Consider the following 114,378-nt stretch of genomic DNA (forward strand, 5'->3'; position numbering starts at 1 on the left):
AGATCTGCGCCGAGGACGCCGACAGCTCCTCGCTGGAGGCCGCGACCGCGTCCGCGGAGGCGACGACCGAGGCCATGACGCCGCGCAGGCTCTCCATCGCCGCGTCGAGCGCACGACCGGTCTGGCCCAGTTCGTCGCGCGAGCGCAGACCGCTAATACGGGTCAGGTCGCCGTCGGCCAGTCCGGCGGCGACGTGCTGGACGCGCCGCAGCGGGCGGACGATCTGGCGGCCGATGACCAGCGCCAGCGCCAGGCCGAGGACGGCGCCGACCACCAGGATCACCAGGACCTGCGTCCGGGCGCTGTGGTACGACGCCGCGGCGTTCGCCTGGGTGCCCTCGACGGCGTCGGTCTGTGCGGCGCCCAGCGCGTCGCCGGCCTCCACGACGACGCCGAACAGGCGGTCGCACTCGGCGAGGACGGGCGCCACGTCGACGGCGGGGTCCATCGCCCGGCTCGCGGGCAGGATCGTGCCGTCCCGGTAGGTGCGGTACTCCGCGACGGCCGCGAGGTAGCCGTCCAGCAGGCCCGGGTCCACCGCCTCCCGGCGCAGGGCCGCGACCGCGGTGTCGAAGACCTGGTCGAACCGGGTGATCTCCTGCTCGCGGCGCGGCTTGTCCGTCACCGGTCCGGCGAGGTGGAGCAGCACGCGCTGCCGCATGCTCCCCACGGCCTCCTGGGCCTCCGCCAGGTCCCTGAGCGGCACCGCGCCGTCGCTGTAGATGCTCTCCGCCGCGGCGTTCACCGTCCCGAGCTGCACGACGGCGAGGCCCCCGACGGCGCCGGCCACCAGCAGCAGTGCGGCGAGCAGGGACATGAGCTTGGTGTTGACGCGCAGGTCGGCGAACCAGCCGGCACGCGGGCGGGATGCGGCGTTCACGAGAGCCTCCTGGGCTTCCTGTGCACGCTGCGACGGGTGTGACGGGCGTGCAGCAGGAATGGTGGCGGCGGCCGGCGCCCACGCCGCGCTGCCGGAGACGCCCCGGGACGGATCGTTGCGGAGGAGGCGGTGACCGCCCGCCGCGCCGTCGCCGAGTCGACGGAGCCCGCCGGTGACCGGCCGGGCCCGGGGACGTCCGTGCAGGTCGGCGCGGGGGAGGGGCGCTGTGTCGACCCACAGCGGGCGGTGACCGCGCGACGGGGGAGCGGTCGTCCCGGGCCGGCGCGCGACGCGCCGCGGCGGGGGTCAGGCGAGCAGGTCGCCGAGCAGCCGGAGGACGGCGAGGGCGGCGGCCGGGTCGGCCACCCGCTGGGTCGCGGCCGTCTCGCCCTCGCCGACCTTGATGCCGACGTCGTCCGGGCCGAGGGAGCGGAAGACGTCCTCGTCGGTGCGGTCGTCGCCGAGGTAGACGACGGCGGCGGCGCCGATCTCCGTGCGCAGCCGGCGCACGGCGCTGCCCTTGTCGGCGTCGGTGACCGCGAGCTCGAGCACCGCCTTGCCCGGCTTCTTCGTCAGTGACGGATCCGCGACCGCGTCCGCGGACGCCAGCAGCGCGGTGGCCGCGGCGGGGTCGGTCACCTGCCGGACGTGGACGGCGACGCTGGCGGGCTTGACCTCCAGCCGCGCACCGGGGACCGCGGCCACCAGCGGCGCCAGCTGCCCGGCGAGGGCGTCCCGGCGGCCGGCCAGGTCGCCGGTGAGCGGGCCGTCGAACTCGGCGCCGTGGCTGCCCACCCAGCGGTAGGGGCCGGTGAAGCCGCTGACCGCGCGCAGGTCCTCGAGCCCGCGGCCGCTGACCAGCGCCACGGTCACGCCGTCGGCGGCGGCGACCCGGGCGAGGGCCTCGGCGGTGCCGGGGGAGGGGACCGCCGCGCCGGGGTCCCCGACCAGCGGGGCCAGCACGCCGTCGTAGTCGGAGGCGACCAGCAGCGGGCGGCGGGCGGCGACCGCCGCCAGCGCGGCCGCCGTCCCCTCCGGGACGCTCACGCCTGGGCGCGCAGGGCGTCGAAGAAGGACGACGCCCAGTGGTCGAGGTCGTGCTTGGCCAGGTACCGGCGCATGGCGCGCATCCGGCGGGCGCCCTCGTCGGGCTCGATCCGCAGCGCGCGCAGCAGCTGGTTCTTCACACCGGCGATGTCGTGCGGGTTGACCAGGAACGCCTGCTTGAGCTCGGCGGCGGCGCCGGCGAACTCGGACAGGACGAGCGTGCCGCCGAGGTCGCCGCGGGCGGCGACGTACTCCTTGGCCACGAGGTTCATGCCGTCGCGGTAGGGCGTCACGAGCATGACGTCGGCCGCGCGGTAGAGGGCGGCGAGCTCCTCGCGGGGCATCGACTGGTTGAAGTAGTGCACCGCCGGCCCGCCGATGGAGCCGAAGACGCCGTTGATGTGGCCGACCTGCTGCTCGATCGTCTCCCGCATGTGCACGTAGTGCTCGACCCGCTCGCGGCTGGGCGTGGCCACCTGCACCATGACGGTCCCGGGCGCCTCGATCGCGCCGTCCTCGAGCAGCTCCTGGAAGGCGTTGAGCCGGACGCTGATGCCCTTGGTGTAGTCCAGCCGGTCGACACCCAGGATGATCTTGTCCGGCTCGCCGAGCTCGGCGCGGATCTCCGCGGCCCGCTTGACCACCTCCGGCGAGGAGGCCAGCTCGTCGAAGGCGGCGACGTCGATGGAGATGGGGAACGCCCGTGCGGTCACCGTGCGCCCGTCGTACTCGACCGTCGCGCCGCGGGTGGGCAGCTCGTGCAGCCGGCGGGCCAGCTGGACGAAGTTCGCCGCGGCGCTCGGCCGCTGGAAGCCGACCAGGTCCGCGCCCAGCAGCCCCTCGACGATCGCCGACCGCCACGGCAGCTGGGTGAACAGCTCGTAGGGCGGGAACGGGATGTGCAGGAAGAAGCCGATCGTGAGGTCGGGCCGGCGCTGCCGCAGCATCGCGGGCACCAGCTGCAGCTGGTAGTCGTGCACCCAGACGATCGCGTCCTCGGCGGCCACCTCCGCGGTCCGCTCGGCGAAGCGCTTGTTGACCTGCACGTAGGCGTCCCACCAGGTGCGGTGGTACTCCGGCTTCTCGACCACGTCGTGGTACAGCGGCCACAGCGAGGCGTTGGACATGCCCTCGTAGTAGCGGTCGACCTCCTCCTCCGAGAGCTCGACGGGGATCAGCGACATCCCGCCGGACTCGAAGGGCTCGGGCGCCTCACCGGCCGAGCCGGACCAGCCCACCCACGCGCCGCCGCGGCCGGCGACGAAGGGCTCGAGCGCGGTCACCAGGCCGCCGGGGCTGCGCTGCCAGCGCGTCGTCCCGTCGGGGTCGGTCACCTGGTCGACCGGCAGCCGGTTGGCCACCACGACGACGGGACTGTCCGCCCCCACGTCTCCCGCGCCTGTCCTGGCCATACGCCGTCGACCCTACTGAGACGCAGCGGCCACGTCACCCGCAGGGCCGGTCAGCGCGCCAGCAGGTACCCGGCGGCCGCGGCACCGAGGCCGAGCACCAGCGTCGCCGCGAGGTAGGCCGCCGCCCGGCCGACGGCCCGCTCCTCGACCAGCCGGACGACGTCGGCGCCGAAGCCGGAGAAGGTGGTCAGCGTCCCGCAGAAGCCCGTGCCGACCAGCGCGACCACCGCCGGGGGCGTGTCACCGAGGCCCAGCAGCACGCCGAGCACGGCCGAGCCCGCGACGTTGACCGCCAGCGTGCCGACCGCGGGGTCCCGGCCCGCCCGCCCCGCGAGGCGGACCGCCAGCAGCCGCAGCGGCGCGCCGACCAGCGCGCCGGCCGCGACCAGCAGCGGGGTCACGGCGTCCGCCGCCGGACCGCGAGCAGGCCGGCGGCCGTGGCCAGCACCCCGCCGAGGACCGAGGCGAGCACGTAGCCCGCGGCGAGGAGGACCCGGCCGGCGTCGGTCAGCTCGACGACCTCGACGGCGAACGCGGAGTACGTCGTGTACCCGCCGAGCACGCCGACGGCGAGGAACGGGCGCACCCACGCCGGCTCCGGGCCCGCGGTGAGCAGGCCGAGGAGGACGCCCATCAGCAGGCAGCCGGTGAGGTTGACCAGCAGCGTCGCCCAGGGCCAGCCGGCGCCGGGGGAGGGGAGCGCCTCGGCGACGCCCCACCGCGCCAGCGCCCCCAGCGCCCCGCCGGCCGCCGCCAGCGCACAGGCCGCCGTCGGGGCCCTCACCGCCGGCGGGTCTCGGGGAACAGCAGGTCGACGAAGCGCGCCGCGGTGGGCTGCGGCTCGTGGTTGGCCAGCCCCGGGCGCTCGTTGGCCTCGACGAACACCGCGTCGGGGCCCTCGACGTCGGGGACGAGGAAGTCGACGCCGGTCACGGGGATGCCGATCGCCCGGCTGGCCCGCACCGCCGCCTGGCCGATCGCCGGGTGCAGTCGGTCGGTGACGTCCTCGATGGTGCCGCCGGTGTGCAGGTTCGCCGTCCGCCGCACGCGCAGCCGCTGCCCGTTGGCGAGGACGTCGTCCATCGCGTACCCGGCCGCGCGGACGACGTCGGTGGTGACGTCGTCGAGCGGGATCCGCGACTCGCCGCCGGTGGCCCGCTCCCGCCGCCGGCTGGTCTCGCGCACCAGCTGGGCCACGGTGCTGCGGCCGTCGCCGACGACCTCCGCGGGCTTGCGCACCGCCGCGGCGACCACCTCGTGGTCGATGACGACGACGCGCACGTCCTCGCCCTCGACGAGCTCCTCGACCAGCACGTCCGGGCAGTACAGCCGCGCGGCGTCGACGGCCCGAGCGAGCTCCTCCTCGCTGGTCACGCCCACCGTGATGCCCTTGCCCTGCTCGCCGCGGGCGGGCTTGACCACCAGCTCCCCGCGCTCGGCCAGCAGCTCGCGGGCGGGGCCGAGGTCGTCACCAGGCACGGTGACACCGCGGGGCACGCGCACCCCGGCGGCCTCGACGATGCGCCGGGTGACCCGCTTGTCGTCGCAGCGGCTCATGGCGACGGCGGTGGTGAACTCCGACAGCGACTCGCGGGTCAGCACCCGGCGGCCACCGAGGGACAGCTGAATCTCGCCGAACTCGGCGTCGGTCACCTCGACGCGGATCCCGCGCCGCAGCGCCTCGTCGGCGATGATCCGCGCGTAGGGGTTCAGCCGGGTCAGCCCCGGCGGGCGGGCCGCGAACAGCGGCGTGTTGATCGGGTTCTTCCGCTTGACGCACACCGCGGGCGCGCGCACGAAGCCGAGCTTGCGGTAGAGCGCGATCGCGCCCTTGTTGTCGTGCATCACCGAGAGGTCGACGTAGGAGCGGCCGCGGCCGACGTACCGCTCGGCCAGCACCCGCACCAGCGCCTCGCCGGTGCCGGGCGGCGCGCTCTGCCCGTCGACGGCGAGGCACCACAGGCTGGTGCCGCCCTCCGGGTCGCCGAAGGCCAGCACGTGGTCGACGCCGGTGACCGTGCCGACGACGCGGGAGGTCCGGGTGTCCTCGGCGACGAGGTAGGTGAAGGCGCGGGTGCGGTGGTTGGCCCACATGGTCTCGGGGTCGCCGGTCACCATGCCGTTGCGGGCGTAGATCTCGTTGATCGCCACCATGTCCTCCAGCGAGGTCACCGTGCGCACGAAGACGCCGCGGATGAGCTCGGGGCGGGGCCGGTAGCGGTAGAGGTCCAGCCGGTAGGTGTAGCTGGGGTCGATGAACAGCTCGTCGGGCGCGAGGCCGACGAGGACGTGCGGGTCGCGGGCGTAGATGCAGATGTCGCGCTGCCCGGTCTCCTCGGCCCGCAGCGCGGCGAGGATGTCGCGCATCTCGGTGAAGGTCTGGCCGAAGACCAGGCGCCCCCACGCCAGGTCCAGCACGACGTCGGCGGCCATGCCCTCCAGCTGGTGCTCGGAGGGCCGCATCCAGTTGCGTCCGGTGAGGTCGGGGGTGCCGGCCACCGCCGTGCGGCGGCGGTGCCCGGCGAGCCGGGGTGCCACGGTGCGCCTCCTCAGACCCCGTGGTTCTGCAGCCACAGCTCCAGCAGGCCCAGCTGCCACAGCTTGTTGCCGCGCAGCGGCGTGAGCTCGCCGTTGGGGTCCTCGAGCAGCCGGGACACGTACTCCGGGCGGAACAGCGCCCGCTCCCGCGCCGCCTCGCTGGACAGCGCGTCCTTCACCAGGCCGAGCACCTTGCCCTCGAGGTGGGTGATCGCCGGCACCGGGAAGTAGCCCTTGGGCCGGTCGATGACCTCCGGCGGGATGATCCGGCGGCCGATCGCCTTGAGCACGCCCTTGCCGCCGTCGGCGAGCTTGAGCTCCGGCGGGCACTGGGCCGCGAGCTCCACCAGGTCGTGGTCGAGGAAGGGCACCCGGGCCTCCAGGCCCCACGCCATCGACATGTTGTCCACCCGCTTGACCGGGTCGTCGACGAGCATGACCTCGCTGTCCAGCCGCAGGGCGGCGTCGACGGCGGTCTGCGCGCCGGGGCGGGACATGTGGTCGCGGACGAACTCCAGGCTCGGGTCGCCGTCGAGGGCGTAGCGCTCGCCGACGAGCGCGCGCATGTCCTCCGCGCCGCGGTCGAAGAACGCCTTCGCGTAGCGCTCGACGGCCTCCTCGCGGTCGACGTCGGCCAGCGGCGGGTACCAGTGGTAGCCGGCGAAGACCTCGTCGGCGCCCTGCCCGGACTGCACGACGCGGATCGACTGGCTGACCCGCTCGGACAGCAGGTCGAAGGCGACGACGTCGTGGCTGACCATCGGCTCGGCCATCGCGCCGATGGCGTGGCCGAGCGCGGCGGCGAGCTCGTCGGAGGACACCCGGATGCGGTGGTGGTTCGTGCCGAACCGCTCGGCGATGACGTCGGAGTAGCGGAACTCGTCGCCCGCGTGGCCGCCGACGGTCTCGAAGCCGATCGAGTAGGTGGCGAGGCCGGTCTGCCCCTCCTGGGCGAGCAGGCCCACGATCAGGCTGGAGTCCAGCCCGCCGGACAGCAGCACGCCGACGGGGATGTCGGAGACCAGGCGGCGGCGGACGGCGACCCGCAGCGCCTCCTCGATCGCGTCCTCCCAGTCGCGGTTCGACCAGCCGGAGTGCTCGGGACGCCGCTCGTAGGTGGGCTCCCAGTAGCGGTGCTCGCGGCTGGTGCCGTCGGCCTCGATGACGCGGACGGTGGCCGGCGGCAGCTTGCGGACGCCGTTGAGCAGGGTGCGCGGCGCGGGGACGACGGCGTGCCAGGTCAGGTAGTGGTGCAGCGCGACGGGGTCGATGGAGGTGTCGACGTCGCCGGCGCGCAGCAGGGCCGGCAGCGACGAGGCGAACCGGAGCCGGCCCGGCGTCTCGGCGAGGTACAGCGGCTTGATGCCCAGCCGGTCGCGGGCCATGACGACCCGGCCGGTGTCCCGCTCGTGGATGACGACGACGAACATGCCGTGCAGGTGGTCGACGAAGTCGAGGCCCCAGTGGTGGTAGCCCTTGAGCAGGACCTCGGTGTCGCTGGTGGAGAAGAAGCGGTAGCCGTGGCCCTCGAGCTCGGCGCGCAGCTCCTTGTAGTCGTAGATGCAGCCGTTGAAGACCGCCTCGAGGCCCAGCTCGCTGTCCACCATCGGCTGGGAGCCGCTGGGGGAGAGGTCGATGACCGACAGCCGCCGGTGGCCGAACGCCACCCGGCCGGCGCTCCACTGGCCCTGGCCGTCCGGCCCGCGGGGGACCAGCGCCTCGACCATCCGCGCCACCGCGGTGGTGTCGGCCAGGGAGCCGTCGAACCTGATCTCGCCGGAGAGGCCGCACATGGGTTCGATCCAACCCCAGGGTGCCGGGCCTCGCGACGTGGTGGGCCCAGTTCACAGGAAGGTCACACGGCCCGGTTCCACGTGGAACCGGGCCGCGCGACCTCCCGCTAGGCGGTCAGCGCGGCGACGGCGGCCGGGACGTCGACCAGGCCGGCGCCCTTGTCGTACGACGTCGTCCGGCTGCCGACCGCGGTGTAGGCGGCACCGTCGGGATAGCGGTGCGCGGTCGAGGTGAGCGCCTCCTCGACCTCGGCCGGGGTCGCCGCCGGGTCGGCCTCGAACAGCTGGGCGACGATGCCCGCGACGTGCGGCGCGGCCATCGAGGTCCCGCTGATCGTGGTGAAGGTGCCCAGGTCGAGCAGGCCGGGACCGTTGCGCGGGTCGAGGCCGGTGGCGCAGACCGGCAGGTACGGCCGGCACGACGACGTGATGGCCTCGCCGGGCGCGGAGACGTCCGGCCAGGTGGAGGGGTCGGCCGCGGCGCCGCGCGAGGAGAACCCGCTGACCGCGCCGTCGCGGGTGCCGGTGTCCTGGTCGGAGTAGGACGCGACGCTGATGATCCCGCCGGTCGGGTCCTGGCCGGGCGGGTTGGTGAGCGACGTCGAGCCGTCGCCGCCGTCGTTGCCGGCCGCCCACACGGTGACGACGCCCTCGGCCGCCAGTGCGCGCTGCAGCTTGACCGTGGCGCTCTCCGGGTCGAACTCCCCGCCGCCGCTCGGGCCGTAGGAGTTGTTGGTGACCCGGATGGGCGGGCAGACGTCGGCGGGGACGTCCGCGCCGCACGGGTGCTCGTGGTTCTCCAGGACCCAGTTCAGCGCCGCGTCGGCGCCGACGATGAGCAGCGCCGCGCCGGTGGAGACGGACACGAGGCTCGCGCCGGGGGCCGCGCCCTGCAGCCGGCCGCCGTCGGGGAGCGCCGTCGGTCGGCCGGCCACGATCCCGCTGACGTGCGTGCCGTGCCCGCCGACCGACAGCGTGTCGGTGTCGACCGCGGTCGGCACCCGGACGACGCAGTCCGGCGTCGTCGCGGTCTCCAGCAGGCACAGGCTCTTCAGGTTGGCCACGACGGCGCTGCCGCCGTCGGGGTCGCGCAGGTAGGGGTGGGTGGGGTCGACGCCGGAGTCGATGACGGCGACCGAGACGCCGCTGCCGTCGAGCGGGGAGCCGTCGGGGCCGGTGAGCGTCCGCACGGCCTGCGCGCCGCCCGTGGCGGTGTGGGAGGTCTCCTGGGCGAACTCGATCGGGGTGTTGCCCTCGAGGTAGGTGACGCCGGGCTCGCCGCGGGCGGCCCGGACCTGGGCGGCGGTGCCGCGGGCGACGACCACGCCGATCCGCTCGAACTCGGTGACGGTCCGCATCCCGCTGGCGGCGACGGCGGCCCGGGCGGCCTGCGCGTCCTCCCCGTGCACCAGGACGGTGGTGGGGACGGCGGCGGCCAGGCCGGCGAGCTGGTCGGCCAGGAAGTCCTGGACGGGGGCGAGCGGATCGGGGGCCGCCTGGGCGGGGGAGGCCAGCAGCGCGCCGGCGACCAGCGCGGCCAGGCTCCCTCCTCCGAGCGCGCGACGGGTCGACCGGGTCATGGGCTCTCCTCGTTGAGAACTGACGGGTGCCCTGCTCGAACGAGTCGCTGCGACGCCGGTCACGCCGTGGGGGCGACCGGGCGTGTCGCCGGGTTCCAGGTGCCGGGCCGGCCGCTCCCGTTGGGCAGGGTGGGGGCGTGTACGACGACCCGCCGGGCGAGGCGCCCTGGGCGATGCAGCTGGTGGCGCGTGTGGAGCGGGTCGACCCGCCGGGCCGGACGGCCGTCTGCGAGGCGGCGGCGGTCGCGGTCGTGCGGCTGCTCGCCGACGACCGGGCGCTGCCCGGCGGGGAGTGGGAGCCGCTGGTCCGCCGGTGGACCGACGGGGCGATCCGCAAGCACTGCCGGCGGGCGCGGGGGGTCGCGTGGGACCGGGTCTCGGGGCTCCCGGGGGTGACCGCCGCGGTCGCCGGGGCGGAGGTCCGCGCGCTGGTGCCGGGCCCGACCGACGCCATCCCCCCGGAGGTCGCGAAGCTGCAGCTGACCGGCAGCGAGCTCGACGACCCCGGCGCCCGGCCGGTGGTCGACCCGGAACCGGGCGGCCCGCTCGTCGTCTCGGTCTGCCCCGAGCCGTTCCTGCCGCTGGGCAAGGCGGCCGCGGCCTGCGGTCACGCCGCGCAGCTGTCGGCGGTGCGCATGCGCGACGGGCGGTTCGACGCCTGGGCGGCCGCCGGCTTCCCCGTGGTGGTCGAGCACCCCGACACCGCGCGGTGGACGGCGCTGCGCCCGCGGGCGGACGTCGAGGTGGTCGACGCGGGGTTCACCGTGGTCGCCCCCGGGACGAGCACCGCCCTCGCCCGCTGGGCCTAGCGCGGCGCGCCCGCGCGTCCTCGCCGCGTGTCGACCTGGTGTCGTCTCCCGCGCACGGAGACGACAGCAGGTCGACACCGCGCGCTCAGCCGTAGTAGAGGGCGACCGGGCGGCCGTCGATCTCGCGGACGTCGACGGTGGTGTCGTAGACGGCCGCGAGCACCTCGGGACGCATGACGTCGCGCGCGGGGGCGTCCGCGACGACGGTGCCGTCCCGCATGGCCACGATGCGGTCGGCGTGAGCAGCCGCCGAGTTGACGTCGTGCAGCACGGTGACGACCCGCTTGCCGAGCTCGTCGGCCATCGTCCGGACCAGCCGCATGATCTCGGTCATGTGCCGCAGGTCGAGGTTGTTGAGCGGCTCGTCGAGCAGCACGTACTCGGTGTCCTGCGCGAGGACCATCGCGATGAAGGCCCGCTGGCGCTGACCGCCGGAGAGCTCGTCGAGGTACCGGTCCCGGTAGGGGTCGAGCTCCAGGTAGGCGATCGCCCGGTCGACGTGCTCGCGGTCGGCGACGGTGAGCCGGCCCCGGGAGTGCGGGAAGCGCCCGAACTCCACGAGGTCGGAGACGGTCAGGCGCGCGGCGACGTGGTTGTCCTGGCGCAGCACGGCCAGGCGCCGGGCCAGCTCCCGCGACGGCGTCGTCGCGACGTCCAGGCCGTCCACCGTGACCCGGCCGGCGTCCGGCCGGACCAGGCGGCCGACGAGGCCGAACAGCGTCGACTTGCCCGCGCCGTTGGGACCGATGAGCGCCGTCACCCCCTCGCCGCCGAAGCGGATCGTGACGTCGTCGACCACCGTCTGGCCGCCGTAGCGCTTGGTGACGCCCTCGAGCGCGATCACCGCGCCCCCTTCCGCAGGACGAGGTACAGGAAGAACAGACCGCCGGCGAAGTCGATGACCGTGGAGAGGGTGCCGCCGAAGCCGAGCACCCGCTCCAGGACCAGCTGACCGCCGAGCAGGCAGGCGACGCCGAGGAGCACCGCCGTGGGCACCGTCCACACGTGGCGGAACGAGCCGGCCCACGAGTAGGCGAGGTTGGCGACGATCAGGCCGAAGAACAGGATCGGCCCGACGAGCGCCGTCGACGCCGCGACCATCACCGAGACGACCAGGAACAGCGTCAGGACCACGCGCCGGTGGTCGACGCCCAGGCCCACCGCGGCCGGCTCGCCGAGGGTCAGCACGTCGAGGGTGCGCAGCAGTGGCACCACCACCGCGCAGCCGAGGACGACGAGGCCCGCGGTGAGCGCCAGCAGCGTCTCGTCGGGCCGGGTCAGGGAGGCGAAGAAGGCGTCGGAGAGCACCTGGAAGTCCAGCGGGTCGAGCATCCGCTGCATCCACTCGCTGAAGGCGCGGAAGAACGTGCCCAGCACGACGCCGACCAGCAGCATCAGGTGGATGGAGCGCCGCTTCCCGCCGAACAGCCAGGTGAACAGGACGACGCTGAACCCGACCATGACCGCCACCTGCACCGCCCACAGGACGAGCGGGTCCGCCGCCAGGAACGCCGCGGACCCGGCGGCGAAGACGACGACGGTCGAGACCAGCACGTAGAACGCGTCGAACCCCATGATCGACGGGGTGAGGACGCGGTTCTGGGTGATCGTGTGGAAGACGACCGTCGAGACCCCGACCGCCGCCGCGACGACGACGACCGCGGCCACGGTCAGGCCGCGCTTCTCCAGCGCGTAGGCCAGCGACCCCGGCACGTCGGTGAACAGGTAGAGCGCGGTCAGGACGACGACGACCGCGCCGAGCACGGCCAGGCGGGCGGCGGGCCCGGCCCGGCGCACGCGCACCGCCGCGCGGGGGCGGACCGTCGTCGGGGCGGGGTCAGTGAGCACGGCTCCCCCTCCGCAGCAGCAGCCAGAGGAACAGCACCGCGCCGACGATGCCGACGACGACCGACAGCGGGATCTCGTAGGGGAAGCGCAGGACCCGGGCGAGGACGTCGCAGGCGACGACGAACACGGCCCCGAGCGCGGCCACCCACGGGATCGCGCGGCGGACGTTGTCGCCGATCAGCAGGCTGACGACGTTCGGGACGACAAGGCCGAGGAACGGGACCAGCCCCGCGGTGACGAGCACCGCCGCGGTGATGACCGCGACGACGACCATCCCGACGGCCACCCACCGGCGGTGGTCCAGCCCCAGGTTGGTCGCGAACTCCTCGCCGAGGCCGATGACGCTGAACCGGTCGGCGGCCAGCCAGGCGACGACGACCATCACGCCGGCGATCCACACGAGCTCGTACCGGCCCTGCACGACGCCGGCGAAGCTGCCCTGCGCCCACTGCCCGAGGGACTGCAGCAGGTCCAGGCGGTAGGCCACGAACGTCGTCACCGCGCCGACGACGCCGCCGAGCACGATGCCGACCAGCGGGACGAGGACGAGCTGGCGGACCGGCACCGCCCGGACCACCCGCAGGAACACCCAGGTGCCGAGGAGGCCGAACACCGCGGCGACGGCCGTCTTGCCGACGACGGCCAGCCCCGGCAGGAACACCGTCGTCACGAGCATGCCGAGCGTGGCGAACTCGGTGACGCCGGTGGTGCTCGGCTCCACGAACTTGTTCCGCACGAGCATCTGCATGATCAGCCCGGCGATGCCCAGCGAGGCGCCGGCGAGGACCAGGGCCACGGTGCGCGGGATCCGGGTGGCTCCGAGCAGGAAGGCGGCGGTGCCGTCGGACCCGCCGGTGAGCACCGACACCGGGGAGACGTCGGAGACGCCGATGAACAGGCTCGCGACCGCGAGGACCGCGAGCAGCACGCCGACGAGCACCCCCACGCCGGTGCGCCGGGGGCGCGCCGGGGCGGGGGTGCTCGTCCGACCCGTGTCGAGTGCCGTCACGGCGGAGGTGCGGGACTCAGCCGGCGATCTGCAGGACGTCGTCGATCATGATCCGGGTGGTGTCGATGCCACCGAAGACGACGTACCAGGCGACCGGGTCGAGGTAGTGGATCTGGCCCTGCTGGGCGGCGGTCGTCTGCGCGACGACGTCGTTGTCGAGCACCGCCGCGGCCGCCTGCGCGCCCTCCTCGCCGGTGGCGGCGTCGCGGTCGACGACCCACAGGTGGTCGGGGTCCGTCTCGAGCAGGAACTCGAAGGAGACCGGCTCGCCGTGCGTGGCGGCCTGGATGTCGTCGACGACGGGCTGCACGCCGAACGCGTCGTAGATGAGACCGCCCCGGGCGCCCCGGGCGTCCGCGCCGTCGCCCGCCGGGGCCATCGCGCTGAGCTCGCCACCGGCCACCATGAGGCCGAGGCCGGTGCCCGCGTCGGCGGTGGCGGCCCGCGCCTCCTCGATCCCCGCCTCCAGGTCGGCGACGGCCGCGGCCGCCGCGTCCTCCGCGCCGAGCACCTCGCCGAGGAAGGTGGCGTTGCGCTCGAGGGTCTCGGTGTAGCTGCCGCGCAGGCTCAGGTCGACGGTCGGCGCGATCTCGCTGAGGTCCTCGTACAGCGTCGAGGAGCGGCCGCCGATGACGATGAGGTCGGGCTGCTGCGACTCGATCTCGACCAGGTCGGCCTCGAACAGGGTGCCCGCGTCGAAGGCGTCGTCGGCCAGGTACCGCTGCAGGTAGTCGGGCACCGAGTCCAGCGGGGCGCCGGCGACCTCCCCGCCCAGGGCGCCGATGGTGTCGAGGCTGGCCATGTCGAAGACCACGATCCGCTCGGGGTCCACCGGGACCTCGACCGTCGTCTCCTCGTACTCCGGCTCCTGGTCCTCGGCGGCGGTGTTCCGGTCCCAGGTCCAGGTCACGGTCCCGGCGTCGGTCGAGGCCTCGGCCACCGGCCCGTCGGACGAGCACGCGCCGAGCGCGAGGACCGTGGCCAGGGACAGGGAGGCGGCCGCCAGCGGCCGGGTCGCGGTGCGCATCGTTCTCCTGCTCGAAGTAGGTCAGGCTGCCCTAACTGAGGACGGCCTAACCTGTCACAGCCCCCGGGGCAACGGAACGGCGGGGTCCCCTCACGGCCGGTTGCCCCCCTCCACCGGCGGGCAGGAGCGGCCCATGCAGACACGCACCCTCGGGTCCCTGTCCGTCCCCGCCATGGGGCTGGGCTGCATGGGGATGAGCGAGTTCTACGGCACCGGCGACCAGGCCGAGGCCGAGCGCACCATCCAGCGGGCCCTCGACCTCGGCGTCACCCTCCTCGACACCGCGGACATGTACGGCCCGTTCACCAACGAGCGGCTGGTCGGGAAGGCGATCGCCGGCCGCCGCGACGAGGTGGTGCTCGCGACCAAGTTCGGCAACGAGCGCGGCGAGGACGGCTCGTTCCGCGGGATCAACGGGAGGCCGGACTACGTGCGGCGGGCCTGCGACGCCTCGCTCGAGCGGCTCGGTGTCGACGTCGTCGACCTCTACTACCAGCACCGGGTGGACACCACCGTCCCGGTCGAGGACACCTGGGGCGCGCTGGCCGAGCTGGTCGAGGCGGGCAAGGTGCGCACCGTCGGCATCTCCGAGGCCGCGCCGGAGACCATCCGCCGCGCGCACGCCGTCCAGCCGGTGACCGCCGTGCAGACCGAGTACTCGCTGTGGAGCCGCGACCCCGAGGAGGACGGCGTCCTGGCCACCTGCGCCGAGCTCGGCATCGGGTTCGTCGCCTACTCGCCGATCGGCCGCGGCTTCCTCTCCGGGCAGATCCGCAGCGTCGACGACCTCGCGCCCGACGACTTCCGCCGGCACAACCCGCGGTTCCAGGGCGAGGCGTTCCAGCAGAACCTGCGCCTGGTCGACCGGGTGCGCGAGATCGCCGACGAGAAGGGCGTGACGGCGTCGCAGCTCGCGCTGGCGTGGGTGATGGCGCAGAGCGACCGCGGGGGCAACCCGGGCGTGGTGCCGATCCCCGGCACCAAGCGGGTGCGCTACCTCGAGGAGAACGCCGCGGCCGCCGACGTCGAGCTGTCCGACGACGACCTGCGCCGGCTCGACGAGGCCGCCCCGGTCGGCGCCGCGGTCGGCGACCGCTACCCGGACATGTCCGGCGTCCACCGCTGACGGAGGACCTCGCTGCCCCCACCCCTCGCGCGCTCGCGCCGGGCCCCTGCGGGGAGGCCGGACCACGCGGCCGTCCGGGGCGTGACGGCGCCCAGCACCTCGGCGACGTGGGCGCGGGCGGCGGCGGCCAGCCGGGCGCCGGCGTCGGCCCACGCGTCGCGGACCTCGCGCGCCGGCCAGGCCTCCGGCTGCAGCGCCGGGGGCAGCAGCGGGTCGCCGGTGAGCACCGCCCGCACGTCCGCCCGCAGCCGCAGGTGGCGGCCGAGCGCGGCCGGGCCCTGGGGCACCGCGTCCGCGACCGCGCGCAGCCGGTCGAGCACCCGGGTCCAGGCGGCGGCGAGCCGGGGGAGGTCCCAGCAGCGGGTGGCCAGGTCGGCGTCGGACAGCCGCGGGTCGGCCACGCGCGCGGTGAGCAGGTCCAGCCGGGAGGTGCGCTCGCCGGCCAGCTCGGCGCGCACCTCCTCCAGCGCGGCGGCGTGCGGCGACACCCACGTGGCCGGCGCCAGCGGGCCGAAGCCGGCGCGGGCCAGGCCGCGCCGCACCCGCTCGCGGGCCGCGCGGTCGGTCTCCGGCACGCCGTAGACGACCATCCGCCACTCCCCGTCCCACGGGCCCAGCCGCGACCGGACCCGGTCGCAGCGGGTGGTGACCGCCGCGCGCAGCGCCGCGGTCGGGGCGAGCAGCGTCTCCCGCCCGCGCCGGGACGCGGTCAGCCACCCGGCGCGGCGCAGCGCCGACGCGGCGGCCCGGGTGCTCGGCTCGGCCACCCCGCACGCCGCGAGGAGGCCGACCAGGGCCTGCAGCGGCACCGGGTCGCCCGTGACGGCGTCCAGGTGCTCGGCGCACAGGTCCACCACCAGGTCGCGGACGGTCATGGCCCGTGCCTACCCCGCGCCCGCTCCCGGCTCCCCCGGAGGGCGCGCGATCATGGGAGGCGATGAACGCCCTCCTCGTCTGGTCGGCCACGGCGGTGGCCCTGCTCGTCGCCCTCGCCGGCCTGGCGTCCACCCTCGCCCGCCGGCGGATCGGCCTGCTGCACCTGGCCGGCGCCGCGGTGCTCGAGGTGCTGCTCGTCGTCCAGGCGGTGGTGGCGGCGGTGGCGCTGGCGGACGGGCAGCGGCCCCCGGAGACGGCGACCTTCGTGGGCTACCTGGCCGGCGTCGTCCTGCTGCCGGTGGCCGGGGTGCTGTGGTCGCGCACCGAGCCCAGCCGCTGGGCGGGGACGGTGCTGGCCGTGGCGTCGCTGGTGACCGCCGTCATGGTCTGGCGGCTGGTGCAGCTCTGGGAGGCCCCCGGTGCCTGAGCGGGACGCGCGGGGCACCGCGCCGGGCGGGACCGCCGCCGGGCCGGGCCGGGTGCTGGTGGCCGTCTACGCCGTCTTCGCGCTGGCAGCCGGCGCGCGGGCCGGCGTGCAGCTGGCCACCCGCTTCGACGAGGCGCCGGTGGCCTACCTGCTGTCGGCCCTGGCCGCGGTGGTCTACCTGGTCGCCACCGTCGGGCTGGCCCGCGGCGGGCGGGCGGGACGGCGGACCGCCGTCGTCGCGTGCTCGGTGGAGCTGGCCGGCGTGCTGGTGGTGGGCGTGCTGTCGCTGGTGGACCCGGCGGCCTTCCCCGACGAGACGGTGTGGTCGGCGTTCGGCCGCGGCTACGGGTTCGTGCCGCTGGTGCTGCCGGTGCTCGGCCTGCTGTGGCTGCGCCACCAGGCCGACGTGGCGGCGGGGGAGGAGGCGGCCGGGACCGTCCCCGAGGACGGTCCCGGCCGGTCCTGAGCGGTCAGAAGTCGCCGCCCCCGAAGTCGCCGCCGAAGTCCCCGCCCCCGAAGTCCCCGCCCCCGAAGTCCCCGCCCCCGAAGTCCCCGCCGCCGTAGTCGCCGCCGTCGAAGCCGTTGTCGGCCCCGCCGGCGAAGTCGGCGCCCGGGTCGCCGCCGTAGCCACCCTCGGAGGCCGCGTAGTCGCCGCCGCCGCCGCCGCCGTCACCGCCGCCGCCGTCACCGCCGCCGTCGCCGCCGGCGCCGTCCTGGTAGCCCTCGGCGTAGGCCTCCTCGTCGCCGCCGCCGAACAGGCCGCCGTCACCGAGGCCCGTGTCGAACAGCGCGTCGGCGACCGCCGTCCCGACGACGAGGCCGCCGATGGTCCCGAGCAGGCTGCCGCCGATCGAGCCGGCGAAGCCGCCCATCCGGGGCCCGTAGCCGCCGCCGTAGCCGTACCCGCCACCGCCGTAGCCCGGGCCGTAGCCCGGGCCGTAGCCGGGGCCGTACCCGCCGCCCCCGTAGCCGGGGCCGCCGCCGTAGCCGCCGAAGGTCCGCTCGAGGAACCCGGGCTGGCGGAGCTCGGCGCGGGTGGCGACCCGGGCCAGCGTCTGGGCGTCGTCGCTGCGCGGACGCTCGGACGCCGGTACGCCGGCCGCGAGCTGGGTGAGCACCTCCTGCCGCTGCTCCGGGGTGAGCTGGGCGAAGGCCTCCGCGTGCGCCTGCTCGATCTGGTCCGGCGGCGCGGTCTTCAGCAGGTAGCGGTAGCGCTCGATGGCCTGCTGGTCGGTCAGCGGGCGGTCGCCGGAGGCCCGCCGGGCCGCGGGCGGGGCCGGTGCGGGCGGCGGGGCGTAGCCGTCGTAGCCGCCGTAGGCCGGGGGCTCCGGCGCGCGGCGCCGGCCGAGGAGCCGGTCGAGCAGTCCCATGACGTCTCCCTCCCGAGTGGTCCCCGGGAGGGTGCCCGTCACGCAGCCGCGCACACCTGTCCGGGCAGGTCACCTGGCGGTCGGGAGGAGTCGGCCCGGGCGGCCGGTAGATTGGTTGCGTGCGACCGGACGGGAACCGACCGCAGGAGGGGCAGGGCCCGCCGCCCGGCGTGCTCCCCGGCGTCGGCGGTCCCACCGACTCGCCGTCCGGTGACGGCATCCCGCCCCGCACCCGCGCCGCCATGGCCGAGGCCACGGCACCTGCCGGGGACGACGCCACCGACCGGCAGGCCGGCGTCGTCAGCGCCGCCACCGCCGTCGTCTCCGAGCACCGAGGGGACCACGCCGCGTCCACCGCCCTGCCCGCGGTCCTGGCCGACGTCCCGGTCGCGGTCCTGCTCATCGACCAGGAGTCGGGCGCGGTCACCTACGCGAACACCGCCGCGGTCGAGATGGCCGGCAACGTCCGCCTGCCGGTCGACGTCGACACCTGGGGCGCGTGTGCCGGGCTCACCGACCTCGGCGGCGCGCCGCTCGCGCGCACCAGCGGCCCGCTGTCGCTGGTGGCCCAGGGCCGGCCGGTCACCGGCGAGGCGGTGCGGCTCTCGCCGGGCCGCAGCACCGACGCCGGCCGGGCCCGGGAGGACGACGGCGGCGCGGACCGGCTGCTGTGGGTGACCGGCTTCCCGCTCTCCCAGCCGGACAGCAGCCAGCAGCTGTCGCTGGTGGTGCTGCTCGAGGTCGAGAACGCGGGCGGCGAGGACGCCGACGCCGAGCTGCAGGCGCTGCGCGAGCGGGCCGTCGTCGCCACCGACATCGCGTTCACCATCACCGACCCCCGCCAGCCGGACGACCCCCTGGTCTGGGTCAACCCGTCGTTCTCCCGGATCACCGGGTACTCCTACGAGGAGTCGGTGGGTCGCAACTGCCGCTTCCTGCAGGGCCCCACCACCGATCGGGCGAGCGTCGAGCAGATCCGCGCGGCTTCGCGGGCGCGGGAGGCGGTCACCGTCACGCTGCTCAACCACCGCCGCGACGGCACCGCCTTCTGGAACCAGCTCGCGATCAGCCCGGTGTTCGACGGCGACGGCGAGCTGGTCAGCTTCGTCGGCGTGCAGACCGACGTCACCGAGCGGGTGCGGGTCGAGGCCGAGCGGGAGGCGGCCTTCGCCGCCGAGCAGGCCGCCCGGCGGGAGGCCGAGCTCGCCCGCGCGGTCGCCGAGCAGGCCCAGCGCGACGCCGAGCGGGCGCAGCGCGACGCCGAGAGCGCCCAGGCCCGGCTCGCGCTGATGGCCGAGGCGACCAGCGCGCTGATCGCCACCCTCGACATCGCCGACGTGCTCGACCGGCTGGCCGCCCTGTGCGTGCCGCAGCTGGCCGACTGGGCGGTCATCACGCTGGTCGACGAGTCCGGCGAGGTCCGGGAGCTGGTCTCCCGCGATCGCGAGCACCAGCGCACCGACCTGCGCCGGTTCGACGCCGGGCACGCCCTGCGGTTGCCCCCGGACTCGCCGAGCCAGCGCAGCATCACCACCTCGCGCGCGGTGCTGGTCGAGCGGCTGCCCGAGCGGCTGGACGACGTCACCGCCTCCCCGGTGGCCCGGGAGATCGCCGGGCGGCTGGGCGCGGCGTCGGCGCTGAGCGCGCCCATGGTGGCCCGCCGCCGGACCCGCGGGGCGATCACGCTGGTGCGCACCTCCCCGGAGCGCCCGTTCACCCCCGACGACGTCGGGCTGGTCGAGGACCTCGCCCGCCGGGCGGCCCTGGTCATGGACAACGTGCGGCTCTACCAGCAGGAGCACGCCGTCGCCGACACCCTGCAGCGGTCCCTGCTGCCGGACCTGCCGGAGATCCCCGGGCTCGAGGCCGCCGCGCACTACGTCAGCGCCTCGACCGCCGCCGACGTCGGCGGGGACTTCTACGACCTGCTGCAGCTGCCCGACGGGTCGGTCGGGATGGTCGTCGGCGACGTCGCCGGCCACGACGTCGCCGCGGCCGCCGCGATGGGGCACCTGCGGGGGCTCATCCGCGCCTGCCTCTGGGACGCCCCCGACCCCTCCCCGAGCACGGTGCTCACCCGCGTGGACCGGCTGGTGCAGGGCCTGCGGGTCGCCTCGCTGGCGACGATGGCCTACCTGCGCGCCCTCCCCCCGGACGGGCCCGGCGGCGCCTGGACGGCGCAGCTGGCCAACGCGGGCCACCCGCCGCTGCTCCTGCGCTCACCCGACGGGTCCGTGCGGCCGGTCGACGGCGTCACCGGCCTGCTGGTCGGCGTCGACGCCACCGCCGAGCGGCGGACGCGGACCCTGCGGCTGCCGCCGGGCTCCACGGTGCTCGCCTACACCGACGGGCTGGTGGAGACCCCCGGCTCGGACCTCGACCAGGGCATCGCCGCGCTGGTGGAGCGGGTGTCGGCCACCCCGGCCGACGCCTCGCCCCGCGAGCTGTGCGACGCCGCGGTGAGCGGCACCCTCGACGGCCGCGACGACGTCGCGCTCATCGCCGTCCGCTTCGGCTAGCGGACGGAGTCCTCCCGGCCCCTCCGCGGGGTCCCGCCGCGAGCTGGCGAGCGGTGGGGCGGAGGGGGTCCTCCATCAGGCGCCGTCGGCCTCCACGAACCCGTAGCGGCCGCGGTGGAACAGCAGCGGGCGGCGGCCGGGGTCGGCGCCGAGGTCCAGCACGCGGGCCGCGACGATCGTGTGGTCGCCGCCGTCGTACTCCGCCCACAGCGTGCAGTCGATCCACGCGACGACGCCGTCGAGCACGGGGGAGCCGTGCCGGCTCGGCCGCCACGGGACGCCGGCGAACTTGTCGACGCCCGAGCGGGCGAACGCCGCCGACAGCCCGGACTGGTCCTCGGCGAGGACGTTGACGCAGAACCGGCCGATGTCCCGCAGCCGCGGCCAGGTGCTCGACGTGCGCGCCGGCGCGAGCGCCACCAGCGGCGGGTCCAGGGACAGCGAGCTGAACGACTGGCAGGTGAAGCCGATCGGGCCGTCGTCGGTGTCCGCGGTGACCACGGTGACGCCGGAGGCGAAGTGGCCGAGCACGTCCCGCATGACCCGCGGGTCGACGACCTCCGCCGGACCGCTCACGCCGTCGTCCCGGCGGCCGCCCGGGGCACCGAGCGGCCGCCGGCGCGGTACAGGGAGCTCGGCAGCTCGTGGCCGACCGCGGACTCGGTGACCCGCGCGGCGGCCAGCAGCGCGTCCAGGTCGATCCCGGTGCGCACGTCGGACTCCTCCAGCCAGTAGACGAGCTCCTCGGTGGCGATGTTGCCGCTCGCGCCGGGCGCGAACGGGCAGCCGCCGAGCCCGCCGACGGAGGCGTCGAGCTGGGTCACCCCGGCCTGGACGGCGGCCAGCGCGTTGGCCTGGCCGGTGCCGCGGGTGTCGTGGAAGTGGACCGCGACCGGGGTGCCGGGGCAGGCGCGGCGGACGGCGTGCAGCAGGCGGACCACCCGCGCCGGCGTCGTCGTCCCGATCGTGTCGCCCAGGCACAGGGCGTCGGCGCCGGCGGTGACCGCGGCGCGGCAGACGTCGACGGTGCGGGCGATCGGGGTGCGCCCGTCGAACGGGCAGTCCCACGCGGTGGCGACGACGACCTCCAGCGAGCCGCCGGCGCCGTGCGCCAGCGCGGCCACCTCACCGACGCCGGCCAGCGCCTCCGCGGTGGAGCGGCCGGCGTTGGCCCGGCTGTGCCCGTCGGAGGCGGACACGACCAGCTCGAGGTCGGCGATGCCGGCGTCGACCGCGCGGACCGCGCCGCGGGGGTTGGCGACCAGCGCCGACCAGTGCACGCCGGGCCACCGGGACAGCTCGGCGGCCACCCGGTCGGCGTCGGCCAGCGCCGGGACGGCCTTCGGCGAGACGAACGACGTCACCTCGATGCGGCGCACGCCCGTGGCGACCAGCGCCTCGAGCATCGCGAGCTTGCCCTCGAGCGGGACGGGGGCCTCCAGCTGCAGCCCGTCGCGCATGCCGACCTCGCGGACGTCGACCGCCGTCGGCAGCACCAGGTCGAAGTCCGACGGCACCGCTGCCCTCCTGTCTGCTCGCCCGGACGGGGGAACCCGACCATCCTGCCTCGCGAAGGGGTTCCACGTGGAACGCAGGAGGTAATGACTGGGATCGGTACACCGAGACGAGGTGCGGGAGGGAGGCGCCGTGGACCTGGAGGGCGCCACGGGCACCCTGCCGCCCCCCGACCTGGGCAGCGCGTTCACCAACTCGCCGATGGGGGTGGCACTGACCACCCCGGAGGGCGTGCTGATCGAGGCGAACGCCGCGCTCGGCGAGCTGCTCGGCCGCGAGCCCGGGACGCTGCGCGGCACGACGCTGTTCGCCGTCACCCACCCCGAGGACGTGGCCGGTGCGGTCGCCGTCTGCACCGGCCTGCAGGAGAGCCGCGGCCGGGCCCGGCACGAGTGCCGGATGGTGCGGTCCGACGGGGAGGTGGTGCCGGTCCAGGTGACGTCGTCCTGGGTCGACGGCACCCCGGGCGTCGCCGCGCCGCACCTGGTCCTGGTGGTCGAGGACGTCACCGACCGCAAGGCGTTGGAGGCCCGGCTGCTGCACCTGTCGGCGCACGACCCGCTCACCGGGCTGCCCAACCGGCTGCTGTTCCGCGACCGGCTGCGGCACGCGCTCGAGCGCGGCCACCGCGAGCACACGCCGACCTGCGTGCTCGTGCTGGACCTCGACGGGTTCAAGGCGGTCAACGACCAGTTCGGTCACCCCGTCGGTGACGCCGTCCTCGTGGCCGTGGCCGGGCACCTGGCCTCGGTGCTGCGGGCCAGCGACACCGCGGCCCGGCTGGGCGGCGACGAGTTCGCCGTCGTCTGCGAGAACACCGAGCGGGCCGACGCCGAGGTGCTGGCCGCGCGGTTGCGGGAGGCGTTCCCCGGCTCGCTGAGCATCGGCTCGACCACCGTGCGGGTGGGCCTGAGCATCGGCATCGGCTCGGTCGACGGCGGCGTGGACCCCGAGGAGGCGCAGGAGGCGGTGGTCCGGGAGGCCGACGCGGCGATGTACGCCGACAAGGCCCGCCGCCGCTGAGCCGGCTCAGGCGCGCGAGCCGGCCCAGCCGACCGTGCGCGGCAGCCGGGCGAACACCGCGGTCAGCACCGGCAGCGGCAGCGCGAACACCAGGAACGCGGTGAAGCCGGCGACGTCGTCGGCGTCCTGCGACGCGGCCCCGACGACCAGGGCGAGGAAGAGCACGACGACCGAGGCGAGCGCGGAGGCGAACAGGACCGTCGGGGAGTGCCGGCCCAGCAGCCGCGCCGCCCCGGTGACCAGCCCGGCCGCGCAGGGGAGCCCGAGCAGCAGCGTGACGGTGATCGGGTCGTCCTCGGCACCGGTGAGCACCGCGACGAGGAATGCCAGCGACACCAGCGCGGTCAGGCCGCCGGTGACGAAACCGAGCACGGCCGCGGTGGTCGCCGTCCCCGGCCGCCCCGGACCGTGCGGCCACGCCGGCGGCGCGAACGGCACCGCCGCCCAGCCGGGGCCGTACGGGACCGGCTGGGGGTGGGGCGGGACCTGCCCGTGGGGCGGCACGGCGCCGTACGGGGGCGGGGCGCCGTGGGGAGGCGGGGCGCCGTACGTGGGCTGGGCGCCGTACGTGGGCCGGCTGCCGTACGCGGGCGGCGGGGGAGGGGGGACGGACCCGGGCGGGACGACGTCCCACTCCTGCTCGTACGGCTGACCGGTCATGCGCCCAGTCTGCGGCTGCCGCCCCCGCGCCCTCCGCTCCTGCTCCCGTGTCGTCGCCCGCACGGGTCAGACGCCGAGGGCGGCGCCGACGACGGCGCGGGCCTCCTCCTGCACCTGCGCGAGGTGGTCGGGGCCGCGGAACGACTCCGCGTAGACCTTGTAGACGTCCTCGGTCCCCGACGGGCGGGCGGCGAACCAGGCGTTCTCCGTGACCACCTTCAGCCCGCCGATGGCGGCGTCGTTGCCGGGCGCGCGGGTGAGCTTGGCGGTGATCGGCTCGCCGGCCAGCTCGGTGGCGGTGACGTCCTCCGGCGACAGCTTCCCCAGCGCCGCCTTCTGCTCGCGGGTGGCCGGGGCGTCCACCCGCGCGTAGGCCGACGCGCCGTACCGCCCGGTCAGCTCCGCGTGCAGCTGCGACGGCGAGCTGCCGGTCACCGCCTGGATCTCGCTCGCCAGCAGCGCGAGCAGGACGCCGTCCTTGTCCGTCGTCCACACCCCGCCGTCGCGGCGCAGGAACGACGCCCCCGCGGACTCCTCGCCGCCGAACCCGACCGAGCCGTCGAGCAGCCCGGGCACGAACCACTTGAACCCGACCGGCACCTCGACCAGCCGCCGCCCCAGCCCGGCGACGACGCGGTCGATCAGCGACGACGACACCAGCGTCTTGCCGACGGCGACGTCCCCGCCCCACTCCGGGCGGTGCGCGAACAGGTAGGAGATCGCGACGGCGAGGAAGTGGTTGGGGTTCATCAGCCCGGCGTCGGGGGTGACGATGCCGTGCCGGTCGGCGTCGGCGTCGTTGCCGGTGGCGATCGCGTAGTCGGCGCGCTTGCCGATGAGCGAGGCCATCGCCGACGGCGACGAGCAGTCCATCCGGATCTTGCCGTCCCAGTCGAGCGTCATGAACCGCCACGTGGGGTCGACCAGCGGGTTGACCACGGTGAGGTCGAGCCGGTGCCGCTCGGCGATCGCCGCCCAGTAGTCCACCGACGCCCCGCCGAGCGGGTCGGCGCCGATCCGGACGCCGGCCGAGCGGATCGCGTCGAGGTCGAGCACCGCCGGCAGGTCGTCGACGTAGGCGGCGACGTAGTCGTACCGCTGCGCCGCCGCGTGCGCCCGGGCGAACGACACCCGCCGCACGCCGTCGAGGCCCGCGGCCAGCAGCTCGTTGGCGCGGTCGGCGATCACCTTCGTGGCGTCGGTGTCGGCCGGGCCGCCCGAGGGCGGGTTGTACTTGAAGCCGCCGTCGCGGGGCGGGTTGTGCGACGGCGTGACGACGATGCCGTCGGCCAGGCCGCTCGTCCTCCCCCGGTTGGCGGTGAGGATCGCGTGGCTCACCGCCGGGGTGGGCGTGTACCGGCCGGCGGCGTCGACCAGCACGGGGACGTCGTTGGCGACGAGCACCTCGAGCGCGCTGGCCCACGCCGGCTCGGACAGCGCGTGGGTGTCGCGGCCGAGGAACAGCGGCCCGTCGTAGCCCTGCGCCGCCCGGTACTCGCAGATGGCCTGGGTGGTGGCCAGGATGTGCGCCTCGTTGAACGCGGTGTCGAACGCCGACCCGCGGTGCCCGGAGGTCCCGAACGACACCCGCTGCGCCGGCTCGGCCGGGTCGGGCACCAGCGTGTAGTAGGCGGTCACCAGGGAGGCGACGTCGACCAGGTCGGACGGGGCGGCGGGCTGGCCGGCACGGGGATCGGTCACGCCGCCGATCCTGGCCCGGCTCCCGGCCCGGTGGCGAGCGGAGACCGCGCTACTGCCCGAAGGAGTACCGCAGGTCCGCGTTGACCAGCTCGTTGAGCCGCCTCCGCAGGTGCCCGAGGAGCGAGGCGTCCGGCAGGGGTCCGTCGACCAGCAGGGTCCAGCGGAGGTCGGTCCCGGAGGCGCCGGCGAGGGCGAGCACGTCGAAGCGGACCCGCGCGTCGGGCCGGCGCTCCCACAGCGAGGACCAGACGACGAGGTGCGGCCGCTCGGCGTGCACCACGGTCGGCGGGTGCTCGTCGTCGAGCAGCCGCAGCCACGGGCGCGCCGGATCGCGGTCGGGCCCGGTGAGCGCCTCGAACACGACGTGCGGGGGAGCGGGCTGGTCGCGCCGCCGCGACCCGGCCTCGATCACGGCCCGACGCGGGCCGTCGCGCGGCGGACCCGGAGGCCGTCGAGCAGCAGGCCGGCGGCCAGCGCGGCGCCGGCGCCCTCCCCGGCGCGCAGCCGCAGGTCCAGCAGCGGCTCCAGGCCGAGGGCGTGCAGCACCAGCTCGTGCCCGCGCTCGCGGCTGCGCTGCCCGGCGACGAGGCAGGCCTGCGCGCCGGGCTCGAGCAGGACGGCGGCCAGCGCGGCCACCGAGACGGCGAACCCGTCGAGGACGACGGGGGTGCGCGCCGCCGCGGCGCCGAGGACGGCCCCGGCCAGCACGGTGAGCTCCGGCCCGCCGAGCTCGGCCAGCGCGCGCTCCGGCGCGAGCCCGCTGCCCGCCCTGCGCACCGCCTGCGCCACCACGGCGCGCTTGCGCTCGAGCACCTCGCTGTCGGCGCCGGAGCCCAGCCCGGTGACGTCGGCGGGGTCGGCGCCGAGCAGCCCGGCGGCCAGCGCGGCGGCGACGGTCGTGTTGCCCACGCCCACCTCGCCGAGCGCGAGCAGGCCGTCGCGGGCGCCCAGCTCCCGCCCGGCGGCCAGCAGCCGCTCGACGTCGGCGGCGGTGAAGGCAGGGGCGGCGGCGAGGTCGCCGCGAGGGCCGGCCGGCCGGGCGGCCCTCGCGGCGTGCAGCGGGTCGCCGTCGTCCCCGGCGTCGACGACGACCGTCCCCAGCCCCGCCGCGGCCGCGGCGGTGGCGCCGACCGAGGTGCCGGCCAGCGCGGCGCGGACGACGTCGCGGGTGACGTGCCCGCCGTAGGCCGAGACGCCGAGCGCGGCGACCGGGTGGTCCGCGGCGGCGAGCACGAGCGTGCCGCCGGCGACGTCGCCGCGGCCGAGGGCCACGACCCGGTCCACCGCGCGGTCGAGCACGCCGAGCGACCCCGGGGGAGTGAGCAGGCGGTCGGCCTCGTCGCGGGCGCCGACGACGTCCTCGCGGCCGGGCGCGCGCAGGTGCGACGGGGGAGCGGCCGGGCCGCCGTCGTCGGCGGGCCAGCGGTCCTCCAGGACGACGGCCTCCAGCGGCAGCCGCCGTGACCAGCCGGCCCGCTCCAGCCCGGGCGCGGGCGGGCGCTCGTCGGGCCAGCCCAGGCACAGCCAGCCGAGGGTGGCCACGCCGTCGGGGAGGCCGACCAGCCCGGCCAGCTCCTCGGGGCGGAACAGCGTCACCCAGCCCATGCCCAGGCCCTCGGCGCGGGCGGCGAGCCACAGGTTCTGGATGGCCGCCGCGCAGCTCCACAGGTCGGCATCGGGGAAGGTCGCGCGGCCCAGCACGCCGGCCGCGGGGGTGCGCCGGTCGCAGCAGACGACGATCCCCAGCGGCGCCTCGCGCACGCCCTCGAGCTGCAGGTCCAGCAGCCGGCGGGCGGCGTCGGGCTCCATCTGCGCGGCCTGGCGCAGCCGCTCGCGGTCGGTGAGGACGGCGGCGCGGTCCCGGACGGCCGGGTCGCGGACGACGACGAACCGCCACGGCTGGCTGTGGCCCACCGACGGGGCCGAGTGCCCGGCGGCCAGCACCCGGCGCAGGACGTCGTCGGGCACCGGGTCCGGGCGGTAGCGGCGGACGTCGCGGCGGGCGGCGACGACGGCGTAGAACCCGCCGGCGTCGTCGGGCATGGCCCAGCCGGCGGGATCGCCGGCCCGCTCGGCGGCGGAGGTGGCGTCGCCGATGAGCGGGACCGGCCGGGGGTACGTCACGGGCGCTGCCTCCGCAGCCGGGCGGGGGCCCGGCGGGCCCAGGCCTCGTCCAGCAGGTCGGCGACGACGGCCGGGTCGGCCGCGGCCAGGTCGACCTGCACGCCCGAGAGCCGCTTCCCCCACCACAGCAGCGAGACCGCACCCCCCTCGGCCGCGCGCGCCTCCGACTCCCCGACCACGACGTTGAGGATGCCCGGTGCCCACAGCGTGGCGAGCACGGCGGTCCCCAACCGGAAGGACGGGCGGCCGTGGTGGTCGGCCTCGGTGACCTCCGGCAGCGCCAGCGCCAGCGCGCGGACCTCCTCCTCGGTCATCGTCACGCCCTCCCGGCAGTCCGGGGTGTGCACGTCCGCGGACGTGCACGGCGCAACTCCGCGGAGGTGCCCACGTCAGCCCTCGACGGCGGCGAGGAAGCGGCGCAGCGTCTCGAGGAAGACCTCGGGCTGCTCCGAGTGCACCCAGTGGCCGGCGTTCTTGACCTTGACCAGCCGGACGCGCGGGAACAGCTCCTCCATGCGCGGGCGGTCCTCGGGCAGCACGTAGTGGCTGTCGGCGCCGGCGATCCACAGCACCGGGCCGTCGAAGGTGGCGCCCGGCGGCGGGTCGGGGAAGCCGCGCAGCTCGCCGAGGTCGCGCTCGAGGGTCTCCAGGTTCAGCCGCCACCGCCAGCGGCCCGAGCCCACCCCCTCGCGGACCAGGCTCTGCAGCAGGAACGACCGCACCATCGTGCTGGGCACCGCCTCGCGCAGCGCCCGGTCGGCGTCCTCGCGGGTGCGCAGCGCGCCGAGGTCCACCGCCCGCATCGCGGCGATGAACGCGCCGAACGGGGAGGCCTCCTCGTCGGGGTCGTCGGTGCGGCCGCCGGACACCGGGTACTCGACCGGCGCGATGTCGACGACGACCAGCGCCCGCAGCAGCTCCGGCCGGCGCAGCGCCAGCTGCATCGCCACCTTGCCGCCCATCGAGTGCCCGACCAGCGTCACCGGCTCGCCGAAGGCCTCCAGCTCCGCGGCGACCAGCCCGGCCATGTCCACGTAGTCGACCCGGTCGGTCCACGGCGAGTGCCCGTGGTTGGGCAGGTCGAGCAGCGTCACCCGGTGGCGGTCGGCCAGCCCCTTCGCCGCCGTCGTCCAGTTCTTGCCCTGGCCGAACAGCCCGTGGACGAACACCACCCGCGGGCCGGACCCGCCGACGGTGCGCGTCGCCAACCCCTCGTCAGACTGCGGCCCCATCCGGCGATTCCACCAGATCCGCGGGCGACGGCGACCTACCGTGCCGGGGACGACGGGGAGGTCCCAGCATGCCCGGACGGCGTCGCGCCGCCACCACGACCAAGCGCCGGACGAAGCGCCGGACGACGGCCCGCAGGCCCGCGGTGCCCGACCTGCCGACCGCGGGTCCGGGTGAGCGGGTGTGGGTGCTGGCCGTCCCGTTCCGCGCCCCCGCCCCGGGCGCCGTCTGGCACGCCGGGCTGCAGGCGCACGTGTGGGTCGGCGCGCGGCTGCCGCCGGCGCTGGCGCCCTACGACCCGCCGCCGTACACCTTCGAGCGCTTCCTCGAGGACGAGCTCAACGAGACCCCGCGGCCGCTGCCCGAGGCCCGGCAGCTGGTGCCGCGCGAGGAGCAGTGCACCGGTGCCGAGGCCGTCGTCGCCTCCGCCGCGGCCGGGCACCGGGTGTTCCTGCTCGGCGACGACCCCGGCGTCGGCAAGACCGGCACCGCGGTCATGGCCGCCCGGGAGATCTGCGAGCTGCGCGGCGGCGAGCGGGTGCTCGTCGTCGCCGACCGCCCGGCCGCGATCACCGTCCCGCACTGGACCCGCTCGATCGCCGGCTTCGGCGACGGCGGCCTGCGGTGGTGCGTCACCACCTGGGACCGGCTGGCGAAGGTCGCGAAGCTCTCGTTCGACGTGGTGGTCGCCGACGAGGCGCACATGGTGCGGCACACGACGACGCAGCGCTGGAAGCACTGGAAGGCGGTGTCGGGCGGCGCCCGAGCGAAGGACGTCCCGTTCGTCGTCGCGGCCACCGCCACCCCGGCGCACACGCCGATGGAGCTGCCCTACCTGGCGCCGCAGTTCGCCCAGGTGCACGGGGAGCCGCTGCGCGCCTGGGCGGACCTGCCGGCGAAGCTGGCCGAGCACGGGTTCCACGTGGAACGCGGCCGCTACGGCTGGGCGTGGACCGAGGACGCCGACGCCCGGCGCGCCGACCTGGCCCGGCTGCAGGGCTGGCTGGCCGACGCCGACCCGCCCGCGACCCTGCACCGCCCGGCGCCGTGGGGGCCGGTGTCGGTGACCGGGACGCCGGTCGCGCTCACCCCGGCCGAGAGGTGCGCCTACGAGTCCGAGTGGCAGGAGTTCCGCGCCGAGATGCAGCTGGCGCGGAGGGCCCGGCAGAGCGCCCGCGGGCGCGCCGCGCTGCTGCGGTTCCGGCAGAAGGCGGGGCTGATCCGCGCGCAGGCGACCGTCGACTGGGTGCGGGCCCAGGTGGAGGCCGAGCGGCAGGTCGCGGTGTCGGTGGAGTTCGTGGAGACCGCGGCCGACCCGATCCGCGAGGCGCTGCTGGACGCCGGCATCGCCGTCGCGTCGATCTACGGCCGCGACCGGTTCGACGTCGAGGCCGAGCGGCTGCGCTTCCAGACCGGCGAGGCGCCGGTGTGCGTGTTCACCGTGACCGCCTCGATCAGCCTGCACGCCGGCGAGCTGCTGCCCGGCGGCACGACCGCCTCGACCACCCCGCGGGTCGGGTTGTTCCACCAGCCGCGCTTCTCCGGCATCCAGGCCCGCCAGGTCACCGGCCGCACCCACCGCGACGGGCAGGTCTCGCCGTGGCGGGTGGCCTACGCGGAGGGGACGGTCGAGGAGCAGGTGGCACGGGTGATGGTCGAGCGGCTGGCGGTCAGCGGGTCGACGGCGGGCGCGGACACCTCGGCCCTGCAGGAGGTCGCCGAGCTGCTCGACGCCGACTGGCTGCCGCCCGCCGCGCTCACGGAGGGCTGACCGCCGCCGACGGGGGACGGTCACGGCTGCGCGGGCGCGGCCTCCCGAGCTCGTCCGATCGGCATCATCGTCGCGGGTGGCCAGGCGCTGCCGAGGAAGTCGTCGACGAGCCGGGCGACCAGGTCCGGCTTCTCGACCGGCACGAGATGGGAGGCAGCGGGGACGACGGCCAGCGCGCCCGCCGGCAGTGCCTCGTAGAGCGCGCAGGTGTGGCTCAGCTCGACGAGGTCGTCATCACCGGCCATCACGAGCGTCGGGGCGCCGATCCGGGCGACGTCAGCGGTGGACAGGGTCGGTTCGCTCCGCATCAACGTCAGCCCCTTCTCCACGACGACCGGGAAGTGCTCGGCACCGTCGGGGGACCGCTGCGCGTAGGACTCGGCGATCGCGGTCACCTGGGGTCCGTCCTCGCCGAGCTCCAGGGGGCGGAGGCCGTCGACGTGGAAGTTCGCGCCGATGAGCACGAGCCGGCGGACGAGGTCGGGGCGGCGCAGGGCGACCAGGATCGCGACGATGCCCCCGTCGCTGAAGCCGACGAGGTGCGCCGGCCGGTCCACGACCTGCTCGAGGACGCGGATCGTCTCGGTGGCCATGTCCTCGTAGTGGAAGGGCTCGGACGTGTCGGCGGTCCGGCCGTGTCCGCGACGGTCGAACGCCACGAGCGCGTACCGCGCCGCCAGCGTCGGCTCGAGCGCGTCGAGCAACAGGTCGCAGTTCGAGAGACCGCCGTGCAGCAGGAGAACGACCTGCGCGTCGCCCACCGGCCGGCCGCGCACGTCGACCCACGTCGGATGTCCTCCGACGTCGACGTGGTCGCCCACCGCGCTCACCTCCCGGGTGCTGACCTAGGCGGGCCCGCTCGGTGACCGTCCCGAGCGGCGCTCCTCCCCTGGAGTCGCACGGAGCCGGCGGACCGCCGACGTGTGCAGGAAGCCGGTGATCCCGAGGACGACGTCCCGGGTACCCACGCGCGCCACCGGACCCAGGACGAGGACCACGAGGGCCAGCGCGGGGATCACGTGGTAGCCGTTGGTCACGTGGGCGTCGAAGCCCCCGCCGAAGGCGCCGAGCCCGGCGAGGAAGAACTGCACGACGACGGCGAGCAGCAGCAGGGCCAGCGCCAGCCGGTAGGCGACCAGCGCACCGTGCCGCGGTCCGCCGGCCCGTGCCCGCGTCGTCGTCGAGGTGTCGCGAGCGGTCATCGGCGGCCTCCCGTCGGGTGCCTGCCGGTCAGGATCCGACTGCGCCGGACCGGCGTCCAGGGCCTGTCGTCCCGGCGTAGGACGATGGGGGCGTGCGGCGGGAGGCGAGCGTCCTGCACCTGGACCTGGACGCGTTCTTCGCCGCGGTCGAGCAGCGCGACAAGCCCTCGCTGCGGGGCCGGCCGGTGGTCGTCGGCGGCACCGGCGGGCGCGGCGTCGTCGCGACGGCGTCCTACGAGGCCCGCGCGTACGGGGCCCGCTCGGCCATGTCGACGGCGGAGGCGCGGCGCCGCTGCCCGCCGGGGACGGCGTTCCTCGGCGGCCGGTTCGGCGCCTACCGGCGGACCTCCGACGTCGTCATGGAGCTGCTGCGGGAGCTGTCGCCCCTGGTCGAGCCGGTGTCGATCGACGAGGCCTACGTCGACCTCGCCGCCGGTCCCGGGCACGACCTGTCCGTCGAGGGCGTCACCGCGCTGGCCCGCCGGCTCAAGGCCCGCATCGCCGAGGCCACCGGCGGGGTGACCGGCTCGGTGGGCATCGGCAGCTCCAAGCTCATGGCCAAGATCGGCTCCGACCTCGAGAAGCCCGACGGCCTCGTCGTCGTCGCGCCCGGCACGGAGCTGGACGTGCTGCACCCGCTGCCGGTGACCCGGCTCGGCGGCGTGGGTCCGGCGACGGCGGAGCGGCTGCGGCAGGTCGGCGTCGCGACGGTGGCCCAGCTGGCCGCCAAGTCCCTGCCCGACCTCGTCGCGCTGGCCGGGAGGGCGCACGGCAGCGGGCTGTACCAGCTGGCGCGGGCCGAGGACGACCGGCCGGTGGTGGCCGAGCGCGAGGCCAAGTCGGTGTCGCACGAGGAGACCTTCGAGCGGGACCTCACCGACCTCGCCGAGCTGAACCGGCTGATCGACTCGATGGCCACGCGGGTGGGCGCGCGGCTGCGGTCCTCGGCGCTGTCCGGGCGGACGGTCACCCTCAAGCTGCGCCGCTACGACTTCACCACGCTCACCCGCTCGCAGACGCTGCCGCAGCCCACCGACGACGCCCGGCAGGTGGCCTCGATCGCCCGGCGGCTGCTCGTCGAGGCCGGCACCGGCGGGGGCCTGCGGCTGCTCGGCGTCGGCGTCTCCGGTCTGTCCCAGTACGCGCAGGGCGACCTGTTCGCCGACGACGACGCCGACGCGCCCGACGAGTCGGAGGCCGCCGCCGTCCTCGCGCAGGCCGCCCGGGTCGCCGGCCCGGCCGACCGGCGGTGGTGGCCCGGGCAGGACGTCGTGCACGACGAGCTGGGCCCGGGCTGGGTGTGGGGCCGCGGGCTGGGCCGGGTGACGGTGCGCTTCGAGGGGCCGCTGACCCCGCCGGGCCCGGTGCGGACCCTGGCCGCCGACGACCCCGCGCTGCACCCGGGCGACCCGCCGGACTGGCGGCCCCCGACGATGGAGCCGTGAGCGAGAACCTCTGGGTGCGGATGACCCGGGCCGACCCCGGCCACTCGGCGGCCTACGTCAAGCGGTTCAAGGACCTGGCCGCCGGCGGGATGGACATCGTCGGCGAGGCGCGGCTGGTCGACGCGATGCTGCCGCGGCGGTCGCGGGTGCTCGACGCCGGCTGCGGTCCGGGCCGGGTCGGCGGCCACCTCGCCGCGGCGGGGCACGACGTCGTCGGGGTCGACGTCGACCCGGTGCTGATCGCCGCCGCCCAGGAGGACCACCCGGGCGCGCGCTGGCTGGTGGGCGACCTCGCCGAGCTCGACCTGCCCGACCGGTTCGACGCGATCGTCTGCGCCGGCAACGTGGTGACGTTCCTGGCGCCGTCCACGCGGGTCGAGGTGCTGCGGCGCTTCCGCGCCCACCTGGCCGACGGCGGCCGGGCGGTGGTCGGCTTCGGCGCCGGGCGGGACTACCCCTTCGACGCGTTCCTCGACGACGCCCGCGCCGCCGGGCTGGAGCCGGACCTGCTCCTGTCGAGCTGGCACCTGCACCCGTTCACCGCGGGGTCGGACTTCCTCGTCGCCGTCCTCCGGGTCAGCTGACCTCGGCCAGCCGGCCGACCACCCGCAGGTCGGCGTCCAGGTGGACGACGAGCGTCCGGCCGTCGGCGCCGCGCAGGTGCGCCCCGAACAGGCCCGCGCCGTCGACCTCCAGCCACTCGACGGTCGCCCCGGGCGCCTCGGCGAGGGCGGCGGCGGTCACCTCCACGGCGACGTCGGCGGACAGCTCCGGCGGCAGCGGGCGGCGCGGGGTGCGCACCCAGGCGTGCCGGCCGACGGTCTCGGTGCTGCGGTACACGGGAGCCTCCTCGGGTCCACGGCGGCGCGGGGTGCCGCCGTGGACCCGAGCCTCGGCCGACCGCCTGGGAGCACCCTGGGGACGACGTGCCAGTTCCCCGCGATCACGGCGCCGGGACCATCGCCGGACGGCGTGTCGCGGTCAGGACGCCGTGATCGCGGGGGGGGGACCCCTCAGCGGGCGCCGAGGGCGAGGGTCAGCTCGAGCACCGTCTGCGGGTCGTCGAGGTGCTTCCCGAACAGCTCCCGCAGCTGCCCCATCCGGTAGCGCACCGTCTGCGGGTGGACGAACAGCTCCGCGGCCACCTGCTCGCGCCGGCCGTGGTGCAGCAGCCACGAGCGCAGCGTCTCCAGCAGCTTCTCCCGCGGGCCGGGGCCGAGGCCGTCGAGCGGGGCGAGCACCTGCGCGCGCAGGTCGGCCAGCGCCTCGCCGTCGGCGCGCAGGACCAGGTCGGCCAGCCGCTGCTCGGTGTCCACGGTCGCGTCGCGGTCGGGGGACAGACCCAGCTGCAGCGCCCGCAGCGCCCGCGAGTACGACGACCGCGCGTCCTGCCACGGCCGCGCCGGCCCCACGACGGCGTCGCGGCCGGAGAGCACCGTGAGCAGGGAGGCGCGGGCGAACCCCTCGGCGTCGGGCACCAGCAGCACCGCCCGCTCGGTCGAGGGCTCCGCGCCGGGCAGGTCCTCGCCGACCTGCAGCGTGCGCGCGTCCAGCACCGCCGTCGCGTCACGGGCGCCGGCCTCGGGCAGCAGGACGGCGGTGAGCGTGCGCGGCGGCGTCCAGTCCGCCCGCTCGGCCGCGGTGATCAGCTCGTAGGGGGGCGCGCCGGTGACCAGCAGTTCGGCCAGCCGTTCCAGGTGCCGCCGCCGCACCCGGCCGCTCGCGGCGAGCTGGTCGGCGTGCCCGGAGGCACTCGCCGACGAGAGCTGGTCGATGTAGGCGAACACCAGCTCGGCGAAGCGGGCCAGCGCCGCGGCGGGCATGCCGGCCGCCACCGCCGTCTCGCTCAGGTGCCGCCAGGCCACCCGGGCGCCGACCCGGTAGGCCGACAGCAGCGCGTCCATCGACCGGCCGGTGCGCGCCTCCCCGCGCCCGAGCGCGTAGGCGCCCTCGATCGCCGGGTCCACCGGCCGGCTGGCGTCCGCGCCGCCGGTGGCGAGCTCGAGGAAGCCGCCGAGGGCCAACTGGACGGCGTTCTCGATCTTGCGGCCCATCTGCCCGCGGAAGGCCTCGGCGTAGCCGGGCACCTCGACGACGATCGCCGCGACCGTCCGCTCGGCGACCGACGGCAGCTCGGTGCGCATCGCCGCCGCGACGGGCAGCGCGAAGGTCTCCTGCTGGGGGACCACGTGACCTCCCCGTGACACGGATTGTCCTCCGCGAACAGTATCCGGCGGAACGTTCACGTCCAGGGCACAGGTGATTGCACGTTCCGCAGGGAACAGTGAGGGCATGACCGCGACCGCTCCGCGCCCTTCCCCGGCCCGGCCGGCCCTCAGGGCGCTGCGCGACCGCGTCCTGCGCGTCGCCGAACTCGTCACCACCCCGCTGCTGCCCGCCGACTACCTCGACCTGGTCGACCCGCTGCGCCCCGGCGCCGACCTGCGCGGGCGAATCGAGGCGGTCGTGCCCGAGACCCGCGACGCCGCCACCGTGGTCATCCGGCCCGGCGCCGACTGGCAGCCGCACCGGCCCGGTCAGTACGTGCGCATCGGCATCGACGTCGACGGCGTCCGGATGTGGCGCGCCTACTCGATCACCTCCGACCTCGGCCGCACCGACGGCTGCTTCACCGTCACCGTCAAGGCGATCCCCGGCGGCAAGGTGAGCAACCACCTGGTCCGGCGGACCAGGCCCGGCACGATCGTGCAGCTCGACCAGGCCACCGGGGACTTCTGCCTGCCCGCGCAGCTGCCGGCCAAGGCGCTGTTCGTCACCGCCGGCTCCGGCATCACCCCGGTGATGGGCATCCTGCGCAACCACCCCGAGCTGACCGACGTCGTGCTCGTGCACTCCGCCCCCACCCCCGACGACGTCGTCTTCGGCGCCGAGCTGCGGCAGCTCGCCGCCGACGGCCGGATCCGGCTGGTCGAGCAGCACACCGACACCGCCGGGATGCTCGACGCCGCGGCCGTCGCCGCCCTCGTCCCCGACCTCGCCGAGCGCGACACCTGGGCGTGCGGCCCGGTCGGCATGCTGGAGGCGCTGGAGGAGCACTGGGCCGCGGCCGGGCTCACCGAGCGGCTCTACACCGAGCGGTTCCGCCCCAAGGTGCTGGTCACCGGCGAGGGCGGCACGGTCACCTTCACCAGGAAGGGCACCTCGCTCGAGGCCGACGGCGCCACCCCGATCCTCGACGCCGCCGAGGAGGCCGGCGTCCTCATGCCCAGCGGCTGCCGCATGGGCATCTGCTACGGCTGCGTGCTCCCGCTGCGGGAGGGCGCCGTCCGCGACCTGCGCACCGGCGAGGTGACCACCGCCGCCCCCGGCGACGGCGTCCTCGTCCAGACCTGCATCAGCGCCGCCGCCGGCGCCTGCGACATCGACCACTGACCCGCTCGACCCCCGAGGAGACGCACCGCATGACCGCTCTGCAGAAGAAGGACGTCAACCCGATCGAGCACCTCACCCCCGAGGACGTCGAGCTCATCGGCAAGGAGCTCGACGAGATCCGCCAGGGCGTGATGGACAGCCGCGGCGAGGCCGACGCGCGCTACATCCGCAAGGTCATCGACGTGCACCGCAAGATCGAGCTGGGCAGCCGCGCCGTGCTGCTGGCCTCGGGTTTCCCGCCGGCCTGGATCGCCGGGACGATCGGCCTGTCGATCGCCAAGATCCTCGAGAACATGGAGATCGGGCACAACATCCTCCACGGGCAGTGGGACTGGATGCGCGACCCGAAGATCCACTCCACGACGTGGGAGTGGGACATGGCCAGCCCGGCCGAGCAGTGGAAGCACTCGCACAACGAGCTGCACCACACGTACACGAACGTGATCGGCAAGGACAACGACCTCGGCTACGGCATCATGCGCGTCGACGAGGACCAGCCGTGGACGCCGATGTACCTCGGCCAGCCGCTGTGGAGCTTCATCAACGCCTGCTTCTTCGAGTACGGGATCGCGGCCTACGACCTCGAGCTCGGCGCCGTCATCGCCAAGAAGCAGACCGGCGACCCGGAGTTCCGCCGGCGGGCCAAGCAGGTGCTGGTCAAGATCGGCCGGCAGGTGCGCAAGGACTACGTCATCCACCCGCTGCTGTCGGGCCCGAACTTCCTGGCCACCCTGGCCGCGAACTTCACCGCCAACATCGTGCGGAACCTGTGGTCGAACTCGGTGATCCTCTGCGGGCACTTCCCCGAGGGCGTCGAGACCTTCGAGAAGAAGTCCATCGACGGCGAGACCCGCGGCGAGTGGTACCTGCGGCAGATGCTCGGCTCGGCCAACATCTCCGGCTCCAAGGCGATGCACATCCTGACCGGGAACCTGTCCCACCAGATCGAGCACCACCTGTTCCCGGACCTGCCGAGCAACCGGTACGCCGAGATCGCCCCGAAGATCCGTGACCTGTTCGACCGTTACGGCCTGAACTACCACACGGCGCCGCTGCCGAAGCAGGTCGGCTCGGCCTGGCACAAGATCATCCGGCTCTCGCTGCCGAACGGCTGGCTGGCGAACACGAACGCCCGCAACCTGCCCTCGCAGCTGGCCAAGCTCTGGAAGATGACCACCGGGGAGCCGAAGGTCCGCCGCCGGCTCATCCGGGAGCAGGCCGCCATGGCCGCCGCCGCCTGACGGCACACGGAGAGGGGCCCGGGACGGATCGCCGTCCCGGGCCCCTCGTGCGTCGGCCGACCGTCAGAAGTTGAGCGGGAGCAGGACCCGCGGGTCGACGACCGGGACCTCCCACACGTCGCCCGCAGCATCGGGGTCGATGACCTCACCCCGGCCCAGGAAGGCCGCCACCTGCGCCTGCCCCTGGATGGCGGCCGGGTTGGTCACCACGAGCAGGAACGAGTGCGGGTTGGGCAGCCGTGTCGCCCCCGCCCTGTCGTTGCGGTAGAGGCTGGTCCGCGACCACAGGTGCCCGGCGTCGACGAGCGTGTACGACGTCGGATTCGGCACCGTCTGGTCGCCGAAGGCCACCTGGACGAGCACCCGCTGCGGGTCGATGAGCGGCGCGAAGGTCTCCGGGCTGCCCGGACGGGAGAGCCAGGTGGACCGGGCCAGGTACTCCTGGATGTCCGCGGCCTTCGGCGCGGTGAGCGTCACCGGACCCTCACCGCGCAGCGGCATCTGCTCGGTGAAGCCGCCGACCCCACCGTTGAGCAGGCCGGCCGCACCGAGCGCAGCCGCCGTGAGCGGGCGGAACGCCGGCGACAGCCGGGCGATCTCGCTGATCGGACCGCCGGGGACGTTGAGCACGGAGCGGGTCACCGCCCGGTCGACGCCGGTCAGCATGGTGCCGTAGATGCCGCCGAAGCTCTGGCCGAAGTAGGTGACGCCCCGGCCGGACAGGTCCGGCGTCCCGTTGCCGTCGACGTCGGTGCCGCCGAGCGAGCGGATCAGCGTCATGTTGTCCGCGACGGTCTGCCGCAGCGCGTCCCGGGAGGACTGGGCCGCGGCCGCACCGGTGGCCGAGGAGCCCTCGCTGGACTCGACGTCCCCGTCACGGTCCTGGTCGATGCCGCGCCCGTGGGCGGGGATGGTCGTCGTCGTGCCGCCGCTGGTCACCTGCCAGGCGCTGTCCGGGCCGAAGCCGTGGCCGACCACGTTCGTGCCGATGGTGGCGATGCCGTTCTTCGCGTTCTCCACGGCCGCGAGGAACACGGCGTTGGTCGAGCTCGTGAACCCGTGGCCGAACACCGCGACCGGCCAGCCGCCGGCCGGGGCCTGCCCGGGCGGCAGGACGGCGACGAAGGGCAGCCGCTCGGCCTCGACCGGCCGCGGGCCGCCGTCGCGCGTCGGCGTCTGGGGGATCGTGACGTCGGGGGTGAGCCAGGACGGCGCCTGGAACGTGCCGAAGACGATCGAGCCGCCGAGGGCCGCCGTCGGGACGGGCACGTCGGTCGCCGCGGGGTCGGTGACGCCGCGGTCGGTGGCCCACTTCACCGTCGTCCCGGCGGCGGGGAAGACGCCCTGGACCTGCAGGCCCGGGCGGTCGATCCCGACGGCGCGGAAGGCGCTGCCGCTGTCGATCTGCCGCTGCAGGTCCTGCAGCCCGTCGGTGGCCGACAACGTGGTGAAGGTGTCCTGGGCGGCCTTGATGGTCGCGCCGCCCTGGACCTTGACCCGGTAGGTCGTGCCGGGCGCGAGCTGCTGCGCCGGGTGGGCGTAGAGCGTGTTGGTCGCCGGGTCCCACACGACGCGGTCGACGCCGGTCCGCCAGCCGCCGCGGTCCTCCTGGACCGTGATCTGCGCGGCGGCGGTGGCCACGTCGACCGGCTCGCTGAAGCGGATCGCCAGCCGCGGGTCCAGGTCGAAACCGTCGAGCTGGTTGAGCTGCTGGACCAGGCCGCAGCTGATCGGCGCGCCGCAGCCGGACGTCGGCAGGTCCACCCGCCGCCCGGTCAGCTGGGCGGGGTCGCGCACGGTGAGGGTGTCGGACGGGAAGACCGAGAGCGGCTCGGCCTTCTGCGGGTCGGCGAGTGCGGGGGGCGCGGTGACCGAGAGGGCGGCCGTGAAGGCCAGCGCACCGACGAGCGACGTCGTCGCGCGGTGCCAGCGTCGTTGCTGCAAGGCGTCTCCAGGTGGGAGGAAAGGGGGCGCCTCTTCCTAGTCTCCGGTGACTCGGATCACAAGACGGTCACGGGAAGTCGCAGGTCAGGACCGGTCCGTCCCCGCCCGGGATGCCGGGAGGACGCCCTCCCGGCCCCGGACGGGGCCGTCACGTCCGGGCGGCCGCGGCCTGGATCGCCTCGCGGGTGCGGACGTGGGTGCCGCGCCGGCAGACGTCCTGGATCTCGTCGATCTCGTCGGTGGGTCCGAGGTCCGGCGCGGCAGCGCCGCGGACGCACGGAGGGCCCGGGACCACGACGGTCCCGGGCCCTCCTGCGCATCGGTGCGGCCGGTCAGTTCGCCATGTCGACGAAGCGGCTGTAGTGGCCCTGGAAGGCGACGGTGACGTTGGCCGTCGGGCCGTTGCGGTGCTTGACCAGCATGATGTCGGCCTCGCCGGCCCGCGGGCTCTCCTTCTCGTACATGTCCTCGCGGTGGATCATCATGACCATGTCGGCGTCCTGCTCGATCGAGCCGGACTCACGGAGGTCCGACAGCATCGGCTTCTTGTCCTGACGCTGCTCGGACCCGCGGTTGAGCTGCGACATCGCGATGACCGGGACCTCGAGCTCCTTCGCCAGCAGCTTCAGCGCGCGGGAGAACTCCGAGACCTCCTGCTGGCGGCTCTCGACGCGCTTGCCCGACGTCATGAGCTGGAGGTAGTCGATGACCACGAGCTTGAGGTCGTTGCGCTGCTTGAGCCGCCGTGCCTTGGCCCGGATCTCCATCATCGTCATGTTGGGCGAGTCGTCGATGTAGAGCGGGGCGTCGGCCACCTCGCCCATCCGGCGGGCCAGCTTCGACCAGTCCTCGTCGGACAGCGTGCCGGCGCGCATGTGGTGCAGCGGCACCTTCGCCTCGGCCGACAGCAGACGCATGGTGATCTCGTGCTTGCTCATCTCGAGCGAGAAGATGACGGCCGGCATGTGGTGCTTGACGGTGGCCGACCGCGCGATGTCCAGACCCAGCGTCGACTTGCCCACACCGGGCCGGGCGGCGATGACGACCATCTGGCCCGCCTGCAGGCCGTTGGTCAGCTCGTCGAGGTCGCGGATGCCGGTGGGCACGCCGCGGGCGGTGCCGCCGCGGGAGGCGATGGCGTCGAGCTCGTCCATCGTCGGCTGCAGGACGTCCTCGAGGCGCGAGTAGTCCTCGCTCATCCGCTTCTCGGTGACCTCGTAGATCTCCTGCTGCGCGCGGTCGACGATGTCGTCGACGTCGCCCCGCCCACCGGCCGCGCCGTAGCCCAGCTGCACCACGCGGGTGCCGGCCTCGACCAGGCGGCGCAGGGTGGCCTGCTCGGCCACGATCTGGGCGTAGTAGCCCGCGTTGGCCGCCGTCGGCGTCGAGGCGATGAGCGTGTGCAGGTAGACCGCGCCGCCCATCTTGGACAGCTGGTCGGTGCGGTTGAGCTCCGCGGCGACGGTGATGGCGTCGGCCGGCTCACCCCGGCCGTACAGGTCGAGGATGCAGTCGTAGATCAACTGGTGCGCCGGCCGGTAGAAGTCGTTGCCGGTCAGCTGCTCCACGACGTCGGCGATGGCGTCCTTGCTCATCAGCATGCCGCCCAGCACCGACTGCTCGGCCGCGACGTCCTGCGGCGGCTGCCGGTCGTACTCCGGCGCCGTCGCCTGCGGCCGGCTGAAGTCGTCGGCCACCGCCACCTGGGTACCTCCCTCTCTCGGGGCACGCGCGCGCGTACAGACCCCGGCCGCCCGGCCGGGGCCCGGTGGGGGAAGCACCAGGACGCCTCGCGTGCCGCTCGAACACGCGTTCGAGGACATCACTACCCGGAGCCACCGACAGTTCGCGGAGGTCCGGCGCAGGAGACGACGTTAGGAAGCGGGGACGGACCCGTCCAACACCCGTGTGGGCCGCGTTCTGCACAACTTGTGGACAAGTCGGTGGACAGCCGGAGTCGACATGTGGAGACGGGGAGGACGCCGGCCCGTCGTGCCGCGGTCCCGCGGGCGTCACCTGCGCCGCGGCCACCCACCGGCTGTGGACACGAGAAAGTCGGCGCGCCGGGGGCTCCGGGCGTGTCGTGTCGTCCCGTCCGGCGCAGCCGTCACAGCCGCCCGGCGGCCGGCCGGGACGCGTCCACGACGGCCGCCGTCCGGGGTGCGTCCGGCGCCGCCCCGCGCCGTCGGGGGGTCCGGGACGACGGAGGACGCGGTCCGGCCCCGGAGACGCCGCGAGGGGCGCCGGACGGGTGTCCGACGCCCCTCGCGGGCGGTGCTGCGGCCTCCTCAGCCGGCGACGACCTCGATGGGGAGGGTCGTCGTGACCTCCGGGTGCACCCGCACGGTGACGGTGTGCTTGCCGGTGGTCTTGATGCTGCTCGGCAGCTCGATGCGGCGGCGGTCCAGCTCCGGGCCGCCGGCGGCCGTGACGGCCGCGGCGACGTCGGCGGTGGTGACGCGGCCGAACAGGCGGCCGCCGTCGCCGGAGCGGGCGGGCACCCGGACGGTCAGGCCGGCGAGGCGGCCGGCCACGGCCTGGGCCTCCTCGAGCGACCGCACCTCGCGGGCGGCACGCGCCCGGCGCAGCGACTCGACCTGCTTCTCGGCACCGCGGGTGGCGACGATGGCCAGGCCGCGGGGCAGGAGGTAGTTGCGGCCGTAGCCGCCCTTGACCTCGACGGTGTCACCGGAGGACCCGAGACCGGTGACCTCCTGCGTCAGGATCAGCTTCATCGTGCTCATGGTCAGCGCGCCGTCGAGGTGTAGGGCAGCAGGGCCATCTCACGGCTGTTCTTGACGGCCGTGGCGACGTCCCGCTGGTGCTGGCTGCAGTTGCCGCTCACGCGGCGGGCACGGATCTTGCCGCGGTCGGAGATGAACTTCCGCAGCAGCGTCGTGTCCTTGTAGTCGATGTAGGTCGCCTTGTCCTTGCAGAACTGGCAGACCTTCTTCTTGGGCTTGCGCACGGGGGGCTTGGGCACTGGGTTCTCCAGGTACGGCTAGAGCGTGGTGAGGTGATGGACCGGCCCCCTCGCAGGGGCCCGCGCCGAGCGGAGCGAGGCGTGGGGGGCGAGGGGGTCCTTTCTCAGAAGGGCGGCTCGTCGGACGGGCCGGCGGGCGTCGACCACGGGTCGCTCGCGCCGCCGCCGAAACCGCCGCCACCGCCACCGCCGCCGAAACCGCCACCGCCGCCGCCACCCTCACCGCGGGAGGCCCGGGTGACCTTCGCGGTGGCGTAGCGCAGCGAGGGGCCGATCTCGTCGACCTCGAGCTCGACGACGGTGCGCTTCTCGCCCTCCTTCGTCTCGAACGAGCGCTGCTTGAGGCGCCCCGAGACGATGACCCGCGAACCGCGGGTGAGGGACTCGGCCACGTTCTCGGCCGCCTGCCGCCAGACGTTGCAGCGGAGGAACAGCGCCTCGCCGTCCTTCCACTCCTGCGACTGCCGGTCGAAGGTGCGCGGCGTCGAGGCGACCGTGAAGTTGGCGACCGCGGCCCCCGACGGCGTGAACCGCAGCTCCGGGTCGGAGGTCAGGTTGCCGATGACGGTGATGACGGTCTCGCCGGCCATGGTCAGTGGACCTCGGGCCGGAGCAGCTTGGTCCGCAGGACCGACTCGTTCAGGTTGAGCTGACGGTCGAGCTCGGCGACCGCGGCGGGCTCGGCCTGGATGTCGACGACGGCGTAGATGCCCTCGACGTGCTTCTTGATCTCGTAGGCCAGGCGGCGCCGGCCCCAGATCTCGGTCTTGACGGTGCCACCGGAGTTGGTGACGACGGTCAGGAACCGGTCGAGGGAGGGAGCGATCGTGCGCTCCTCCAGGTCGGGGTCGAGGATGACCATCAGTTCGTAGTGACGCACGGAGAACCCCACCTCCTCTGGTCTGGGCGGCTGCAGGACGTCTGCAGCAGGAGGGTCGTACACGCGTCGCGCGCCCTGCCTGCCTCGGACGGCACACGGGACGCGCCCCCCGAGGGTACCAGCGCGGCCGCCGGCCCCCGCCGGGGTCAGCGGGAGCGGACCGCCCGGGAGGTGCGGACCAGCGCGGCCGTGCTGCCGGCCAGCGCGACGACGGCGACCGGCGCGGCGGGCGGCAGGGCCGGGCCGGACGGGGCGCCGTCGGCGCTCACCGTGCTGCTCTCCTCGTCGAGCGCGCCGCCGTCGAGCCCGCCGAGCCCGCCGGAGACCGGCACCGCGGCACCGTCGCGGCCGCCGGCGACCCCGCCGGAGCCGTCGGTGCCGCCGCTGCCGGACGCGGTGCCCGACGGGGAGCCGGCCAGCCGCGACGGGTCGAAGGCCGCGGACCCGCCGCCGGAGGGCGCCATCCGCGCCGCGCCGCCGCCGAGGTCGTAGGAGTAGGCGTCGCCGTCGACCCCCCGGGCGGCCGCGGGGGCCTCCGGGGCGGCGGCCGGGGCCTGCGGCGCGGTGGGGCCGGTGGGGGCCGGCGCCGGGAGCGACGGGAGGGAGGGCAGCGGGACGTCGACGGTCGGCAGCCGCGGCAGGCCGACCGAGGGCAGGTCCGGCAGCGGCAGCAGCGTGGTGACGAGGAACGGCGTCGGGACGCCGATCTGCACCGTCGTCTGCCGGCCGTCGTAGGTGACCGGCTGGGTCTGCGGCAGCGTGCTCAGTGCCCGGGTGGTGACGGTGTTCAGCGCGCTCCCGACGATCGAGGTGTTCGGGACGACGACCCGGTACGTGTAGGTGATCGTGCAGGTGAGGCACGTGGTGTCGAAGCGCTCGGTGACGCCGGCGTCCTCCGGCAGCGGCTCCGGGCCCGAGGGCAGGCCCAGCGTGACGTCGGTGAACACCTGCACGGTGACCAGCGAGGGCAGCAGCCCGCCGCCGCCGACCTGCACCGTCTTCGGCTCGATCCGGTTGGTGAAGGTGACCGTCCCGCCCGGGTCGACCGACACCAGCGGCGGGGTGAGGTCGCGGATGTCGACGGTGGCCGACGGGGCGGCGCCCGCGGCGGGCGGCAGCAGGACCGCGCCGCCCAGGACGGCGGCCACCACGAGCGCGAGCGCGGCCAGGAACCGCCGCGCGGCCCGCCGCGTCGTGCCGGTGGCCGCCGTCCCCGTCGTCATCCCCTGCGTCCCCTCCGCCCGCGTCCCCGTGTCACGGCGCACGCCACCACCCGCGCGTGTCCGCCGCCACGTGTCCCAACGAGGACGTGACCTGCGCGATACGGGTGGGTCCCCGTCCGGGGCGGAACTACTGTCGCCGGGGTGGCGGAGCACCCGATCGGCGTACACGTCGGCCCCGGCCTGACCGAGGACAACGAGCTGGACGCGGGCGGGCCGCTGGCCCGGGCCGCGGAGATGGACGCCGACGGCGTGCAGGTCTTCCTCGGCGACCCGCAGGGCTGGAAGGCGCCGCCGCCGCGCCCGGACGCCGAGGACCTGCTGGCCTCCGACGTCGCCGTCTTCGTGCACGCGCCGTACGTGCTCAACGTGGCCTCGACCAACAACCGGATCCGCATCCCGAGCCGCAAGACCCTCGCGGTGCACGCGCGGGCGGCGGCGGCGATCGGCGCCCGCGGGATGGTCGTGCACGGGGGCCACGTGCTCGCCAAGGACGACCCGGCCGCCGGGTTCGACAACTGGCGCAAGACGTTCGCGCGGCAGGCCGAGGACGGCGGCTTCCCGCTGCCGCTGCTCATCGAGAACACCGCCGGCGGCGACAACGCGATGGCCCGCGAGCTCGGCGCGGTGGCCCGGCTGTGGGACGCCGTCGGGGAGTTCGGCGCGGGCTTCGTGCTCGACACCTGCCACGCCTGGGCCGCCGGCTGGGACCTCGCCACCGCCGTCGCCGACGTCCGTTCGACCACCGGCCGGGTCGACCTCGTGCACCTCAACAACAGCCGCGACCCGCACGGCTCGGGCCGCGACCGGCACGCGCCGCTGACCGAGGGGGAGATCCCGCTGGAGCTGCTGCTCGAGGTCGCACGCGCCGCCGACTGCCCCGTCGTCCTGGAGACGCCCGGGGACGCCGCCGCGCACGCCGAGGAGGTCGCGCTCGTCCGCGCGGCGCTGCGCGGCTAGGCGGGCACCCGCCGGCGCAGGGTGAGCCGGTCGGGGGCGCCGTCCAGCGGGCCGCCGGCCGGGTCGTCGACGCCGGGCCAGCTGGTGCGGACGACGTCGCCGTCGGGGTGCAGCACGTCGCGGACGACCAGGCCCATGAGCACGACGACGGCGAGGTCCCGCACGGTCACCGCGAGGAAGAACCACTCGACGCCGACGCCGCGGTCCTCGGTGCCGAGGTACCAGAGCATCCGCACCACCCAGAGCACCGCCTCGGCGGCCTGCCAGAGCAGCAGCGCGCGCCAGCGCGGCCGGGCCAGCACCGCCAGCGGCAGCAGCCACAGCGAGTACTGCGGGCTCCACACCTTGGTGACCAGCAGGAACGCCGCGACCAGCAGGAAGGCGACCTGGGCCACGCGCGGCCGCACCGGGGCGCGCAGCACCAGCCAGCCCAGGCCGGCGCAGACCAGCAGCACGCAGACCGCGACGACGGTGTTGAGCAGCACCGGCGGCGTCCCCTCGGGCAGCGGGCCGTCGAGGAACCGCCCGTCGGAGGCGGTGATCAGGATGTTCCAGATGCTGTCCGGGTCGGCCGGGCGGGCGGTGTTGAGCCGGAAGAACAGCGACCAGTTCTCCGGCGCGAGCAGCGCCACCGGCAGGTCGACGGCGAGCCACGCGGCCCCGGCGGCGACGGCGGCGCGCAGCCACTCGCGCACGCGCCCGGCCCGAAGGCACAGCAGGAACAGCGCCCCGAGCAGCAGCAGCGGGTAGAACTTCGCGGCGACACCGAGGCCGAGCAGCACGCCGGCGAGCACCGGCCGGCTGCGCGCCCACGCCCACAGCCCGCCGGTGGCTAGCGCGACGGCGAACAGGTCCCAGTTCGTGAAGGCGTGCACGAGCAGCAGCGGGGACAGCCCGACCATCGCGGCGTCCCACGGCCGGTGCCCGGCCAGCGCCAGCACCTCCCGGACGAGGAGGAACGCGCACAGGGTCAGCAGCAGGCAGGTCGCCACGTAGTAGGCCTGCACGGGCGGGACCTGCGGCAGGAGACCGGCCGCCGTCGCGAGGTCGCCGTAGGCCCGCCCGAGCAGCGCGGCCAGGGCCGTGAAGGCGCCGGTGAGCACCGGGTACTCGACGGCCGAGTCGAGGTAGGGGACCGCGGCGGCGTCCAGGCCGTGCAGCGTGAACAGCGGGACGGTGTCGGAGTAGCAGAAGTGGGTGTACTGCACCGACCCGGCCCAGTTGCCGTCGGCGCAGGGCGCCTGCTTGAGCCACGCGGCCGCCAGGACCACGGTGGCGTAGAGCAGGCAGATCCGCAGCGGCGTCCAGAACAGCGCCCGGCCGGTCACCGCGTGCCGCCCCCACGGCCCGCCCACCGCCTCGCTGGCCTGCGCGGCGACCGGGTCCGACCACGTCGGCACCACCCGGTCGGGCCGCCCCGCGGGCACCGGTGGCGGGGCCGCCGGTGCCGGGGCCGCGGACGCCGGAGACGCCGCGGGCCCGTCCGCCGGCTGGTCGGCCGGGGCGGACGGGCCCGTGGGGGAGGAGCTCACCCGGTCAGTCTGCCGGGTGGGGTCAGCCGGTCAGCTGGGGCTGCTGCGCGGTCGTGGGTGCCGGCTGACCGGGTTGCGTCGGCGGTCCGGTCGGCTGGCCGCCCGCCGGGGGAGGGGTGACGGGCGACGGCGGCGGGGTCGGCACCGTGGGCACCGACGGGTCGTTCGGCTCCTCCTCGGTCGTCCCGTCGTCCGGCGGCGCGGTCTCCGTCGGCGTGGCCGGGGTGGTGGGCGTCGGCTCCGTCGGCGGCGCGGACTGCGTCGTGGGCGCAGACTGCGTCGTCGGAGCCGCCTGGGTCTCCGGCGCCGGGACGCCCTCGCCCGTGTCCCCGCGGATGACCGGCCGGTCGGGCAGGTCCTCCTCCGGGGTGCCGGCGAGCACGGTGTCCATGAACTCCTGCCAGATGGCGCCCGGCAGGCCGGAGCCGTAGATGATCGCGCCGTCGGAGTTGCGGATCGGCTGGTAGCCGTCGGTGCCCATCCACACCGCCGTCGACAGCGACGGGGTGTAGCCGACCATCCAGGCGTCGGAGTTGTCGTCGGCGTCGATGCCCTGCGTGCCGGTCTTGGACGCCACCTCGCGGCCGTCGTCGAGCGCCCGGCGCGAGTACTGGGCGACGCCCTCGAGCGCGAAGGTGGTGTCGTTCGCGACGTCCTCGCTCATGACCCGCTCACCGGCCGGGGCGCCGTTCTCCAGCAGGACGGTGCCCTCGCTGTCGGTGACCCGGCTGACGAAGAACGCGTCGTGCCGCACGCCGCCGCTGGCGAAGGTGGCGAAGCCGACGGCCTGGTCGATCGGGCGCATCTCGTACTCGCCGATGCCGATCGAGGAGCCGGTGACCCCGGACTCGGGGGCGGCCAGCGTCGTCTTGTCGTCGAGCAGCGAGCCGGTGGCCGGCCAGGTCTCGGGCATGCCGGTCGCGGCCAGCGCCGTCTCGCGGACGTTCTCCGGGCCCACCTCGTAGGCCAGCCCGTAGAACGTCGTGTTCAGCGAGCGGGTCATCGCCTCGACCAGGGTGCAGGCCGGGCAGGAGGCGCCGCCGGAGTTGCGCACCGGGGCGTCGCGGTCGGGGAAGGTCTGCGGCGAGCTGCCGTCCCGGCGCGAGGTGACGCTGATCCCCTGGTCGAGCGCGGTGGCCAGCACGTAGGGCTTCATCGACGAGCCGGGCTGGCGGCGGGCCTGCGCGTAGTCGACCGCGCCCTCACCGGCGCCGATGTCACCGCCGTAGTAAGCGCGCACCCCACCGGTCCGCGGGTCGACGGCGACCAGCGCCTGGCGCAGCGTCTCCCGCGGCTCGCCGTCCATGACCTCGTTCACCGCGGCCAGCGCCGCGTCCTGGGTGGCCTTGTCGACGGTCGTGGTGATCCGCAGGCCGCCGGCCTGGATCTGCTCCTCGGTGTAGCCGCGCGCCTCGAGCTCGGAGATCGCCTGCGACACGACCAGGCCCTCGGGGCCGGTCGGGGTCCCCAGGGACGAGGACTGCGGCTTGGGCAGCACCGGCGGGTAGACCGACGCGTCGCGGTCGGCCTGCGTCATCCAGCCCTCCTCGACCATCGCGTCGAGGACCAGCCCCCAGCGGTCCTGCGCGCCCTCCGGGTTGGACTCGGGGTCGTAGGAGCTGGGGCTGCGGATCTGGACGGCGAGCACGGCGCCCTGCTGCGGGGTCAGCTGGGCGGCCGGTACGCCGAAGAAGGTGTTGGCCGCCGCCTCGATGCCGTAGGCGCCGCGGCCGAAGTAGATGGTGTTGAGGTAGTTCTCGAGGATCTCGTCCTTCGAGTGGTTGTTGTCCAGCTTGATCGCCAGGAACAGCTCCTGGAACTTGCGGCTGAACGTCTGGTCGGAGTTCTGCAGGATGGCGTTCTTCACGTACTGCTGCGTGATGGTGGAGCCGCCCTGCGTCGAGCCGCCGGTGAGGTTGTTCCACGCCGCCCGGACGATGCCGGTGAAGGAGATGCCCGGGTCGGAGTAGAAATTCCGGTTCTCCGCGGCGAGCACCGCGTTGCGCGCGGCCTCCGAGACCTGGTCGAGCGTGACGTCCCGCCGGTTGGTGTCGCCGAGGCGGGCCATCTCGGTGGTGCCGTCGGCGTAGTACACGACCGTCGTCTGCGACCGCTGCACCGAGCTCGGGTCGGGCACCTCGGTGGTGGCGTAGACGACGCCGACGAAGACACCGAGCAGCACCAGCAGGCCGAGCAGGGTGCCGAGGGCGACCTTCAGCCGGCGGCGGCGCCGCTGCTTCTTCGTGCGCGCCTTCTTGCCGCCGCCGGGCTTGCCGCCCGCGGGACGTGCACCGGTGGGCCGGGAGCCGCCGGGACGCGAGCCGCCGGAGCCCCCCGACCGCGTGGCCGTCGGGCGGCCGCGGCCGGCGGATCCGGAGCCACCGGTCGCCCGGGCGGCCGGCGGGCGCCGCGGCGGGCCGCCGGACGGCCCGACCGGCGTGGTCTCGTCGTGGGGAGGCACCAGGCAGCCCCTCCTCGGGTGTCGGTGGGCGGATCGGGTCCGGCCCAGCGTGGCGTCGTTGGCTGTGGTGACCGGGGAGGACGCGCAGGCGCACCGTCCTCCCGGGACGGGTGTGACGGACGGGTCCGCCGGTGTGCAACCGTGCGCCCGGCGGTCCTAGTCCGTGGCAGCGCGGCGGCGCCGGCGCGGCTGCCGCCCCGGCTCGGGCTCGTTCCCGAGCACGTAGGAGCAGTCCAGGTGGTTCCACCCGCACCCGCGGCACACCTCGACGGTGTACACGGAGAACTCCTCCTGCATGGCGTCCATCCGGGCGAGTTCCGCCTCGGTCTTCGCCTGCCCGGACACGTGGCCCAGCCCCTCACCGTAGACGTAGTTGACCAACGTCAGGCGCTCGCGGCGGCAGACCGGGCACGGGTCGTCGGTCTGCTCGCCGTGGTACCTCGCGGCGCGGGTGAGGTAGGGGCTGGCGTCGCAGACCTCGAACAGCCCGGTGCGGCCGGCGTGCACGTCCGCCAGGACGGCCCGCCTCTGCAGCGAGTAGTCGACGACGGAGCGACGTCCGGGCACGGCCGTCAATGTACGCAGGTCCGCCGGCGCCCGGGCCCGTCGTCACCCCGTGTGCGCGCGCTCCGCGAGTGGAGGAGGGGCCTCGGGTTGCCGACCGGATCACCTCCCGATGTATCGTCTCGATACATCGAACGGCAGGGGCCGACGGGGGGCGAGATGCTCGAGTTCGCCATCCTCGGACTGCTGCAGCAGTCCCCGATGCACGGCTACGAGCTGCGGAAACGGCTCGCGGAGGTGCTGGGGGGCCTGCGCAGCATCTCCTACGGCTCGCTGTATCCCGCGCTGAAGCGGTTGCACGCGGCCGGGTTCGTCACCACCGACGAGTCCGACCGGCGCGCGCCGCTGCCGGCCGACGCACCGCCGCTCACCGGCCGGCGCGGGAAGGTGGTCTACACGATCACCGCGGAGGGCAAGGAGCGCTTCGCGGAGCTGGTCAGCCAGGCCGGTCCCGAGGCGTACGACGACGGCAGGCTCTTCGGCGTCCACCTCGCCTTCTTCCGGCACACCGCCGCCGACGTGCGGCTGCGCATCCTCGAGGGGCGCCGCCGCACGGTCGAACGGCAGCGTGACGGCCTGCGGTCCTCACTGGCGCGGACCCGCGAACGGCTCGACCGCTACACGCTGGAACTGCAACGCCACGGCCTGGACTCGGTCGACCGGGAGGTGCGCTGGCTGTCGGAGCTCATCGACAGCGAGCGGCGCCGGCCCGAGCCGGGGCCCGGCGGTGAGCGCCCGCCGCCCGGCGAGGGGTGAGGCCGCCCCCGGGCGGGACCCACCCCAGCGACACCGCACAACAGGCACCACGGCTGTCCAGCTCGACCGGCAGCCACCGCCAGGACCGGAACGGTCCCGCGACACGGACCACCCGGTCCAGGGAGAGAGGAAACCCATGGGAGCTGTCAAGGTCGCCATCGTGGGCGTCGGGAACTGCGCCGCCTCGCTGGTTCAGGGGGTGCACTACTACCGCGACGCCGACGAGACCACCTCGGTCCCGGGCCTCATGCACGTCCGCTTCGGCGAGTACCACGTCTCGGACGTGCAGTTCGTCGCGGCGTTCGACGTGGACGCCAAGAAGGTCGGCCGTGACCTCTCCGAGGCCATCGTCGCCAGCGAGAACAACACCATCAAGATCACCGACGTCCCGCCGCTGGGCGTCACCGTGCAGCGCGGCACCACCCTCGACGGCCTGGGCAAGTACTACCGGGCCACCATCGAGGAGTCCGACGAGCAGCCGGTCGACGTCGTCGCGGCGCTGCGGGAGTCCGGCGCCGACGTCCTCGTCTGCTACCTGCCGGTCGGCTCGCAGCAGGCCGCGGAGTTCTACGCGCAGGCCGCCCTCGACGCCGGCGTCGCGTTCGTCAACGCCCTGCCGGTGTTCATCGCCGGGACGAAGGAGTGGGCGGACAAGTTCACCGCCGCCGGCGTCCCGATCGTCGGCGACGACATCAAGAGCCAGGTCGGCGCGACCATCACCCACCGGGTGCTCGCCAAGCTGTTCGAGGACCGCGGCGTGCAGCTCGACCGCACGATGCAGCTCAACGTCGGCGGCAACATGGACTTCAAGAACATGCTCGAGCGCGAGCGCCTGGAGTCCAAGAAGATCTCCAAGACCCAGGCCGTCACCAGCCAGGTCGACCGCGACATGGGCACCGACAACGTGCACATCGGCCCGTCGGACCACGTGCCGTGGCTGTCGGACCGCAAGTGGGCCTACGTCCGCCTGGAGGGCCGCGCGTTCGGTGACGTCCCGCTGAACCTGGAGTACAAGCTCGAGGTCTGGGACTCCCCGAACTCGGCCGGCATCATCATCGACGCCGTCCGCGCGGCGAAGATCGCCAAGGACCGCGGGATCGGCGGCCCGATCCTGTCGGCGTCGTCGTACTTCATGAAGTCCCCGCCGGTGCAGTACAGCGACAGCGAGGCCCGCGACGCCGTCGAGGCCTTCATCCGCGGCGAGGTGGAGCGCTGACGCGCTGACCGCGTCCCGCAAGCCGGCAGGCCCGTCCCCCGACCCGGGGGGCGGGCCTGCGGCCTGTCGGGGGCCCGGTGCCGCCGGGCTGCCTACGCTGACCGCCATGCCGCGCCGCCTGCTCGCGATCGCGCTGGTCCTGCTGGCGGTCCTGCTGGCCGGGTGCTCGGACGACCCCGCCGACCGGCAGCCCGGCGACCCGGTGACCGCCGAGGAGGCCGAGGTGCTCGCCGGCCTGCTGGCGCGGGACGCGGAGGAGGGTGGCGCCGACGTCGAGGTCGCCGCGCCCTTCGGCGACGGCGGCCTGCTGCGCCTCACCGGCGAGGTCGACCTCACCGGCTCCGCCGGCCGGGCGCAGGCGGTGACCACCTACGGCGACGGGCGCCCCGACGACACCCGCACGCTGTTCTTCACCCGGGACCGCATCTGGTTCGGCGACGTCCCCGGGCTGGCGGACGCCCTCGCCGCCGCGGGCCTGCCCGACGTCCCGTTCGTCAGCCGCCCGCTGGCGACCGGGCCCGACGCGGTGCCGCTGACCGACGTCCTCGTGACCGTGGTGCTCAACCTGGGCGCCCCCGAGGCCGACGACGCCGCCGCCTTCCGCGGCGGCGAGCACACCTGGGAGGGTCAGCGCTCGGTCGACCGCCGGCTGGCCACGGTGTACGCGGCCGACGCCGGCTGGACGGTCACCGTGGACGACGGAACCGGCCTGCTGCTGCAGTACGTGACCCCGCTGCCCGGGCAGGACACCGAGGTCACGGTGACGCTGTCGGACCACGGGCCGCGGACGATCGCCCTGCCGGAGGACGGGCAGACGGTGGACGCGACATCGCACCCGGAGGTCGCGGCGGCGGTCGGGATCTGACGGAGGACCTCGCCGCCCCACTCGCGGGCTCGCGGCGGGACCCTGCGGGGAGGCCGCTCCGGCACCTCACCGGGGCCGGGCACGGAAGAGGGGGCGGCCTCTTCCCCAGACCGCCCCCTCCGAGGTCATTCCTACCAGACCTCGCCGGGGCGCGCGCCCCGGACCGCGCTCCCGCGGCGTGTCAGTTCGCGGAGGGGTCGGCCGGTGCCGTGGACAGGACCGCCAGGCGGCCGGTCTGCCGGGCGAGGACCGCGCGCCACAGCTGCGGTCCGGACAGCTCGCTGAGCACGTCGCCCGGGGTGCCGGGCACGCACGCCCAGGCACCCTCGGCGACCTCGGCGGCCAGCTGGCCGGGCGACCAGCCCGCGTAGCCGGCGAACACCCGCAGGCCGGACAGGCCGCTCTCCAGGGTTCCCGGGTCGGCGTCGAGGTCGACGAGGTGGACGTCGCCGGCCACCCGCCGCAGCCCCTCGACCTCACCGGCCGCGCCGGGGGCGCTGGCCAGGCACAGCGCGGTGTCGGTCTCGCACGGGCCGCCGACGTGGAAGACGCCCGGCTCGACGGCGAGGTCGCACCAGCCGGGCAGCACGTCGCGGATCTCGACCTGGCTGGGCCGGCCGAGGACGACGCCGAGCGTGCCGCTGTCGTTGTGGTCGAGCACGTAGACCACGGTGCCGGCGAAGTTCGGGTCGGTCAGCCCGGGCATGGCCACGAGCAGCGAGCCGGGGACGACGTCGTCGAGGGTGCCGGTGGACAGCCGCGGCACCGGCGGACGCCGTCGGCCCGTGACCCGCCGGGTGGGCGGGCCGGACTCGGGTTCGGGTGAGGGCACCGGAGACATCCCGTCCAGTGTGCAACAGTCCGGGCCCCGGGGGAGGGCGGGCGCGCACCGTAGGGTGAGCCGGTGACGCGGGCCGCTGCGACCGTGCGGCTCCTGCTCGGCCGGGAGGACTTCCGCCGGCTGCTGGCCACCCGGCTCCTGGCGCAGTTCGGCGACGGCGTCTTCCAGGCATCGCTCGCCGGGAGCGTGCTGTTCAACCCGCAGCGGGCCACCGATCCGCTCGCCGTCGCCGCCGGGTTCGCGGTCCTGCTGCTGCCCTACTCGGTGCTGGGCCCCTTCGCCGGCGTCTGGCTGGACCGGTGGAGCCGCCGGCAGGTGCTGGTGCACGCCGACGTGCTGCGCGCGGGCCTGGTCGCCGTCGTCGCGGCGCTCGTGGTCACCGGGGCCGGCGGCCTGCCGCTCGCCGTCGCGGGGCTCGCCGTCTTCTCCGTCACCCGGTTCGTGCTGGCGGCGCTGTCGGCCGGGCTGCCGCACACCGCTGACGCCGGTGCGCTGGTGACGGCCAACGCGCTGTCGACGACCTCGGGGGCGGTGGCGACCGTCGTCGGCGGGGCGGCCGCGGTCGGCCTGCTGCAGATGGCCCCGGCCGGGGACGCCGGCTACGCGGCCGTGACGCTGTCCGCGGCGCTGCCCTACCTCGCGGCCGCGGCGGCCGTGGCGGGCTTCTCCCGGGCGCACCTGGGTCCCGACACCGCCACCCGGTCGGCCCGGCTCACGGCCCGGCAGGTGCTGCGCGGCATGGCCGACGGCGTCCGGGACGTGGCCGCGCACCCGCCGGCGACGGCGGCGCTGGTGGCCGTCTCGGGGCACCGGGTCTGCTACGGCGTGCTGACGCTGGTGTCGCTGCTGCTGTACCGCGGCCCGCTGGCGGAGGGGTCGGGGCCGCTGTTCCCGGGCGGGCTGGTCGGCCTGGGGCAGGTGGTGGGCGCCGGGGCGGTGGGCACGCTGCTCGCGGCGCTGGTCACCCCGGCCGCGGTGCGCCGGCTGGGCCGCCGCCGGTGGACGGCGTCGCTGCTCGTGGCAGGCGCGGTGCTGCAGCCGCTGCTCGGGCTGACCCTCGCGCCGCCGGGGATCGTGGCCGGCGGGTTCGTGCTCGGCTTCGTCGCCCAGGGCGTGAAGGTGTGCGTCGACACGACGCTGCAGGAGGTGCTCGCCGACGACGTCCGCGGGCGGGTGTTCTCCGTCTACGACACCCTGGTCAACGTCACCTACGTCGCCGCGCTCGTGGCCGGGGCACTGGTGCTGCCGGCCTCGGGGGTCTCGGTGCCGGTGCTGGTCGCCGTCGGCGCCGTGTACGGGCTGACCGCCGTGGCGTTCCTGCGGCGCGGCGCGGAGCCGGCGCGGGTCTAGAGGTCCGGCTCGCAGGCGCCGCGGCCCAGCTGCGCCAGGCCGGCGAGGTCGCCGGGGCCGAAGTCCACCTGGCCGTCGTTGCGCGGGGCCATGAGCTCGGCCGGGTCGTCGACGTGGTCCAGGCCCAGCACGTGCCCGAACTCGTGCATGAGGACGGCGCGCACCGCGGCCCGGCCCTCGGGGGACCCCGCGGCGCCACCGGCCCAGCCGGCGTCGATGGTCACCGCGCCGGTGACGAACACCCACGGCCCGCCGGCCGCGGCGGCCGCCTGGCTGCCGCCCAGGCCGGCCACGGTGCCCCCGAGGCCGGGCACCTCCTCCGGGGTGGCCCAGCTGACCAGGACCGGCGCCCAGCGGTCGCCGTAGCGGCCGGGCTGGTACACCGCCCGGTCGTCGGTGTACCCCTCGTCGGTGGTGCCGTCGGAGACGAACCGCAGGCCGGTGGCGGCCGACACCCGGGCCAGCGCCTCCTCGACCAGCCCGGCGGCGCCCGGCGGCGCGCCGTCGGGCCGCATGACCCAGTGGACCGGGCGGCACGGGTCGTAGGCGACCGGAGTGACGCCGTCGGCCTGGTGCTCGACGAACTCGAAGGTGCCGCCGACCGGGGCCGGCGGCGGCGTGCCGAGCGGGGAGCCCGCCGCCTCGCGCCCGGGCGTGGGCCGGTCCACCGGGACCGCGGGGCTGGCGGCCACGGCGGAGCCGGAGGAGGACTCCCAGGGCCACGGGCGCGGGCCGGCCAGGACCGCGGCGCCCAGGCCGAGCGCGAGCACCAGGACGACGGCCAGCACCCCGCGGACGGCGGGGGAGCGGCGGCGCGGGGGCGGCGGCCCGCCCTCCCAGGCGCGCCACGGCAGCGGGTCGGCGGGGCGGCCGGCCGTCTGGTCGAGCACCCACTGCGGCACGCGTCCGGTGGGCGAGGCGGGGAGGCCGGGCGGCGGCTCCGAGGGCCACCCCGGGGGCCGCTCCGAGGGCCACTGCGAGGGCCACTGCGAGGGCCACGGCGCACGCACGGCACGCCCGTCCTGCGTTCCCCCGTGCACCCGTTCCCCCGTTCGCGGTCCGGCCGTCCGTCCTACCGGCGGACGCGGGGCGCGGGGAGGGGCGCGGGCGGAGGGCACACCTGAGCGGGGGAGTCAGGAGCGGGCGGCCCACCAGGCGCGCAGCTCGGCCTCGGCCTCGTCGGGCCCGAGCGGACCGCGCTCCAGGCGGAGGTCCTTGAGGTACGTCCACGCCTCGCCGACCTCGCGGCCCGGCGGGATGCCCAGGATCTCCATGATCGCGTTGCCGTCCAGGTCGGGCCGCACCCGCGCGAGGTCCTCGGCCGCCGACAGCTCGGCGATCCGCCGCTCGAGGGAGTCGTAGGTGGCCGAGAGGGCGGCGGCGCGGCGCCGGTTGCGGGTGGTGCAGTCCGAGCGGACCAGCTTGTGCAGCCGGGACAGCAGGTCGCCGGCGTCGGTGACGTAGCGGCGCACCGCGGAGTCGGTCCACTCCCCGCGGCCGTAGCCGTGGAACCGCAGGTGCAGGAAGGTCAGCCGGGCGACCGCCTCGACGACGTCCTTGGGGTAGCGCAGCGCGGTCAGCCGCTTGCGCACCAGCTTCGCGCCGACGACCTCGTGGTGGTGGAAGGAGACCCGGCCGCGCGGCTCGTGCCGGCGGGTGGCGGGCTTGCCGACGTCGTGCAGCAGCGCCGCCAGCCGCAGCACGAGGTCCGGCGACCCCGCGTCCGGATCGGCCTTCTCCAGCGCGATCGCCCGGTCGAGCACGGTCAGCGAGTGGGAGTAGACGTCCTTGTGCTGGTGGTGCTCGTCGATCTCCATCCGCAGCGCCGGCAGCTCGGGCAGCACGACGTCGGCCAGGCCGGTGGAGACGAAGAGCTCCAGCGCCGCGCGGGGGCTGTCCTGCAGCAGCGTCTTGGACAGCTCCGCCTGCACCCGCTCCGGGGTGATCCGCGCCAGCTCCCCCGACATGTCGGTCATCGCGCGGACCACGTCGTCGTCCGGGGTGAGCCCGAGCTGGGCGACGAAGCGCACCGCGCGCAGCATCCGCAGCGGGTCGTCGGCGAAGGAGTCCGCCGCCGCGCCCGGGGTGCGCAGCCGGCGGGCGAGCAGGTCGCCGAGGCCGCCGAACGGGTCGGTCACCGTGCGGTCGGGTCCGAGGGACACCGCCATCGCGTTGACCGTGAAGTCGCGGCGGGCCAGGTCGTCGGTCAGCGAGTCGCCCCACGCCACCTCGGGGTTGCGGGACTCCCGGTCGTAGCGGTCGGCGCGGAAGGTGGTGATCTCCAGCCGGGTGCCGCGCACCTCGGCGCCCACGGTGCCGAAGGCGATGCCCTGGTTCCACGTGGAACCCGCCCAGCCGCGCAGCAGCCGCAGCACCTGCTCGGGCCGGGCGTCGGTGGTGACGTCGAGGTCGCCGGGCGGCGTCGGCGCGCCGCTGCCGGCGGCCAGCAGGGCGTCGCGCACCGACCCGCCCACGAGGTGGGCCTCGAACCCGGCCGCGGCGAAGCGTTCCCCCAGCTCCACCAGCACGGGCGAGACCTCGACCAGCTCGCGCACGGTCTGCTGCACCGCCGGCGGGACGTCCACGGCGGCCGGACGACTCTTCCGCTCCCCGGACACGACGAGCCAGGGTAGTGCGGCGGCTCGCGCTACCCTCCTGGCATGGCAGGCACCGGCGGACGAGGGCGTCCCGGCCGCCGGCTGCGGCGGGTCGACGAGACCTCCGCCGGGGGCCTCGTGGTCGCCGACGACGGGATCTCCGGCCCGCGGGCCGCGCTGATCGGTCGCACCGACCGCCGCGGCCGGCTGCTGTGGTCACTGCCCAAGGGCCACATCGAGGAGGGCGAGACCCCCGAGGACACCGCCGTCCGGGAGGTCGCCGAGGAGACCGGGATCATCGGCGAGGTGCTCGCCCCGCTCGGGATCATCGACTTCTGGTTCGTCGCCGAGGGCCGCCGCGTGCACAAGACCGTGCACCACTTCCTGCTGCGCGCCATCGGGGGCGCCCTGTCCGATGCCGACGTCGAGGTGACCGAGGTCGCCTGGGTCCCCCTCGACGAGCTGTCCGACCGGCTGGCCTACGCCGACGAGCGGGCGCTGGTCGAGCGGGCGCCCGCGCTGCTCGCCGACAGTGCGTGACCCGGACCGCGACGTCCATCCTCGGCACAGCACCCCCCGGTCCGGGGCCGGCCGGCGCGGGAGGACGGTGACCCGCGTCCTGACGGTGGCCCTGCTGGCCCTTCCGCTCGCCGCCGCCCCGGCACTCGCCCCGGGCGTGGCCCCGGCCGCCGCGGCACCGGCGGCACCGGCACCGCCCGCCGCGCCCGCGGCCGACCCCGAGCGGCCGGTCACCGTCGACGTCACCCGGCTCGACCCGCGCACGGTCGCCCCCGGCGGCACGGTCACCCTGGCCGGCACGCTGACCAACGACGGCACCGAGACGGTCACCGACCTCGGCGTCCGGCTGCAGCGCGGCCAGGCCGTCACCACCCGCGCCGAGCTGCTCGCCTCCGACGCCGACCCCGACCCGGCCACCGCGTTCAGCACGCCGTTCCAGCCGCTGCCCGGCCCGCTCGCCCCCGGCGACTCCGCGCCGTTCACCGTCACCGTGACCACCGCCGACCTGGCCCTGGACCGCGACGGCGTCTACCCCGTGCTGGTCAACGTCAACGGCACCACCGACGGCGGCGAGCCGAGCCGGGTGGGCGAGGTCCGCACCCACGTGGTGCAGCAGAGCGCGCCGCCGGCCGCCGCCACCGCCGTCGCCTGGCTGTGGCCGCTGGCCGAGCGCACCCACCGCGACGCCTCCGGCGGGTTCGTCGACGACGGCCTGGCCGAGGCGGTCGCCGACGGCGGCCGGCTCGACCGCGCGCTGGCCGTCGTCGAGCGGCTGCCCGCCGCCGTCGCCCCCGGCGCGCCCGCGGCCACGCCCCTGGCCCCGGTGACCCTCGCGGTGGACCCCGCCCTGGTCGAGGAGCTCTCGGTCATGGCCGAGGGCCCCTACGACGTCGGCGGCGAGGAGGGCGCCGGCACCGGCACCGAGGCCGCCGCCGCGTGGCTGGAGCGGCTGCGCGCCGTGGCCGCCGACCACCCGGTGGTCGCCCTGCCCTACGGCGACGTCGACGCCGACGCGCTGCAGGCGGCGGGCCTCGAGCCCGCGCTCACCCGCGCGCTGCCCGGCGCCGCACCCGGGGCCGAGGGCGACACCCCGGAGGGCGGGGGCGTGGTCTCCGCGGCCTCGCCCGGGCCGGCCGGGGCCGCGCTGCTGGCCGACGTCCTCGGGGTCACGCCGCGCACCGACCTGACCTGGGCGGCCGGCGGGGCGCTGCGGCCGGACACGCTCACGACCCTCCGGGAGGGCGGCGTCGAGCAGGTCGTGGTGGCCTCCAGCGCGCTGAGCGACGGCGACGCGGCGCTCGGCGTCCCCGGCGGCGGCGCGGCCGCGCGGACCACCGTGCCCGGCACCGACGGCCCGGTCGAGGCGCTGGTGGCCGACGCCGGGCTGTCCTCCGTCGTCGGCACGGCCGACACGGCCGAGGGCGGGCCGCGGGTGGCCGAGCAGCGCTACGTCGCCGAGCTGGTGCTGGTCTCGCAGCAGGCGGCCGCCACCCCGGCCGGCCAGAGCGTCCTGGTCGCCCCGCCGCGCGACGTCGACCCCGACCCGGAGGCGGTCGCCGCGATGATCACCGACACCGCGCTGCCCGGGCTGCGCCCGGCGTCGCTGACCGACCTGTCCACGGGCCCGGTCGCCGACGCCGGCACGCCGGTGGACCAGGCCGGCGCGGCGGTGCTCGACCCCGCCGGCGTGGCCGGGCTGGTCGCCGCGACCGCGCTGCGCGACGACCTCGCCGGCGCCGTCGTCGAGGAGCCCGCCACCGTCCTCGCCGGCTACGACGCCGCGCTGGCCCGGGCCGCCTCGGCGGCCTGGCGGGACGACCCGGCCGGCTTCACCGCCGCCGCCGGGGACGTGCGCGACACGCTGGCCGGCCTGCGCGAGCGGGTGACGCTGGTCGCCCCCGCCGACGGCACCTACAGCCTGGCCTCCAGCGACGCGCCCCTGGTGCTCACCGTGCAGAACGACCTGCCCTTCGCGGTCCGGGTGCTGGTCGAGGCGCGCACCCGCGACAACGTCGGCCTGACCATCGGCGACGTCGGCGCGGAGCTCGCCCCCGAGCAGCGCACGACGCTGGAGGTCCCGACCGAGGTGCGCCAGTCCGGCCGCTTCGCCGTCACCGCGAGCCTCACCACCCCCGACGGCGGCCGGCTGGGCGACGACGTCGCGATCCAGGTGCGCAGCACCGCCTACGGGACGATCTCGCTGTCGATCACCATCGGCGCCGCCGTCCTGCTCGGGCTCCTGTTCCTGCGCCGCGGGGTCCTCTTCCTCCGCCGCCGCGGGCGGACCGAGGAGGAGCTGCCCGACGGCGCCGGGACCGCCTGGCCGCCCAGCCGGAGCCCGGTGTGACCGGCCACTCCCGCAGCGACGAGGACGCGCCCGCCCGGGAGCCGGGGGCGCGCCCGCTGCCGCCGGTGCCCCCTCCCGTGTCCTCCCCGCCCCCCGCGGCGGCGTCCCCGGGGGCGTCGCCGCCCCCGCCGGCGCGCGACCGGTCCCGGCCGCTGCCCCCGCCGCCGTACCCGGTCGCCCCGCCGCCGGGCTCGGGCCTCCCGGGCACCCCGGCGGGCCGCCGCGCCATGCCCCCGGTGCCGCCGGCCCGGACCCGCCCGCCGGGCGCTCCCCGCACCGGGGACCAGCCCGGGGTGCAGGCCGACGGACGGCGCCCGGCGCCCCCCGGGGCCGACGTGCCCCCGCCCGCGGTCGTCCGGCCCGCGCCCCGTCCGCTGCCGCCGGTGCCCCCGCCGGTGCGGCGCCGCTTCATCCCGGCCGACGAGACGCAGGTCATCCCGATCCTGCACCTGCCCCCGGTCCCGCAGCCCGAGGGCGAGACCGAGGAGGAGGCACGGCGGCGGGAGGGCGCCCCCGGCGGCAGCCGCGGCCTCCTGCGCGCCGCCGGGACGATGGCGGTGGCCACGCTGGTCTCCCGGATCACCGGCCTGCTGCGCACGGTCGTGCTGGCCGCCGCGCTGGGCGTCGGGCTGGTCAACGACGCCTACAACACCGCCAACACGCTGCCCAACATCGTGTACGAGCTGCTGCTCGGCGGGGTGCTGACCTCGGTCATCGTGCCGCTGCTGGTGCACGCGCAGGAGCGCGACCGCGACGGCGGCGTCGCCTACGCCCAGCGGCTGTCCACGGTGGCGATCGCCGGGCTCCTGGTGGTCACCGCGGTCGCCGTCGTCGTCGCTCCGGCCCTGACCGCGCTGTACGGCATCCAGGAGGACCCCGACCAGGTGCGACTGGCCAACTGGCTGGCCCGGATCCTGCTCGTGGAGATCGTCTTCTACGGCATCGGCGCGCTGGCGCAGGCGATCCTCAACTCGCGCGGGGTGTTCGGCCCGCCGGCGTGGGCGCCGGTCCTCAACAACGTCGTCGTCATCGCCACCGGCGTGCTGTTCGTGATGGCGAGCGGGCCCGGCGACCTCGAGCCGCGGACGATCACCCCCGGCCAGGTGTGGCTGCTCGGCGGCGGCACGCTGCTCGGCATCGCCGTCCAGGCGCTGGTGCTGGTGCCGCTGCTGCACCGGGCCGGCGTGCCGCTGCGACCCCGGTGGAGCCTGCGGCAGACCGGGCTGCGCGAGGTCGGCGGGCTGGGCCTGTGGGTGGTCCTCTACGTGGCGGTCAGCCAGGTCGGCGTCGTCGTGGCCACGCGCGTGGCCAACGCGGCCGCCCGCGAGGGCGGGCTGGGCTCGAGCGCCTTCGCCTACGCCAGCCTGCTGTTCCAGATGCCCTACGGGATCATCGGCGTCGCGCTGCTCACCGCCCTGGTGCCGCGGATGAGCCGCGCCGCCGCCCGGAACGACGTCCCCGGCGTCGTCCAGGACCTCTCCCTCGGCACGCGGCTGTCCGCGCTGGGGCTGCTGCCGGTCGCCGCCGCGCTCACCGTCGTCGGCCCGGCGCTGGGGGTCGTCGCCTTCGCCCGCGGCAACACCTCGGTCGACGAGGCGCAGGGCATCGGCGCGGCCCTGGCCGTCGGCGCGTTCGGGCTGCTGCCCATGGCCGTCACGCTCCTGCAGCTGCGCGTCTTCTACGCGATGAAGGACGCCCGGACGCCGACGCTGATCCAGGTCGGCATGGTCCTCGTCCGGGTGCCGCTGCTGCTGCTCGTGCCGGCGCTGGTCGAGCCCGAGCACGTCGTCGCCGGGCTGATGCTGGCCACCAGCCTCACCTACCTCGCCGGCTGGGTGCTCGGGCACCTGGCGCTGCGGCGGCAGCTCGGCGCCGAGCCGGGTGTGGCGCGGGGCGGGGCGCTGGGCCCGGTGCTGCGGATGGTGCTGGCGGTGGCGGTGGCGGCCGGCGTCGGCTGGGTCGTCGTCCGCGTGACCCACGACGCGTTCGGCACGTCACTGACGGGCTCGCTCGGCACCCTGTCGATCGGTACCGTGGTCGTCGGCGTCACGGCCCTCGCCGGGTTCGTGCTCGCCCGCGTCCCGGAGCTCCGGGGACCCCTCGCCGCCGTGCGCGCGGCTGGGCCGCGGGTGAGCGGCGGACCGGCGGGCACGGACGGCGTCCCCGGGGCAGCGCGCAGCCGGGGGGAGCGGACAGGGGGTCGGACACGTCCATGACGGCGACGATCACCGGCCTCCCCGACCGGTACCGACCGCTGGACGAGGTCGGGCCCGAGGAACGCACCCCGACCGGCGTCATCCACTGCTGGCGCGCGAAGGACCGCATCCTCAACCGCGACGTCGCCATCCGCGTGCACGTCCCCGGCGGCCCCCCGGCCCGCGCCTGGATCGCCCGCGCCCTCACCGCCGGCGGCCTGGCCACCCCCGCGCTGGCCATGGTCTACGACGCCTCGGAGGGCAGCGGCGGCGAGGCCGGCGCGGCCTACGTCGTCAACGAGTGGATCGAGGGGCAGACCCTCGCCGAGCGGCTGCGGTCCGGGCCGATGGGCGAGCGGGAGGCCCGCACCGTCCTGCGCCGGCTGGCCGAGGGCGTCGCCGAGGCGCACCGGGTCGGCCTCGCCGTCGGCGGCCTGACCCCCGAGACCGTCGTCCTGCGGCCCAACGGGCTGGTCGGCCTCCGCGCCGTCCCCGCGGCCACGGGCTCCGTGCAGGAGGACATCGCCGCCCTCGGCGCGCTGCTCGAGTACTGCCTCACCGGCCGGCAGGCCGGCGTCCCCGGGCCCGACGGCGTCCCCGCCGCCGCCCCGGTCATCGCCCAGCCGGACCTGGCCGCCCTCGTCCGCCGCGCCCGCTCCACCGAGCCCGGCGCCCGGCTGGCCAGCGCCGCGGCGATGGCCGCGCTGCTCACCGAGCGGCCGCGGTCCTCGGCCGTGCCGGTCCGCGGCCGCGACGAGAGTGACAGCGGCTGGCTGCGGCGCCTGCGCGAGCACCGCGAGGCCGGGCAGCCCGCCGCGCCGGCGCAGGACGCCGACCGGCCGCAGGGGCGCGAGCCCGACACCCTGCCGCCGGTGCCGCTCGGTCCCGCGCGCTCCCTCCCGCCGGTGCCGGCCGAGGGCTCCCACGACGTCGACGTCCTCGGTGAGCCGGTCGAGGAGGACGAGGACGACGCCGAGGACCCGCCCGGCCGCCGCCGGTTCCTGGTCGCCGGCCTGCTGCTGGCCGCCCTGGTCGTCGTCGTGCTGCTCGCCTGGTGGGTGGGCACCAACCTGCTCTCGGTCGCCACGAACGTCGACGAGCGGCCCGGCACGCCCGTGGTCCCGTCCAGCAGCGCGCCCGCCGAGGACAGCGCCGCCCCCGCGCCGGAGGCCGGCACGCCCCTGCCGATCCGCGACGCCACCGTCTTCGACCCCTTCGGCGACGGCGAGCCGGAGAACACCGACGAGGTGCCGGCCACCCACGACGGCGACCCGGCCACCACCTGGTCCACGCTGACCTACCGGGGCTCGGCCGACTTCGGCAACCTCAAGCCCGGCGTCGGCGTCGTCTACGACCTCGGCTCGGCCCAGGCGATCGGCGGCGTCACGCTGACGACGACCACCCCGGGCATCGCCGTCGAGGTCCGCACCGGCGAGGCCCCCGACGGCGACCTCGACTCCTTCGCCGTCGCCACCTCCGGCAGCGTCGACGGGACCACCGACCTCGCCTTCGACGAGCCGGTGACCGCGCAGTACGTCCTGGTGTGGGTGACCGGCCTGGTCCCCGCCGAGGACGGCTTCGCCGGCGACCTGGCCGAGGTCGCCGTCACCCCCGCCGCGGGGGAGTGACCTGCACGTCAGCGGCCTGTTCGCGGGAATCCCGCCCTACGATGCGGCGTTGTGCCCCGCGTGACGGACCCCCAGCCCACCCCCGGCCCCGCGACGACCACCGAGGTCGAGTCACCCGTGATCCCGCCCGCGGAGCGCGACGGCATCCGCGACCTGGTCATCATCGGATCGGGTCCCGCCGGTTACACGGCGGCCGTCTACGCCGCCCGGGCGAACCTGCACCCGCTGGTCTTCGAGGGCTCCCAGTTCGGCGGCGCCCTGATGACCACCACCGAGGTGGAGAACTTCCCCGGCTTCGCCGAGGGCATCCAGGGCCCGCAGCTGATGATGGACATGCGCCAGCAGGCCGAGCGCTTCGGCGCCGAGCTGGTCGCCCGCGACGTCACCGAGGTCGACCTCACCGCCACCCCCAAGGTGGTCAAGGTCGGCGACGAGGTGACCCTCGCGCACGCGGTCATCGTCGCCACCGGCTCCAAGTACCGGTACCTCGGCCTCGACAACGAGCAGCGCCTGCTCGGCCACGGCGTCTCCGCCTGTGCCACCTGTGACGGCTTCTTCTTCCGCGACCAGGACATCGTCGTGGTCGGCGGCGGCGACTCGGCGATGGAGGAGGCCACCTTCCTCACCCGCTTCGCCAAGTCGGTGACCGTCGTGCACCGCCGCGAGGAGCTGCGCGCCTCGAAGATCATGCAGAAGCGCGCGCAGGACAACGAGAAGATCCGCTGGGCGCTGGGCAAGCAGGTCACCGACGTGCTCGGTGACCGGACCGTCTCCGGCGTGCAGCTGACCGACGTCGCCACCGGCAGCACCGAGGAGCTCCCCGTCAGCGGCGTGTTCGTGGCCATCGGCCACGACCCGCGCAGCGAGATGTTCGCCGGGCAGCTCAAGCTCGACGACGAGGGCTACGTGCAGGTGGAGCACCCCACCACCCGCACCAACATCGACGGCGTCTTCGCCTGCGGTGACGTCGTGGACCACATCTACCGCCAGGCGATCACGTCGGCCGGCACCGGCGCCGCGGCGGCCATCGACGCCGAGCGCTGGCTGGCCGAGACCTTCGACGAGCGCTGACGGAGGCCCCCCTATGAGGGGGCCGTCCCGGCACGTCACCACCCCCGGGCATACCGCACCCCCTCCGCGGGTTACTCCCCGCGGAGGCCGACCGACCTCGACCGCGACAGAGGAGAACGACCATGGCAGGCAACACCGTGACGGTGACCGACGCGACCTTCGCCAACGAGGTGCTGGGCAGTGACAAGCCCGTCCTCGTCGACTTCTGGGCGGAGTGGTGCGGGCCGTGCAAGATGGTCGCCCCGGTGCTCGAGGAGATCGCCAAGGAGCACGGCGAGAAGCTGACGATCGCCAAGCTCAACATCGACGAGAACCCGCAGATCGCCCGCGACTACCAGGTCATGTCGATCCCGACGATGACCGTGTTCCAGGGCGGCAAGCCGGTCAAGAGCATCATCGGCGCCAAGCCCAAGGGCGCGATCCTCTCCGACCTCGCCGACTACATCTGAGCCGCGGGCTCCGGCTCCCGAGGGCCCGTCTGGGGACGTCCCAGGCGGGCCCTCGCCGTTCCCGGGGCGGGACGGGCCCCGGGTGGGCCGGGAGGCGTCGCGGAGGCGACAATCGTGGGCACGATGGGTAGCGAGAGCGACATGCAGCCGCTGGGTCCGGGCAGCCACGGAGCCGCCGTCGCAGACGTACAGGCCGCGCTGCGCAGCCTGGGCCTGCTCCGGCCCACCGACGGCGCCGGGCCCGCCGACGGCGTCTACGACGAGGCCACCGCGCTCGCCGTCCGCCACTTCCAGCAGGTCCGCGGGCTGTCAGTGGACGGCCGGGTCGGCGAGGAGACCTACCGGGCGCTGTCGGAGGCGCGCTGGTCGCTGGGCGACCGGCTGCTGCACCACGACCCCGAGCGTCCCGTGCGCGGCGACGACGTCACCAGCCTGCAGGAGCGGCTGCTCGAGCTCGGCTACGACGCCGGCCGCGCCGACGGCATCTTCGGCCGCGACACCGAGTCCGGCCTGCAGGCCTTCCAGCGCGACTACGGCCTCACCGCCGACGGCACCTGCGGGCCCGCGACGCTGCGGGCGCTGCGCCAGCTGGGCCGCAAGGTGACCGGCGGGCGCCCCCAGCTGCTGCGGCAGAGCGCCGAGTTCGTCGAGAGCGGGCCGCACCTGATCGGCCGGCGCATCGTCGTCGACCCCGGCCACGGCGGCGCCGACACCGGCTTCGCCGCCGGCGAGACCACCGAGGCCGACCTGGTGCTGGACCTCGCCAGCCGGATCGAGGGGCGGCTGGCCGCGGCCGGCGCCACGGTCTACCTGACCCGCGGCCGCGAGCAGAACCCGGCGCCGGCCGAGCGGACCGCGTTCGCCAACGACGCCGGCGCCGACCTGTTCATCTCCCTGCACGTGGACGCCCACGACTCGCCGCACGCCCGCGGGGTGGCCAGCTACTACTACGGCACCGGCTCGGGGACGTCGTCGACGGTGGGGGAGCGCTTCGCCGACCTGGCCCGCCGCGAGGTGGTGGCCCGCACCGGCATGCTCGACCTCGGCGGGCACCCCAAGACCTGGGACCTGCTGCGGATGACCCGGATGCCCGCGGTGCGGCTCGACGTCGGCTACCTGTCGCACCCGGTCGACCGGCTGCTGCTGCTCGACGCCCGGCTCCGCGGCACCGTGGCCTCGGCCGTGCTGGCCGCCGTCCAGCGGCTGTTCCTGCCCGCCGAGGCGGACCCGCCCACCGGCACGTTCGTCCTCCCCCAGAGGGTGTGACGGGTGGGGCGCCTGGCACCCCAGGTGTGACGGGTCCGTCTCACCCGCCGTGTCGGGCGGGCGGTCGCGGCGGCCTCCCTACACTCGGTCCGTGGCCTCTCTCCCGCCGTCGCACGGCCAGCCGCACCGCACGCCGCCGCAGCAGCACGGGCACGTGGTGCCCCGCCACCCGCGGCTGGACCCGCTGGCCGACCGGTACGCAGCCCGCACGCACGGCATGAAGAGCTCGGAGATCCGCGCACTCTTCTCCGTCGTCAGCCGGCCCGAGGTGGTCTCGCTGGCCGGCGGCATGCCCGCCGTCACCGCACTGCCGCTGGACGCCGTCGGGTCGATGATCGGCGAGCTGGTCAGCGGCATGGGCGCGCAGACCCTGCAGTACGGCTCCGGCCAGGGCGACCCGCGGCTGCGCGAGCGCATCTGCGACGTCATGGCGCTCGAGGGCATCACCGACGCCTCGCCCAGCGAGGTCGTGGTGACCGTCGGCTCGCAGCAGGCCCTGGACCTGGTGACCCGCGTCTTCTGCGACCCGGGCGACGTCATCCTCGCCGAGGGCCCGTCCTACGTCGGCGCGCTCGGGGTCTTCCAGGCCGCCGAGGCGCGGGTGAAGCACGTCGCCATGGACGACGACGGGCTGGTCCCGGAGGCGCTGGAGCAGGCGCTGCTCGAGTGCCGGGCCAACGGCGACCGGGTCAAGTTCCTCTACACGGTGCCCAACTTCCACAACCCGGCCGGCGTGACGCTCTCCGAGCCGCGCCGCCAGGCGATCGTCGACATCGCCGACCGCTACGACCTGCTGGTCATCGAGGACAACCCCTACGGCCTGCTCGGCTTCGACCACGAGCCGATGCGCGCGCTGCGGGCCCGCGACGCGCAGCGGGTCATCTACCTCGGCTCGTTCTCCAAGACCTTCTCCCCGGGCCTGCGGGTGGGCTGGGTGCTCGCGCCGCTCGCCGTCCGCGAGAAGCTGGTGCTGGCCACCGAGGCGCAGGTGCTCTGCCCGCCCTCGCTCACCCAGTACGCCGTCGCCCGGTACCTGGACACCCAGCCCTGGCGCGAGCAGATCAAGCTGTTCACCGAGCTGTACCGGGAGCGGCGCGACGCCACGCTGGAGTCGCTCGACGCCCTGATGCCCCCGGGCACCACCTGGACCCGGCCCGACGGCGGCTTCTACGTGTGGCTGAAGCTCCCGAACGGCCTGGACGCCAAGCTCATGCAGCCGCGCGCGGTGGGCGCGCACGTCGCGTACGTCCCCGGCATCGGCTTCTACGCCGACGGGTCGGGCCGCGAGTACATGCGGCTGTCCTACTGCTACCCCGAGCCGGACCAGATCCGGGAGGGCGTGCGCCGGCTGGCCCGGGTCATCGAGGCCGAGCTGGACCTGCACTCCACCTTCGACGCCGTCGACACCGGCACCTTCCGCGCCGTCGGCCGGACCGACACCACCGCCGAGACGATCGTCGGCCCCGCCAGCAGCGACCGGATCGAGGACTGACGTGACCGAACCCGTGACCGACCCCGCCGCACCGGCCGCCCCGGAGGACGAGGAGACCGCGTTGCGCGCCGTCGTCCTGGCCGGCGGCCTGACCTTCGAGCGCGAGGTCAGCCTGTCCTCGGGCACCCAGGTGGTGGAGGAGCTGGCCCGCGTCGGTGTCGACGCCGAGCTGCGCGACGCCGACGCGGAGCTGCTGCCCGGCCTGGCCGCCGCCCCCGCCGACGCGGTGTTCATCGCCCTGCACGGCGCCACCGGCGAGGACGGCGCCCTGCGCGCGGTCCTCGACCTGGCCGGCGTCCCCTACGTCGGCTCCCCGGCCGCGGCCTGCCGGCTGGCCTGGGACAAGCCCGCGGCCAAGTCGGTGGTGCGCACGGCCGGGGTGACGACGCCGGACTGGGTGGCGCTGCCGCACAGCACCTTCCGCGAGCTGGGCGCCGGCGCCGTCCTCGACCTCATCGTCGCCCGGCTCGGGCTGCCGCTGATGGTCAAGCCGGCCTCGGGCGGCTCGGCGCTGGGCGCGCAGAAGGTCACCCGTGTCGAGGACCTGCCCGCGGCGATGGTCAGCTGCTTCGCCTACGGCGACACGGTCCTCGTCGAGCGGTTCGTCGACGGCGTGGAGCTGGCCCTGTCGGTGGTCGACCTGGGGGAGGGGCCGCAGGCGCTGCCGGCGGTGGAGATCGCACCGGAGTCCGGCGTCTTCGACTACACCGCCCGCTACACGCCCGGGCTGACCGAGTACCACGCGCCGGCCCGCGTGTCCGAGGACGTCGCGGCCCGCGCGGCCGAGGTCGCGGTGCGGGTGCACCGGGCGCTGGGCCTCGCGGACCTGTCCCGCACCGACGCGATCGTCTCGCCCGACGGCGAGGTGCACTTCCTCGAGGTGAACGTCTCCCCGGGGCTGACCGAGACCTCGATGTTCCCCATGGCGGTCGAGGCCGCCGGGCACGACCTGGGCGAGGTCCTCTCGCGGCTGCTCACCCGCCGGGCGCAGAGCTCGCGGTGACGTAGAGACAGAGGCCCGGTTCCGTCCGTGACGGAACCGGGCCTTTCTCGTCGTCAGGCGCCTTCCGACTCCTCGCGGCGGCCGGTCAGGTCCGGCGCCATCTGGCCGATGATGCGCTGCAGGTCGTCGACCGAGCCGAACTCGACGACGATGCGGCCCTTGGCCCGGCCGATCTGGATCTTCACCTTGGTCTCGAAGACGTCGGACAGCCGGCCGGCGAGGTCCTCGACACCCGGCGCGCTGATCCGGCGGGCGCGGCGGCGGGAGGCCGGCTGCTCGGCCACGGCGAGCGCGACCGCCTCCTCTGTGGCGCGCACCGACAGCCCCTCGGCCACGATCCGGGCGGCCAGGGCCTCCTGCGCCTCGGCGTCGTCGAGGCCCAGCAGCGCCCGCGCGTGCCCGGCGGAGATGACGCCCGCGGCGACCCGGGTCTGGACCTTCACCGGCAGCTTGAGCAGCCGGATGGTGTTGGTGACCTGCGAGCGGCTGCGGCCGATCCGCTGCGCCAGCTCCTCGTGGGTGGCGCCGAACTCCTCCAGCAGCTGCTGGTAGGCCGCCGCCTCCTCCAGCGGGTTGAGCTGGACGCGGTGGATGTTCTCCAGCAGTGCGTCTCGGAGCAGGGCGTCGTCCTCGGTGTCCCGGACGATCGCCGGCACCGTCTCCAGCTCGGCCGCGCGCGCGGCCCGCAGCCGCCGCTCGCCCATGATGAGCTCGTAGGGCGCACCGCCGTCGCCGTCGGTGCGCTCGCGCACGACGATCGGCTGCAGCAGGCCGAACTCGCGCACCGAGTGGGTGAGCTCCTCGAGCGCCTCGTCGTCGAAGACCTGCCGCGGCTGGCGCGGGTTGGGGACGACGTCGCTGACGGCGACCTCGCGCAGCTGCGCGCCGGGGACGCCGACCGCGGCCGTGCCCGGAGACGACGCGGCCTGCGCGGCGACCGTCGCGGCCGCCTGCGCCGCCGGTGGCAGCAGGGTGACCGGCGCCGGCGCCCCACCCGTCCCGGGCGTCCCACCCGTCTCGGGGGCGGCCGGGGCCGGGCCGTCGGTCTCGGGCAGCGTCGGCTGCTCGACCGGAGGGGCGGTGGGGATCAGCGCCGCGAGACCCCGGCCGAGGCCGCCACGCTTGCTCATCGGGTCTCCTCGTCGACGGAGGTCGGAACGGGCAGGACGGCGGCGTCGGTGCCGGCGAACGCGGGGTCGGCGTGCCGGGCGGTGCCCGGCCGGACGGCGGGCATCGGCGCGGTCGCCGGCGCGGGGGGCGGCGGCGGGGGGCCCATCGGCCGGACGTCGATCGGTTCCAGGCCGACGCCGCGCTCGGCGAGCTCGCGCGCGGCCTCGACGTAGCTGGTGGAGCCGCGCGAGCCCGGGTCGTAGGTGAGCACGGACTGCCCGTACCCCGGCGCCTCGGACACCCGGACGTTGCGCGGGATGACCGTCGCCAGCACCAGGTCCCCGAAGTGGCTGCGGACCTCCTCGGCGACCTGGTCGGCGAGCTTGGTGCGGCCGTCGTACATCGTCAGCAGGATGGTGCGGACGGCGATCCCCGGGTTGAGGTGCGCGCGCACCAGCTCGATGTTGTTGAGCAGCTGGCCCAGGCCCTCCAGCGCGTAGTACTCGCACTGGATCGGGATGAGCACCTCGTCGCCGGCCACCAGCGCGTTGAGCGTCAGCAGGCCCAGCGACGGCGGGCAGTCGATGAGGACGTAGTGCGGGCGCTGGTCCTCGGGCAGGCCGTGGATGTAGCCCTCGATCGCCCGGCGCAGGCGGTACTCGCGGGCGACGACGGAGACCAGCTCGATCTCCGCGCCGGCCAGGTCGATCGTCGCCGGGACGCAGCGCAGGTTCGGGCTGGCCGTCGTCGGGTGGACGACGTCGGCCAGCGAGCTGTCCCCGACGAGGGCGTCGTAGATCGACGGCGTCCCCACCGTGTGCTCCACACCGAGGGCGGTGCTGGTGTTGCCCTGCGGGTCGAGGTCGATGACCAGCGCCCGCAGGCCGTAGAGCGCCAGCGCCACGCCCAGGTTGACCGTGGAGGTGGTCTTCCCGACGCCGCCCTTCTGGTTGGCGACGGTGATGACCCGGATGCGCCCGGGTGCGGGGAACGGCTCCTGGTCGGCGGCGTGCAGCACCCGGGTGGCCCGCAGCGCCTCCATCGCGATGGGACTGTCGAAGTCCCCGCCGGAGTGGGCCGCCGAGTCGGCCGCGAGGCTGCTGCGCAGCCGCTGGCCCGGGTCGGTCATCGCGGGTCCTCCCTGCCGACCCGTTTCACGTGGAACGGGACGGGTACCTGGTCGCGTTCCACGTGGAACGCCGTCGTCGTCCCGCGGGGCCTCACCGTCGGCCCCGCGTCATCACCACCACGGTAGTGGCAGCGTCCCCCAGCCCGGCGCCGACAGCCCGGACGTGGACGTCGCGCATGCCCGCGGCCTCCAGCTCGGGGACCAGCGCGGGCAGCTCCTCCACCGCGCGGGCGCCGACGAGGGCCACCAGCTGGGCGCCGGGCCGCAGCAGGCCGCGGCTCCAGCCGACCAGCCGGGGCAGCGCGGCGACCGCCCGGGCGGTGACGACGTCGACCGGGCCGACGGCGGTCACCACCGAGCGCTCCTCGGCGCGGCCGCGGACCACGCGCCACGGGGCGCCGAGCTCGGCGACGACCTCCTCGAGGAACTCGACCCGGCGGGCCATGGGCTCCACCAGGGTCATCCGCAGGTCCGGCCGGGCCAGAGCGAGCGGGATCCCCGGGAGGCCGGCGCCGCTGCCGACGTCGACCACCCGGGCCCCCTCGGGCACGGCCTCCGCGACGGCGGCGCTGTTGAGCACGTGCCGCTCCCACAGCCGCGGGACCTCCCGCGGGCCGATCAGCCCGCGGGTGACGCCGTCGGAGGCGAGCCGGGCGACGTAGCGCTCGGCGCCGGGCAGCCCCGCCCCGAAGACGGAGGCGGCCACCTCCGGGGCGGGTGGGGCGGACGGGACGGGAGTGTCGCTCACCGCTCCGGCAGGACCACGACGCGGCGGTTGGGCTCCTCGCCCTCGGACTCGCTGCGCACCCCGGGGACGCCGGCGACGACGTCGTGGACGACCTTGCGCTCGAAGGGGTTCATCGGCGCGAGCCGCTCGGGCTGCCCGGTGCCGGCGACCCGGCGGGCGGCCTCGGCGGCCATGGAGGTGAGGTCCGCGCGCCGCCGGGCCCGGTAGCCGCCGATGTCGAGCATCAGCCGGCTGCGGACGCCGGTGGCCTGGGCGACGGCCAGCCGGGTGAGCTCCTGCAGCGCCTCCAGGACGGAGCCGTCGGAGCCGACCAGGTCGTCGAGGTCGCCGCCGACGATGGCGACCGAGGCGCGGTCGCCCTCGACGTCGAGGTCGATGTCCCCGTCCACGTCGAGGATGTCGAGCAGGCGCTCGAGGTAGTCGCCGGCGACGTCGCCCTCGCGGACGAGCAGGTCGGTGCCGGTGGCGGCGGCGCGGCCGTTCCCCGAGGGGGCGGGCGCGACCTCGTCGGTGGGCTCGAGGACGGCGTCGGTGCTGTCGTCGTCGGCGTCGGGGAGGTCGGGGGTCTCGGCCGGTGCGGTGTGGTTCGGGACGCTCACGGAGGTACCTCCAGTCGGTGCGGGCGGCCGGGGCGGGCCCGGAGGTCGGAGGCCGGAGGGCGCGTGGTCGCTGCTCCTCCCGGCGGGTCCGCGGCGAGCGGCGTCGGGGGACGCCGTTCGCCGCGGACCGGGGTCTAGCGGCGCTTGCGCTTGCCGCCGGTGCCGGCGGGCCGGCCGTGCGGGCCGCGGTTCGCGGGCCGGGGGGCGCGGGTCCCGCCGCCGGAGCGGCCCCCGGAGGCGGTCCCGCCCGCGGCGGTCGCCCCGCCGCCCGTGCCGCCGCCCCCGGCTCCGTTCGCGCTGCCGGTGCCGTTCGCGCCGGTGCCGTTCGCGCCGGTGCCGTTCGCGCCGGTGCCGGTGCCGGTGCCGGTGGCGCCGTTCCCGCCGGCCGGGGTGCCGTCCGCCGGGGCCCCGTCGGCGCCGCCCTTGGTCAGCTCGACGCCGGCGGCCGCCGGCCGGCCGCTCTTGCCGCGCACCGGCTTGGCGCCGGGCCGGGGGGCGAGCGTCTTGGGGTCGATCGCGGGCTTCTCGGCCGCGGCCTTCGCCTTGGCGGCGGGGCTGCCGGGCGGGGGCATCTTGCGCAGGATGAAGAACTGCTGGCCCAGCGTCCACAGGTTGTTCGTCATCCAGTACAGGAGGACGCCGATGGGGAAGAAGAAGCCGGTGACGAAGAGGCTGACCGGCATGCCGTAGAGCAGCAGCTTCTGCACCATCGCGGCCTGGCCCTCGACCGGCCCCGAGCGCTTCATGATCTGCTTCTGCGTGACGAAGGTCGTCACGCACATGACCACCATGAGGATCAGCGCGACCGTGCGGATGCCGCCCTGGCTGACGCCGGGCAGCGCCAGGATGTCGGTGGCCTTCTGACCCGACATGGTGAACGACGAGGAGATCGGCGCCCCGAACAGCTCCGCCTTGGCGGCCTGGTCGGTGAGCTGGTCGTCCCAGCTGTAGAGACCGGGGGCGCCCGGCCGCAGCCGGCGCAGCACGTGGAACAGCGCGAGGAAGACCGGGATCTGCGGGAGGATCGGCAGGCAGCCGGCCAGCGGGTTGACCCCGCGCTCCTTCTGCAGCGCCATCATCGCCTGGCTGAAGCCCTGGCGGTCCGCGCCGTACTGCTTGCGCAGCTTCTGGATCTCCGGCTGGATCTCCTGCATCGCCCGCTGGCTCTTGATCTGCTTGACGAACAGCGGGAACAGCAGCAGCCGGACGGTGACGACGAGGAACACGATCGACAGCGCCCAGGTGATGCCACCGGCCGGGTCGAGGAACGTCGAGAACACCGAGTGCCACGTCTTCATGACGAAGGCGATGGCGGTGTAGAGCCAGTCAAGCAACGGAGGACTCCTCCTGCGGGGCCCGGCGGGACGCCGGCGGGGTCTCGGGGGCGGGGCGACGGGCACCGTCGGCGGCGGGCACGCCGTCGGCGGGGGCCGCGGGTGCCGCTGTCATCGACGTGCGGCCGTCGCCACCGGTTCCGGGGCGTCCCCGGCCCGCGCGCGGCGCGGGGACCGGGTCGTAGCCGCCGGGGTGCCAGGGCGCGCACTTGAGCAGCCGCCGCAGCGCCAGCCACGACCCGCGGGCGGCGCCGTGGACGGCGACCGCCTCGGCGGCGTAGGCGCTGCAGGTGGGGGCGAAGCGGCAGCGCGGCGGCAGCGCGGGGCTGACGGCGCGGGAGTAGAAGCCGACGGCGGCCAGCAGCGCGCGGGCCACCGGTCCGGGACGCCGGGCCGCGGGGGCGCTCACGAGGACCGCGTCCGCTCGGCCGACGGCCGGGACCGCTCCGCGAGCACCCGGTCCAGGCCGGCGGCCAGGTCGCGGCGCAACTGCGCGGAGGTCGCCGTCGCGGCGTCGGGGCGGGCCCGGACGACGAGGTCGGCGCCGGCGGGCAGCCGGCCGAGCTCCTCGCGCACGGCGGCGCGCAGCTGCCGGGTCACGCGGTGCCGGACCACGGAGTTGCCGACCGCCTTGCCGACCACGAACCCGGCACGGGGCCCGGCGGGCGTCCCGTCCCCGGGCACGTCGAGACCCCCGGCCGTGCGGGCCGGGGGTCGGACGGGGAGGTAGTGGAGCACCATGGTCGGCCGACCGGCACGCCGGCCCGACCGGACGACCGCGGTGAACTCCGGACGCCGGCGCAGGCGGGCCTGCGCGGGCAGCACCTCAGGCGGAGAGCTTCTCGCGACCCTTGCGGCGGCGGCCGGCGAGGATCGCGCGGCCTGCGCGGGTGCGCATCCGCAGCCGGAAGCCGTGGGTCTTGGACCGGCGGCGGTTGTTCGGCTGGAAGGTGCGCTTGCTCACGGGGTACTCCTACGGCAGGACATCGGTGGTGCGGCCGGCCGGTGGGCAGGCACGCGGCGGGGCTCCGGGAGAGGCGGCGGGGCCACTCCGCGGGACCCCGCGAGGCTGGCGCTGTGGGCCCCGGCACCGGCGGCCCGGGACACGGACGGCGCCGGGATCCGGCGGACGACCGCGTCCGCGCACCGCTACCGGTCCACAGACTCCGACCAGCATAACCGAGGACGGCGGCGCCCGAGGACGCCGTTCCCGCGGTCCCGGTCACGCGACCGGCTCGCCGACGGCGACCCGCCAGGCTGCACCGTCCGGGCGGACGGTCGGTGTCGGCACGCCGACCGGCCGGGGACGACACGCCGAACGACACGCGCACCGGCCGTCCCAGGCGTCCCCGGACGTCGTTGCCGGGCTGTGGACGGGGCTGTTAGCGTCGCCGTCGCTCCGGTCCGGGCAGACCGCCCGGTACGGGGGCCGACCACCCGGTCGACCTGACCGCAGTCCGTCTCGAGCCGTATCACGACCTCCCTCCCGACCAGCGACGACCCCGCTGCGACCTGACATCTACAGGTCGACACGGCACCATGTCGCCGGTCGTGCACAGCCTGTGGACACTCGTGTGGAACCCGGGTGTCCAGGATGTCCACTTCCCGGGCAGCCGCGGCACCGGGGACGCCGGCTCCCGAGGACGCCGGAGGTCGGACAGCGGGGACGAACTGCAAGGGGAGGACACGGTCATGGCCGATGCCGCGGTGGACCTGGCGGAGGTCTGGGACTCGGTCCGCGAGCGGCTGGCGACCAGCCTCACCCGGCAGCAGAACGCGATGCTCAACCTGACCCGGCCGGTGGGCCTGGTCGGTGGCACCGCCGTGCTCGCCGCGCCCAACGAGTTCACCCAGACCGTGCTCGAGTCGCGGATGCGCCGGGTGCTTGCCGAGGCGCTGTCCGAGCAGCTCGGCCGGGACATCGGCGTCGCCATCCAGCTCGAGGACGCCCCCGCCTCGGCGCCCGCGCCCGAGGAGCAGCCGACCCGCCGGCCGTGGACGCCGGTGGACGCCGCCCCCAGCGACGAGGACCGCGAGCGGGCCGACGACGGCCGCAGCGCCTTCGGGGTGCGCAGCGACGCGCGTCCGCTCGACCGTGCCGGCTTCGAGCCCGCGCCGTTCGAGCCGGGCCCCTACGAGTCCTCGCCGTACGAGCCGGCGTCCTACGAGTCGGCCCCGTACGAGGCCGGCCCCTTCGAGCCCTACGACGCCGGCCGGGCCGACGCCGCCCGCCGGGACGCCGCGCGCCGGGAGGCGTCGTCCCCCGCCGACGCGCCGGCACCCGCCGGTGACGGCGTGGGGGAGTGGGGCGGCACCGACTGGAGCCCCGCGAGCCGCGGGCGCACCGGCCGCCGCCGCGGCCCGCGGGTCGGGGAGGGCGCCGAGGTGCTGCCCTTCGACCTCGGTGACGCCGCCCCCGACGGCGCCGACGAGCCCGCGCCGCAGCGCGGCGGGTCCCCCGGCCGCGCGTCCGGCACCGCGGTGCCGCTGTTCGGTGACCGCCGTCCACCGGCCGGCCTGGACCCGGGGCTGAACCCCAAGTACGTCTTCGACAGTTTCGTCATCGGCAACAGCAACCGGTTCGCCCACGCCGCGGCGGTCGCCGTCGCCGAGGCCCCGGCGCGGGCCTACAACCCGCTGTTCGTCTACGGCGACTCCGGGCTGGGCAAGACGCACCTGCTGCACGCGATCGGGCACTACGCGGCGCGGATGTTCCCCAACGTGCGGGTGCGCTACGTCAGCACCGAGGAGTTCACCAACGAGTTCATCAACCTGGTGCACTCCGGCCGGGCCGAGGACTTCCGCCGCCGCTACCGGGACATCGACTTCCTGCTCATCGACGACATCCAGTTCCTGGAGCGCGCCGAGCGGACGCAGGAGGAGTTCTTCCACACCTTCAACACGCTGCACAACGCGAGCAAGCAGATCGTCATCACCTCCGACCGGGCGCCGAAGAAGCTGACGACGCTCGAGGACCGGCTGCGCACGCGGTTCGAGTGGGGGCTGATCACCGACGTCCAGGCGCCGGACCTGGAGACCCGTATCGCGATCCTGCGCAAGAAGGCCTACGGCGAGCGGCTGCAGGTGCCCGACCCGGTGCTGGAGTTCATCGCCAGCAAGGTGCAGACCAACATCCGCGAGCTCGAGGGCGCGCTGATCCGGGTCACCGCCTTCGCCAGCCTCAACAAGCAGCAGGTCGACCTGCCGCTGGCCGAGCTGGTGCTCAAGGACCTCATCAGCGACGAGCAGGGCCCGCAGATCACCGCGGCGATCATCATGGCCGCGACCGCGGAGTACTTCTCCGTGACGATGGAGGAGCTGCAGGGCTCCAACCGCAGCCGCACGCTGGTCAACGCCCGCCAGATCGCCATGTACCTGTGCCGGGAGCTCACCGAGCTGTCCCTGCCGCGGATCGGGGCCTCCTTCGGCGGCAAGGACCACACCACGGTCATGCACGCGGTCAAGAAGATCACCAACCTGATGAGCGAGCGCCGGGCGACCTACACCCAGGTCACCGAGCTGACCGCGCGCATCAAGAGCCGCGCCCGCCAGTAGCCCCGGCGGCCCCTCGGAGGGCCCTCGGTCGGCCGTCGTCGGCCGTCACCGGCCCGCCGCGGTGGAGACACCGGGCCGGCTGTCCACAGCCGGTGGGCGGTGGCGGGGACCGGTCGTCGCCCGTCGTCCCGCGGTTGCCGGGCGGTCACCGGCTCCCGCCGTGTCGACATGCCGCCGAGTTGTCCCCAGGGATGTGCACACCCTGGGGAGATCGTCATCCCGGTGTGACCGGACCGCTCCGGGGAGCCGCGGCACCGGGTGTCGTCCCCAGGTGCTTCCCCAGTGTGTGCATCCAGCGACGTTCCGCCGTGGTGACCTGCGCTTTCGTGCCCCCGGAGGGCCGCCGTCCCCACCCGCGCCCGTCGTCGGCCGGCGCGGTCGCCGGGGGCCTGGGCACGGACTGGGGACAGACCGGGGGTGCAGCGGGGACGGGGCGTGGAGAGACGGCGACGCCTGTGCACCGCCGTCGAGATGTCCACGTGTCGACAACAACGGCACGTGACTTCCCCACAGCGAACCAACATGTCGACTCGGGCGCTGACCTGCGGGAAGGGGCCCGATCCCCAGCTTCCACACCGGTGATGACGGAGATGAGGGAGATAGATCCAGGTTTTCTCGAACCCCAGTAGGGGTGGGGACGCTGCGGCCCGGAGAGGCCCCGGGGCCGCAGCGGGACGGCAGCCGAGAGCAGGAGGAAGCAGGAGCGGCCACCTGATCGGGTCCCGGGTTCCCCCATCCACACCCCGACGGGCACGATGAACGACGCAACAGACACGGAGCCCCGTTCCCGGTCCGCACGGACGCCGGGGCACCGGGGTGCGCAGACGACAGCAGTGGGCCGTGCAGAGCTGGGGTGGGTCGGTCATGGAGTTCCGGGTGACACGCGAGGTGCTCGCGGATGCCGTCGCGTGGACGGCGCGCAGCCTCCCGCCGCGGCCGTCGGTGCCGGTCCTCGCCGGCATCCTGCTCGAGGTCGACGGCAGCCAGCTGTCGGTCTCCGGCTTCGACTACGAGGTCTCCGCGCGCGCGGAGGTCGACGTGCAGGCGGGGGAGAGCGGCCGCGTGCTGGTCCCGGGCCGGCTGCTCGCCGAGATCACCCGCGCGCTGCCGCCGCAGCCGGTCGACGTCCGCGCCGACGGCCCGCGGCTGGCGATCACCTGCGGCAACGCGCGGTTCAGCCTGCCCACGCTGCCGGTGGAGGACTACCCGTCGCTGCCGGCGATGCCGTCGTCGGCCGGCGTGGTGGACAGCGACGTCTTCGCCGAGGCGGTCGGCCAGGTCGCCGTCGCCGCCGGCCGCGACGACACCCTCCCCATGCTCACCGGCGTCCGGCTGGAGATCGACGACGACCGGGTGACCCTCGCCGCCACCGACCGCTACCGGCTGGCCGTGCGCGAGTTCGCCTGGCGCCCGGAGACCCCCGGCATCTCGGCCGCGGTGCTGGTCCCGGCGCGCACGCTCGCCGACGCCGCCCGGACCCTCACCAGCGGCCCGGAGATCGTGGTCTCGCTGTCCTCCAGCGGGTCCGGCGAGGGCATCCTCGGCCTGTCGGGCAAGGACCGGCAGACCACCACCCGGCTGCTGGACGCCGAGTTCGTCAAGTACCGCGCGATCATGCCGAGCGAGTCGGCCGCGCACGCCACGCTGCCGGTCGTGCAGTTCACCGACGCCGCCAAGCGCGTCGCCCTGGTCGCCGAGCGCGGCACCCCGCTGCGCTGCGAGTTCACCCCCGGCCAGGTCACGCTGCGCGCCGGCGGCAGCGACGACGAGGGCCAGGCCGAGGAGCGCTGCGACGTCGAGTTCGAGGGCGACCCGCTGACCATCGGCTTCAACCCGACGTTCCTGCTGGACGGGCTGGCCGCGGTGCACACCGGCCGGGCGCGGATGGACTTCACCAGCCCGCTCAAGCCCGCGGTGCTCTCCGGCGTCGAGGACCCGGCGACGGACGACGAGGACGGCGGCGAGCGCCCGGTGGAGCGCCCCGGCAGCTACCGCTACCTGATCATGCCGGTGCGCCTGCCGGGCTGACGTCGGCCGACGTCAGCCCGGAGGTGTCCCGGGCAGCCCGGGAGGGCACCGCACACCGCGGGCACCCGCACCGTCGCGTGCGCCCGTGCCATGACGACCGCGAGGGAAGGACTGAGCCGTGCAGCTGGGGCTGATCGGGCTGGGCAAGATGGGCGGCAACATGGCCACGCGGTTGCGCCGCGCCGGCCACGAGGTGGTCGGCTTCGACCACCACCCGGAGAAGCGGGACGTCGACAGTCTCGAGGCGCTGGTCGGCGCGCTGTCCGCGCCGCGGGTGGTGTGGGTGATGGTCCCGGCCGGCGAGCCGACCCGGGAGACGGTGCGCCAGCTCGGTGAGCTGCTCGAGCCCGGCGACGTCGTCGTCGACGGCGGGAACTCCAAGTTCACCGACGACAAGGTGCACGCCGAGATGCTCGGCGAGAAGGGCATCGGCTACGTCGACGCCGGCGTCTCCGGCGGCGTCTGGGGCCTGGAGAACGGCTACGCCCTCATGGTCGGCGGCTCGAAGGACGACGTCGCCAAGGTGCAGCCGGTGTTCGACGCCCTCCGGCCGCCGACGCCGACCGACGAGTCCGGGCAGGAGATGCCGGGGGCGGGCTTCGTGCACGCCGGCCCGGTGGGTGCGGGCCACTACGCGAAGATGGTCCACAACGGCATCGAGTACGCGCTGATGCAGGCCTACGGCGAGGGCTACGAGCTGCTCGCCGCCGTCGACCTGGTCGAGGACGTGCCCGGCGTCATCGCGTCGTGGACGCAGGGCACCGTCATCCGCTCGTGGCTGCTGGACCTGCTGGTCCGCGCGCTGCAGGAGGACCCCCAGCTGGAGAAGATCAGCGGCTACGCCGAGGACTCCGGGGAGGGCCGGTGGACGGTGCAGGAGGCCATCGACCACGCCGTCCCCATGCCGACGATCGCCGCGTCGCTGTTCGCCCGGTTCGTCTCCCGGCAGGACGACTCGCCGACGATGAAGGCGGTCGCCGCACTGCGCCAGCAGTTCGGCGGGCACGCGGTGCACGCCGTCAGGGCGCAGGAGGTCGAGCGGCCGGCGTGAGCACGGTCGTCGTCCTCCCCGCCGGACGCTGATGTACGTCCGGCACCTCCAGCTCGTCGACTTCCGCAGCTGGGAGAAGGTCGACCTGGCGCTGCGGCCCGGCCCGACGGTGTTCGTCGGCCGCAACGGCGAGGGCAAGACCAACCTCGTCGAGGCGGTCGGCTACCTCGCGACCATGAGCAGCCACCGCGTGTCCGCCGACGCGCCGCTGGTGCGCCACGGCGCGGGGCAGGCCGTCGTCCGGGCGGCGCTGCGCCGGGAGGACCGCGAGCTGCTGGTCGAGGTGGAGGTCAACCCGGGCCGGGCCAACCGGGTGCGGGTGAACCGGGCGGCGCTGCCGCGCCCGCGCGAGCTGCTCGGGCTGGTGAAGAGCGTGCTGTTCGCCCCCGAGGACCTCGCGCTGGTGCGCGGCGACCCGGCCGAGCGGCGCCGCTTCCTCGACGACCTGCTGGTCAGCCGCACGCCGCGGCTGGCCGGGGTGCGCAGCGACTACGAGCGGGTGCTCAAGCAGCGCAACGCCCTGCTCAAGACCGCCCGGCTGGCCCGGGGCGACGCGCTGGCCACCCTCGACGTCTGGGACGCCCACCTCGTCGAGCTCGGCGGGCAGCTGCTGGCCGCCCGGCTGGCGCTGGTCGCCGACCTCGCGCCGCACGTCGCCCGCGCCTACGCCACCGTGGCCGGCGCGGGCGCCGCGGCCGCGGGCCTGGGCTACGCGAGCACCGTGCCGCTGGCCGGCGACGGCGCCCCGCTGCCTGAGGGCACCGCGACGCCATCGGCGGCGGAGCTGTCCGTGGCGCTGCGCGAGCGGGTCGCCGAGCGGCGCCGTGACGAGGTGGACCGGGGGATGACGCTGGTCGGCCCGCAGCGCGACGACCTCGTCCTGCACCTGGGCCCGGCCCCGGCCAAGGGCTTCGCCAGCCACGGCGAGTCCTGGTCGCTGGCGCTCGCGCTCAAGCTCGGCTGCTTCGGCCTGCTGCGCGCCGACGGCGAGGAGCCGATCCTCGTCCTCGACGACGTCTTCGCCACCCTCGACGCCGGCCGGCGGGCGGCGCTGGCCGAGGTCGCCCGGGGCGCCGAGCAGACGCTCATCACGGCCGCCGTCCTCGACGACGTGCCCGGCGAGCTCCGCGGCGCCCGGGTCGAGGTGGGCGAGGGGACGGCGACGCTGGTCGAGGCGGGCGCCGACGGTGAGGAGGTCGACGGTGGCTGACGAGCGGCCGGCCCGGCCCAGCGACATCGCCCGCGCCGCGCTGGAGGCGGCCCGCGCGGCGTCGGCCGCCCGCCCGGCGCCCACCCGCCGCCGGGTGGCGGGCCCGCGGCGGAGGTGGACGGGCCCGCGCCCGGGCGACGACGACCCGCAGCCGCTGGGCCGGCTGGTCGACTCGCTGGTCAGCGCGCAGGACTGGTCGGAGCAGACCCGGGTCGGCGCGGTGTTCGGCCGCTGGTCGGCGCTGGTCGGCCCCGACATCGCCGCGCACTGCCGCCCGGAGACGCTGACCGAGGGCGAGCTGCTCGTCGTCGCGGAGTCCACCGCGTGGGCCACCCAGCTGCGGCTGCTCGCCCCGACGATCCTCGCCAGGCTGCGCGCCCAGGTCGGCGGGGACGTGGTGACCCGGCTGCGCGTTGTCGGTCCGACGGCCCCCAGCTGGAAGAAGGGTCCGCGGTCGGTCCGCGGACGGGGGCCCCGCGACACGTACGGATGAGGACGGTGCCCCGATGAGCAGCCCGCACGACGACAGACCCCGCGACGACGACCCGCGCGACCGGGACGGCTGGCAGGAGCCGGCCCACCTCGGCGAGGGCGGGCCGGGCGACGGTGACCGGGAGCAGGAGCCGGCCCGCCCCGGGCCGGTCGTCTCCTGGGCCCCGCCCGCTCCGCGGCAGCGCACCCCCGGCGTCGTCGAGCAGGTGTTCCGCTACCAGGGCGACACCGTCGGGGCGCAGGGCTGGGCGCTGCAGCACGGCTGGGAGATCTCCGACGGCACCGCGCCCCAGGACGCCGTCCTCGCCGAGCTGGTGGCCACCGCACCGGTCCGTGCCACCAAGGACCACCGGCCGGCGGGGGTGATGCGCGGGCGCGCCGGGACCCTCGAGCTGGTCGCCTTCGACGTCGTGTTCACCGACAAGCGGTACACCGTGCCCGAGTGGGCGGTCACCGCGGCACCGGTGCTGCTGCCGCTGCCCGGCCTGCGGCTGTCCCCGGCCCGGTTCTGGCGGCACCGCACCGGCGGCCTGCTGCACGTGCCCAGCGGCGACGAGGCCTTCGACGCCCGCTGGGTGCTGCTCGCCGCCGAGGACGGCGAGGCGGTCCGCCGGCTGGTCGGTGACCAGACGGTGCGCGGGCTGCTGATGGCCTCCGACGACGGCGATGAGTTCTGGACGGCCGCCGGCCACCTCGCCGCGGTCCGCCCGGACGGGCAGCGGCCCGAGCTGATCGAGCACCACGCCCGCCTGCTGGGGGCGATGGTCTCCGCCCTGGCCGGCGTCTCCTGAGCGCTCCCGAGGCCGTCGTCGGCCCCACGGCCGCACCCGCGGCGGGGCTGCGCGACCTGCTGCCCCTGCTCCGCCCGCACCGGCGGCCGCTGCTGCTGGCCGCCGGGCTGTCGCTGGTCGGCGCGGCCGCCGCGCTGGCCCAGCCGGCGCTCACCGGGCGGGTCATCGCCGCCGTCGGCGCCGGCCGGCCGCTGCTGCCCGCCGTCGCCGCGCTGGTCCTGGTCCTGGTCGCCGGGGCGGTGCTGGACGCCGGGCAGTCCTACCTGCTGCAGCGCACCGGCGAGGGCGTCGTCCTCACCACCCGGCGCACCGTGGCCGACCGGTTGCTGCGGCTGCCCGTGGCCGAGTACGACCGGCGGCGCACCGGCGACCTGATGTCGCGGGTGGGTGCCGACACCACGCTGCTGCGCGCCACCGTCACCTCCGGCGTCGTCGAGGTGGCCGGCTCCGCGGTGGTCGGGATCGGCGCGCTCGTGGCCATGGCGCTGGTCGACGTCTGGCTGCTGCTGGTCACGCTCGGCGCGGTCGCGGTCGGCATGGCGGTCGTGGTGAGCACCAGCCGGCGGGTGCGCCGGCTCTCGCGGCTGGCGCAGGAGGAGGTCGGCGCGATGACGGCGGCCGTCGAGCGGGCGCTGTCGGCGGTGCGCACCATCCGGGCCAGTGGCGCCACCGCGCGCGAGGTCGACGCGGTGGGGGACAGCGCGGCGCGGGCCTACCGGGCGGGGGTCTCGGTGGCGCGGGTGCAGGCGCTGGTCGCGCCGGCCGGGTCGATCGCCGTGCAGGGCGCGTTCCTCGCCGTCCTCGGGCTCGGCGGGTACCGGGTGGCCACCGGCTCGATCGCCGTCGCCGACCTGGTCGCCTTCATCCTGTACCTGTTCCTGCTGGTCATGCCGCTGGGCCAGGCGGTCTCGGCGTGGACCCAGCTGCAGACCGGGCTCGGCGCGCTGGCCCGCATCCAGGAGGTGCTGGTCCTCGAGCCCGAGCGGGACGCCGTCGCGGAGGTGGGCGGCGTGACGACCGCCCCGCGCGCGCCGGCGCCCGGTGTCCCGCTGCTCGAGCTCGACGACGTCTCGTTCGCCTACCCCGACGGCACGGAGGTGCTGCGCGGGGTCTCACTCACCGTGCCGGCGGGCGGCCGGGTGGCGCTGGTCGGGCCGTCCGGCGCGGGGAAGTCCACGGTGCTCGCCCTGGTGGAGGGCTTCTACCCGCTGACCGGCGGGGCGATCCGGTGGGCCGGCACCGACGTCCGCGAGCTGCCCCGCGCGGCACTGCGCGCGCAGCTGGGCTACGTCGAGCAGGAGGCGCCGGTCCTCGCCGGGACGGTGCGGGAGAACCTGCTGCTGGCCGCGCCGCACGCCGGCGACGACGAGCTGTGGGCGGTGCTCGCCGACGTCGGGCTGACCGGCGTGGTGCAGCGCTCGACCCGCGGGCTGGACGTGCCGGTCGGCGACGAGGGCGTGCTGCTGTCCGGCGGTGAGCGGCAGCGGCTGGCCATCGCGCGCTCGCTGCTCGCCCGCCCGGCGCTGCTGCTGCTCGACGAGCCGACCGCCAGCCTCGACGCCCGCAACGAGACCCTGCTGCGCGAGACGCTGGCCGCCGCGGCCGCCGACCGGGCGCTGCTCGTCGTCGCCCACCGGCTGTCCACCGTGCTCGACAGCGACCAGATCGTCGTCCTCGACGGCGGCCGGGTCGTCGCCCGCGGCACGCACGCCGAGCTGGTGGAGACCAGCCCCCTCTACCGCGAGCTCGCCTCCGCCCAGCTCCTGGTCTGACGGGCGGCCGCGGGATCGCCAGGTGGGCTGCCCCGCGGGGCGGCGGGAGGAGTGGGGCCCGGAGGGTCTCGCGATCGAGCGCCGGGAAGGGCTCCGAGCAGCCGGGGGACGGGACCTGACCGCGGTGTCGGCCGGCAGGCCGACGAGGTGCTACGCGGCTCGCGAGGCCGCCGTCGCGCCCTTGCCGTCCTGCGCCTCCGCGGCCTTGCAGAGGTTGCGGACCATGCTGCCGAAGACGACGCCGTGGAACGGCGAGATGCCCCACCAGTAGAGCTGCCCGAGCAGGCCGAAGGGGTGGAAGGTCGCCTTCTGGCGCAGCCGGGTGCGCCCGTCCTCGGCACGTTCCACGTGGAACTCGAGCCAGGCCAGGCCGGGCAGCCGCATTTCCGCGCGCAGCCGCAGCAGCCGGCCCTCCTCCAACTCCTCCACCCGCCACCAGTCCAGCGCGTCGCCGACGTAGAGGTCGCTGGGGTCGCGCCGGCCGCGGCGCAGCCCCACCCCGCCGACGGCGCGGTCCAGCCAGCCGCGCACCTCCCAGGCCAGCGGGAAGCTGTACCAGCCGGTCTCCCCGCCGATGCCCTCGACCACCCGCCACAGGGCCTCCGGCGAGGCGTCGGTCTCCCGCGTCCGCTCGTCGAGGAACAGGCTGCCGCCGGCCCAGTCGGGGTCGGAGGGCAGCGGGTCCGACGGCGCCCCGGGCACCGAGGCGCCGGTCCACCGGGTGTCGACGGCGTTGTTGCGGACCTTCTGCACCGCCAGGAGCACCGCCTCGTCGAAGCCGAGCAGGCCCTCCGGGGGGTCGGGCACGTACCGCGCGATGTCGTGCTCGGCGCAGACGACGGTGTTGCGCAGCGACTCGACCAGCGGCCGGGCGATCGACGCCGGGACGGGCGTGATGACGCCGACCCAGTGGCTGGACAGCGACGGCGTGAAGATCGGGACGGGCAGGATCCGCCGCCGCGGCAGCCCGGTGACCTCGGCGTACCGCTGCATCATGTGCGCGTAGTCCATGACGTCGGGTCCGCCAATGTCGAAGGAGCGGTGCACGTCCGGGGGCAGCGTGGCGCAGCCGACCAGGTAGCGGAGCACGTCGCGGATGGCGATCGGCTGGATGCGGCTGTGCACCCAGCGGGGCGTGACCATGACCGGCAGCCGCTCGGTGAGGTAGCGCAGCATCTCGAACGACGCCGAGCCCGAGCCGAGGATGACCGCGGCCCGCAGCACCACGGTGGGCACGCCGGAGTCGAGCAGGATGCGCGCCACCTCCGCCCGCGAGCGCAGGTGCGGGGACAGCTCCTCGTCCTGCGGCTCGAGCCCGCCCAGGTAGACCAGCCGCCCGACGCCGGCCTCCCGCACCGCGTCGGCCATGACCCGCGCGGTGTGCCGGTCCCGCTCCTCGAACTCGCGGCCGATCGCCAGCGAGTGGACCAGGTAGTAGGCGACGTCGGCGCCCTCGCAGGCGCGGCGGACGGCGTCGGCGTCGCCGGCGTCGCCCTCGGCGACCTCGACCCGGTCCCGCCAGGGGACGTCGCGCAGCTTGCGCGGTGAGCGGGTGAGGACCCGGACCCGGTGGCCGGCGGCCAGCAGTTCCGGGACCAGCCGGCCACCGACGTACCCGGTCGCGCCGGTGACGAGACAGGTGAGGGAGCGGGCTGCGGGCTGCATGTCGACCAGTCTGGGAGTCGCCGGCGGACGGTGCCGTCCGGTCGACCGGCCCAGCGGCCCCTGGGCGGGCGTGTCGACCCCCGGGGCAACACCGGTGGTACGTCGCGAGCCGCGAGTGGCGCAGCGGCGGCCTGAGGGCCTGCGCGACGCGGTTTCTGTCGGTGGACCCGGTAACATGGAGGACAGGAATCCCCAGCATCCGGCTGAGCGGCGCTGTGCGCCCCCGGGGCCCCTCTCCGTGGAGAGGTGCCCGCATGCCGGGAGCGCGACAGAAGGGCCCCACGTGGTCGCTCGACCGAAGACCGAGAACTCCTACTCCGGCAGCTCCATCACCGTCCTCGAGGGGCTCGAGGCGGTCCGCAAGCGGCCCGGCATGTACATCGGCTCCACAGGTGAGCGCGGCCTCCACCACATGGTGTGGGAGGTCGTGGACAACGCCGTGGACGAGGCGCTGGCCGGCTACTGCGACACCGTCCGGGTCACCCTGCTGGCCGACGGCGGCGTCCGCGTCGAGGACAACGGCCGCGGCATCCCCGTCGACCTGCACCCCGTCGAGAAGCGGCCGACCGTCGAGGTCGTCATGACCGTCCTGCACGCGGGCGGCAAGTTCGACGGCAAGAGCTACGGCGTCTCCGGCGGTCTGCACGGCGTCGGCGTCACCGTCGTCAACGCGCTGTCCACCGCGCTGGACGTCCGCATCTGGCGCGACGGCCGCGAGTGGCACCAGTCCTACGACTTCGCCAAGCCCGGCAAGCTGGAGGAGGTCGGCCCGACCTCCAAGCAGGGCACCCAGATCACCTTCTGGGCCGACGGCGGCATCTTCGAGACGACGACCTACTCGTTCGACACCATCAGCCGCCGGCTGCAGGAGATGGCCTTCCTGAACAAGGGCCTGAAGATCGTCCTGCGCGACGAGCGGCCCGGCCAGGGCAAGGCCGAGACCGGCGTGGCCGACGAGGTGTCGGTCGCCGAGTCCGCCCCGCAGCCCGGTGCCGAGCAGCAGGCCTTCGAGGCCACCGAGGTCACCTACCACTACGAGGGCGGCCTGATCGACTACGTCGGGCACATCAACGCCAAGCGGACGCCGATCCACCGCTCGGTCATCAGCTTCGGCGCCGAGGGCACCGGCAAGAACGACATGCGCATGTCGGTCGACGTCGCGATGCAGTGGTCCGACGCGTACTCCGAGTCGGTCTACACCTTCGCCAACGTCATCAACACGCACGAGGGCGGCACCCACGAGGAGGGCTTCCGCGCGGCGCTGACGTCGATCGTCAACCGCTACGCCGTCGAGAAGAAGCTGCTCAAGGAGAAGGACGAGAAGCTCACCGGCGAGGACATCCGCGAGGGCCTGGCCGCGATCGTCTCGGTCAAGATCGGCGACCCGCAGTTCGAGGGCCAGACGAAGACCAAGCTCGGCAACACCGAGGTCAAGGGCTTCGTGCAGAAGGTCTGCAACGACCAGATCTCGCACTGGTTCGAGGCCAACCCGACCGAGGCCAAGACCATCATCACCAAGGCCGCCTCGGCCGCCCGCGCCCGCCGCGCCGCGCAGGACGCCCGCAAGCTCGCCCGCAAGAACCTGCTGAGCAACAACTCGCTGCCGGGCAAGCTCGCCGACTGCCGCTCGACCGACCCGCGCAACTCCGAGATCTACATCGTCGAGGGCGACTCGGCCGGCGGCTCGGCCAAGTCCGGCCGCGACTCGATGTTCCAGGCGATCCTGCCGATCCGCGGCAAGATCATCAACGTCGAGAAGGCGCGCATCGACCGGGTCCTCAAGAACACCGAGGTCCAGTCGATGATCACCGCCTTCGGCACCGGCATCCACGACGAGTTCGACCTGTCGAAGCTCCGGTACCACAAGATCGTGCTGATGGCCGACGCCGACGTCGACGGCCAGCACATCTGCACCCTGCTGCTGACCCTGCTGTTCCGCTTCATGCGGCCGCTGGTCGAGGCCGGGCACGTCTACCTGGCCCGGCCGCCGCTCTACAAGATCAAGTGGGGCGGCAAGGTCGGCGACGAGTACGCGTACTCCGACCGCGAGCGCGACGCGCTGCTCAAGGCCGGCGCCGAGGCCGGCCGGAAGCTGCCCAAGGAGGAGGGCATCCAGCGCTACAAGGGTCTCGGCGAGATGAACGCCAGCGAGCTGTGGGAGACCACGATGAACCCGGAGACCCGCCTCCTGGGCCAGGTCACCCTCGAGGACGCCGCGACGGCCGACGAGCTGTTCAGCGTGCTCATGGGCGAGGACGTCGAAGCCCGCCGCAGCTTCATCACCCGCAACGCCAAGGACGTGCGCTTCCTGGACGTCTAGCCGCCGCACCGGGGCCGGGGGAACGGCGTCCGACGCCCGCCCCCCGGTCCCCGAACCGGCGCCCGACCAGCGCGTTCGTCCACTCCTGTGCACTCACCCGTGGAGATCTGACCAGTGACCGAGACCCCTGCCCGCGACCGCGTCGAGCCGGTCGACCTGCAGCAGGAGATGCAGCGCAGCTACATCGACTACGCGATGAGCGTCATCGTGGGCCGCGCGCTGCCGGAGGTGCGGGACGGCCTCAAGCCGGTGCACCGCCGCGTCCTCTTCGCCATGTACGACCAGGGCTTCCGCCCCGACCGCGGCTACGTCAAGTGCGCCCGGCCGGTCGCCGAGGTCATGGGCAACTACCACCCGCACGGTGACTCGGCGATCTACGACGCCCTCGTGCGGCTGGCCCAGCCGTGGTCGATGCGCTACCCGCTCATCGACGGCCAGGGCAACTTCGGCTCGCCGGGCAACGACCCGCCGGCCGCCATGCGCTACACCGAGTGCCGCCTCACGCCGCTGGCCATGGAGATGCTGGCCGGCATCGACGAGGAGACCGTCGACTTCCAGGCGAACTACGACGGCCGCACGCAGGAGCCGCTGGTCCTGCCCTCGCGGATCCCCAACCTGCTGATCAACGGCTCGGCGGGGATCGCCGTCGGCATGGCGACCAACATGCCGCCGCACAACCTGCGCGAGGTCGCCGAGGCCGCCTACTGGATGCTCGACAACCCGGACGCGGAGCCGGAGGAGGCCCTCACCGCCTGCATGAAGGCGATCCCGGGCCCCGACTTCCCCACCCACGGCCTGATCGTCGGGCGCGAGGGCATCGAGGACGCGTACCGCACCGGCCGCGGCTCGGTGAAGATGCGCGCCGTCGTCACGGTCGAGGAGGACAGCCGCGGCCGCGTGCAGCTCGTCGTCACCGAGCTGCCCTACCAGGTCAACCCGGACAACCTGGCCGAGGCGATCGCCGAGGCGGTCAAGGACGGCCGGCTGCAGGGCATCAGCGAGATCGCCGACGAGTCCAGCGACCGCGTCGGCCGCCGGCTCGTCATCACCCTGCGCCGCGACGCCGTGGCCAAGGTCGTGCTGAACAACCTGTACAAGCACACGCAGCTGCAGACCTCCTTCGGCTGCAACATGCTCTCGATCGTCGACGGCGTCCCGCGGACGCTGCGCCTGGACGAGCTGGTCCGCAACTGGGTCAACCACCAGATCGAGGTCATCGTCCGGCGCACCCGCTACCGGCTGCGCAAGGCCGAGGAGCGCGCGCACATCCTGCGCGGCTACGCCAAGGCCCTCGACCAGCTCGACGCGGTCATCGCGCTCATCCGCAACAGCGAGTCCGCCGAGGCCGCCCGCACCGGCCTCATGGAGCTGCTCGACGTCGACGAGGTCCAGGCGACCGCGATCCTCGACCTGCAGCTGCGCCGGCTGGCCGCGCTGGAGCGGCAGCGGATCCTCGACGAGCTGGCCGAGATCGAGGCCCGCATCGCCGACCTGCAGGCGATCCTCGACTCCCCGGAGCGGCAGCGGCAGCTGGTCCGCTCCGAGCTCGAGGAGATCGTCGAGAAGTACGGCGACGAGCGCCGCAGCAAGTTCGTGGCCAACGACGGCGACGTGACGATGGAGGACCTCATCGCGGAGGAGGAGGTCGTCGTCACCATCACCCGCACCGGCTACGCCAAGCGGACCAAGAGCGACCTCTACCGGTCGCAGCGGCGGGGCGGCAAGGGCGTGATGGGCGCCCAGCTCAAGCAGGACGACATCGTCGACCACTTCTTCGTGGGCTCCACCCACGACTGGATCCTGTTCTTCACGACCAAGGGCCGGGTGTACCGGGCCAAGGCCTACGAGCTGCCCGAGGCCAACCGCACCGCCCGCGGCCAGCACGTGGCCAACCTGCTGGCGTTCCAGCCGGACGAGCGGATCGCCCAGGTCATGCAGATCAAGGACTACGGCGTCGCGCCGTACCTGGTGCTGGCGACGGCCAACGGGCAGGTGAAGAAGACCCGGCTGTCGGACTTCGACTCCCCGCGCAGCGGCGGTGTCATCGCGATCAACCTGCGCGACGGCGACGAGCTGGTCGGCGCGGCGCTGATCGACCCCGAGCAGGACCTGCTCCTGGTCACCCGCTCGGCGATGTCGATCCGGTTCAAGGCCGACGACGCCACGCTGCGGCCGATGGGCCGGGCCACCGAGGGCGTGCGCGGCATCTCGCTGGCGCTCGGTGACCGGCTGCTGTCGATGATGGTCGTGGAGGAGGGCGTCGACGTCCTCGTCGCCACCGAGCGCGGCTTCGCCAAGCGGACCGGCATCGAGAACTACCCGCCGCAGGGCCGCGGCGGCAAGGGCGTGCTCACCGCGGACCCGAAGGCGCGCAAGGGCGCCCTGGTCGGGGCGCTGGCGGTCCGGCTCGGCGACGAGCTGTACGCCATCACCTCCGGCGGCGGCGTGATCCGGACGCCGGTCAACGGCGTGCGCCACAACAAGGACCGGGCCACCATGGGTGTCAAGCTCATGAACTTGCCCGAGGACGTGTCGATCGTGGCGATCGCGCGCACGACGGACAACGACGAGCCCGCCGCCTAGGGTGGAACCGGGAGCAGGCGTGTGGTGACCTCCGGTCACCACACGCCCCCGGCTCCCGCTGACGGACACGACCGGCGCCCGGGCGCCTCCGGCACCACGCCGGACCGCCCGGGCGCGAGAGCGCGGCGAGGGCCGCAGGCGAACGGGAGAACGGCATGAGCGACCGGCCGCAGGCGGTGCGCACCGGGGTCCGCCCGGACGGCGCAGCCGGAGCGGACGGAGCCCCGGCGACGGGCTCGGCGCCCGCCACCGGCCAGACGCCCGCTCCGTCCGGGGCGACCCCGGCCGGGGCCACGCCGGCGGGCGCGGGCCCGTCGCTGGCCAAGCCGGTCACCGGCCAGGCGCCCGCCCGGCAGGTGCCGCCCGTGGCCCCGCCGCAGGCGCCCCAGCAGGCTCCCCGTCCGGCCGACGCGACCATGCCGGGGCCGGTGAGCGCCACCCAGGCGGTCCCGCCGGCCGCGGTGGCCGCCCCGCCGGCGGCGGCCCGGGCTCCCCAGCAGCCGCCGGCCGCGCAGCAGCAGGCCGGCAAGCAGGCCAAGAACCGCGGCAACCGCGGTCCGCGGCGGGCGCGGCTGCAGCTGCGGCACGTCGACACCTGGTCGGCGCTGAAGATCTCGCTGGTCCTGTCGATCGCGATGTTCTTCATCTGGATGGTCGCGATCGGGATCCTGTACGGGGTCCTGTCCGGGCTCGGCGTCTTCGACACCCTCAACGACCTGTTCGGCCAGCTCGGCACGTCGTCGAGCGGCGAGGGCGGCGGCGACGTCATCACCCCGGGCGTCGTCTTCGGCGGGGCGGCCGTCATCGGCGCGATCAACATCGTGCTGATGACCGCGCTGTGCACCGTCGCGGCGTTCATCTACAACCTCTGCGCCGACCTGGTCGGCGGCCTCGAGGTCACGCTCGCCGAGCGGGACTAGACGGAGGACCCCTCTGCCCCCCACCGCTCGCAGGCGCGCGGCGGGACCCTGCAGAGGGGCCGCCCTCGGACCCCCCCGTCGGGGCCCGGGGGTGGCCAGGTAAGCTGGTCGAGGTCCACGGGCCTGTAGCTCAGGCGGTTAGAGCGCATCCCTGATAAGGATGAGGCCGGAGGTTCAAGTCCTCCCAGGCCCACCCGTGAACCGGTGCCCCGGCACCGCGACAGCGAGGCCCCGTCCGTGGCCGCCGTCGTACCCAGGAGGTACCGCGTGCTGAAGAAGCTGGCCCTGGCCGCCGTCGCGGCCGGTGCCGTCGCCGCCGTCCGCAGGCGCTCGTCCGGCGGCGGCAAGGCCGAGGCCGACCTCTGGCACGAGGCCACCAGCGGCCCGCAGTCGGTCAGCCGCCCGACCACCCGCTGAACCCGGGCTCCCGCGCGGAGCTCCCGGGGACAGCGCCCCCGGGGACGTAGCTCAATTGGCAGAGCACCGCCTTTGCAAGGCGGGGGTTAGGGGTTCGATTCCCCTCGTCTCCACCGCAGGACGCCGGTGCGTCCGCCGCTCGGCCCGGCCGCGAGCGCCGGCCTCCCGCAGCCGGTGATCGCGCCTCCGCACGGCCTCGACGGCCGGGGCACCCGGCCCAGCGCCGTGTAGGTCCGCCGGCACGTCCTGCCGGCACGCCGCCTGCGTCGTCCCCCTGGGGTGGTCCGCTCCCCGTGCTCGGGGTCGGCGGAGCAGTGGGAGAGTGGGCGGCGTGACCGAATCGACCCCCGCACGCCGTGCCGTGCTGCACACCAACCACGGCGACATCACCGTCGACCTGTTCCCCGACCACGCGCCGAAGACGGTCGCGAACTTCGCGGACCTGGCCGAGGGCCGCCGCGAGTGGACGCACCCGGCGACCCGGCAGAAGACCACCGACCCCCTGTACGACGGGACGGTCTTCCACCGGATCATCGACGGCTTCATGATCCAGGGCGGCGACCCGCTCGGTCAGGGCTTCGGCGGCCCGGGCTACCAGTTCGGCGACGAGTTCCACCCGGAGCTCACCTTCAACCGCCCGTACCTGCTGGCCATGGCCAACGCCGGGCCGGGCACCAACGGCTCGCAGTTCTTCATCACCGTGAGCCCGACGCCGCACCTCAACCGCAAGCACACGATCTTCGGCGAGGTCGCCGACCAGAGCAGCCGCGAGGTCGTGGACCGCATCGCCAAGGTCCGCACCGGCCGCAACGACCGCCCCGTCGAGGACGTCGTCATCCAGTCGGTCGAGGTGCAGCGCAGCTGACCACCGGTCCCGACGACGGGGGCGCCGGCCGGCCGCCGGCGCCCCCGTCGGCCACCTGCTACCGCCACCCGGACCGGCCGACCGGCGTCCGGTGCGCGCGCTGTGACCGGCCGATCTGCCCGGAGTGCATGACGCCGGCCGCCGTCGGGTTCCAGTGCCCCGACGACGTCCGGGCCGGTTCCGCCGGGGTCCGCCGTGCCCGGCCGGTGTCCCGCTGGTCCGGCGCCCGCCGCCGGTTCGGCCCGGTCACCGTCTCGCTGGTCGCGGTCAACGTCGTCGTCTTCGTCGTCACGGCGGTGTCGGCGGTGTCGGTCGGCCAGAGCCCGCTGGACAACTGGCGCTCGCCGGTGTTCGAGGAGTTCTCGCAGGTCCCCGTCCTCGTCGACGTCTTCGGCCAGGACTGGCGGTTGCTCACCGGGGCGTTCCTGCACATCGGGATCACCCACCTGCTGCTGAACATGCTCAGCCTGCTGGTGTTCGGCCCCGAGCTCGAGGGGCGCCTGGGCCGGTGGCGCTACCTCGCCGTCTACCTGGTGTCCGCCCTGGGCGGCGCCGTGGCCATCCAGCTGTTCGGCGAGCCCGCCCGGCCCGTGGCCGGGGCGTCCGCGGCCCTCTACGGCCTCCTGGGCTCCCTCGGCGTGCTCCTGCTGGTCGCCCATCAGGACCTGCGCGGCCTGCTCACCCTGCTGGCCATCAACGTGGTCATCAGCTTCCTGCCCGGCGTCTCGCTGCTGGGCCACCTCGGCGGCCTGGTCGCCGGCGCCCTGGCCACCGGGCTGCTCGTCCTCACCCGCCGGCGGACGGCGGCGCAGGCGCTGTCGCTCGTGGTGCTCGCCGCGGTCCTGGTGACCCTCGCCCTCGCCGTACCGGTACCCCTGGTCGTCCTCGGCCTCTGAGGGCCCGTCCCGCGCCTCAGGCGGGCCGCCGCGCCTCGAGGGCCTGGGCGACCGACGCCGGGTCGGTGCCCAGGTCCCGGCGGCCCAGCAGCACGAGGGTGCCCTCGTCGTCGGGGTGCGCGGCGGTGTCGAGCTCCAGCAGTCGCGAGCGCACGCCCAGCCGCCGCGTCGTCCGCAGCCGCACCCGCAGGCCCGGCCACGGCAGCCGGGTGCGCCCGGTCAGCGTCCGCACGACGACGCCGGCGTCGTCCACCGCCAGCCGCGGCCGCAGGGCGAGGTCGCGCAGCGCCGCGCCCACCAGGAGCACGCCGGCGGCGCCGACCAGCACCCGTCCCGCCGCGTCGAGCCCCAGGGCGGCCAGCGTCAGCAGCACCCCGCCGAGCCCGAGCGTGACCGTCTCCGCCGTCCGCGCCGACCACTGCACGTCCCCAGCCTCCCAGGACGTCCACGGCGACTCTGTCCACAGGCCGGGAGAGGTGGGGACGCCCGTCCGCAGGCGGGGATCTGCCCAGCTCGGCCCGCGTGTCGACTCCTCGACCGCAGTGCCGCGCTCGCGCTCGGTGACCGTCCCGGTGCTGCGGTCATGTCGACACATCCACAGCTGGGTACACAGCTGGGGACAAAGCACAGACCTGTAGTTACTCGGGTGCCCTTCTCGTCACACGTGCCTCACCAGTTGCGAAAGCGCAGGTCAGCGAGGTGTAGTCGAACAGGCGTTCTCCACATGCGGTGGACAACCCTGGGGGTAGGGCGTCATGTCGACCTGTGGATCCACCGGTGGTGTGTGCACAGCGGTCCACACCCCCGGTGTCCACCGCCGGACGGCCCCCGTGTACACGAGAGGCCCCCGTCCCGGGTGCGGGACGAGGGCCTCTCGGGAGAGGTGTGGCGGCTACCGCCAGCGCATCGACATGACGAGGCCGACCACCATGGCGCCGAAGCCGATGGCGAAGTTCCACGCCCCCAGCGACACCATGAACGGGATCTGGTCGCCGGCCACGTAGTAGACGACGATCCAGAGCAGACCGAGCAGCATGAGCGCGACCATGAGCGGCGCGTACCAGCGCGGGCTCGGCTGGACGGCCCGTGCGTTGGCCGCGCGCGACTGCAGCACGCCCTCGGGCGGCGTGTAGACCGACTTCTTGCGGACCTTGGACTTGGGCACTCCGACCGTCTCCTGCTGACTCGCTGGGGTGCCGGTCCGTCGCGACCGGCACGATCGCTCCCCAGCCTAAGCTCCGAGGGGACCAGCACGGCCGCGTCCGACGGCGTGCCTCCCCCTCCCGTCCCCCCAGGAGCCCGCGTGACCGCCTCCGAGCCGCCGGTGGGCCCCTCCCGGCGCCGGTCGGCCTGGGGCGCCCTGGTGCCCGTGGTGGCGCTCGCGGCAGGGCTGCTGTTCGCCACCTCCGGCCAGACCGCCGAGGGCTCGGACCTGCGCGCCGGCGACGTCACCGAGCTGTCCGAGCTCATCGCCCAGCGCAACGAGGTCATCGCCGGCCAGCAGGAGCAGCTGACCGCGCTGCAGCGCCGGACCGAGGCGCTCACCGACCAGGCGGCCTCCCGCGACGGCGCCGTCGCCTCGGCCCAGGCGGCGGGCGACGCCGGCGCCCTGTCGGCGGGCCTGGTCGCCCTCCGCGGTCGCGGTGTGGAGATCACCCTCGACGACGCCCCGCGCCGGCCCGACGGCAGCCTGCCGACGGGCGCCCGCCCCGACGACGTCGTCATCCACCAGTCCGACGTGCAGGCGGTCGTCAACGCCGTCTGGGCGGCCGGCGCCGACGGCGTGGCGATCATGGACCAGCGGCTGATCGCCACCAGCGCCGTCCGCTGCGTCGGCAACGTCCTGCTGCTCCACGGGCGGACCTGGTCACCGCCGTTCGTCGTCACCGCGATCGGCGACCCCGCCGCCATCCGCGCGCAGCTGGACGCCTCCCCGCAGGTGGCGGTGTTCGAGCAGGCGGTCGAGGACTTCGGGCTCACCTTCGCCGTGCGCGACCGGCCGGAGGTCACGGTGCCGGCCTACACCGGCCCGCTGGACATGGCACACGCCACAGCCGCTGACGGCTGACCGGGCGCTGCTGTACACAGGGAGCGTGAGCAGGCCCGTCCTCGTCGTCGACAACTTCGACAGCTTCGTCTACAACCTGGTCCAGTACCTGGGCCAGCTCGGCGTGCAGTGCGTCGTCCGGCGCAACGACGCCGTCACCGTCGACGAGCTGCCCGACCTCGACGTCGCCGGCGTGCTGCTGTCCCCCGGCCCGGGCACGCCCGCCGGCGCCGGCGTGACCGTCCCGATGGTGCGGGCCGCCGCCGAGGCCGGGACGCCGGTGCTGGGCGTGTGCCTGGGTCACCAGGCGATCGCCGAGGCCTTCGGCGCCGAGGTCGTCCGCGCGCCGGAGCTGCTGCACGGCAAGACCAGCGAGGTCGTGCACGACGGCGTCGGCGTGCTGGCCGGGCTCCCCTCGCCCTTCACCGCCACGCGCTACCACTCGCTGGCCGTGGACCGGGCCACCGTGCCCGACGAGCTCGAGGTGACCGGCGCGACGGCGTCGGGCATCGTCATGGCGCTGCGGCACCGGGAGCTGCCCGTCGAGGGCGTGCAGTTCCACCCCGAGTCGGTGCTCACCGAGGGCGGCCACCAGATGCTGGCCACGTGGCTGGCCGCGTGCGGCCTGGCGCCCGACCCGGCCGTCGTCGAGGCCGCCGCCGCGGGCGCCCGCCGTCTCTCCGCCGCCGCCGTCTAGCCCCGTCACGACGAAGGGCCCCTCCCGGCCGGGAGGGGCCCTTCGTCGTCCCGCGGTCGCTCACATGGGGGTGTTCGGGTCGCCGTCCTGGCCGCCGGGGCCGGGGCTGCCCGTCGTCGGCGTGGCCGTCTCGCGGGCGACCAGCAGGGTGATGGTCCCGTCCGGCGCCACCGTCTGGCCGGGCTGCGGGTTGCTGCCCACCACGGTGCCGTCGGCCTGGCCGGGGTCGGCCTCGGTGTCCTGGACCGAGACCGTCCCGGTGAAGCCGGCCGCGGCCAGCGTCTGGCGGGCCTGCGCCTCGGTCTGCCCGACGATCGCCGTCGGGACGGTGACCTCCGCGGCGCCGCCGGACACCTGCAGGGTGATCGGCTGGCCGGCGGACGCCTGCTGGCCGGCGGCCGGGTTCGTCCCGACGACGGTGCCGGCGGGCTGGTCGGAGTCGACCTCGGTCACGGTCAGGTTGGTGAAGCCCGCCGTCCGCAGCGCCTCCTGGGCGGCGTCCTGGGGCCGGCCGGCCACGTCCGGGACCTCGTCGGTGCCGTCGGACACCGACAGCGTCACGGTGGTCGCCGGGGCGACCGCGGCGCCCTCCTCCGGGTCCACCGCGACGACGGTGCCCTCCTCGGCGAGCGAGTCGGCCTGCTCCGAGTTCACGCTGCCGGTGAAGCCCGCGTTCTCCAGCGCCGTGCGGGCCCGGTCCTCGTCGAGGTCGACCACCTGCGGCACGGTGACCGTGTCCGGGGCGGTCGCGACGGTCAGGTCGACCTCCGTGCCCTCGTCGACGCGGGCGCCGCCGGCGGGCGTCGTGGCGAGCACGGTGCCGACCGCGTCCTCGTCATCGGTCACCTGCGGCGTGACGTCGCCGACCTCGAGTCCCGCGGCCTCGACGGCGGCCTCGGCGTCCTCCCGCTGCTGACCGACCAGCCCCGCCGGCACGGTGACCTGCGCGGCGGCCTGGGGCCGCGGCTCCTCGTCGCCGGAGCCGACCAGCAGGGCCACCCCGACGACGGCGCCGATGAGCACCAGCGCGCCGACGACGAGCGCGACGACCCGGTTGCGCTTGCGCCGGCGCGCGGCCGCGTCGTCGTCCCAGCCGCCGTCGCCGTACGCGGGCGTGGCGCCGAGGATGGTGGTCTTCTCCTCGTCGCCCATGACCGGCGTGGCCTCGACCCGCTGCCCGGCCAGGGCCCGGAGCAGGTCGTTGCGCATCTCGGCGGCCGACTGGTACCGGTTCGCCGGGTTCTTGCTCATCGCCTTCATGAGGATGGCGTCGAGCTCCGGCGGCACGGCCGGGTTGATCGAGGACGGCAGCCGCGGGTCCTCGCGCACGTGCTGGTAGGCGACCGAGACCGGCGAGTCGCCGGTGAACGGCGGTGCGCCGCAGACCAGCTCGTAGAGCAGGCAGCCCAGCGAGTAGACGTCGGAGCGGGCGTCGACGGCCTCGCCGCGGGCCTGCTCGGGGGAGAGGTACTGCGCGGTGCCGATGACCGCGGCGGTCGAGGTCATCGTGGCGGCGGAGTCCGACACCGCGCGGGCGATGCCGAAGTCCATCACCTTGACGGTGCCCTGGGGCGTGATCATCACGTTCCCGGGCTTCACGTCGCGGTGCACGATGCCGTTGCGGTGGCTGAAGTCCAGGGCGGCGCAGATGTCGGCGGCCAGGCTCATCGCCCGCTCCGGCTGCAGCACGCCCTCGCGGCGCAGCACGTCGCGCAGCGTCTCGCCCTCGACGTACTCCATGACGATGTACGGCGTCGCGCCGCTGGTCGTCCGGTCCTCGCCGGTGTCGTACACCGCGACGATCGACGGGTGGTTCAGCGAGGCGGCCGCCTGCGCCTCCCGCCGGAAGCGCACCTGGAACGAGGGGTCGCGGGCCAGGTCGCTGCGCAGCACCTTGACCGCGACCTCGCGGCCCAGCCGCAGGTCGCGCCCGCGGTGCACCTCCGCCATCCCGCCGCGGCCGAGCACCCCGCCGATCTCGTAGCGCTCACCGAGCACCTGGGGGGTGGTCATGCGTGGTCCTCTCGGGCGGTGCTCTGGTGGGTCGCGGGCGTCCCCGGGCAGCAGGGAACGCCGGGAGCGCGCCCGGTTCCGGCGGTCACCCTAACGGGCGACGCCGCCCGGTCCCGGGCGGCGCGAGGGAGCGGCGTCACGCCGGCGGTTCCTGCGCGGCCACGTTCGCGGCGTCGGGCGGCCACTGGCCCTGCCCGTTGGTCGAGGCCCCGGCCCCCTCGCTCACCGTCGGCTCCGTGGTCTGCACGGGCGGCGGCGGCGCGGTGGTGCCGGGCTGGGTGACCGGCGGGCTGTCCGACGTCGTCGGCGCGGGCTGCTGCTGGGTGGTGGTGGTCGGGGCCGGCGTGGTTGTCGTCGGCGCGGGCTGCTGCTGGGTGGTGGTCGGCGCGGGGGTGTCCTCGTCGCCGGAGCCGCCGTCGTCCTGACCGCCGGAGTCACCGCCGGTGTCCTCGGACTCCTCCTCCGGGGTGTAGTCCTCCTGGGCCACGTACAGGGTGACGGTGGAGCCGCGGGGGACCGGGATGCCGCTGGGGTCGACGGCGGCGACGTCGCCGGCGCTGAGCTCGATGCCCGCGGCCGCCAGCTGGCCGGCGTCGGCGTCGGCCCGGGTCACCTCGAGGCCGGCCTCCTCCAGCTCGGCCTGCACGTCGTCGGCGTCCTCGCCGATGTACTGCGACGCGGCGGGGATGTTGACCAGCTGCTGCGTCGCGCCGGCCGAGCCGCTGGCCGACGAGGTGCTCGCCGAGGGGCCGGCGGTCGTGCCGTCGCGGTCGTCCCCACCGCCGAGGAGCAGCCAGGCGCCGGTGACCAGCCCGGCGACCACCAGCAGGGAGACCAGCGCCCACACCCACCGGCGGTCGCCCCGGCGCGGCGCGGCGCCGTCGTCCCACCGCCGCTCGTCGCCGTCGACGGGCGGGCCCTGCAGCGGGGGCATGGTGCGCGCACCGGCGGCGTGCCGGCCCCCGGTGCGCGGGACGGCGGCCGCGGCGCCGAGCGTGGCGGCGGCGACCGCCCCGGTGAGCGGACCGCCGAGGACGCGGGTTCCCTCGCCGTCGACCTCGGGGATCACCTCGGTCGGCGCGGCGGCCATCGCCCCGGTGGCCGACGTCGTGGGCGCGAGGCCGCCGCCGGCGGCCACCGAGCGGATCGCCGCGGCGAAGGCGGCGCCGTCGGTGAACCGGTCGGCCGGGTCCTTGGCCAGCGCGCGCTCGACCAGCAGCCGCACCGCCGGCGGGATGTCGCCCGGCAGGGGCGGCGGCGGGCGGTTGATGTGCGCCAGCGCGATGGCCACCTGGGAGGTGCCGTCGAAGGGCCGCACGCCGGTGAGGCACTCGTAGCCGACGACGCCGAGGGAGTAGACGTCGGAGGCGGCGGTGACCTCCATGCCCTGCGCCTGCTCCGGCGACAGGTACTGCGCGGTCCCGACCACCATGCCGGTGCGGGTCAGCGGCGTGGTGTCGCGGGCGCGGGCGATGCCGAAGTCGGTCAGCTTCACCACGCCGTCGGGCCGGACGATGAGGTTGCCCGGCTTGATGTCGCGGTGCACCACCCCGGCGGCGTGCGCGGCCGACAGGCCGTCGGCGGCCTGGCCGAGGACGTGCAGCGTCCAGTCGACCGGCAGCCGCCCCTCCTCGTGGAGGATCGTGACCAGCGGCTTGCCCTCGACCAGCTCCATGACGAGGAAGGCCAGCTGGCCGTTGCCGCCGTCGGCGCTGGTCTCGCCGTAGTCGTAGACCGAGGCGATGTTCGGGTGCGACAGGGCCGCGGTGTGCCGCGCCTCGTTGCGGAACCGGGCGACGAAGCTCGGGTCGCCCATGTACTCGCTGCGCAGCACCTTGGCGGCGACGACGCGGTCGAGGACGCGGTCGCGCGCCCGCCAGACCTCGCCCATGCCGCCCGTGGCGATCGGCTCGGTGATCTCGTAGCGGCCGGCCAGGATGGTGCCGGTGGACAGGGCCATCAGCCCCCCTGACCCTCGAGGTAGGCCTCGATCACGTCGCGCGCGATCGGGGCGGAGACGTCGCCGCCGGTACCCCCGCCGTTCGCCACGAACACCGCGACGGCGATCTGCGGGTCGTCGGCCGGGGCGAAGCCGATGAACCAGTTGTGGTCGGGGCCGGCGTTCTGCGCCGTGCCGGTCTTGCCGGCGACCTCGACGCCGGGCACCTGCGCGCGCCGGCCGCTGCCGTTCTCCACGACGCTGACCATCATCTCGGTGAGCTGGTCGGCGACCTCGGGCGTGACCGGCCGGGAGAGCTCCTCCGGATCGGACCGGTCGATGACGGTGAGGTCGGGGGCGCGCACCTGGTCGACGAGGTAGGGGGTCATCAGGGTCCCGTCGTTGGCCACGGCCGCGGCGATCATCGCCGCCTGCAGCGGGGTGGTCCGGACGTCGCGCTGGCCGATCGAGCTCTGGCCCAGCGCCGCTTCGCTCTCGATGTCGCCGATGCTGCTGCCGGCGACCTCCAGCGGGATCTCCATGCCGTCCCCGGTCATCCCGAACGCCTCGGCCATCTCCCGCACGCGGTCCTCGCCGAGGTCGATGCCCAGCTGCGCGAAGGCGGTGTTGCAGGAGATGGTCAGCGCGTCGATCAGCGACTGCTCCTGGCTGCTGCTGCAGGAGGACCCGTTGAAGTTCTCCAGCGTCGTCGACGTGTCCGGCAGGGTGAGCAGGTCGGGGGCGGGGACGACGGTGTCCGGGGTGTACTCGCCGGTCGCCAGCGCGGCCGCCGAGACGATCACCTTGAAGATCGAGCCGGGCGGGTAGTTGTCCTGGGTCGCCCGGTTGAGCCGCGGGTCGGTCTCCATCGCGTCCAGCTGGTCGGCGTAGGCGCGGATGGCGGCGGGGTCGTGGCTGGACAGCTGCCCGGGGTCGTAGGTGGGCGTGCTGGCCATGCCGAGCACCGCGCCGGTGGACGGGTCGAGCGCGACGACCGCGCCGGTGACGCCGTCGAGCCCGGCCATCGCGGCCTCCTGGACGGCGGCGTCCATCGTGAGGACGACGTCGCCGCCGGCCGGGTCACGGCCGGTGAACAGGTCGGCCAGCCGCCGGGTGAACAGCCGGGCGTCGGAGCCGGTGAGCACGTCGTTGGCCGCGCGCTCCATCTGGGCGCTGTTGTAGAGCAGCGAGTAGTAGCCGGTGACCGCGGCGTACGTGGGCCCCTGCGGGTACTGCCGCAGGTACTCGAGCGTGTCCTGGGTGGGGACCGACAGGGCCACCTCGGTCCCGTCGACGACGATCGAGCCGCGCTCGCGCGAGTACTCCTCGGTGAGCACGCGGGTGTTGCCCGGGTCCTCGCGCAGCTCGTCGGAGCGCACGACCTGGATGTAGTTGACGTTGACGATGAGCAGCGTGAACAGCACGAGCACGCTGATCGCCACCCGGCGCAGCGGCGCGTTCACGTGGACACCACCTCGGTCGGGGCGTCGCCGAAGGCGGCCTTCGGGGGAGCGGGCGGGGTGGCCGGCCGGCGGGCGGCGTCGCTGATCCGCACCAGGATCGCGACCAGCCCGAAGTTGGCCACCAGCGAGGACCCGCCGTAGGCGACGAACGGCGTCGTCAGGCCGGTCAGCGGCAGCAGGCCGGTGACCCCGCCGAGGACGACGAACAGCTGCCAGGCGACGGCGAAGGCCAGGCCGCCGGCCAGGAGCTTGCCGAAGGCGTCGCGCACGATCAGCGAGGTGCGCAGGCCGCGCTCGACGAGCACCAGGTAGATGACGATGACGGCGACCAGGCCGAACAGGCCCAGCTCCTCGCCGATCGCCGAGGCGATGAAGTCGCTCTTGGCCACCGGCACCTGGTCGGGGCGGCCGCCGCCGAGCCCGGCGCCGAACAGCCCGCCGGTGCCCAGCCCGAACAGCGACTGGACCAGCTGGTAGCCGCCCTCGTCGCGGTAGGCGAAGGGGTCCAGCCAGGTGTCCACGCGCACGCGCACGTGGCCGAAGAGCTGGTAGGCGAGGAACGCGCCGCCGGCGAACAGCCCCAGGCCGATGAGCAGCCAGCTGGCCCGCTCGGTGGCGACGTAGAGCATCACCACGAAGATGCCGAACAGCAGCAGGGAGCTGCCCAGGTCGCGCTCGAAGACGAGCACGAGGATCGACACGACCCAGACCACCAGCACCGGGCCGAGGTCGCGGCCGCGCGGCAGCTCCAGGCCCATGACCCGGCGGCTGGCCAGCGCCAGCACGTCGCGCTTGTCGACCAGGTAGGCGGCGAAGAAGACGATCAGGCAGATCTTGGCGAACTCGCCGGGCTGGATGCTGAAGCCCGCGACCCGGATCCAGATCTTGGCGCCGTAGACCTCGGAGACCGACGCGGGCAGCACCGCGGGCAGCGCGAGCAGCACCAGGCCGACCAGGCCCAGGGTGTAGGCGAAGCGGGACAGCAGCCGGTGGTCGCGCAGCACGACGACGACGGCGACGAACAGCGCCACGCCCAGGGTCGCCCACAGCAGCTGGACCGGGGCGTCCTCGCGGGTGGCCTCGCCGTCCTGCAGCCCGGCGAGGTCGAGCCGGTGGATCATCGTCAGCCCGAGGCCGGTCAGCACCGCCACCGCGGGCAGCAGCAGCGGGTCGGCGTAGGGGGCGAACCGGCGGACGACGAGGTGCACGACCAGCCAGAGGGCGGTGAACCAGCCGCCGAAGGTCAGCAGGTCCGCGCGCAGCGAGCCGGTGACCGTGACGTCGACGATGCACTGCGCCGCGAGGGTGATGAGGACGGCGAACCCGAGCAGCGCGAGCTCGGTGTTGCGCCGCCGGGGCGGGACCGTCCCCGGCGCGGGGGCGCGCGGGTCGGTCGAGGGGCCGCCCATCACTCCGCCTCCCGGCAGTCCACCCCCGGCTCGGGCGCCGACGACGGGGAGCCCGACGTCGGCGCGGCCTCGGTGCTGCCGCCCGCGCCCGACCCGGAGGGCAGGGCCCCGGCGTCCGGGGAGGGCAGCGCGCCGTCAGGGAGCGGCGACAGCGAGGCCTCGGCCGACGGGGGAGCGTCGTCCGAGGTGGTGGAGGGTTCGGGGTCGCACGGCGGGAGGGTCGCGTCGTGCAGGTCGCGCACGATGCGCTGCGCGTCGTCGGCGTCGCTGGCCTCGATGCCCTGCCGCACGCTGTTCTGGTCGTAGGAGGACAGGTCGTCGAGCGCGATGTCGGTGACGTCGTCGACCCGGTAGAGGTCCAGGCCGAGCAGGGCGGTGTCGAAGCCGCGGTAGACCGCGACCCGGTCGCCGCCGTCGGCGGCCGCGACGCCGACGAACCAGTGGGTGAGCACCCACAGCCAGGTGGCGATCGCGCCGACCGCCAGGACCAGCACCGCCCCCACAGCGACGAACAGCCGCCGCCGAGGGCGGCGGCGGTCGGGGGGAGCGGCGGCCGTGGAGCTGTTCGTCGGTGGTGGGGGCGGCGGGGGCGGGGGGTCGGCGAGCGCCGCCCGGCCGGCCGCGGAGCGGGGGTCGACCTCGCGCTGGCCGCGGTTGTCCCCGGCCGCGCCGTCGACCACCGGCTCCATGGAGGTGCCCGTGCCGGAGTCCTCGACGACGTCGGCGACGATCACGGTGATGTTGTCCGGGCCGCCGCTGCGCAGCGCCAGCTCGACGAGCCGGTCGGCGGTCGACTGCGGGTCGGGGTCCTTGAGCGCCTCGGCCAGCGTCTCCTCGCTGACCACGCCGGACAGGCCGTCGGAGCACAGCAGGTAGCGGTCGCCGGCGCGGGCCTCGCGCATCGACAGGTCGGGGTCGACGTCCTGGCCGTTGAGCGCCCGCAGCAGCAGCGAGCGCTGCGGGTGGTGGTTGGCCTCCTCGGGCGTGATCCGCCCGTCGTCGATGAGGGTCTGCACGAACGTGTCGTCGTGCGTGATCTGGGTGAGGACGCCGTCGCGCAGCAGGTAGGCGCGGGAGTCGCCGACGTGGCACAGCGCCAGCCGGCCGCCGGCGAACAGGACGGCGGTGAGCGTGGTGCCCATGCCCTCCAGCTGCGGCGACTCGCGGATGACCTCGCGCAGGTGCTCGCTGCCGTCGAAGACCGCCTCGCGCAGCGCCTGCAGCATGTCGCCGCTGGGCGCGTCGTCGTCGAGGTGCTCGAGCGCGGCGATGACCACCTTGCTGGCGACGTCGCCCGCGGCGTGCCCGCCCATGCCGTCGGCCACGGCCAGCAGCCGGGGCCCGGCGTAGACCGAGTCCTGGTTGTTGCCGCGGACCAGACCGCGGTCGGAGCGGGCGGCGTAGCGCAGCGCGAGGCTCATCGGGACCTGCTCACGTCTGGTCTGCCGCTCCCCGTGGTCGTCTGCGTGCTCGTCCGGAAGGTGCCCATCAGCGCAGCTCCAGGGCGGTCTGACCGATGCGGATCGGCTGGCCGGGAGCCACGAGCAGCGGCCCCTGCACCCGCTGCTGGTCGAGGTAGGTGCCGTTGGTCGAGCCGAGGTCCTCGACGTACCACTGCCCGCTGCGGTTGGTCAGGCGGGCGTGCCGCGAGCTGGCGAAGTCGTCGGTGAGGACGAGCGTCGAGTCGTCGGCGCGGCCGATGAGGATGGGCTGCTCCCCGAGCGTGATCTTCGTCCCGGTCAGCGGACCGGCGGTCACCACGAGTGTGCGGGGGCCGCGTCCGCGCTTGCGGGCGGGGGTCGCCGCGGCGCGGGGCGGGACCGAGGCGACCCGCCCCGTGCGGCCGCCGAACAGGTCGGCGCGGACGACGCGGAACGCGGCGAAGATGAACAGCCAGAGCAGCAGCAGGAACCCGAAGCGGAAGACCTGCAGCACGATCTCGGCGGTCACGGCCGGCTCCCGTTCACGCGCCGTCCTGCCGGTACACCAGCACCGAGTGGCCGATGCGGATGACGTCGCCGTCGGACAGCGCCTGCCGGCTCACCCGGCGGCCGTTGACCAGCGTGCCGTTGGTCGACCCGAGGTCCTCGACGACGGCGGTCCCGTTCTCCAGGACGCAGTCGGCGTGCTTGCGGCTGACGCCGGTGTCGGGCAGCCGGATGTCGGCGTCGGTGCCGCGGCCGATGACGTTGCGGCCGGTGGTGAGCTCGTGCCGGGTGCCGGGCCCGTCGACGACGAGCACGTGGGTGACGCCGGGGCGGGAACCCGCGCGGCCGACCACCGAGGGGTGCTGCCGCCCGGTGTCGGTGGCCACGCGGCCGTGCAGCGGCGGGAGCGGGGGGACCGCGCCGGAGCCGTGCAGCGGCGGCGCCGGCGGGACGGCGGGGGAGTCGGCGCGCGAGCCGGGGCGGGCGGGGTCGGCGACGTGCGAGCTGACCTCGAACACGCCGGTCGGCAGGTCGTCGTCGCGCTCGAGGCGGACCTGGACCTCGCCGAAGACCTGCCAGCCCTCGTCCTCGATGTGCTCGGACACCATGTCGGCGAGCTCGGAGGCGAGCTGCCCGGACCACTCGGCGAGGTTGTCGTAGTCGGTGGGGCCCAGGCGGACGTCGTAGACGTTGGGCGCGAGCACCCGGCCCTCGCCCATGACCGACTTCTGCTCGTCGGCCTCCCGCTGCAGCGCCTTGGCGATCTCGGCGGGGTGGACCTTGCCCTTGAAGATCCGGGCGAAGGCGAAGCCGACCATCCCCTCGAGCCGTCGCTCGAAGCGCTGCAGCACGCCCACAGTCGCTCCCCCACGCTCGCCCGTACAGGTGATCCTCGACTGATCGTAGCCGGGTGGTTGCGTCGTGACCGGCCAGGAGCGCGTGACACCCCCGGGCCCGGCCGGCGCCGCCGGGCCCGGGAGCGGGACCCCTCCGCCGGGTCCCACCGGCGGGCTGCTACTGTCGTTCCTCGCCAGGGCAAGTGGCGGAATGGCAGACGCGCACGGTTCAGGTCCGTGTGTCCGGAAGGACGTGGGGGTTCAACTCCCCCCTTGCCCACCCAGGCTGACGGCCCCCGGGGATCCCCCGGGGGCCGTCCGCGTGTCCGGGGCGGCCGCACCGGGCAGCGGCAGACGGGCGCCACGGGGCCCGGCCGTGTGGTGGTCCGTGCGGGCCGCGGCGCCGCAGCGGCGGGTCGTCGGTGATCGCGGGTCACCTCTGTGGGTTGGCGAGGTCGAGGACGTGCACGGTGCGGCGGACGGTCGCGGGACGAGGGCGCCGGCCCCCCCCCCGGGGGACGCGGTGAGGGGGTTCCGCCCGGGGCGGCGGGAGGCGGATGCCGACGCGGACCAGCTGCGGCGGCTGCTGGTGGAGACCGCCCGGCTGGAACGCCTCCAGGCCACCCTCCTGGACAACATCGTCGAGGGCGTGCTGCTCCAGGACCCCAGCGGACGGGTGATGGCGAGCAACCCGGCAGCCCGTCGCATCCTCGGGCTCAGCGCCGAGCGGCTGCACGGCCAGCAACTGAACCGGCTCCGCTCGGCGCTGCACTCCGACGGCGGCAGCTGGTCGACCGACGAGCGACCCACCCGCTCGACGGTGCGCACCGCGACCGGCGTCCGTGGTCAGGTCGTCGGGATCCACCTCGACGACGGCGAGCTGCGGTGGCTGTCGGTGAACACCGACCCGGTGACGCACCCCTCCGGAGAGGTCGAGTACGTCGTCTCCTCCATCCGCGACGTCACCGAGCAGCACGCGGCCGCCCTCGTCGAGCGGCAGGCCGCGCGGGAGCGCACCCGACGGGTCCGGCAGGTGCTGGAGGACGGCGGTCCGCGCGTCGTCGTCCAGCCCATCGTCGAGCTGGCCACCGGGCGGACGGTCGGCGTGGAGGCGCTCGCCCGCTTCCCCGGGCAGTTCGGTCACCCACCCGACGTCTGGTTCGCCGACGCCGCCGCCGTGGGGCTGGGGGTGCAGCTCGAGCTGGCCGCGGTCGAGCGCGCGCTCGCCACCCTCGACCGGCTGCCCCCCGACGTCTACCTGTCGGTGAACGCGACGCCGGCCGCGATCGGCTCCCCGGAGCTGGTCGAGCTGCTCACGGCGGCCCCTGCGGAGCGGCTGGTGCTGGAGATGACGGAGCACGACCCGGTCGCCGACTACGGCCGGTTGACCGAGCCGCTGGGCCGGCTGCGGCGGGCCGGGGTGCGGCTCGCGGTCGACGACGCCGGCTCGGGGTTCGCCTCCCTGCAGCACATCCTCGAGCTCGCCCCCGACGTCATCAAGCTCGACCGGGCCCTGGTGCGGGACGTCGACACCGACCCCGCCCGGGCGTCCCTGGCGGTCAGCCTCGTCCTCTTCGCCGACCGCATCGGCGCCGACCTGGTCGCCGAGGGGATCGAGAGCGAGTCCGAGCGGGCCGCCCTGGAGGGCGTGGGCGTCCGCTACGGCCAGGGCTTCCACCTGGGCCCTCCCGCCCCCGGCGCGGCGTTCGAGGAGCGGGCCGGCGCCGCCGTCCGCACGCGGGAGGCCGGGCGGTCCGGCCGCTGACGGCGGACTACGCGGTGCCGGCGGTCTCCTGCAGGAAGGCGGCGGAGTCGTAGTAGGTGCGGACGCCGGTCAGCAGGCCGTCGTCGGACCCGTCGCCCTCGATCACGGTGACGCCGCGGTAGGTGAACGGCTTCCCGTTGCGCAGCGTGCCGCGCGACTCCCACTCCAGCGCGGCCGTGTTCTCCCCGACGGACCGCGACGTGAACGTCGTCTCCAGGTCGCCGAAGACGTTGCGGTAGTCCTCCCAGAAGCGCCGGGCGCCGTCGCGGCCGCGCGCCTCGTGGTCCTGGTTGAGCTTCATCAGCTCGGCGTCGTCGCCGGTGAGGTCGACCAGCGGCTGCGGGTCGCGCTCGGCGTCGAGGTGGTGCAGGGCGTCGGCGAAGCGCTCGGTGAGCGTGTGCACGGTGGTCCTCCGGGGCTCTCGGCTGCGGTCCCCCGGAGGGCTACCCGGCGGATGCGGGACGGACCCGCACCGGTTCAGGCGGCCGGCCGCCGTCCACCGCGCCGCTCGCCGAGGGTGCGGGCGAGCAGGACGACGCCCCACGGGCCGACGACCCACACCGGCCACGGGTAGACGAGGTCACCGCTGCCGAGCATCGACACCAGCCAGATGCCGACGACGATCACGCCGGTCACCAGCCAGCTCGTCCAGGCCGCGCGCAGGTCGTTCCCCCACGCGCCGTGCCAGGCGCCGCCGTACGCGGCCGCGGCGGCGGGGTGGGGCGCCGGGCGGGCGGGGTGGGGCAGGTCCGCGGTGAGCTCGGCCAGCTCGCCGTAGGTCCGGGCGGTGTGCGCGCGGGCCGACCGGTCCTCGTACTCGGCCAGGGTCAGCCGGCCGTCGGCCAGCGACTCGTCGAGGCGGGTGACGACGGCGGCGCGGTCGGCGTCGGCGGCGCGCAGGTGCGGCTCGGGCATCTCGGGGCTCCTCGTCGGCGGGTGACCCGAGTCTTTCCCGCCGCGACGGCGGTCACCATTGACAGACGTCACGAGTCGGCCGTGCGTCCTGCACGGTCAGCCGTTCGCGGGCACGGCCTCCCTGGCCAGGTGCTTGCCGATGACCATCCGCTGGATCTGGTTGGTGCCCTCGAAGATCTGCATGACCTTCGCCTCGCGCATGTACCGCTCGGCGGGGTGGTCGCGGGTGTAGCCGGCCCCGCCGAGCACCTGCACGGCGTCGGTGGTGACCTTCATGGCGGCGTCGGTGGCGACCAGCTTGGCGATGCTGGCCTGCCGGGCGTAGGGCTTGCCGGCGTCCTTGCGGCGGGCGGCGACCAGGTAGGTGGCGCGGGCGGACTCGACGGCGGCGGCCATGTCGGCCAGCAGGAACGCCACGCCCTGGTGGTCGACGATGCGCCGGCCGAACGCCTCCCGCTCGAGCGCGTAGGCGACCGCGACGTCGAGCGCGGACTGCGCCAGCCCGACGGCGACGGCGCTGACCCCGAGCCGGCCGGAGTCCAGCGCGCCGAGGGCGATGGCCAGGCCGCGGCCGGGCTCGCCGACCATCCGGTCGGCGGGCACCGCGACGTCGTCGAGCCGGATGGCGGCGGTGGTGGAGCCGGTGAGGCCCATCTTCTGCTCGGGCGGCGCGGCGGAGAAGCCGGGCAGGTCGGGGGTGAGGTGGAAGCAGGAGATGGCCCGCTCGCCGTCGTCGGGGGTGCGCAGGAAGGTCGTGTAGAAGTCGGCCTGCCCGCCGTGGGTGACCCAGGCCTTCTCGCCGGTGGCCACCCAGCCGTCCTCGGTGGTCTTGGCGGCGGCGCGCATGGCCGCGGGGTCGGAGCCGGCGTGCGCCTCGGACAGGCAGTAGGCGCCGAGCAGCCGGCCGCCGACCATCTCCGGCAGCCACCGCTCGCGCTGCTCGGGGGTGCCGAACCGGTCGACCGGGCCGCAGGCGAGGGTGTGCACGCTCACCCCCAGCGCGACGCTGGCCCAGCGCATGGCCAGCTCCTCGACCACCTGCAGGTAGACCGCGTAGGGCTGCCCGCCGCCGCCGACGTCCTCGCCGAAGGGCAGGCCCAGCAGGCCCGCCTCGCCGAGCAGGGTGAACACCTCCCGCGGGAAGCGCTCCTCGCGCTCGTACCCCGCGGCCCGCGGCGCCAGTTCGGCGTCGGCGATCTCGCGGGTGAGCGCGATGAGGTCGGCGGCCTCCTGGGTGGGCAGCTCACGGTCGACGGCCACGGGGTCCCCCTCGTCGCGGATCAGCGGCAGTACCGGCAACAGTACGGCAGTACTGTCCGTCGTCCAGGGGCATGCTGTCCGCCCGGAGGAGGTGCCGTGACGACGACCGACACCGGCGAGCGGCGGCTGACCGCGCGCCAGGCGCAGCTGCTCGACCAGCTCACCGAGGTGTTCCTCGCCGAGGGCTTCGCCGGGTTCACCCTCGAGGACCTCGCCGTCCGGCTGCGCTGCTCCAAGACGACGCTGTACGCGCTCGCCGACAGCAAGGAGCAGCTCGCCGTCCGGGTGGTGCGGCACTTCTTCCGCCGGGCGACGGCCGCCGTCGAGGCGCGGACCGCCGGGGAGACCGATCCGGCGCGGCGGGTCACCGCGTACCTGGAGGCCGTGGCGGGGGAGCTGACCCCGGCGTCGCGGGCGTTCTACCGCGACCTGGAGGCGTTCCCGCCGGGACGGGCCGTGTACGAGCACAACACCGCCGCCGCCGCCGAGCGGGTGACCGCGATGATCGCCGACGGCGTCGCGGCCGGCCGGTTCCGCGAGGTGCACCCGGCCCTGGTGGCCGACACCGTCACCACGCTGATGTCGCGCATCGGCCGGGGCGATACCGCCCGCGCCACCGGCCTGGACGACGCCGCCGCCTACCGCGAGCTCGCCGCGCTGCTGCTGCACGGGATCAGCCGGTGACGGTCCTGCTCGAGCCCGCCGCCTGGGACGACGACGAGGTGCGCCGGCTGACCACCGCCCAGCAGGCCGAGCTGCGGGCCCGCTACGGCGGCGACGGCGAGCCGGGGACGCCGCCGTCGGCCGCGGACGTCAGCGTCGTCCTGGTCGCACGGGACCCGGACGGGACGGCGGTCGGCTGCGGTGCGCTGCGCGCCCTGGGCGACGGCGCGGCCGAGGTCAAGCGCATGTACGTGGCGCCGGAGGCCCGCGGCCGGGGCGTGTCCAAGCTGGTGCTCGCGGGGCTGGAGGCCGCGGCGCGCGAGCGCGGCTGGACGACGCTGCGGCTGGAGACCGGCCCGCGCCAGCCCGAGGCGATCGCGCTGTACGAGGGGGCGGGCTACCGTCCGATCCCCGCGTTCGGCGCCTACGTCGACGCCCCGGACGCCGGGTGCTCGCTGTACTACGAGCGGGACCTCGGCCCGGCCTGACCGGGATCGGGGTCAGGCCGGCAGGAGGTCGTCGGCCTCGTCGGGCAGCGTCCACGCCGGGTGCCGGTGAAGCAGCAGACCGGAGGCCAGCCACGGCAGGAAGCCGAGGCAGAGGGTCAGGGCGGTGTGCCGGGTGCCGGCGGCGAGGGCGATGCCGCCCCGCGAACCGGATCCGGGCGACCGGACATGAAGAGGTGTGACGACCTCACCTCCCGCGGCTGGATCATCACCAGCCGTGACAGCGCTCCCTGAGAACCGGGTGGCGGACCCGCCGCCGGGCGCCGTCCCGCTGCGCGCGCTGCCGTCGTCGCTGCCGACCGACGCCGAGGTGCTCGCCGGGTCGCTCGCCGAACCGGAGGTGTTCGCGACGCTGTTCGACCGGCACGCCGCCGCGGTGCACCGCTACCTGGGCCGGCGGGTCGGTGAGCTGGCCGACGACCTGCTCAGCGAGACGTTCCTCGTCGCCTTCCGCCGACGGGCCGACTACCGGCCGGAGCGCCTGGACGTGCGGCCCTGGCTGATCGGCATCGCGACCAACCTGGTGCACGGCGCCGCGCGGGCCGAGCGGCGCCGCTACCGGGCGCTGGCCCGGGCGGCGGCCGAGCCGGACGCCCGCCCCGACGACGACCCGCACGACCGGCTCGACGCCGAGGCGCTGCGCGGCCCGCTGGCGGCTGCGCTCGCCGGGCTCAAGGCCCCCGACCGCGACGTCCTGCTGCTCGTGGCCTGGGGCGACCTGTCCTACGAGGAGGTCGCCACGGTGCTCGGCGTCCCGGTGGGCACCGTCCGTTCCCGCCTGCACCGCGCCCGCCGCCAGACCCGTGCCGTGCTCGAGGCGCCCACCCTGTCCGACCTGCTGTCGGAGGAGACCCGATGAACGAGACGACCCTGCTCCGCGAGGCCGGGCCCGAGGCGCCGGCGCTGACGCCCGCCGCGCGCGCGGCCGCCCGCGCCGCCCTGCTGGAGGAGATCGCGGCGGCCGGGACCCGCCGGTGGCGGTCGCGGCTGCCCGGGCGGCGGGTGTCGCTGCGCATCGGTACCGCGCTGGTCGCCGTCGCCGCCGCCTGGACGACGGCGGTCGTGGTCGCGCCCGAGGACGCCGTGCCGCAGTCCCCCGCCCCGTCGGCCGCCGCGCCGGCGCCGGGCGGGATCACGCTGGTCGCGGCCGAGGCCGTCACCTTCCCGGTCGCCCTCGACCCGGAGCCCGAGGGGCTGGCGCCGCTCCACAGCCGGCGCGGTGGCATGCCCCGGTACGGGAGCACGCCGCCGTACTTCGTCGCCGCCTACGAGCCCGCGTACCTGGTCTCCGGCGGCCCCGGTGCCACCGAACCGGCGTCGGGCGACCCGGGCCGGGTCCTGCTCGGCCTCTATCCGGAGGACCCCCGGTCCTCGGAGGAGTACGGGTTCTGGCCGGAGGGCGAGCCGACCGGGACGGCGACCGTCGACGGCGCCGAGGCCTCCGTCTGGACGGAGGACGGCACGGTCAGCCTGCTGTGGGAGCGCCCGGACGGGCAGTGGGTGTGGCTGGCGGGCGAGGGCGCCCAGGCCCGCGCCGAGGCGCTGGTCGCGGTGGGGGAGTCGATCGTCGACCGGCCGCAGCCGGTGGGGCTCCAGTTCGGGTTGGCGCCGGCCGGCTGGTCGGTGGGCGGCTACGAGGAGAGCCGGAGCCTCGACCTGGTCAGCGACGCCGATCCGCTGCAGTCGCTGCGGCTCAGCGCGACGGGTGCCCAGTACACCGGGACCATCGACGGGCTCCTCGACGGGA

The 114,378-nt window shown here is 75.4% G+C and carries 106 protein-coding genes and 3 tRNA genes (1 of these 109 only partly in view); 48 read left to right on the forward strand and 61 right to left on the reverse strand.

Annotated features, from left to right (window positions below; genetic code table 11):
- The 8 genes from ACFO3M_RS10665 to ACFO3M_RS10700 all read right to left on the reverse strand — a co-directional run.
- Positions 1-880, reverse strand: an 880-nt coding sequence (locus ACFO3M_RS10665; RefSeq protein ID WP_387988566.1) for an MCP four helix bundle domain-containing protein, incomplete at its 3' end; no start/stop codon positions are given.
- 306 nt (positions 881-1,186) lie between these two features.
- Complete coding sequence (gene otsB, locus ACFO3M_RS10670; RefSeq protein WP_387988567.1) at positions 1,187-1,927, reverse strand: trehalose-phosphatase; 741 nt, start codon at positions 1,925-1,927, stop codon at positions 1,187-1,189.
- Entirely contained in the window at positions 1,924-3,315 is a 1,392-nt protein-coding gene (locus ACFO3M_RS10675) for an alpha,alpha-trehalose-phosphate synthase (UDP-forming) (RefSeq protein ID WP_387988568.1), read from the reverse strand. The genes otsB and ACFO3M_RS10675 overlap by 4 nt, the downstream gene beginning before the upstream one ends.
- A 74-nt stretch (positions 3,316-3,389) precedes the next feature.
- A complete protein-coding gene (locus ACFO3M_RS10680) occupies positions 3,390-3,740 on the reverse strand; it encodes a fluoride efflux transporter FluC (protein ID WP_387988569.1) in 351 nt (116 codons plus the stop codon).
- Positions 3,737-4,123 carry a fluoride efflux transporter FluC gene (locus tag ACFO3M_RS10685; RefSeq protein ID WP_387988570.1) on the reverse strand — a complete coding sequence of 129 codons (387 nt, stop codon included), beginning with the start codon at positions 4,121-4,123 and terminating at the stop codon, positions 3,737-3,739. The genes ACFO3M_RS10680 and ACFO3M_RS10685 overlap by 4 nt, the downstream gene beginning before the upstream one ends.
- Positions 4,120-5,877 (reverse strand): N-acetylglutaminylglutamine synthetase, encoded by a 1,758-nt coding sequence (gene ngg / locus ACFO3M_RS10690; protein ID WP_387988571.1) that lies wholly within the window; start codon positions 5,875-5,877, stop codon positions 4,120-4,122. Before ngg ends, ACFO3M_RS10685 begins: the two co-directional genes overlap by 4 nt.
- A gap of 11 nt (positions 5,878-5,888) precedes the next feature.
- Positions 5,889-7,670 (reverse strand): N-acetylglutaminylglutamine amidotransferase, encoded by a 1,782-nt coding sequence (locus tag ACFO3M_RS10695; protein WP_387988572.1) that lies wholly within the window; start codon positions 7,668-7,670, stop codon positions 5,889-5,891.
- 107 nt (positions 7,671-7,777) lie between these two features.
- Entirely contained in the window at positions 7,778-9,250 is a 1,473-nt protein-coding gene (locus ACFO3M_RS10700; RefSeq protein ID WP_387988573.1) for a S8 family serine peptidase, read from the reverse strand.
- 137 nt (positions 9,251-9,387) lie between these two features.
- Between ACFO3M_RS10700 and ACFO3M_RS10705 the strand changes: the two genes are divergently transcribed.
- Entirely contained in the window at positions 9,388-10,059 is a 672-nt protein-coding gene (locus ACFO3M_RS10705; protein ID WP_387988574.1) for a peptidyl-tRNA hydrolase, read from the forward strand.
- Positions 10,060-10,144: 85 nt separating this feature from the next.
- Here ACFO3M_RS10705 and ACFO3M_RS10710 read toward each other — a convergent pair whose 3' ends face one another.
- The 4 genes from ACFO3M_RS10710 to ACFO3M_RS10725 all read right to left on the reverse strand — a co-directional run bounded on the left by ACFO3M_RS10710 (position 10,145) and on the right by ACFO3M_RS10725 (position 13,943).
- Entirely contained in the window at positions 10,145-10,903 is a 759-nt protein-coding gene (locus tag ACFO3M_RS10710; RefSeq protein WP_387988575.1) for an iron ABC transporter ATP-binding protein, read from the reverse strand.
- Entirely contained in the window at positions 10,900-11,907 is a 1,008-nt protein-coding gene (locus ACFO3M_RS10715; RefSeq protein ID WP_387988576.1) for an iron chelate uptake ABC transporter family permease subunit, read from the reverse strand. Before ACFO3M_RS10715 ends, ACFO3M_RS10710 begins: the two co-directional genes overlap by 4 nt.
- Positions 11,897-12,853 carry an ABC transporter permease gene (locus tag ACFO3M_RS10720; RefSeq protein ID WP_387988577.1) on the reverse strand — a complete coding sequence of 319 codons (957 nt, stop codon included), beginning with the start codon at positions 12,851-12,853 and terminating at the stop codon, positions 11,897-11,899. The genes ACFO3M_RS10715 and ACFO3M_RS10720 overlap by 11 nt, the downstream gene beginning before the upstream one ends.
- Positions 12,854-12,932: 79 nt before the next feature.
- On the reverse strand, positions 12,933-13,943 hold the full coding sequence (locus ACFO3M_RS10725) for a siderophore ABC transporter substrate-binding protein (RefSeq protein WP_387988578.1): 1,011 nt from the start codon (positions 13,941-13,943) through the stop codon (positions 12,933-12,935).
- Positions 13,944-14,076: 133 nt separating this feature from the next.
- On the opposite strand from ACFO3M_RS10725, the gene ACFO3M_RS10730 reads away from it, so the two are divergent.
- Positions 14,077-15,069: an aldo/keto reductase gene (locus tag ACFO3M_RS10730; RefSeq protein WP_387988579.1), complete on the forward strand. Its 993-nt coding sequence runs from the start codon at positions 14,077-14,079 to the stop codon at positions 15,067-15,069.
- Here the strand turns inward: ACFO3M_RS10730 and ACFO3M_RS10735 are convergent.
- A complete protein-coding gene (locus tag ACFO3M_RS10735) occupies positions 15,039-15,944 on the reverse strand; it encodes a PaaX family transcriptional regulator C-terminal domain-containing protein (RefSeq protein ID WP_387988580.1) in 906 nt (301 codons plus the stop codon). The genes ACFO3M_RS10730 and ACFO3M_RS10735 overlap by 31 nt on opposite strands.
- A gap of 62 nt (positions 15,945-16,006) precedes the next feature.
- Between ACFO3M_RS10735 and ACFO3M_RS10740 the strand changes: the two genes are divergently transcribed.
- Together ACFO3M_RS10740 and ACFO3M_RS10745 are read left to right on the forward strand one after the other, a co-directional pair.
- Complete coding sequence (locus ACFO3M_RS10740) at positions 16,007-16,372, forward strand: hypothetical protein (protein ID WP_387988581.1); 366 nt, start codon at positions 16,007-16,009, stop codon at positions 16,370-16,372.
- Positions 16,365-16,838, forward strand: a complete 474-nt coding sequence (locus ACFO3M_RS10745; protein ID WP_387988582.1) for a hypothetical protein — start codon at positions 16,365-16,367, stop codon at positions 16,836-16,838. Before ACFO3M_RS10740 ends, ACFO3M_RS10745 begins: the two co-directional genes overlap by 8 nt.
- 4 nt (positions 16,839-16,842) lie before the next feature.
- On the opposite strand, the gene ACFO3M_RS10750 is transcribed toward ACFO3M_RS10745, so the two are convergent.
- The gene (locus ACFO3M_RS10750) at positions 16,843-17,742 is read right to left on the reverse strand and encodes a hypothetical protein (RefSeq protein WP_387988583.1); all 900 of its coding nucleotides are present in this window, start codon (positions 17,740-17,742) and stop codon (positions 16,843-16,845) included.
- 119 nt (positions 17,743-17,861) lie between these two features.
- Between ACFO3M_RS10750 and ACFO3M_RS10755 the strand changes: the two genes are divergently transcribed.
- The gene (locus tag ACFO3M_RS10755) at positions 17,862-20,261 is read left to right on the forward strand and encodes a SpoIIE family protein phosphatase (RefSeq protein ID WP_387988584.1); all 2,400 of its coding nucleotides are present in this window, start codon (positions 17,862-17,864) and stop codon (positions 20,259-20,261) included.
- 75 nt (positions 20,262-20,336) lie between these two features.
- Here the strand turns inward: ACFO3M_RS10755 and ACFO3M_RS10760 are convergent, their stop codons facing one another.
- A complete protein-coding gene (locus tag ACFO3M_RS10760) occupies positions 20,337-20,837 on the reverse strand; it encodes a flavin reductase family protein (protein ID WP_387988585.1) in 501 nt (166 codons plus the stop codon).
- Positions 20,834-21,778: a hydroxymethylglutaryl-CoA lyase gene (locus tag ACFO3M_RS10765; RefSeq protein WP_387988586.1), complete on the reverse strand. Its 945-nt coding sequence runs from the start codon at positions 21,776-21,778 to the stop codon at positions 20,834-20,836. Before ACFO3M_RS10765 ends, ACFO3M_RS10760 begins: the two co-directional genes overlap by 4 nt.
- A 130-nt stretch (positions 21,779-21,908) precedes the next feature.
- Here ACFO3M_RS10765 and ACFO3M_RS10770 point away from each other — a divergent pair, with 130 nt between their 5' ends.
- A complete protein-coding gene (locus tag ACFO3M_RS10770) occupies positions 21,909-22,799 on the forward strand; it encodes a diguanylate cyclase domain-containing protein (protein WP_387988587.1) in 891 nt (296 codons plus the stop codon).
- 6 nt (positions 22,800-22,805) lie between these two features.
- Here the strand turns inward: ACFO3M_RS10770 and ACFO3M_RS10775 are convergent, their stop codons facing one another.
- The 6 genes from ACFO3M_RS10775 to ACFO3M_RS10800 form a co-directional block, all read right to left on the reverse strand.
- Positions 22,806-23,459, reverse strand: coding sequence for a hypothetical protein (locus ACFO3M_RS10775; RefSeq protein WP_387988588.1), 654 nt, complete (start codon positions 23,457-23,459; stop codon positions 22,806-22,808).
- Between the two features lie 66 nt (positions 23,460-23,525).
- The gene (pgm, locus tag ACFO3M_RS10780) at positions 23,526-25,160 is read right to left on the reverse strand and encodes a phosphoglucomutase (alpha-D-glucose-1,6-bisphosphate-dependent) (protein ID WP_387988589.1); all 1,635 of its coding nucleotides are present in this window, start codon (positions 25,158-25,160) and stop codon (positions 23,526-23,528) included.
- Positions 25,161-25,209: 49 nt separating this feature from the next.
- Positions 25,210-25,572, reverse strand: a complete 363-nt coding sequence (locus tag ACFO3M_RS10785; protein WP_387988590.1) for a hypothetical protein — start codon at positions 25,570-25,572, stop codon at positions 25,210-25,212.
- Complete coding sequence (bluB, locus tag ACFO3M_RS10790) at positions 25,569-27,284, reverse strand: 5,6-dimethylbenzimidazole synthase (RefSeq protein ID WP_387988591.1); 1,716 nt, start codon at positions 27,282-27,284, stop codon at positions 25,569-25,571. Before bluB ends, ACFO3M_RS10785 begins: the two co-directional genes overlap by 4 nt.
- A complete protein-coding gene (locus ACFO3M_RS10795; RefSeq protein WP_387988592.1) occupies positions 27,281-27,598 on the reverse strand; it encodes a hypothetical protein in 318 nt (105 codons plus the stop codon). The genes bluB and ACFO3M_RS10795 overlap by 4 nt, the downstream gene beginning before the upstream one ends.
- Before the next feature lie 75 nt (positions 27,599-27,673).
- Positions 27,674-28,516 carry an alpha/beta fold hydrolase gene (locus ACFO3M_RS10800; protein WP_387988593.1) on the reverse strand — a complete coding sequence of 281 codons (843 nt, stop codon included), beginning with the start codon at positions 28,514-28,516 and terminating at the stop codon, positions 27,674-27,676.
- Between the two features lie 68 nt (positions 28,517-28,584).
- On the opposite strand from ACFO3M_RS10800, the gene ACFO3M_RS10805 reads away from it, so the two are divergent.
- A complete protein-coding gene (locus ACFO3M_RS10805; RefSeq protein WP_387988594.1) occupies positions 28,585-30,285 on the forward strand; it encodes a DEAD/DEAH box helicase in 1,701 nt (566 codons plus the stop codon).
- A 20-nt stretch (positions 30,286-30,305) separates the two neighbouring features.
- Here the strand turns inward: ACFO3M_RS10805 and ACFO3M_RS10810 are convergent, their stop codons facing one another.
- Complete coding sequence (locus tag ACFO3M_RS10810; RefSeq protein ID WP_387988595.1) at positions 30,306-31,106, reverse strand: alpha/beta fold hydrolase; 801 nt, start codon at positions 31,104-31,106, stop codon at positions 30,306-30,308.
- A 24-nt stretch (positions 31,107-31,130) separates the two neighbouring features.
- Entirely contained in the window at positions 31,131-31,487 is a 357-nt protein-coding gene (locus ACFO3M_RS10815) for a hypothetical protein (protein ID WP_387988596.1), read from the reverse strand.
- A 92-nt stretch (positions 31,488-31,579) separates the two neighbouring features.
- Between ACFO3M_RS10815 and ACFO3M_RS10820 the strand changes: the two genes are divergently transcribed.
- Both ACFO3M_RS10820 and ACFO3M_RS10825 read left to right on the forward strand, forming a co-directional pair.
- Complete coding sequence (locus ACFO3M_RS10820) at positions 31,580-32,932, forward strand: DNA polymerase IV (RefSeq protein ID WP_387988597.1); 1,353 nt, start codon at positions 31,580-31,582, stop codon at positions 32,930-32,932.
- Positions 32,929-33,516 carry a class I SAM-dependent methyltransferase gene (locus tag ACFO3M_RS10825; RefSeq protein ID WP_387988598.1) on the forward strand — a complete coding sequence of 196 codons (588 nt, stop codon included), beginning with the start codon at positions 32,929-32,931 and terminating at the stop codon, positions 33,514-33,516. Before ACFO3M_RS10820 ends, ACFO3M_RS10825 begins: the two co-directional genes overlap by 4 nt.
- Here the strand turns inward: ACFO3M_RS10825 and ACFO3M_RS10830 are convergent.
- Both ACFO3M_RS10830 and ACFO3M_RS10835 read right to left on the reverse strand, forming a co-directional pair.
- A complete protein-coding gene (locus ACFO3M_RS10830; RefSeq protein ID WP_387988599.1) occupies positions 33,509-33,772 on the reverse strand; it encodes a hypothetical protein in 264 nt (87 codons plus the stop codon). The two genes, ACFO3M_RS10825 and ACFO3M_RS10830, sit on opposite strands and share 8 nt — an antisense overlap.
- A 173-nt stretch (positions 33,773-33,945) precedes the next feature.
- Positions 33,946-35,121: a PucR family transcriptional regulator gene (locus ACFO3M_RS10835; protein ID WP_387988600.1), complete on the reverse strand. Its 1,176-nt coding sequence runs from the start codon at positions 35,119-35,121 to the stop codon at positions 33,946-33,948.
- A gap of 103 nt (positions 35,122-35,224) precedes the next feature.
- Between ACFO3M_RS10835 and ACFO3M_RS10840 the strand changes: the two genes are divergently transcribed.
- Positions 35,225-36,325 (forward strand): ferredoxin reductase, encoded by a 1,101-nt coding sequence (locus ACFO3M_RS10840; protein WP_387988601.1) that lies wholly within the window; start codon positions 35,225-35,227, stop codon positions 36,323-36,325.
- A gap of 29 nt (positions 36,326-36,354) precedes the next feature.
- The gene (locus tag ACFO3M_RS10845; RefSeq protein WP_387988602.1) at positions 36,355-37,566 is read left to right on the forward strand and encodes a fatty acid desaturase family protein; all 1,212 of its coding nucleotides are present in this window, start codon (positions 36,355-36,357) and stop codon (positions 37,564-37,566) included.
- Between the two features lie 63 nt (positions 37,567-37,629).
- Here ACFO3M_RS10845 and ACFO3M_RS10850 read toward each other — a convergent pair whose 3' ends face one another.
- The 8 genes from ACFO3M_RS10850 to ACFO3M_RS10885 all read right to left on the reverse strand — a co-directional run bounded on the left by ACFO3M_RS10850 (position 37,630) and on the right by ACFO3M_RS10885 (position 44,596).
- Positions 37,630-39,510, reverse strand: coding sequence for an Ig-like domain-containing protein (locus ACFO3M_RS10850; protein ID WP_387988603.1), 1,881 nt, complete (start codon positions 39,508-39,510; stop codon positions 37,630-37,632).
- 148 nt (positions 39,511-39,658) lie between these two features.
- On the reverse strand, positions 39,659-39,805 hold the full coding sequence (locus ACFO3M_RS10855; protein ID WP_387988604.1) for a hypothetical protein: 147 nt from the start codon (positions 39,803-39,805) through the stop codon (positions 39,659-39,661).
- 37 nt (positions 39,806-39,842) lie between these two features.
- On the reverse strand, positions 39,843-41,207 hold the full coding sequence (gene dnaB / locus ACFO3M_RS10860; RefSeq protein WP_456903469.1) for a replicative DNA helicase: 1,365 nt from the start codon (positions 41,205-41,207) through the stop codon (positions 39,843-39,845).
- A 591-nt stretch (positions 41,208-41,798) separates the two neighbouring features.
- A complete protein-coding gene (gene rplI / locus ACFO3M_RS10865; RefSeq protein WP_387988606.1) occupies positions 41,799-42,245 on the reverse strand; it encodes a 50S ribosomal protein L9 in 447 nt (148 codons plus the stop codon).
- 11 nt (positions 42,246-42,256) lie between these two features.
- On the reverse strand, positions 42,257-42,493 hold the full coding sequence (gene rpsR, locus ACFO3M_RS10870) for a 30S ribosomal protein S18 (RefSeq protein ID WP_073422051.1): 237 nt from the start codon (positions 42,491-42,493) through the stop codon (positions 42,257-42,259).
- 104 nt (positions 42,494-42,597) lie between these two features.
- Complete coding sequence (locus ACFO3M_RS10875) at positions 42,598-43,083, reverse strand: single-stranded DNA-binding protein (protein ID WP_387988607.1); 486 nt, start codon at positions 43,081-43,083, stop codon at positions 42,598-42,600.
- A gap of 2 nt (positions 43,084-43,085) precedes the next feature.
- Positions 43,086-43,373: a 30S ribosomal protein S6 gene (rpsF, locus tag ACFO3M_RS10880; protein WP_387988608.1), complete on the reverse strand. Its 288-nt coding sequence runs from the start codon at positions 43,371-43,373 to the stop codon at positions 43,086-43,088.
- A 146-nt stretch (positions 43,374-43,519) separates the two neighbouring features.
- Positions 43,520-44,596 carry a hypothetical protein gene (locus ACFO3M_RS10885; protein WP_387988609.1) on the reverse strand — a complete coding sequence of 359 codons (1,077 nt, stop codon included), beginning with the start codon at positions 44,594-44,596 and terminating at the stop codon, positions 43,520-43,522.
- 141 nt (positions 44,597-44,737) lie between these two features.
- On the opposite strand from ACFO3M_RS10885, the gene ACFO3M_RS10890 reads away from it, so the two are divergent.
- On the forward strand, positions 44,738-45,553 hold the full coding sequence (locus ACFO3M_RS10890) for a deoxyribonuclease IV (protein WP_387988610.1): 816 nt from the start codon (positions 44,738-44,740) through the stop codon (positions 45,551-45,553).
- Here the strand turns inward: ACFO3M_RS10890 and ACFO3M_RS10895 are convergent.
- From ACFO3M_RS10895 to ACFO3M_RS10905, 3 genes are all read right to left on the reverse strand, one after another.
- Positions 45,550-47,085 carry a glycosyltransferase family 87 protein gene (locus ACFO3M_RS10895; RefSeq protein WP_387988611.1) on the reverse strand — a complete coding sequence of 512 codons (1,536 nt, stop codon included), beginning with the start codon at positions 47,083-47,085 and terminating at the stop codon, positions 45,550-45,552. The two genes, ACFO3M_RS10890 and ACFO3M_RS10895, sit on opposite strands and share 4 nt — an antisense overlap.
- Positions 47,086-47,107: 22 nt before the next feature.
- Positions 47,108-49,546 carry a transglycosylase domain-containing protein gene (locus tag ACFO3M_RS10900; RefSeq protein WP_387988612.1) on the reverse strand — a complete coding sequence of 813 codons (2,439 nt, stop codon included), beginning with the start codon at positions 49,544-49,546 and terminating at the stop codon, positions 47,108-47,110.
- Positions 49,547-49,702: 156 nt separating this feature from the next.
- A complete protein-coding gene (locus ACFO3M_RS10905; protein ID WP_387988613.1) occupies positions 49,703-50,113 on the reverse strand; it encodes a DUF5318 family protein in 411 nt (136 codons plus the stop codon).
- A gap of 156 nt (positions 50,114-50,269) precedes the next feature.
- Here ACFO3M_RS10905 and ACFO3M_RS10910 point away from each other — a divergent pair, with 156 nt between their 5' ends.
- The 3 genes from ACFO3M_RS10910 (at position 50,270) to ACFO3M_RS10920 (ending at position 52,947) form a co-directional block, all read left to right on the forward strand.
- Positions 50,270-50,866 carry a PadR family transcriptional regulator gene (locus tag ACFO3M_RS10910; RefSeq protein WP_387988614.1) on the forward strand — a complete coding sequence of 199 codons (597 nt, stop codon included), beginning with the start codon at positions 50,270-50,272 and terminating at the stop codon, positions 50,864-50,866.
- A gap of 136 nt (positions 50,867-51,002) precedes the next feature.
- A complete protein-coding gene (locus ACFO3M_RS10915; RefSeq protein WP_387988615.1) occupies positions 51,003-52,082 on the forward strand; it encodes an inositol-3-phosphate synthase in 1,080 nt (359 codons plus the stop codon).
- A gap of 106 nt (positions 52,083-52,188) precedes the next feature.
- Positions 52,189-52,947 (forward strand): hypothetical protein, encoded by a 759-nt coding sequence (locus tag ACFO3M_RS10920; RefSeq protein ID WP_387988616.1) that lies wholly within the window; start codon positions 52,189-52,191, stop codon positions 52,945-52,947.
- A gap of 181 nt (positions 52,948-53,128) precedes the next feature.
- On the opposite strand, the gene ACFO3M_RS10925 is transcribed toward ACFO3M_RS10920, so the two are convergent.
- Positions 53,129-53,779 carry a YqgE/AlgH family protein gene (locus tag ACFO3M_RS10925; protein ID WP_387988617.1) on the reverse strand — a complete coding sequence of 217 codons (651 nt, stop codon included), beginning with the start codon at positions 53,777-53,779 and terminating at the stop codon, positions 53,129-53,131.
- A 72-nt stretch (positions 53,780-53,851) separates the two neighbouring features.
- Here ACFO3M_RS10925 and ACFO3M_RS10930 point away from each other — a divergent pair, with 72 nt between their 5' ends.
- Positions 53,852-55,138 carry an MFS transporter gene (locus ACFO3M_RS10930; RefSeq protein WP_387988618.1) on the forward strand — a complete coding sequence of 429 codons (1,287 nt, stop codon included), beginning with the start codon at positions 53,852-53,854 and terminating at the stop codon, positions 55,136-55,138.
- Here ACFO3M_RS10930 and ACFO3M_RS10935 read toward each other — a convergent pair.
- Positions 55,135-56,040: a matrixin family metalloprotease gene (locus tag ACFO3M_RS10935; protein WP_387988619.1), complete on the reverse strand. Its 906-nt coding sequence runs from the start codon at positions 56,038-56,040 to the stop codon at positions 55,135-55,137. The two genes, ACFO3M_RS10930 and ACFO3M_RS10935, sit on opposite strands and share 4 nt — an antisense overlap.
- A gap of 231 nt (positions 56,041-56,271) precedes the next feature.
- Positions 56,272-57,756, reverse strand: a complete 1,485-nt coding sequence (locus ACFO3M_RS10940; protein ID WP_387988620.1) for a CCA tRNA nucleotidyltransferase — start codon at positions 57,754-57,756, stop codon at positions 56,272-56,274.
- A gap of 42 nt (positions 57,757-57,798) precedes the next feature.
- Here ACFO3M_RS10940 and ACFO3M_RS10945 point away from each other — a divergent pair, with 42 nt between their 5' ends.
- From ACFO3M_RS10945 to ACFO3M_RS10985, 9 genes are all read left to right on the forward strand, one after another.
- On the forward strand, positions 57,799-58,275 hold the full coding sequence (locus tag ACFO3M_RS10945; protein ID WP_387988621.1) for an NUDIX hydrolase: 477 nt from the start codon (positions 57,799-57,801) through the stop codon (positions 58,273-58,275).
- 67 nt (positions 58,276-58,342) lie between these two features.
- Positions 58,343-60,601 carry a DUF6049 family protein gene (locus ACFO3M_RS10950; protein ID WP_387988622.1) on the forward strand — a complete coding sequence of 753 codons (2,259 nt, stop codon included), beginning with the start codon at positions 58,343-58,345 and terminating at the stop codon, positions 60,599-60,601.
- Positions 60,602-60,984: 383 nt separating this feature from the next.
- The gene (murJ, locus tag ACFO3M_RS10955) at positions 60,985-62,817 is read left to right on the forward strand and encodes a murein biosynthesis integral membrane protein MurJ (protein WP_387988623.1); all 1,833 of its coding nucleotides are present in this window, start codon (positions 60,985-60,987) and stop codon (positions 62,815-62,817) included.
- Positions 62,814-64,424, forward strand: coding sequence for a protein kinase family protein (locus ACFO3M_RS10960; protein ID WP_387988624.1), 1,611 nt, complete (start codon positions 62,814-62,816; stop codon positions 64,422-64,424). Before murJ ends, ACFO3M_RS10960 begins: the two co-directional genes overlap by 4 nt.
- A gap of 51 nt (positions 64,425-64,475) precedes the next feature.
- On the forward strand, positions 64,476-65,495 hold the full coding sequence (gene trxB / locus ACFO3M_RS10965; RefSeq protein ID WP_456903458.1) for a thioredoxin-disulfide reductase: 1,020 nt from the start codon (positions 64,476-64,478) through the stop codon (positions 65,493-65,495).
- A 50-nt stretch (positions 65,496-65,545) separates the two neighbouring features.
- On the forward strand, positions 65,546-65,944 hold the full coding sequence (trxA, locus tag ACFO3M_RS10970) for a thioredoxin (RefSeq protein ID WP_465253860.1): 399 nt from the start codon (positions 65,546-65,548) through the stop codon (positions 65,942-65,944).
- 123 nt (positions 65,945-66,067) lie between these two features.
- On the forward strand, positions 66,068-67,210 hold the full coding sequence (locus tag ACFO3M_RS10975; RefSeq protein ID WP_387988626.1) for an N-acetylmuramoyl-L-alanine amidase: 1,143 nt from the start codon (positions 66,068-66,070) through the stop codon (positions 67,208-67,210).
- Between the two features lie 91 nt (positions 67,211-67,301).
- On the forward strand, positions 67,302-68,702 hold the full coding sequence (locus tag ACFO3M_RS10980) for an aminotransferase-like domain-containing protein (protein WP_387988627.1): 1,401 nt from the start codon (positions 67,302-67,304) through the stop codon (positions 68,700-68,702).
- Position 68,703: 1 nt separating this feature from the next.
- On the forward strand, positions 68,704-69,705 hold the full coding sequence (locus tag ACFO3M_RS10985; protein WP_387988628.1) for a D-alanine--D-alanine ligase family protein: 1,002 nt from the start codon (positions 68,704-68,706) through the stop codon (positions 69,703-69,705).
- A 53-nt stretch (positions 69,706-69,758) separates the two neighbouring features.
- Here ACFO3M_RS10985 and ACFO3M_RS10990 read toward each other — a convergent pair whose 3' ends face one another.
- The 8 genes from ACFO3M_RS10990 to rpmH form a co-directional block, all read right to left on the reverse strand.
- Complete coding sequence (locus ACFO3M_RS10990) at positions 69,759-70,835, reverse strand: ParB/RepB/Spo0J family partition protein (protein ID WP_387988629.1); 1,077 nt, start codon at positions 70,833-70,835, stop codon at positions 69,759-69,761.
- A complete protein-coding gene (locus ACFO3M_RS10995; RefSeq protein ID WP_387988630.1) occupies positions 70,832-71,944 on the reverse strand; it encodes a ParA family protein in 1,113 nt (370 codons plus the stop codon). The genes ACFO3M_RS10990 and ACFO3M_RS10995 overlap by 4 nt, the downstream gene beginning before the upstream one ends.
- 91 nt (positions 71,945-72,035) lie before the next feature.
- Positions 72,036-72,692: a 16S rRNA (guanine(527)-N(7))-methyltransferase RsmG gene (gene rsmG / locus ACFO3M_RS11000; protein WP_387988631.1), complete on the reverse strand. Its 657-nt coding sequence runs from the start codon at positions 72,690-72,692 to the stop codon at positions 72,036-72,038.
- On the reverse strand, positions 72,689-73,291 hold the full coding sequence (locus ACFO3M_RS11005) for a Jag family protein (protein ID WP_387988632.1): 603 nt from the start codon (positions 73,289-73,291) through the stop codon (positions 72,689-72,691). Before ACFO3M_RS11005 ends, rsmG begins: the two co-directional genes overlap by 4 nt.
- Before the next feature lie 134 nt (positions 73,292-73,425).
- Entirely contained in the window at positions 73,426-74,625 is a 1,200-nt protein-coding gene (gene yidC / locus ACFO3M_RS11010; protein WP_387988633.1) for a membrane protein insertase YidC, read from the reverse strand.
- Positions 74,618-75,034, reverse strand: a complete 417-nt coding sequence (gene yidD / locus ACFO3M_RS11015; protein WP_387988634.1) for a membrane protein insertion efficiency factor YidD — start codon at positions 75,032-75,034, stop codon at positions 74,618-74,620. The genes yidC and yidD overlap by 8 nt, the downstream gene beginning before the upstream one ends.
- Complete coding sequence (gene rnpA, locus ACFO3M_RS11020; protein ID WP_387988635.1) at positions 75,031-75,450, reverse strand: ribonuclease P protein component; 420 nt, start codon at positions 75,448-75,450, stop codon at positions 75,031-75,033. The genes yidD and rnpA overlap by 4 nt, the downstream gene beginning before the upstream one ends.
- 1 nt (position 75,451) lies before the next feature.
- Positions 75,452-75,589, reverse strand: a complete 138-nt coding sequence (rpmH, locus tag ACFO3M_RS11025; protein WP_040338882.1) for a 50S ribosomal protein L34 — start codon at positions 75,587-75,589, stop codon at positions 75,452-75,454.
- A 728-nt stretch (positions 75,590-76,317) separates the two neighbouring features.
- Between rpmH and dnaA the strand changes: the two genes are divergently transcribed.
- From dnaA to ACFO3M_RS11060, 7 genes are all read left to right on the forward strand, one after another.
- The gene (gene dnaA, locus ACFO3M_RS11030) at positions 76,318-78,180 is read left to right on the forward strand and encodes a chromosomal replication initiator protein DnaA (protein WP_387988636.1); all 1,863 of its coding nucleotides are present in this window, start codon (positions 76,318-76,320) and stop codon (positions 78,178-78,180) included.
- Positions 78,181-79,020: 840 nt separating this feature from the next.
- Positions 79,021-80,208: a DNA polymerase III subunit beta gene (dnaN, locus tag ACFO3M_RS11035; protein WP_387988637.1), complete on the forward strand. Its 1,188-nt coding sequence runs from the start codon at positions 79,021-79,023 to the stop codon at positions 80,206-80,208.
- A 118-nt stretch (positions 80,209-80,326) separates the two neighbouring features.
- Complete coding sequence (gnd, locus tag ACFO3M_RS11040) at positions 80,327-81,259, forward strand: phosphogluconate dehydrogenase (NAD(+)-dependent, decarboxylating) (protein ID WP_387988638.1); 933 nt, start codon at positions 80,327-80,329, stop codon at positions 81,257-81,259.
- A gap of 31 nt (positions 81,260-81,290) precedes the next feature.
- Complete coding sequence (recF, locus tag ACFO3M_RS11045) at positions 81,291-82,469, forward strand: DNA replication/repair protein RecF (protein WP_387988639.1); 1,179 nt, start codon at positions 81,291-81,293, stop codon at positions 82,467-82,469.
- Positions 82,462-82,962 carry a DciA family protein gene (locus tag ACFO3M_RS11050; RefSeq protein ID WP_387988640.1) on the forward strand — a complete coding sequence of 167 codons (501 nt, stop codon included), beginning with the start codon at positions 82,462-82,464 and terminating at the stop codon, positions 82,960-82,962. The genes recF and ACFO3M_RS11050 overlap by 8 nt, the downstream gene beginning before the upstream one ends.
- Positions 82,963-82,975: 13 nt before the next feature.
- Positions 82,976-83,752: a hypothetical protein gene (locus ACFO3M_RS11055; RefSeq protein ID WP_387988641.1), complete on the forward strand. Its 777-nt coding sequence runs from the start codon at positions 82,976-82,978 to the stop codon at positions 83,750-83,752.
- Between the two features lie 65 nt (positions 83,753-83,817).
- A complete protein-coding gene (locus tag ACFO3M_RS11060; RefSeq protein ID WP_387988709.1) occupies positions 83,818-85,524 on the forward strand; it encodes an ABC transporter ATP-binding protein in 1,707 nt (568 codons plus the stop codon).
- Between the two features lie 150 nt (positions 85,525-85,674).
- On the opposite strand, the gene ACFO3M_RS11065 is transcribed toward ACFO3M_RS11060, so the two are convergent.
- Positions 85,675-87,189 (reverse strand): SDR family oxidoreductase, encoded by a 1,515-nt coding sequence (locus ACFO3M_RS11065; protein WP_387988642.1) that lies wholly within the window; start codon positions 87,187-87,189, stop codon positions 85,675-85,677.
- Positions 87,190-87,472: 283 nt separating this feature from the next.
- Here ACFO3M_RS11065 and gyrB point away from each other — a divergent pair, with 283 nt between their 5' ends.
- The 8 genes from gyrB to ACFO3M_RS11105 all read left to right on the forward strand — a co-directional run bounded on the left by gyrB (position 87,473) and on the right by ACFO3M_RS11105 (position 95,190).
- Positions 87,473-89,509 (forward strand): DNA topoisomerase (ATP-hydrolyzing) subunit B, encoded by a 2,037-nt coding sequence (gyrB, locus tag ACFO3M_RS11070; protein ID WP_387988643.1) that lies wholly within the window; start codon positions 87,473-87,475, stop codon positions 89,507-89,509.
- A 114-nt stretch (positions 89,510-89,623) separates the two neighbouring features.
- Positions 89,624-92,092 (forward strand): DNA gyrase subunit A, encoded by a 2,469-nt coding sequence (gyrA, locus tag ACFO3M_RS11075; protein ID WP_387988644.1) that lies wholly within the window; start codon positions 89,624-89,626, stop codon positions 92,090-92,092.
- Between the two features lie 155 nt (positions 92,093-92,247).
- Positions 92,248-93,012 carry a DUF3566 domain-containing protein gene (locus tag ACFO3M_RS11080; protein ID WP_387988645.1) on the forward strand — a complete coding sequence of 255 codons (765 nt, stop codon included), beginning with the start codon at positions 92,248-92,250 and terminating at the stop codon, positions 93,010-93,012.
- Between the two features lie 119 nt (positions 93,013-93,131).
- Positions 93,132-93,205: transfer RNA gene (locus ACFO3M_RS11085), tRNA-Ile, on the forward strand.
- Positions 93,206-93,279: 74 nt separating this feature from the next.
- Positions 93,280-93,429: a DLW-39 family protein gene (locus ACFO3M_RS11090; protein WP_387988646.1), complete on the forward strand. Its 150-nt coding sequence runs from the start codon at positions 93,280-93,282 to the stop codon at positions 93,427-93,429.
- 40 nt (positions 93,430-93,469) lie between these two features.
- Positions 93,470-93,542: transfer RNA gene (locus ACFO3M_RS11095), tRNA-Ala, on the forward strand.
- Between the two features lie 218 nt (positions 93,543-93,760).
- Positions 93,761-94,294 carry a peptidylprolyl isomerase gene (locus ACFO3M_RS11100; protein WP_387988647.1) on the forward strand — a complete coding sequence of 178 codons (534 nt, stop codon included), beginning with the start codon at positions 93,761-93,763 and terminating at the stop codon, positions 94,292-94,294.
- A gap of 128 nt (positions 94,295-94,422) precedes the next feature.
- Entirely contained in the window at positions 94,423-95,190 is a 768-nt protein-coding gene (locus tag ACFO3M_RS11105) for a rhomboid family intramembrane serine protease (protein WP_387988648.1), read from the forward strand.
- A gap of 16 nt (positions 95,191-95,206) precedes the next feature.
- Here the strand turns inward: ACFO3M_RS11105 and ACFO3M_RS11110 are convergent, their stop codons facing one another.
- Together ACFO3M_RS11110 and crgA are read right to left on the reverse strand one after the other, a co-directional pair.
- The gene (locus tag ACFO3M_RS11110; RefSeq protein WP_387988649.1) at positions 95,207-95,614 is read right to left on the reverse strand and encodes a PH domain-containing protein; all 408 of its coding nucleotides are present in this window, start codon (positions 95,612-95,614) and stop codon (positions 95,207-95,209) included.
- A gap of 468 nt (positions 95,615-96,082) precedes the next feature.
- Positions 96,083-96,355, reverse strand: a complete 273-nt coding sequence (gene crgA / locus ACFO3M_RS11115; RefSeq protein WP_387988650.1) for a cell division protein CrgA — start codon at positions 96,353-96,355, stop codon at positions 96,083-96,085.
- 138 nt (positions 96,356-96,493) lie between these two features.
- On the opposite strand from crgA, the gene ACFO3M_RS11120 reads away from it, so the two are divergent.
- Positions 96,494-97,258 carry a DUF881 domain-containing protein gene (locus tag ACFO3M_RS11120; protein WP_387988651.1) on the forward strand — a complete coding sequence of 255 codons (765 nt, stop codon included), beginning with the start codon at positions 96,494-96,496 and terminating at the stop codon, positions 97,256-97,258.
- A 25-nt stretch (positions 97,259-97,283) separates the two neighbouring features.
- Entirely contained in the window at positions 97,284-97,934 is a 651-nt protein-coding gene (locus ACFO3M_RS11125; protein WP_387988652.1) for an aminodeoxychorismate/anthranilate synthase component II, read from the forward strand.
- Between the two features lie 60 nt (positions 97,935-97,994).
- On the opposite strand, the gene pknB is transcribed toward ACFO3M_RS11125, so the two are convergent.
- From pknB to ACFO3M_RS11160, 7 genes are all read right to left on the reverse strand, one after another.
- A complete protein-coding gene (gene pknB / locus ACFO3M_RS11130; RefSeq protein WP_387988653.1) occupies positions 97,995-99,947 on the reverse strand; it encodes a Stk1 family PASTA domain-containing Ser/Thr kinase in 1,953 nt (650 codons plus the stop codon).
- Positions 99,948-100,083: 136 nt separating this feature from the next.
- Complete coding sequence (locus tag ACFO3M_RS11135; RefSeq protein WP_387988654.1) at positions 100,084-101,907, reverse strand: protein kinase domain-containing protein; 1,824 nt, start codon at positions 101,905-101,907, stop codon at positions 100,084-100,086.
- Entirely contained in the window at positions 101,907-103,349 is a 1,443-nt protein-coding gene (locus tag ACFO3M_RS11140) for a peptidoglycan D,D-transpeptidase FtsI family protein (protein ID WP_387988655.1), read from the reverse strand. Before ACFO3M_RS11140 ends, ACFO3M_RS11135 begins: the two co-directional genes overlap by 1 nt.
- Complete coding sequence (locus ACFO3M_RS11145) at positions 103,346-104,758, reverse strand: FtsW/RodA/SpoVE family cell cycle protein (protein ID WP_387988656.1); 1,413 nt, start codon at positions 104,756-104,758, stop codon at positions 103,346-103,348. The genes ACFO3M_RS11140 and ACFO3M_RS11145 overlap by 4 nt, the downstream gene beginning before the upstream one ends.
- On the reverse strand, positions 104,758-106,179 hold the full coding sequence (locus ACFO3M_RS11150; RefSeq protein ID WP_387988657.1) for a PP2C family protein-serine/threonine phosphatase: 1,422 nt from the start codon (positions 106,177-106,179) through the stop codon (positions 104,758-104,760). Before ACFO3M_RS11150 ends, ACFO3M_RS11145 begins: the two co-directional genes overlap by 1 nt.
- Before the next feature lie 67 nt (positions 106,180-106,246).
- Positions 106,247-106,708 carry an FHA domain-containing protein FhaB/FipA gene (locus ACFO3M_RS11155; protein WP_387988658.1) on the reverse strand — a complete coding sequence of 154 codons (462 nt, stop codon included), beginning with the start codon at positions 106,706-106,708 and terminating at the stop codon, positions 106,247-106,249.
- A gap of 13 nt (positions 106,709-106,721) precedes the next feature.
- Positions 106,722-107,543, reverse strand: a complete 822-nt coding sequence (locus ACFO3M_RS11160; protein WP_387988659.1) for an FhaA domain-containing protein — start codon at positions 107,541-107,543, stop codon at positions 106,722-106,724.
- Between the two features lie 176 nt (positions 107,544-107,719).
- Between ACFO3M_RS11160 and ACFO3M_RS11165 the strand changes: the two genes are divergently transcribed.
- Positions 107,720-107,802, forward strand: a tRNA-Leu gene (locus ACFO3M_RS11165).
- A gap of 243 nt (positions 107,803-108,045) precedes the next feature.
- The gene (locus ACFO3M_RS11170; RefSeq protein ID WP_387988660.1) at positions 108,046-109,287 is read left to right on the forward strand and encodes an EAL domain-containing protein; all 1,242 of its coding nucleotides are present in this window, start codon (positions 108,046-108,048) and stop codon (positions 109,285-109,287) included.
- A 7-nt stretch (positions 109,288-109,294) separates the two neighbouring features.
- Here the strand turns inward: ACFO3M_RS11170 and ACFO3M_RS11175 are convergent, their stop codons facing one another.
- The 3 genes from ACFO3M_RS11175 to ACFO3M_RS11185 form a co-directional block, all read right to left on the reverse strand.
- A complete protein-coding gene (locus ACFO3M_RS11175) occupies positions 109,295-109,690 on the reverse strand; it encodes a nuclear transport factor 2 family protein (protein WP_387988661.1) in 396 nt (131 codons plus the stop codon).
- Between the two features lie 74 nt (positions 109,691-109,764).
- A complete protein-coding gene (locus ACFO3M_RS11180; protein WP_387988662.1) occupies positions 109,765-110,202 on the reverse strand; it encodes a DUF1707 SHOCT-like domain-containing protein in 438 nt (145 codons plus the stop codon).
- Positions 110,203-110,298: 96 nt separating this feature from the next.
- Positions 110,299-111,462, reverse strand: a complete 1,164-nt coding sequence (locus ACFO3M_RS11185) for an acyl-CoA dehydrogenase family protein (RefSeq protein WP_387988663.1) — start codon at positions 111,460-111,462, stop codon at positions 110,299-110,301.
- A 96-nt stretch (positions 111,463-111,558) separates the two neighbouring features.
- On the opposite strand from ACFO3M_RS11185, the gene ACFO3M_RS11190 reads away from it, so the two are divergent.
- From ACFO3M_RS11190 to ACFO3M_RS11205, 4 genes are all read left to right on the forward strand, one after another.
- Positions 111,559-112,146: a TetR/AcrR family transcriptional regulator gene (locus tag ACFO3M_RS11190; protein WP_387988664.1), complete on the forward strand. Its 588-nt coding sequence runs from the start codon at positions 111,559-111,561 to the stop codon at positions 112,144-112,146.
- The gene (locus ACFO3M_RS11195) at positions 112,143-112,613 is read left to right on the forward strand and encodes a GNAT family N-acetyltransferase (protein ID WP_387988665.1); all 471 of its coding nucleotides are present in this window, start codon (positions 112,143-112,145) and stop codon (positions 112,611-112,613) included. The genes ACFO3M_RS11190 and ACFO3M_RS11195 overlap by 4 nt, the downstream gene beginning before the upstream one ends.
- A 235-nt stretch (positions 112,614-112,848) precedes the next feature.
- Entirely contained in the window at positions 112,849-113,490 is a 642-nt protein-coding gene (locus ACFO3M_RS11200; protein WP_387988666.1) for an RNA polymerase sigma factor, read from the forward strand.
- A protein-coding gene (locus ACFO3M_RS11205; RefSeq protein WP_387988667.1) for a hypothetical protein crosses the window boundary here: on the forward strand, positions 113,487-114,378 show its 5' portion. Its footprint extends 206 nt past the window's final position; only the first 892 of its 1,098 coding nucleotides appear in the window; its start codon is at positions 113,487-113,489; the stop codon falls past the right edge of the window. The genes ACFO3M_RS11200 and ACFO3M_RS11205 overlap by 4 nt, the downstream gene beginning before the upstream one ends.

The organism is Geodermatophilus arenarius (genome assembly GCF_042654585.1).
Classification (GTDB): Bacteria; Actinomycetota; Actinomycetes; order Mycobacteriales; family Geodermatophilaceae; genus Geodermatophilus; species Geodermatophilus arenarius.

What these genes read in the sequence shown, in the direction of transcription:
- ACFO3M_RS10695 (WP_387988572.1), bottom strand. Translation starts at nt 7,670, where the DNA reads ATGTGCGGCCTCTCCGGCGAGATCAGGTTCGACGGCTCCCTGGCCGAC.
- ACFO3M_RS10700 (WP_387988573.1), bottom strand. Translation starts at nt 9,250, where the DNA reads ATGACCCGGTCGACCCGTCGCGCGCTCGGAGGAGGGAGCCTGGCCGCG.
- ACFO3M_RS10725 (WP_387988578.1), bottom strand. Translation starts at nt 13,943, where the DNA reads ATGCGCACCGCGACCCGGCCGCTGGCGGCCGCCTCCCTGTCCCTGGCC.
- ACFO3M_RS10730 (WP_387988579.1), top strand. Translation starts at nt 14,077, where the DNA reads ATGCAGACACGCACCCTCGGGTCCCTGTCCGTCCCCGCCATGGGGCTG.
- ACFO3M_RS10735 (WP_387988580.1), bottom strand. Translation starts at nt 15,944, where the DNA reads ATGACCGTCCGCGACCTGGTGGTGGACCTGTGCGCCGAGCACCTGGAC.
- ACFO3M_RS10740 (WP_387988581.1), top strand. Translation starts at nt 16,007, where the DNA reads ATGAACGCCCTCCTCGTCTGGTCGGCCACGGCGGTGGCCCTGCTCGTC.
- ACFO3M_RS10750 (WP_387988583.1), bottom strand. Translation starts at nt 17,742, where the DNA reads ATGGGACTGCTCGACCGGCTCCTCGGCCGGCGCCGCGCGCCGGAGCCC.
- ACFO3M_RS10775 (WP_387988588.1), bottom strand. Translation starts at nt 23,459, where the DNA reads ATGACCGGTCAGCCGTACGAGCAGGAGTGGGACGTCGTCCCGCCCGGG.
- ACFO3M_RS10795 (WP_387988592.1), bottom strand. Translation starts at nt 27,598, where the DNA reads ATGACCGAGGAGGAGGTCCGCGCGCTGGCGCTGGCGCTGCCGGAGGTC.
- ACFO3M_RS10800 (WP_387988593.1), bottom strand. Translation starts at nt 28,516, where the DNA reads ATGGGGCCGCAGTCTGACGAGGGGTTGGCGACGCGCACCGTCGGCGGG.
- ACFO3M_RS10805 (WP_387988594.1), top strand. Translation starts at nt 28,585, where the DNA reads ATGCCCGGACGGCGTCGCGCCGCCACCACGACCAAGCGCCGGACGAAG.
- ACFO3M_RS10815 (WP_387988596.1), bottom strand. Translation starts at nt 31,487, where the DNA reads ATGACCGCTCGCGACACCTCGACGACGACGCGGGCACGGGCCGGCGGA.
- ACFO3M_RS10840 (WP_387988601.1), top strand. Translation starts at nt 35,225, where the DNA reads ATGACCGCGACCGCTCCGCGCCCTTCCCCGGCCCGGCCGGCCCTCAGG.
- ACFO3M_RS10845 (WP_387988602.1), top strand. Translation starts at nt 36,355, where the DNA reads ATGACCGCTCTGCAGAAGAAGGACGTCAACCCGATCGAGCACCTCACC.
- rplI (WP_387988606.1), bottom strand. Translation starts at nt 42,245, where the DNA reads ATGAAGCTGATCCTGACGCAGGAGGTCACCGGTCTCGGGTCCTCCGGT.
- ACFO3M_RS10875 (WP_387988607.1), bottom strand. Translation starts at nt 43,083, where the DNA reads ATGGCCGGCGAGACCGTCATCACCGTCATCGGCAACCTGACCTCCGAC.
- ACFO3M_RS10885 (WP_387988609.1), bottom strand. Translation starts at nt 44,596, where the DNA reads ATGACGACGGGGACGGCGGCCACCGGCACGACGCGGCGGGCCGCGCGG.
- ACFO3M_RS10910 (WP_387988614.1), top strand. Translation starts at nt 50,270, where the DNA reads ATGCTCGAGTTCGCCATCCTCGGACTGCTGCAGCAGTCCCCGATGCAC.
- ACFO3M_RS10915 (WP_387988615.1), top strand. Translation starts at nt 51,003, where the DNA reads ATGGGAGCTGTCAAGGTCGCCATCGTGGGCGTCGGGAACTGCGCCGCC.
- ACFO3M_RS10920 (WP_387988616.1), top strand. Translation starts at nt 52,189, where the DNA reads ATGCCGCGCCGCCTGCTCGCGATCGCGCTGGTCCTGCTGGCGGTCCTG.
- ACFO3M_RS10945 (WP_387988621.1), top strand. Translation starts at nt 57,799, where the DNA reads ATGGCAGGCACCGGCGGACGAGGGCGTCCCGGCCGCCGGCTGCGGCGG.
- ACFO3M_RS10960 (WP_387988624.1), top strand. Translation starts at nt 62,814, where the DNA reads ATGACGGCGACGATCACCGGCCTCCCCGACCGGTACCGACCGCTGGAC.
- ACFO3M_RS10975 (WP_387988626.1), top strand. Translation starts at nt 66,068, where the DNA reads ATGGGTAGCGAGAGCGACATGCAGCCGCTGGGTCCGGGCAGCCACGGA.
- ACFO3M_RS10990 (WP_387988629.1), bottom strand. Translation starts at nt 70,835, where the DNA reads ATGAGCAAGCGTGGCGGCCTCGGCCGGGGTCTCGCGGCGCTGATCCCC.
- ACFO3M_RS10995 (WP_387988630.1), bottom strand. Translation starts at nt 71,944, where the DNA reads ATGACCGACCCGGGCCAGCGGCTGCGCAGCAGCCTCGCGGCCGACTCG.
- dnaA (WP_387988636.1), top strand. Translation starts at nt 76,318, where the DNA reads ATGGCCGATGCCGCGGTGGACCTGGCGGAGGTCTGGGACTCGGTCCGC.
- recF (WP_387988639.1), top strand. Translation starts at nt 81,291, where the DNA reads ATGTACGTCCGGCACCTCCAGCTCGTCGACTTCCGCAGCTGGGAGAAG.
- ACFO3M_RS11055 (WP_387988641.1), top strand. Translation starts at nt 82,976, where the DNA reads ATGAGCAGCCCGCACGACGACAGACCCCGCGACGACGACCCGCGCGAC.
- ACFO3M_RS11065 (WP_387988642.1), bottom strand. Translation starts at nt 87,189, where the DNA reads ATGCAGCCCGCAGCCCGCTCCCTCACCTGTCTCGTCACCGGCGCGACC.
- ACFO3M_RS11080 (WP_387988645.1), top strand. Translation starts at nt 92,248, where the DNA reads ATGAGCGACCGGCCGCAGGCGGTGCGCACCGGGGTCCGCCCGGACGGC.
- ACFO3M_RS11105 (WP_387988648.1), top strand. Translation starts at nt 94,423, where the DNA reads ATGACGCCGGCCGCCGTCGGGTTCCAGTGCCCCGACGACGTCCGGGCC.
- pknB (WP_387988653.1), bottom strand. Translation starts at nt 99,947, where the DNA reads ATGACCACCCCCCAGGTGCTCGGTGAGCGCTACGAGATCGGCGGGGTG.
- ACFO3M_RS11135 (WP_387988654.1), bottom strand. Translation starts at nt 101,907, where the DNA reads ATGGCCCTGTCCACCGGCACCATCCTGGCCGGCCGCTACGAGATCACC.
- ACFO3M_RS11145 (WP_387988656.1), bottom strand. Translation starts at nt 104,758, where the DNA reads ATGGGCGGCCCCTCGACCGACCCGCGCGCCCCCGCGCCGGGGACGGTC.
- ACFO3M_RS11150 (WP_387988657.1), bottom strand. Translation starts at nt 106,179, where the DNA reads ATGAGCCTCGCGCTGCGCTACGCCGCCCGCTCCGACCGCGGTCTGGTC.
- ACFO3M_RS11180 (WP_387988662.1), bottom strand. Translation starts at nt 110,202, where the DNA reads ATGCCCGAGCCGCACCTGCGCGCCGCCGACGCCGACCGCGCCGCCGTC.